Genomic DNA, 115343 nt, shown 5'->3' with positions numbered 1-115343 from the left:
GTCGCCGAGGTGCAGGTCCTCAACTGACCGCAGCATGAAGACGATTCGACTGACCGACGAACCGACGACGTACCAGGGAAGGGCGGAACCCGGTGGAGAACCGTACATTCGCGACGCCGGGATCCGGCACACCCGCGGGCGCCGGGGCCTCCGTGGCGCTCCCCGAGCAGCAGGAGCAGTCCGGCGGCGCGGGCAAGGGCCGCGGCCGGGGGCGGGCCGTGCCGCACGCCCCCGCGCGGACCATGCGGGCCCGGCGGCGGCGCCCGGCGGTGCTGGCGATGGCGGTCGCGCTGATCGCGGCCGGCGGGCTGGGCGGGGCGGTCCTCTACAACAGCACCGGGCAGCGGGTCGCGGTGCTGGCGCTCGCCCGGGACGTGCCGTGGGGTCAGGTGATCACCGAGGACGACCTGGTGGTGGCCCGGATCGCGAGCGACCCGGCGCTGCACCCGGTCTCGGCCCAGTCACGGGACAAGGCGATCGGCATGCGCGCCGCCACCGACCTCAAGCGGGGCGCGATGCTCACCGGCGGCGACCTCGCCCAGGGGCTCACCGTGCAGCCCGGGCAGATCGTGGTCGGCGTGTCGGCCAAGCGCAGCCAGCTGCCCGCCAGCCGGCTGCAGCCCGGGGTGCAGCTGGTCGTGGTCTACACGCCCGACAACGGCCGGGCCGACTCGCTGCCCGCGACGGTGATCACCGTCGGCCGGGTCGACACCGACGGCAGCCAGGTGATCGACGTCGCGGTCGGCACGGCGGACGGCCCCCGGCTGGCGCAGTGGGTGGCGAGCGGACGGATCCAGGTGCTGCTGGCCCCGCGCGGTGCCGCGCCCGGCGGTGCCGCGCCGAGCGGCGCGCCCGCGTCCGGGGCGCCCGCCACGGGCACGCCGACCGCCGGGGCGCCGTCCGGCGGCGGCTCCGGGGCCCCGACGACGGGGGGCGCCTGATGGCGGTGATCGCGGTGGTCGGCGGCCCGGGCGCGCCCGGCGCGACCACGACCGCGCTGGCCCTGCTGCTGGCCTGGCCGCTCCGGCCCGGCCGGCGGATCCTGCTGGTCGAGGCCGACCCGGACGGCGGCGCGGTCCTCGCGGGCGCCCTGGAGGGCCGGGTCGAGGCGGTGTACGGGCTGCGCAACCTGGCCGTCGCCGACCGGCGCGGGCTGCTCGCGCAGACCATCTGGGAGCAGCTGATCGACCTCTCGCCGGACGGCGAGGCCGACCGGCTGCTGCTGCCCGGGCTGACCGACCCCACCCAGGCCCCCGGCCTCGCCTACACCTGGGAGCCGCTGGCCGAACTGCTGCACGGCATCGAGCAGCAGGGCTACGACGTCATCGTGGACCTCGGCCGCTCCGGTGCCACCGGCGCCGGCGCGGTGCTGGCCCGCCGCGCCGACGTGGTCGCGGTGACCGTCCGCACCACCCTGCGCGGACTGAGCTCGATCCGGCCCCGGCTGTCCGCGCTCGCCGAGGACCTGGCCTCCGGCGGCACCGGGCCGGACGCGCTCGGGCTGCTGCTGGTCGCCGAAGGGCCGTACGCGCGGGCGGAGGTGGCCCGCGAGCTCGGACTGCCGGTGCTCGGGATGCTGCCGTACGCCACCCGCACGGCCAAGGTGCTCTCCGACGGCGGCGACACCACCGACCGGCGGTTCATCCGCTCCGAGCTGATGCGCACGGCGCGGTCGGCGGCGGACGAGGTGCAGCTGCTGGTCCGCCGGCGGCGGCAGCGGCTCGCGCCGGGCGCGGGCGCCGGGGCGGCGGCGGGTCAGCTGGCGGCGGGCCCGGCGGCGGGCGCTCCGGTCGGCGGTCCGGTCGGCACTCCGGTGGCGACGGCGGTGCCCAGCCCGATGCCGAGCCCGGTGGTGCCCACGCCGCCGGTGCCGGCCCAGCCGACACCGGCGGCGACGCCGGTGCCGACGCCCGCCCCGGCGGGATACGGGCCGGGCCCGTACGGGCAGACCTCGTACGGCCAGGCCCCGTACGGGCAGGTCCCGTACGCGCAGACGGCGAACTGGCAGGCCCCACAGGCCCGGCAGGCCCCGTACGGCCAGTCCGGCTACGCGCAGCCGCCGTACGGCCCGGTGGAGGCCGAGCCGCCGTCGTACACCCCGCCGCAGCCGGTCCCGCCGGTGATCACCACCGGTCCGGTGGCGCCGCTGGCCGGGCTGGCACCGCAGCCGGCCGCGCCGGCGCCGTTCCCGGCGCACGTGCAGCCGTCGCAGTCGTCGCAGCCGCCCGGCCGGTCCGGTCAGGACGGCCAAGGCGACCGGGACGACCGGGACGACCTCGGGGACCAGTACCCGCTCCAGCAACCGATCGTGACGGATGGCCAGGTGCAGGTGAACGGGCAATACCCGCACAACCCCGGGGAGGTGCTCCGTGCGCGGTAGCCCCCTGCACCAGCGCCCCGCGGCCGACCCGGCCGCGCTGCCCTGGACCACCCCGGCGGCCACGCCGGCACCCGCGCCCGCGACCGGCCCGGTCGCGCCGCAGCCGATCGGGTCGCAGCCCGTCGCGCCGCAGCCCGTCGTGCCCGGCCCCGTGCCGCCCGGCGCGGGCGGGCCGACCGCCGTCCCCTCCCAGCTGCCCTCGCTGGACCTGCGCGGCGCCGCCACCAGGCCGGCTGTCGACCCGCAGGTCGCCCGTGAGCTCAAGCGCCAGGTGGCGGCCGAACTCCACCAGCAGATCAGCCGGTTGACCATGGCCTCCGGCGCCGAGCCGGACCGGGCCACCCGCCGTCAGCGCGGCCGGGCGCTGATCGAGGAGTCCGTCGCCCGCTGGTCCGACGCCTACGCGCAGACCCACGGCATCCCGCCGACCCGGGAGCAGGACCGCGCCCTCGCCGAGGCCGTCTTCGACCTGCTCTTCCGGGCCGGGCGGCTCCAGCCCTACCTGGACGACCCGGAGATCGAGAACATCCTGATCAACGGCAGCGACGACGTCTGGGTCTCCAAGGTGCACCAACCCCTGCGCCAGGTCCCGCCGGTGGCCGACAGCGACGCCGAACTCATCGAGCTGCTCCAGGACCTGGCCCGCCAGCACGGCGGCGGCGAGCGCAGCCTGTCCACCGCCAGCCCGACCCTGGCGCTGCGGCTGGAGGGCGGCATGCGCCTGCAGGCGCTCACCGAGGTGACGCCCCGCCCGTACGTCGCGATCCGGCGCCACCGGGTGGCCTCCGCGACCCTGCCCGAGATGGTCGAACTCGGCACCCTGGACGGAACCTTGGCCGCCTTCCTGGCCGCCGCGATCCGGGCCAGGAAGAACGTGATGATCACCGGCACCCAGGGCGTCGGCAAGACCAGCCTGCTGCGCGCGATGGCCGCCGAGATCCCGCCGGACGAGCGGATCGGCACCCTGGAGTCGGAGTTCGAGCTCTGGCTGCACACCCTCGGCCACCTGCGCCAGGTCGTCCCGATGGAGGCCCGCGAGGGCAACGGCGAGCGCGTCGAGGGGCGGCTGGCGGGCGAGTTGACGATCGGCGACCTCATCCCGGCCGCGCTGCGGATGACGCTCTCCCGGATCATCGTCGGCGAGGTCCGCTCCGGCGAGGTCGTCCCGATGCTCCGGGTGATGACCAACGGCGAGGGCGGCTCGATGTGCACCCTGCACGCCCGCGGTCCGCACATGGTGGTCGACCGCATCGCCGAACTCTGCCTGGAGTACGGCTCGCACATGACCGACTCGCTCGCCTACCGGCTCACCGCCAACGCCCTGGACCTCATCGTGCACGTCACCATGGTCGACGAGACCGCCGTCGGCGGCCGCCGGCACCGCTTCGTCTCCCACGTGCTGGAGGTCACCGGCCTCGGCGAGAGCGGCCGGCCCGCGCTGAACACCGTCTTCGGCCCCCGGCCGGACCTCGGTGAGCCGCGGGCCGTCCCGCACACCCCGCCGCAGTGCCTGGACGACCTGCGCCGGGCCGGCTTCGACGCGGGTCTGCTCGATTCCCGGTACGGGAGTTGGGCCACCCCGCTGCAGCTGCGGATCGGCGGTGGCGCGCGGTGATGCTGCTGTTCGCCCTGTGCGGGCTGGCGGTCGCGGGCGGCCTGGTCGCCCTGGTGGCCTGGGTCCGCGGCAGCGAGCCGGCCGACGAGGACGCGCCGGAGCGGTCCAACCCGCTGGCCGGGCGCGCCCACGTGTTCTGGTACGGCGCCCCCGGGGCGGCCGCGCCCCGGATCGTCCGGCTGCGCCGGGTCCAGCTGCCGCTGGCGCTCGCCGGCGCGCCGCTGGCCTGGCTGTTCACCGGCATCCCGCTGACCGCGCTGCTGGTGCCGCTGGCCGTCTTCGGCCTGCCCTGGCTGTTCGACACCACCCGCCCGGACACCCACCGGATCGAGCGGCTCGAAGCGCTCTCCGAGTGGACCCAGCGGATCGCCGACGTGCTGCTGCTCGGCGTCGGCCTCAACCAGGCCATCGTCACCAGCCGCCGCACCGCCCCCACCGCCCTGGAGGACGAGATCGGCGAGCTGGCCGCCCGGCTGCAGGCCCGCTGGCGGCCCGAGGAGGCGCTGCACGCCTTCGCCGACAGCCTCGCCGACGCCACCGCCGACAAGGTGCTGGCCGCGCTCGTGCTGCGCGCCGGGGACAGCGGACCGGGTCTGGCCCGCACGCTCTCCGACATGGCCGACTCGGTGCGCGAGGAGGTCCGCCAGCGTCGCGCCATCGAGGCCGACCGGGCCAAGCACCGGACCACCATCCGCTGGCTGGTCGGCATCATCGTGCTGGTCGTCACCGTCGGCTCCTTCAACACCGAGTACACCCGCCCGTACGGGACCTTCCTCGGCCAGCTGGTCCTCGCCGTGGTCGCCGCCCTGTTCGTGGCGATCATCGCCTGGATGCGGGCGCTGGCCTCCCACCCGCCGGTGCCCCGGCTGCTCGCGCCGGACCGGCGCAGCAGGGGCGGGCGCCGGACGGGCGTGCGGGCGCCCGGGGCGGAGCCCGTCGCCGAGCGGCTCGGGGAGGTCCGGTGATCTCCCCCTGGTCCGTGCTGGCCGGCGCCGTCGCGGCCGGCGGCATCGCCGTGCTGGTCGCCGAACTGCGGCCCGCGCCGCCGGACCTGCACCAGGCGCTGGACCGGCTGCACGCCGTCCCCGCCGACCGCGAGCAGGACCCGGACGAGCGGCCGCGCTGGTACGACCGGATCGGCGAGCGCTCCGTCCACCTGCGCGGGGTCTCCGTCCCGCGCCGCGAACTCGCCCTGATCGGCCGCGCCCCGGCCCGGTTCATGGTGCACAAGCTGCTGTTCGCCGCGCTCGGCCTGATGCTGCCCGCCTACCTGGGCGCGATGGCCGTGCTGATGGACGTCGGACTGCCCTTCGCCCTGCCGCTGGTCGCCGGTCCGCTGCTGGCCGGCCTGCTCTGGTTCGTCCCGGACGCCATCGTGCGGGGCGAGGCCAAGGAGGCCCGGACCGAGTACCTGCACGGCATCGCCGCCTACCTGGAACTCGTCGCGCTGGAGCGGGCCGCCGACTGCGGCCCCGCCGAGGCGCTGCGCCGGGCCGCCTCGGTCGGACAGGGCGTGGTGTTCCGGCGGATCCGGGACGCGCTGGAGCGCGCGGCCACCGACCGGCTCCCGCCGTGGGCCGGACTCGACGCGCTGGCCGAGGAGTTGGGGCTCAGCCCGCTGCAGGACGTGGCCGACATCATGCGGCTGTCCGGCAACGACGGCGCCGCCGTGTACGACACCCTGCGGGCCCGCGCCAAGGGCCTGCGCGGCGAACTGCTGGCCGAGGACCTCGCCCGCGCCAACGCGGACAGCGAGCGGATGGTCGCGCCGGGGGCCGCCCTGACGCTGCTGATGACCGTCCTGATCGTCTTCCCCGCGCTCCACCAGATGCTCAACTGAGGCCTGACCGATGCCTGTTCCAGAGCAGCACGCACCACACCACACCACACCTCAACGTCCCCCCGGGAGAACCCGATGACCGAACGACTCGCCCACCTGGCCGGCCGGGTGCTGAGGCCGGCCCTGCTGCCGGTGCAGTTCGCCCTGCTGCTGTTCACGCTGCGGCTCGGCCGGCTGCGGGCCGCCCGCGCCCGCGGCGACCGCGGCGCGATCAGCATCGAACTCGCCCTCGCCATCATCGCGTTGGTGTTCGTCGCGGGCGCGGTGGCGACCGCGCTGTACCTGCTGAAGGACAAGGTCGTCCAGAAGGTGCAGCAGGACCCGAACATGCCGGGCGGCGCGGGCGCGGGCGGCGCCACCAAGTGATGCGCCGTCCTCTCCGCCGCCGGAACGACCGGGGGTCGATGAGCATCAGTCTCGCCATCGTCTTCCCGGTCGTCCTGCTGCTCCTGCTGCTGGTCGTCCAGGCCGCGCTGTGGTGGTACGACCGGCAGGTCGCGCTCAGCGCCGCCCGCGAGGGCGTGGACGCCGGACGGGTGCAGGGCAACGCGACGGACGAGGTGAAGAACCAGGCGGCGCAGCGCCAGGCCCGGGACTTCCTGGACCGGCAGGGCGCGCACGACTACACGGTGCGCACCGACGGCAGCACGGCCGACACCATCCGGGTCACCGTGCAGCTGCGGCCGCCGCTGCTGATCCCCGGGCTCTCGGCGCCCGTCATCACGCAGTTCGCCGAGGCGCCGCGGGAGCGCTTCGTCCCGCCGGCGGTGAAACCGTGAGGCGGGGGATCCCGGCACCGCGCCGGTGGCGCCCCCGGCGGCGGCGGCGGGACCGGGGCGGGATCGCGATCGAGGCGGCGATCGTGGTGCCGTCCGTGGTCGGGCTGGTCCTGGTGGCCATCGCCGCCGGGCGGGTGCAGACCTCGGCGGGCGGTGTCGAGGCCGCCGCCCGCGCCGCGGCCCGCACCGCCTCGCTGCAGCGCAGCGTGGACGGGATGGACCGGCCGGCCAAGGACTCCGCCTACGCGACGCTGCGCCAGCAGGGCGTGTCGTGCCGGAACGACGACGTCCGGGTGGTGAAGGGCGAACTGGACCTGCCGGGCGGACCGGTCGCCACCGTCACGGTCACGGTGGTCTGCGACGTCGAACTGGCCGACCTGCTCGGCGGGCCGTCCGGCGTGCCCCTGACGAAGCATCTCGTCGGCGAGTTCACCTCGGTGGTGGACCGTTACCGGGGCACCTGACCGCGCGTGCCGCCGCCACCGGGAAAACGGGGGGTTGGAGGCGGCCCGCGCGGGGGAGACGCAAGCGGAGAGCGCTCGGGGGATGACGCAACGGTACCGAGTGGCGCCCGGTGGGGGCCGGTGGGGAGAGCAGGGTGAGGATCGGGGGGAGGGGATGCGGGTGCTGAGCCGTCTGCTGCCGGATCGTCCGCCGCCGAACCGTCCGCGGCGACGGGCGCGGGCGCGCCGGTCGGACCGGGGCGCGGTGGCCCTCTTCGTCGCGATCTGCGCGGCCTACGTGGTGCTCGTCATCGCCCTGGTGATCGACGCCGGCGGCCGACTGCGGGTCGCCGAGCGCACCGACGCCTACGCCCAGGAGGCCGCGCGGGTCGGCGGCCAGCAGCTCGACCAGGCCGCCGTCCTGCAGGGGGCGGGCTTCAAGGTCGACGAGAAGTACGTCCGGGACGCCGCCGACGCCTACCTGGGCCTCTACGGCCTGAAGGCGGGCGACATCACGTTCTCCGGTGACCGCAAGGTCGTCACGGTCACCGTGCAGGCCGACTACCGGCCGGTCCTGCTGGGCGCCCTCGGGGAGCGGAAGGTAACGGGCAAGGGCAGTGCGACCCTCGTCCACGGAGTCGAGAAAGCGGAGACCGACTGATGGCCGCGCCACGTGCCAAGGACCAGGCCCGAACCGCCCAGGCCCGCAACGGCCGGGCCGGAGCCGCGCATCGAGCCGCCGGGGGCGGGCGACGGCCCGCCGCCCCGGCGCCCCGACCGCCACGCGGCGGGGGCCGCGGCGGTGCCCTGCTCACCGCGCTCGCCGCGCTGGCCACCCTGCTCGTCCTGCTGCTCGGCGTGCCCGCGCTGCTGCTGTACGGCACCCAGGCGGTCGCCGGGATGGGCGAGGTCGCGCCCGGCGGCGTGGGCGAGGCGCTCAGCAGCCCGGACGACGGACGGCTGTTCCTGTGGGCGCTGGTGATCGTCGGCTGGCTCGCCTGGGGGTGCTTCGCGCTCTCGGTGCTGTTGGAGATCCCCGCCCAGCTGCGCGGCCGGATCGCCCGCCGGATCCCGGCCTTCGGCTGGAGCCAGCGGATGGCGGCCGGGCTGGTCGGCTCGGTGCTCGCCCTGCTGCCGGTGGCCGGCTCGGCCTTCGCGGCCGTGCCCGAACTCGCCCACTCTCCGGCCGCCCAGGCGCAGTTGACCCCGGGCGTGCAGCGTGCCGCGCTGCCCGCGGCGCAGTCCGCGCCCGCCCTGGCGCCCGCCGCCGAGCAGCAGCCCACGTACACGGTGCGGGACAGCCGGCCCGCCGACAGCCTGTGGTCCATCGCCGAGCGCCAACTGGGCTCGGGCGAACGGTGGGTGGAGATCGCCAAGCTCAACGACGGCCGGGTGATGGACGATTCGGGCAACCGCTTCGACGCCGAGCGGCCGATCCAGCCCGGGTGGGACCTGCTGATGCCCGCCGACGCCAAGCCGGACGAGGCGAAGAGCCCCGCGCCCGCGCCGGCCCCCGCGCCGGCGGGTGATGCGGCCCAGAGCGCGCCGCAGGGGACTCCGCAGGGGACCTCGCCGCAGGCCGGGACGGAACCGGGCGCGGGTACGGGCGGGCAGCGGACCGTCACCGTCCAGGCCGGGGACAGCCTGTCGGCCATCGCCCAGCGGGAGTTGGGGGACGGGGAGGAGTGGCCGAAGCTGTTCGAGGCGAACAAGGGGGTGCAGGCGCCGGACGGGGAACGGCTGACGAACCCGGACGTGGTGGTGCCGGGGATGGTGCTCGCCGTGCCGGGGGCGGCCGCAACGCCGGCTCCCGCGCCGGCTCCCGCGCCTGCTCCTGCTCCTGCCCCGGACCCTGCTCCGGCGCCCGCTCCTGCTCCCGCGCCGGCTCCTGGAGCGACTCCCGCGCCGGCGACCCAGGCGCCCGCCCCCGCGCCGTCGCAGGGCGCACCGCAGTCGGCCCCGGCGCAGGCGCCCACCCACGCGCCCGCCCCCGCCGCGCACGTCAGCCGGGCCCCCAGCGACGACTACTCCATCGCCCTCACCGCCTCCACCGTCGGCGTCCTGCTCGCCGCCGTCATGGTCGGCACCGTCGCCCACAAGCGCGGCACCCAGCAGCGCGCCCGCCGCCCCCGGCACCGCATCGCGATGCCCGGCGCCGAGGCCGCCGCCTTCGAGAACGAGCTGATGGCCCGGCAGGACCAGGCCGGACTGGACCTGCTGGACCGCGCCCTGCGCACCCTCGCCCGCAACACCGTGCGCGGCGGCAAGCGGCTGCCCGCCATCGTCGCCGCCCGGATCACCCCCGGGCACACCGTCGAACTGCACCTGTCCGGCCCGGCCACCCCGATCGCGCCGTTCCGGGCCGCGCACGCCGCCAACGTCTGGTGGTGCGGCCCCGACTCCAGCGAGATGCTCAGCCCCGCGCAGGCCCGCAAGACCGCCGCGCCATACCCCGCGCTGGTCACCCTCGGCACCTCGCCCGACGGCTCGGTGGTCCTCGCCGACCTGGAGGCCGTCCGGCTGCTCCACCTCTCCGGCCACCCGGACGACGCCCGCGACGTGCTGCGCACCCTCGCCGTCGAGCTCGCCCACAGCCCGCTCGCCGACCGGCTCCACCTGCACCTGGTCGACCTCGCCGAGGAGGTGCCGATCAGCGGCCCGGCCGCCGAGCGCGTCCACCGCCACGCCACCCTGGAGGACGCGCTCGCCGCCGTCGGGCCGCGCACCGCCAAGGCCCGCGCCACCCTGGTCGCCGCCGAGGCCACCAGCCCGCGCGACGCCCGCAGCCGGGGCCAGGCCGATGAGTCGTGGATCCCCGAGATCGTGCTCTGCGCCCAGCAGCCCGGCGGCGGGGTCCCCGCCGAACTCGGCCGGCTGCTCGACGGCCGACCGCGCACCTGCGTCGCCGTCATCACCCTCGCCCCCGAGCGCGGCACCGGGCCGGTCGCCCGCTGGACCCTGCCGACCTCCGGCCAGGCCGCCATCCCGGGCCTGCACCTCACCGTCGAGCTGCAGCGGCTCAGCGGGCACCAGTACGAGCAGGTCGCCGAGCTGCTCCGGGTCGCCGACGACACCACCCAGCACCCCGCCCCGGCGTGGACCCTGGACGGGCCGGACGACGAGGACACCGACACCACCGAACTGCCCGTGGCCGTACCGGTGCTGGCCGCCGTCGGGGCTTCCGGCGGGGCCTCTGGTGAGGCCTCCGGCGGTACGGCGGAGCGCGGTACCGACACCGCGGCGGGTCCGCGCCTGTTGGCCCGGGTCATCGGCACCGGCGCCAGCCCGTTCGCGGGCACCGACCCGGTGACGCCCACCCCCGCCCCGGTTCCGACTTCGACCCCGGCTCCGGTTCCGCCCGGTCCGGCGGCCATTCCGCCGGGCCCGGCGCGGTTCGCGGTCAACGGGCAGGGGCGGCAGGCGGCGGGCGACGAGACCACCCGCGACCTGCGCCGGCCGGGCGGGCCCGAGGCCGAGCCGCCCTTCGGCGGGACCGGTGACGAGGGCGCTGCCGAGGCCGTCGTCGCCGCCGCCGATCCGACGGATGAGGCCGTCGGCACGGCCGAGGCGACGGTCGTCCTCGCGGTCCAGCCGGTCGTTCCGGTCGTGCCCGCCCTACCCGCCGCGCCCGTCGAGGAGCCGGAGCCGGCCCCCGAGCCCGTGCCCGGCTCGAGGGCCGGGGCCGGGACCGGAACCACGGCCGAGGCGGTGGAGACTGGGGACCCCGGCGCCCTCGAGACCGCCCCCGAGACCGCTCCCGGGGCGGCCGTCGAGCCGGGCCCCGCCGCCGTCGCCCAGGTGGCCCCCGTCGCCCTGACCACGTCCGGCCGCAGCGACAGCGACGACCTGCTCGCCATCCTCCGCTCCCCGGAGGCGCACGCCCCGCGCAACGCCCCCCGGATCCGGCTGCTCGGCCCGGTGGACGTCGCGGGCGTCCTCGGCACCGCCGAACCCGGCGCGCTGCCCCGGCTCACCGAACTCGCCGTCTACCTGTCGCTGCGCCCGGGCTCCGACCACCACGCCCTCGACCAGGACCTGCACCCCGGCGCCGCGCACCTCGACCCGCACCCCGCCGCCGAGGCCAAGAGCCCGCTGCCGGACAAACTCGCCGACCTGGCCGCCTGGTTCGGCACCTCAGCCGAGGGCCGCGCCTTCCTGCCGACCGACACCACCGACGGCTACTCGTTCTCCCCGGCGGTCACCTGCGACTGGGACGAGTTCCGCGGCCTCTACCGGCGCGGCATGCGCAGCACCAGCGCGACCGCCGACGCCGCCCTGGCCCACGCGCTCGCCCTGGTCCGCGGCGCCCCGTTCGCCGAGGCCCCGCCCGCCTCGTACGGCTGGGCCGAGGCCGAGCGCCAGGACATGATCGCGGCGATCGTCGACACCGCACACGAACTGGCCGCCCGCCGCCTGCAGTACGGCGACCACCGCAGCGCCGAGGCGGCCGTCTTCCGCGGCCTCGCCGTCGCCCCGGACGTCGAACTCCTGCACCGGGACCTGTTCTACGCCTACGCCTCGGCCGGCGCCCGCGACCAGCTCCTGCGCGCCGTCAACCGGCTGGACGCCCTCAGCCGCCGCACCGGCCGCGACCTCGACGCCGACACCGTCGCCCTGCTGAGGGACCTGCTGGCCGGCTCCTGAGCGGGCTCCGGCAAGGCGGGGAGGGTGACGGGGAGTTCGAGGGTACGGAGGGAGGGCGGAGACCGATGAGCGCGGTGCTCGGGACGCTGCTCGCCGTCGCCGGTGCGCTGCTGGGCTCCCTCGGCACCCACCTCCTCCAGCAGCGCGCCGCCGTACGGGCCGAGGCGAGGGCGCGCCAGGAACTGCTGCGCCAGGAACGGCTGGCCGCGTACAGCGGGTTCGCCGCGGCCGTGACCGAGCTCAAGCGGGCGGTCGTCGCCGGATGGCTGCGCCGGTCGGATCCGGTGGCCCACGAACCGGCGCTGGCCGAGGCCGACCGGCTGGGCGCGCTGGCCGAGACGGCGAGGTTCCGGCTGCTGTTGGTGTCCGGCCGGCCCGAGCCGCTGGCCGACGCCGCGTTCGCCAGTGCGGGGGCGCTGCGCGGCGCCGCCGACCGGGACGAACTCGCGGCGCGGGAGGGGGAGTTCGAGGCCTCGGTCACGGCGTTCATCGCGGACGCCGCGGCCCGCCTCGCGACCGCCTCTCCCTGACCCGGTGGCCGGTCGGGCGGTTCGTGCCCGGCCCGGTGGTCAGCCGGTGCGCGGCAGCCAGGCCTCCAGGGCGGTGAAGTCCGCCTCGGTGAGGCCGTATCGGGGATCGACCCGGTGCAGCAGGGCGCGGGCGGGGGAGTGCGCCGCCACCCACCGGCGGTCCGCCTCACCGATCTCGTCGTCCACCCAGACGAACGGGCGGCCGGCCGCCCAGGTGACCAGCGTCCGGGTCTTCCAGTGCACGCCGCCCGCCGCATCGTCCCGCGCTTCGTCGTCCTCCGCCAGAGGCCATGGCACGACGGGCAGTTGCGGCAGCCCGAGCCACGGCGCGAGGCACTCGTTGGCGTCCTCCAGCCAGGTGGTCGCCCACACCGGCTCGCACGCCAGGCCCAGCAGCCGCGGCCCCAGCGCCGGGTCGACCCGGGCCACCAACGGGTTCCCGCCCGGCACCGCGCCGGAGCCGTACGGGCTGCGAAAGGTGGGGTAGCCGCCCGGGGGAGGGGCACCGAAGGGGATGAGCGGCCCGTCGACGTCGAGGAAGAGCAAGGGGCGGTCGGTACCCGTCATGACGGCACGATAGCGGGCACCGCGAGCGGCGTGGCGCGCCGATCGGAGACCCGGCCTGGATCGGGTGCGCCGGGATCTCGTAGGGTGGCGCGCACGGAGTGTGGTGGCAGACGCCACGCAGTCAAGGGCATCAGACGCCGCGGGAGCGGCGGGGCGGGGCGGTGACCAGGAGATGGCGGAGACGACAGCGGTTTCCGGAGGCCCAGACCCGGCATCGGATTCGGGCCCCTGGGACGCCGTACCGCCGCCCCCGCGCCTCCCGGCCGAGGAGCACCCGCCCGGGCCCGCCGCGCTCTACGAGCCGCCGCCCGCGCCCCCGGCCGTGACGGCGCCCGCCGCCCTGCCGGAGCGTCCGCTCGCGCCGCCTGCCGTGGCCTTCCCCGCCCCGCAGACCGGATGGACCCTCACCGGCCTGCCCGCCGCGGGCCCGGCCTCCTCGGCCACGCCGCCGCCGTTCCCTGCCGCGGGCGGGGTGCCGGGTGGCGCACCCGGCGGCGCACCGGGGGCGGCCGCCTCCGGGACGGGCGGGCTCGGCGCCGCACCGCGCGGACGGATCCTGGTGATCGAGGGCGGCTACGGCAACTCCGGCCGCCGCACCTGGGGCCGGGGCGGCCCGACCCAGGCTCCGGTGCTCTCGGCGATGCTCGCCGCCGTCTCGCCGCAGGTGCTGCTCGCCGCCGACGCGGTGGACGCCGTCCACCTCCCCGGCGCCAGCGACACGCACACCGTCCTCGCCCACCTGCGCGCCGCCTCCCGGCACCCCGGACCGCTGCTGGTGCACGTGGGCGGCCACGTGGTCGCCGACAAGCGCGGCGGCCAGCTCCAGTTGACCCTGCGCGACGCCAAGCAGGACGGCCTGCCCTGGCAGGCCGTCGCCGCCGAGCTCGCCCACCGCCCGGCCGAGTGGCAGACCCTCGTCATCGCCGACCTGAGCGCCGACCAGAACGCCTGGCCGTACCTCCAGGGCACCGTCTCGCCGCTCAGCGAGGGCATCCCGCTGTGGGCGGTCGTCAGCCCGGACCCGGAGCAGATCGGCACCTTCACCCGCGCCCTGATCGAGGCGCTGCACGGCGGCCGGCCCGGCGCCGGCGAGGTGCTCGCGCCCGAGCAACTGCGGCAGCAGGTGTACTCGGTGCTGCGGCCGGACGTCGTCATCCTGGCCACGCACGCCCCGGACCGCCCGTTCTTCCGCAACACCGCGCGGCGCGGCGACGGCCCGACGGCCGACCTGCCGCCGGTGACGGAGGCGGCGCCGTTCGCGGACCCGGTGCCGTTCACGGACGCCGCGCCGTTCGCGGAGGCGGCGCCGTTCACGGACGCGGTGGCCGTGGAGGCCCCGCCGTACCCGGTGCCGCTGGTGCCGCGTCCGGGGCAGCCGCAGGACGACCTCGTCGCGCGGCCGGTGCAGGCCCCGCCCGTCACCCCGGTGACCCCCGCCGGCGGACCGGTGAGCCTGGTCAAGCCGGGCGTACCGCCCACCCCGCCCCGACCGGCCCGCCCGGTCAGCCTGCTGAAGGCGGGCGGGTCCGCGGAGCCCGTCGAGTCGGTCGAGGCCGTCGAGCAGGTCGAGCCCGGCGCGGTCGTCGAGGTCGTGGAGGCCACCGCACCCGAGGCGGCACCGGGCGTGACCCTGCGCAAGCCGGCCCCGGCCGACACCGCGCCCGCCGACACCGCGCCCGCCGACACGGTGCCCGAGGACGGCGCGTTCCCGGCGGGTGTCACCCTCCTCAAGGAGCGGCCGGAGGTCGTGGACGCCGAGCCCGAGTCCGGGACGGGGGCCGCGGCCGAACTCCCGCAGGTGGAGGACGCGGTGCCGGCCGAGGCCGTGGAGGAGCCCCGGGACGCGGTCCCGGCCGGGGCCGGGCCGACGGACGAGGCTCCCGCCGACGAGGCGCCGACGGCCGAACTGTTCACCGACGAGGCGCCCACCGCCGAGCTGCCCACGGACGAGGCGCCGACCGCCGAGCTGACCGCCGAGGACGCGCCGACCGCCGAGCTGCCCACCGGCACCGTGCCGCAGGACAAGGCCCCCGTCGAGGAGGCCCCCGCTGTCGAGGCCCCCGCCGACGACGCGTCCGCGGCGGCCCCGCCCCGCGCCGACTACCGCGAGGTCATCGGACGGATCGTCCGCAGCGCCGATGCCGGGGACCACGCCGCCGCGACCGACCTGGCCTTCGCCCTGGAGCTGGAGGCGATCGCCGAGCACGGCGCGGTCTCCGAGCCGGTCCTCCAGGTGCGCCAGGTCCGGGCGCACGTGTGCCGGCTGGCGGGCCGATCGGCCGAGGCCGCGGACATCTACCGCGAGGTGGCCCTGACGCTGCTCCGCTCCCAGGGCCCGGACCACCCGGAGACCCAGCAGGCGGCCACCAACGCGGAGGCCTGCTGGCGCTCGATCACCGACCGGGCGGAGGCGATCCGCATCGCCCCGGAGATCATCGAGCTGCGCGCCTACCTCCCGGGCCCCGAGGGCCGCAAGCTCCGCGCCGCCGAGCGCTACCTCGCCCAACTGGCCGCCACCGGCTGACAATCGACGGTTATCAGCCGTCAGCCGTCAGCCGTCAGCCGTCAGCCGACGAACGACAGCTGACAACTGACGACTGACGGAAAACAGCAAACAGAAAACAGCGGACAGATAACAGATTTCGAAATCTGTTATCTGTCCGCTGTCATTTGTCAGCGATCAGCTGCTGCTACCCCGATCAGCGACCGGCGATCGCGTGCACGAACTTGGTCGCGTCGATGGTGCCCAGGCCGCTGGCGAGGTCGTAGCCCGGAGCGGCGTTGTAGCCGGTGACGCCGTTCCAGCCGTTGTCGCCCTCCTTGACGTCCTTGATGCCGCTCCACTGGCTCGGGAGCAGGCTGAGGCCGTACATGCGCCAGTTGATCTGGCCGAGGCGGTAGCCGGCGAGCTGGTCGGCGAGCGCGACGACACCCGAGAAGATCGGGGTGGCCTCGCTGGTGCCGCCGGTGAGGTGCCAGCCGACCGCGGTCGGGTCGTAGGACTCGTAGGTCCAGGCCCCGCCGTCGACGGCCGCGCTCATGCTGATGTCGGGCGTGCCGCGGTGGTTGCCGGTGACGTTGGCGACGCCGGTCTGGTACAGCGGGCGCTCGAAGACGCCGGAGACGCCACCGCCGCCGGCGCCGTACTGGTCGTGCCAGACCTTGTCGTCCGCGGTGCGCTTGCCGGAGTCGTCCAGGGTGAGCTGGGTGCCGCCGACGGAGGTGACCAGCGGGTCCGAGGACGGCCAGGAGTTGACCTTGAACGGGTACAGGTCGGTGCCGTTCTCCTTGGCGTCGGTGGCGCCGTTGTCGCCGGAGGCGGCCAGCACGGTGACGTTGCGGTCGGCGGCGGCCTTGAAGGCGTAGCGCAGGTCGGTGATCGACTTGAAGTCGCCCTTGTCGAAGCCCGGGAAGGTGTTCTCGGTGGCGCCGAAGCTCTGCGAGATGACGTCGCCGCGGCCCTGCTTGATGAGGCTCTTCTCGGCGTCCATCATCTCGGGCAGGCCGGTGGTGCCCTCGGTCTCGGCGACGCCGGTCTCGACCAGGATGATGTGGGCGTCGGGGGCGACCGCGTGGGCGTACTCGACGTCCAGGGTGGTCTCACCGGCCCAGCCGGTGTGGTCGGGGTTCTTCGGGTCGAAGACGGGGACGTTGCCCCACTTGACCACCTCGACGTTGGTGTCCGGGATGCCCCACTGCTTGTCGAAGACCTCCAGGTCGTGCTGGATGGTCGGCGAGCCGAAGGAGTCGACGATGACGATCGTGCGGCCCTTGCCCGTGACGCCCTGCGCGTACAGCGGGTTGAGGTTGTAGGCCTCGCGGTACTGGAGCGGCGAGTAGCAGTGGATGCCGATCTGGCTGACGCACTGGGTGGTGGTCAGCGGGGCCGGCCGCGCCTGGACGTTGTGGTGCCCGAAGGAGGCGGGGCGGACGTGGACGCCCGCGAGGTCGTGCGAGGGGGCGGCGGTCGCGGTGCCGACGGCCGGTACGGCGACGGTGCCGGCCGTGAGGGCGGTGGCCCCGACGGCGAGCAGAGCCAGGGCGCGACGGAGGGAAGCGGGGCTGCCCATGGAACTCCTTGGGACGCAGGGCCCGACCAGGTCCGGTCGGGTCGGTTGGGCCATCCCATCGAGAGCCGCAGGATCGTGCCATAGTCCATTGGTGGGGTCATATGATCATGGCCATGGTCATGTTCGGCCACGAAAAAAGGTAAAGGCCGTCCCTGGTGAAAGTAACTGCGCACCTGGGACGGCCTCGTGGCGGCACGTCAGTGATATTCAATGAATATCAAGAGTATCCACTGTTCATCGCTCTTGCCTACTATCGGGCGCCGCCGTTGACGTACAGCGTCTGGCCGCTGACGTACGAGGCGTCCTCGCTCGCCAGGAAGGCGACCACCGACGCGACCTCCTCCGGCTGCCCGACCCGGCGCAGCGGCGTCCGGGCGGCGACCTCGGTCTGGTGCTCCTCGGCCGAGCTGCCGACCCGCTCGGCGGTGGCCGCGGTCATCGCGGTGGCGATGTACCCGGGAGCGACGGCGTTGACGTTGACGTTGAACGGGCCGAGCTCGATCGCCAGGGTCGCGGTGAGGCCCTGGATGCCGGCCTTGGCGGCCGCGTAGTTGGCCTGGCCCCGGTTGCCGAGGGCCGAGCGCGAGCTGAGCGAGACGATCTTCCCGTACTTCTGCGCCACCATGTACTTCTGCGCGACGTGGCTGCAGTTGTACGCGCTGGTCAGGTTGACCGTCAGCACCGCGTCCCAGTCGGCCTTGGGCATCTTGAAGAACAGGTTGTCCCGGGTGATCCCGGCGTTGTTGACCAGGATGTGCACCCCGCCGAAGTCCCCCGCGACCTGTGCGAAGACCGCCTCGACGGCGTCGTAGTCGGCCACGTCGCAGCCGTACGCCCGGGCGGTGCCGCCCTTGGCGGTGATCTCGGCGACCGTCCCGGCCGCCCGTTCGGCGCTGAGGTCGACCACGGCGACCGCCGCGCCCTCCTCCGCCAGCAGACGGGCGGTGGCCGCCCCGATGCCCTGCGCCGCGCCGGTCACCACGGCGACCTTCCCGGTGAAACGGGCCATCTCATCTCCTTCGAACACGTGAACATTCGAACACTGGAGGGCTCCCCACCGGGGACTCCCTCAGAGGTGTCGGATCCTGCGGGTGTCTCAGACGTTCTCGACCAGTACGGCCGTACCCTGCCCCACGCCCACGCACATGGTGGCCAGGCCACGCCGGGCGCCGGTGCGGCGCATCCGGTGCAGCAGGGTGGTGAGGATGCGGGCGCCGGAGCCGCCCAGCGGGTGGCCGAGGGCGATCGCCCCGCCGCTGGGGTTGACCAGCTCGTCGGCCCGCTCGGGCTCGAACCCGATCCCGTCGGCGGAGGCCAGCGCCTGGGCGGCGAAGGCCTCGTTGAGCTCGGCGGTGTCCAGGTCGGCGAGCGACCAGCCGGCCCGGCCGAGCACCTTCGCCGTGGCCGGCACCGGGCCGATGCCCATGACGTCCGGGTGCACCCCGGCCGAGGCGCCCGCCACGTACCGGCCGAGCGGCTGGAGCCCGAGGTCGCGCAGTGCCTCCTCGCTGACCAGGACCAGGCCGGCCGCGCCGTCGTTCATCGGCGAGGCGTTGCCGGCGGTGACGGTGCCCCCGGGGCGGAAGACCGGCTTGAGCCCGGAGAGCTTCGCCAGGCTGGTGTCCTCGCGGATGCTCTCGTCCTGGCCGACGGTCACGCCGTCCGGCCGCTCGACCGGGACCAGCTCGGCGTCGAAGTGCCCGTCCTTGCGGGCGGCGGCGGCCCGCTGGTGGCTGCGCAGCGCGAAGGCGTCCTGGCGCTCCCGGGTGATGCCGTACCGGCCGGCCACCTCCTCGGCGGTCTCGCCCATGCTGAGCACGCCGTGCAGTTCGGCCATCCGGGGGTTGGTGAGCCGCCAGCCGAGCCGGGTGTCGTAGGTCTCCATCCGGTGCGGCAGCGCCTCGTCGGGGCGGGGGAGGACGAAGGGGGCGCGGGTCATCGACTCGCAGCCGCCGGCCAGCACCACGTCGGCCTCGCCGGAGCCGATGGCCCGGGCGGCGAGGGTGACGGCCTCCAGGCCGGAGGCGCAGAGCCGGTTGACGGTGGCTCCGGGGACGGTCTCCGGCAGGCCGGCCAGCAGGACGGCCATCCGGGCGGCGTTGCGGTTGTCCTCGCCGGCCTGGTTGGCGGCGCCCCAGTAGACGTCGTCGATCCGGGCCGGGTCGAGGGCGGGTACGTCGGCGAGCAGGGCGCGCAGCACGGTGGCCGAGAGGTCGTCCGGGCGGACCGTGGCGAGCGCTCCGCGCAGTCGGCCGATCGGGGTGCGGCGGGCTGCGGCGAAGTAGACGGGACGCACGTCGTCGGGCTCCTTGTCGATGGGCGGGTCAGTACCGATGGGGTGGGTCAGAAGGCGTTGACGCCGGTGAGGGCGCGTCCGATGAGCAGCTGGTGGATCTGGCTGGTGCCCTCGTAGAGGGTCATCACCCGCGCGTCGCGCAGGTACTTGCCGACCGGGTACTCGTCGATGAACCCGTACCCGCCGAACACCTGGAGCGCGTTGTTGGCGGCCCGGACGGCGGCCTCGCTCGCGTAGAGCTTGGCGACGGAGGACTCGGTGGCGAACGGCAGGCCGCGCTCGATGTGGTCGGCGACCTTCCAGGTGAGCAGCCGGGCCGCCTCGACGTCCACGGCGATGCCGGCCAGCAGTTCCTGGACGAGCTGGTGCGAGGCGATCGGGCGGCCGAACTGCTCGCGCTCGCCCGCGTAGCGGACGGCGGCCTCCAGGCAGGCCCGGGCGATGCCCACGCAGCCGGCCGCGACCGACATCCGGCCCTTGGCCAGCGCGGCCATCGCCACCGTGAAGCCCTTGCCGACCTCGCCGAGCCGGGCGCTGTCCGGCACCCGGACGTCCTCGAAGGAGAGTTCGGCGGTGGCCTGGCCGCGCAGGCCGAGCTTGCCGTGGACCTCGGTGCGGGTGAAGCCGGGCAGGTCGGTGGGGACCAGGAAGGCGGTGATGCCCCGGTGGCCGCGCTGCTCGGGCTCGCTGCCGCCGGTGCGGGCGAAGACCAGGGCGACGTCGGCCCAGGTGCCGTTGGTGATGAACATCTTGGCGCCGCTGATCAGCCAGTCCGAGCCGTCCCGCACCGCGCGGGTGGTGAGGTTGGCGGCGTCCGAGCCGGTGCCGGGCTCGGTCAGCGCGAAGCAGGCGAGCGCCTCGCCGGAGGTGAGCCGGGGCAGCCAGTGCCGCTTCTGCTCCTCGGTGCCGAAGCCGTTGACCGACTTGGCGACCAGGCCGAGCGAGACCGAGACGATCCCGCGCACGGCGGAGTCGCCGCGCCCCAGCTCCTCCAGCACCAGGCAGTACGCGAGGTGGTCGCCGCCGCTGCCGCCGTACTCCTCGGGGATGGTCAGGCCGAGGAAGCCGACCTTCGCCAGTTTGCCGATGATCGCGCGGTCCACGGACTCGGCGCGGTCCCACTCGGCGGCGTACGGCACGATCTCGCGGTCGGTGAAGGAGGCCGCGAGGTCCCGGACGGCGCTCTGCTCCTCGGACAACTCCAGGTTCACGGCGGCTCCTCACCAAGAGATCAGCGCGGGCAATAAACTAGCGCTGCAAGTTTTATGGTGGGACTGTAGCCCCGACCGGCCCGTGCTGGGAAGAGGCGCCTGACAGAATCGGTCCTCACCCACCCGACCGGAGGAAGACGCCACGATGGCCCGCCCACGCACCCCGCTGCTCAGCCGCGAGCGCATCGTCGCGGCCGCTCTGCGGCTGATCGACGAGGAGGGGCTGGACGCCCTCTCCACCCGCCGCCTCGCCACCGAGCTGTCGGTCAGCGGGCCCTCGCTCTACAACCACTTCGCCACCAAGGACGAGCTGCTGGACGCGGTGGTGGACAGCGTCATCGGCGAAGTCGACCTGTCGATGTTCGCCACCGCCGAGCGGGAAGCCGGAGCCGAGCGGGAGGCCGGAGCCGACGGGGAAGCCGGAGCCGAGCGGGAGGCCGGAGCCGACGGGACCCGCTGGCCGGAGGCGCTGCGCGACTGGGCCCGCTCCTACCGCGCCGCGCTGGCCGCCCACCCCAACATCGTCCCGGTCCTCGCCCAGGGCCCGGGCCGGCGGCCCAACGCGCTGCGCCTGGCCGACGCCGTCTTCGGCCACCTGGTCGAGGCCGGCTGGCCGCGCGGCCAGGCGACCAGGATCGGCGCGCTGATGCGCTACTTCGTCACCGGCTCCGCGCTGGCCTCCTTCGCGGCCGGCTTCCCGGCGGACGCCGAGGTCTACGACGCGGCCGACTACCCGCACCTCGGCGAGGCGCACCGGCTGGCCGGGCACCGCGGGTCGGTCGACGAGGGCGCCTTCGAGACCGGCCTGGAGGCGCTGCTCGACGGCCTCGCCCTGCGCTTCGCCCGCCTCCCGGCCCGGCCCTGACGGCAGCACCTCCCGCGCCGTACGGCAGGGCCCGTACGGGCGGCCTCGGTGTGGCGGGGTGCCGCTACCAGGCCTCGCGCGGGACGAAGGCCGGGCGGAGGGCCGGGTCGACCGGGTCGTAGTACCGGTGGTAGACGGGCGTCAGCCCGCCCGAGACCGGGGGCACGATCCAGCTCCAGTCCGTCGGGGTCGGCCGGCCGAGCCGCTCCTCCTGGGCCACGTGCTTGAGGAAGCGCTCCGACTCGGTGTGGTGGTCGGCGATGGTCACCCCGGCCTCCTGGAAGGAGTGCAGGACCGCGATGTTGAGCTCGATCAGCGCGCGGTCGCGCCAGAGCGTGCGGTCGCTGGAGGTGTCCAGGCCCAGCCGCTCGGCGACGGTGCCGAGCATGTCGTAGCGGTCGGCGTCGGCGAGGTTGCGGGCGCCGATCTCGGTGCCCATGTACCAGCCGTTGAACGGGGCGGTCGGGTAGCGGACGCCGCCGATCTCCAGCGTCATGTCGCTGATCGCCGGCACCGCGTACCAGCGCAGCCCGAGGTCGGCGAACCAGTCGTGCTCGGGGTGGCTGAGCGGCACCTCCAGCGTGCTGTCGTCGGGCAGTTCGTACCAGGCGGGGCGCTCGCCCGGGCGCTCCTGGACGAGCAGCGGCAGGACCTCGAAGCGGTCCTCGGCGCACTTCCACCCCAGCTCGCGGGCCCGTTCGGCGAGCGCGGCGCCGGCCGGGTCGCCGACGGTGCCGTTCTCGGTGCGGTGGCCGGCGTAGCGGACCAGCTGCTGGTTGAGGATCCGGGGGGCCGGGCGGCCCGGGCGGTCGGGGGCGAACACCGAGACCACCGGGCGGATCCGCCCGTCGTTGCCCGCCTGCCGCAGGTGCTCGAAGCACTCGGCGGCGATGTCGTCGGCGGAGGTCAGGTGGCGCAGGTCGCGGACGACCAGGCTGCGCCAGTACAGCCGGCCGATGCAGCGGGCGGCGTTGCGCCAGGCGAGCTTGGCGCCGTAGGTGAGTTCGGCGGGGGTGTGCCGGTAGCTGCCGGTGCGGTCGATCTCGTCGAGGACGGCGCGCAGCCGCGGTGCCGGGCTCCCGGCGGCGGGCTGCTCGTGGTGGAACCGCCGGATGAAGTCGGCGGCCTGGTCCGGGTCGGTGAACGGCGGTGGCGCGGACGGCCGGTGCGGGTCGGGCAGCTGCGCGTCCGGTGGCTGCGGCGCGGTCGGTTGCTGCGACTGTGGCGCGTCCGGCTGCCGTGGCGCGTCCGGTTGCTGCGGTTGCGGCCGGGGCGGCGGAACGGTCTGCGGGAACGCGCCCGGTGCGTGCGCGTGGCCGTGGCCGTACGGGCAGCCGCCGGTCGGGGCGGCGGCCGTGGTTCTGCGGGTGCGGAGCCGGTTGAAGATCAAGGACACATCCCTCCTGCCGCACAGGAGTACCGGAGGTGCCCGGTCCACCGCAGAGAGTGAACGATTCGGCCCCCGCACCCGCGCTGATCGCGCTAGGGTGCGGGGGCCGAAGGTCAGACTGTCGGATCAGCCGATGTCCGGGCTGTCAGCCCATGTCCTCGAGCCGGATGCCCTTGGTCTCCTTCAGGTACTTCGCCACGAAGAGGGCGGAGAGCGCCGCGAAGGCGGCGTAGATCAGGTAGGTCGCCGACAGGTTCCACCGCGACATGGACGGGAACGAGACGGTGATCACCCAGTTGGCGATCCACTGCGCGGAGGCGGCGACGGAGAGCGCGGCGGCGCGGATCCGGTTCGGGAACATCTCGCCGAGCATCACCCAGACGACCACGCCCCAGGACATCGCGAAGAACAGCACGAAGGCGTTGGCGGCGATCAGGGCGACGGTGCCCTGCAGGTCGGGCAGGGTGAGGTTGTCGCCGCTGCCGGTGGCCGCGGAGAACGCCCAGCCGGCCGCGCCGAGCGAGACCGCCATGCCGACCGAGCCGATCAGGGCGAGCGGCTTGCGGCCGATCCGGTCGACCAGCACGATCGCGATCACGGTGCCGAGGATGTTGATGACCGAGCCGATGAAGCTGATCAGCAGCGAGTTGCTCTGGTCGATGCCGACCGACTGCCACAGGATCGACGAGTAGTAGAAGATCACGTTGATGCCGACCAGCTGCTGGAAGACCGACAGGCCGATGCCGACCCAGACGATCGGGAGCAGGCCGAACCGGCCGCCGAGCAGGTCGCGGAAGCGCGGGCGGTGGTCGGAGTCGATCAGCGAGCGGATCTCGGCGATCCGGGCGTCGGTGTCCACGCCCTCGCCCTCGACCTGGGTGAGCACCTTGCGGGCGTCGGTCAGGCGGTCGGCCTGGATCAGGAAGCGCGGGGACTCGGGGATGACCGAGGCGAGCACGAAGTACACGACGGCCGGCAGGACGCAGATGCCCAGCATCCACTGCCAGGCCTCCAGGCCGAGCAGCTGCCCGCGGGTGTCGTCGCCGGCGGCCTGCGCCAGCAGCCAGTTGACCAGCTGGGATATCGCGATGCCGAGCACGATCGCGGCCTGCTGGAAGGAGGCGAGGCGGCCGCGGTACTTGGTCGGCGCGACCTCGGCGATGTAGGTCGGGGCGATCACCGAGGCGATGCCGATGGCCGCGCCGCCGAGGACACGCCACAAGGCGAGGTCCCAGGCGGAGAACGGCAGCATCGAGCCGACCGCGCTGACCGCGAACAGCAGGGCGCCGGCCTTCATGACCTTGATGCGGCCGTACCGGTCGGCGAACCGTCCGGCCATCGCGGCGCCGATCGCCGAGCCCAGCAGGGCCGAGGAGACGATCAGACCGGTCACGCCGCTTCCGACGCCGAACTTCGCCTGGATTCCGGAGACGGCGCCGTTGATCACGGAGCTGTCGTAGCCGAACAGGAAGCCGCCGAGTGCGGCGGCGGCGGTGATGAAGACGACGAAGCCGAGGCGGCCGGGCGCGGGGGCCTCGACCGCCCCGGAGGGCTGCTGGGTGACGCTCACGATCTCTGACTCCTGGTACTCAACGCTGAGTTCGTAGCCGAAATCGTAACCCCAATCGTTTAACTCTTGTACACCTAGTGGCTCAATCTGGTTCCTAGGATTCGTAAGGTGAACAACCAAATTGAGCTCCCCGGCACGGGTCCGGCGTGTGCCTGGTGCGCTCCCGGGCGCTCGCCGGCGGCCTCCGCTACGCCGGGGCGGAGAGCGAGAGCCCGAACCGGCCCGCCGGGTCCGTCCACCAGTGGCTCAGCCGCAGCCCGGCCGCCGCCAGCTCGTCGGCCACCCGTTCGCGGCGGAACTTGGCCGAGACCTCGGTGCGCAGCTCCTCGCCGCGGGCGAAGTGCACCGGCAGGTCCAGCGCCGGGATCTTCACGGTCTGCGAGCGCAGCGAGCGCAGCCGCATCTCGATCCACTCCCGCTCGGCGTCCCAGAGCGCGACGTGCTCGAAGGCGTCCGGGTCGAAGTCGGCGCCCAGCTCGCGGTTGAGCACGTTGAGCACGTTCCGGTTGAACTCGGCGGTCACCCCGGCGGAGTCGTCGTAGGCGGCGACCAGGACCGCCGGGTCCTTGACCAGGTCGGTGCCGAGCAGCAGGAAGTCGCCCGGGTCGAGGGAGCCGCGCAGGCCGCGCAGGAAGGCCGCGCGCTCCTCGGGCAGCAGGTTGCCGAGGGTGCCGCCGAGGAAGGCGACCAGGCGCGGGCCGCCCTCCGGGGGCAGGCCGAGCCGGGCGGTGAAGTCGGCCAGCACGCCGTGCACCGCCAGTCCGGGGTACTCGGCGGCCAGCGCGCTGCCGGCCGCGGTCAGCGCGCTCTCGCTGACGTCCACCGGGACGTACGTCTCCAGGGTGTCGAGCCCGCGCAGCGCGTCGAGCAGCAGCCGGGTCTTCTCGGAGGAGCCGGAGCCCAGCTCGACCAGGGTGCGGGCCCCGGTGGCGGCGGCGATCTCGCCGGCCCGGGCGGTCAGGATGGCCCGTTCGGCGCGGGTCGGGTAGTACTCGGGCAGCCGGGTGATCTCCTCGAACAGCTCGCTGCCCCGCGCGTCGTAGAACCACTTCGGCGGCAACCACTTGGGTTCGGCGGTCAGGCCGTGCTGGACGTCCTGGCGCAGCGTGGTGCTGAAGTGGTCGGCGGGCAGCAGTCGGGTGAGTTCGAAGGTGTCCATGACAGGGTGGTTCCTCTGTTCAGAAGATGAAGGGACAGTGGGGTCAGTCGCGGCCGGGGAGCGGGTGCACGGCGACGCCGTTCCCGTCGGCCAGCAGCAGCGAGCCGTCCGGGACGGCCGTCCAGTCCGGTGCGTCGTCGTACGGCTCGGAGGCCACCACCGTGCCGAGGCCGGGCAGGGTGCGGTGGTGCAGGGTGTCGCCCCAGGTGGTCGCGGCGAGCGCGGTGCCGTCGGTGAGCAGCAGGTTGAGCCGACCGGTGGTGTGCGCGGTGACGTCCGCGACGGTGCCCGCCAGCGCTTCGCCGAGCCCGGCGCCGGCCCGCAGCCGGTGCAGGGTCAGGCCCCACAGCAGGGCCGAGTCGGTGCGCGCCTCCAGCTCCAGCAGCTCGGCCGGCGGCAGCAGCGCGGCCAGGGCGTCCAGCTTGCCGGGCCAGCCGGCCACCGCGCCGTTGTGGCTGAACAGCCAGCGCCCGGCGCCGAACGGCGCGGCCGCGTTCTCGCCCGCCGCGCAGCCCTCGGTGGCGGAGCGCACGGCGGCCAGCAGCGCCCGGGTGCGGACCACCCGGGCGAGGTCGGCGAAGGCCGCGTCCGCCCAGATCGGCCCGGTCCGGCGGTAGCGGGCCGGGACCTCGTCGCCGTCCGCGTACCAGCCGAGGCCGAAGCCGTCCACGTTGACCGTGCCGTACTGCTGCGTCCGGGGCGCCCAGGACTGCCGCTGCAGCCCGTACGGCGGCTGCACCAGCAGCTCCCGTGGCGCCAACGGTTCACCCAGGTAGGCAAGATGACGGCACATCAGGCATCGCCCAGGTCACGGGCGGTGCGGAACCCGGCGAAGATCTGCCGCCGGATCGGGTAGTCCCAGTTGCGGAAGGTGCCGCGGCAGGCGACCGGCGCCACCGCGAAGCAGCCGCCGCGCAGCACCTTGTACTCGGGGCCGAAGAAGACCTCCGAGTACTCCTGGTACGGCCAGGCCCGGAAGCCCGGGTACGGGCGGAAGTCACTGGCCGTCCACTCCCAGACGTCGCCGATCAGCTGCCGGACGCCGTACGGGGACCGGCCCTCCGGGTAGCTGCCGGCCCCGGCCGGGCGCAGATGGCGCTGGCCGAGGTTGGCGTGCTCGGGGCCGGGCGCCTGGTCCCCCCAGGGGTAGCGGCGGGAGCGGCCGGTGGCTGGGTCGTGCCGGGCCGCCTTCTCCCACTCCGCCTCGGTCGGCAGCCGCCGCCCGGCCCACCGCGCGTACGCGTCCGCCTCGTACCAGCTGACGTGCAGCACCGGCTCGTCCGGCACCACCGGTTCGACCGCGCCGAAGCGGCGGCGCAGCCACTCGCCGTCCCGGTGCTGCCAGAACAGCGGGGCGGTCAGCCCGGCGCGCTGCCGGTGCTCCCAGCCCTCCGGCGTCCACCAGCGCGGCTCGTCGTAGCCGCCGTCGGCGATGAAGCGCTGGTAGGCGGCGTTGGTGACGGGCGTGGTGTCCAGCAGGAAGGCCGGCAGGTCGACGGTGTGCGCCGGGCGCTCGTTGTCCAGCGCCCACGGCTCGGTGTCCGTGCCCATGGTGAACGGGCCCGCCGGGATCAGGACTTCGGCGGGCAGCGCGGCCGCGTCCGCCGGTACGGGCGGCGGCGGGGGAGCGGCCAGTGCCGGCTCGCCCCTGCGCAGCTGATGGGTGATCAGCATCGTCTCGTCGTGCTGCTGTTCGTGCTGCGCGATCATCCCGAACGCGAACCCGGCCTCCAGCAGCGGAGCGCCCTCCAGCGGACTGGCGGCGAGCAGGTCCAGCACCCGGCCGCGCACCTCGTGGGAGTAGGCGCGGGCCTCGGCGGGCGGCAGCAGCGGCAGGCTGGGGCGCTCCGCCCGGGGGTGCTGGAAGGCGTCGTAGAGCCCGTCGATCTCCGGGTGCATCGGGTCGCGGCCGCCGACGTTGCGCAGCAGCCAGAGCTCCTCCTGGTTGCCGATGTGCGCGAGGTCCCAGACCAGCGGGGACATCAGCGGGGAGTGCTGGGCGGTGAGGTCGCCGTCCCCGACGCAGTCGGTCAGCGCGGCGGTCCGGGCGCGGGCGGCCAGCAGCTCGTCGGCGATGGTCTCGCGCAGGTCCTCGATGCCGCGGGCGGCCTCGATCCCGCGGGCGGCCCCGGGGTCGGTGGCGGTGCGGGGACCGGTGCGGGGTGCGGGAGCCGCGGTCGGGCCGTTCGGTCGGACGTCGGTCATGGTGCGGCCTCCTCCATGGGAGTGCGTCGGGTGCCGGAGCGCAGGGCGTCCAGCTGGTCGTCGGCCGGGCAGCGGCCGCGCGCGGGGTAGCGCTCGGCGAACTCGGCGACGGCGGTGCGCAACCGCCCGGCGCCGGGCAGGCGGCCCAGCGCGGCGTCGGCGGCGGCGAAGCAGGTGAGGGCGGCGCGGCGCAGCTCGGGGTCGGCCACCGCCAGGGTGGCGGCGCGGCGCCAGGCGTCGCTGCGGGGCGGGCGCGGACCGTCCTTGCCCTCCGGCCGGCCGGAGGGGTCCAGCGGTTCCAGCGCGGCCAGCGCGGTGTCGGCGGCCACCGGGTCGTCCAGCAGTGCGGTGACCAGCGCGGTGACCACCACCCAGCCGTCCCCGGGCTGGGCGTCGATCATCCGCAGCTCCAGGTGGCCGCGCGGGCGTACCGGCGGGAAGAGGGTGGTGCGGTGGTAGTCCAAGTCGGCGAGCGTGGGCGGGCGTTCGCCGCGACCGCGGATCCACTCGCGGAAGGTCAGTCCCGGCGGCGCCGTCCACGGCAGCCCCTCCGGCCTTCGTACGCACAGCACTTCGGCGTCCAGCACGTACTGCGCCCAGGCCTCGCGCGGGTCGCCGTGGTCCGGGTCCGGGGCCAGCGTGCGGGTCGGGTCCATCCGGGACCAGACGGTCTGCCGGGTCGACCGGTGTCCGGTCGGGCGGCCGTCCAGCAGCGGGGAGTTGGCGAAGGCGGCGATCAGCACCGGGCCCAGCCGGTGGACCAGCTGCCAGCGGCGTTCCACCGCCTGCGGACCGTCCGCGTCGCCGGCGTCCAGGCACACCTGCACCGACGCGGTACCGGTCATCATGATCCGGCCCCAGGGCCCGGCGGAGTCGAAGAAGCGCTCCATCGCGAGGTAGCGGGGGTGGTCCAGCACCATCCGCCGGGGGCGGGCCAGCGGGTCGGTCCCGGTGCCGGTGAGGCGCAGGCCCTGCGCCGCGAAGGCGGCCCGCAGGGCGGTCAGATCGCGTCGGGTGTCCTCGACGCAGGCCACGAGGCCGGTGGCGGGCGGGGAGCTGAGCTCGACCTGTCCGCCGGGTTCGAGCGTGAGGCGCGAACCGGAGGGGAGCGAGGTGCCGTCGGTGCCGCCGAGGGGCAGCGACTCCAGTGCGGCGTGGAGCAGTTCCGGCCTGACGGGCCGGGTGGGACATCGATCGTCATGGACGAACCACTCGACCTCGACCCCCACCAGCCGGGGCGGTCCGATCTTGAAACAGACACCCGACACGTGGCTGCGCGCCCCCGATTCGGTCAGCGGGGTCACCCCCGTGGGGGGCGGCGGTGCGCTCTGCCGGTCGGGCGGAGTGGCGGGGGATGTCGGTATCACCGGACTCACCATCCTCGGGATCACGATTGCGGCCCGGTCTACCTTGCCCAGTCTGCTACGGAGCATGCGGCGGCGCTCCGCAAAAATCGCGTGAATGTTCGTTTCCGCAGGTCAGGGGCGCAGCGAACGGGTGAAACCGGGGCCGGGAGCGGTCCGTGCGCAAGCGTGCGCACGGCGTTCCCGGCCCGGCACGTGCCTCGCGCAGCAGCCGGAGTCACGGGCGGATGGCGGGCCCAGCGTCGAGCCGCCCCAGCCGCTCCAGCCGGGCCAGCACGGTGTCCAGCACCGAGCCCGGCAGGGCGTAGTTCAGCCGCAGCGAACCGTGGCCGGCCTGGCCGAAATCGCCGCCGTCGGAAGCCTCCAGGCCGCAGCGCTCCAGCAGCGCCCGCCGGGCCGCCGCCGGCGGCAGGCCGAGGGCGGCGGCGTCCAGCCAGAGCAGGTACGAGGCCTGCGGGGCGGAGCGGACGGCGGGCCCGAGCCGGTCGGTCAGCCGGGTACGGGCGGCGGCGAGGTGGGCCAGCAGCGCGTCCAGCCACGGGCCGCCCTCGCGCAGCGCCGCGTGCTGCACGGTCTGCTCCACCAGCCCGCCCTCCCAGAGGCCGTAGCCCGCCAGGGCCTCGCCGAACCGGGCGCGCAGCGCGGGGTCGGGAACGAGCGCGAAGGCACTGGGGATGCCCGAGCAGTTGAAGGTCTTGCCCACCGAGTTCAGGGTCACCACGCCGTTCCGGTGGGCCGGGTCGACGGTGGTGACGGCGACGGGGTGGACGTGCCCGGGGTGGGTCAGGTCTCCGTGCACCTCGTCCGAGACCAGCAGCGCGCCCGCCTCCGCCGCCCGTCCGGCCAGCGCGCGCAGCCCGTCCGCCGGCCAGACCCGGCCGGAGGGGTTGTGCGGGCTGCTGAGCAGCACGGCGGCGGCCGGGCCGGGGAACGGGCCGTCCGGGAGTTGGTAGCCGTCCGGGCCGACGGGCAGCGGCAGTTCCCGGTACGGGAGCCGCGCGGCGCGGCAGAGCTGGGCGAATCCGCCCCACTCGGGGGCGGGGAAGAGGACGGGCGGGTACGGCGCGGTCTGCGGCCGGACGGTCTCCAGCAGGACGCGCAGGGCGGTGCGGGGGCCGCAGGGCAGCAGCAGGACCCAGTCCGGATCCACCTCGACCCCGTGCCGGGCGCGGTACCAGTCGGCCACCAATGTGCGGCCGGACGGGTCGCACACCGTGTAGCCGTACGCGTGGTGGCGGGCGCGCCGGGCCAGGGCCCGGGCGACGGCGGGCGGGCCGGGGAGGTCCATGTCGGCGAGGCCCATCGGGATCACCCCGGGGTCCCCGGCCCGGGCCCACTTGCTGCTGCCCGTACCGGAGCGGTCGAAGGGGGCGACGAAGTCGAAGCCCTCGGCGGGGCCGGGCCGGTCGGCGGGGTCGGTGGGGCCGGTGGGCGTGGCGGGTGGGGCGGTCATGGGCGGGCCTCCGGTGCGTCGGGACGCTCCGGCCACGTTAGGGCTTGTGGCGCCGTGGCGTCCCACGGTTCGGGCGCGGGTGGGCGGATCACCGGGCGGCCCGTAGGCTGCCCGGCGGCTCGCGGCCGCTGGGCCGGCGGGGACGCGCGAACGACGCGCCAACGGGGACGGTCGGGGAGACCGGGGAGAGGGGCGGCGAGGATGGCTGCGACGGTACGGGGGGCGGTCGGTGGGCCGACCGAGCAGGGCGAGGAGGTCACGCTGTTCGTGGCGCGGCGGGTGGAGCCGGGGTACGAGGAGGCCTTCGAGCGGTGGGCGGAGGGCATCCTCGCCGCGGCCACCGAGCACGCGGGCAACCTCGGCACCGGGCTGCTGCGCCCGTCCGGCCCGGACGAACCCTGGCACCTGCTGCTGCACTTCCGGGACACCGAGGCGTTCCGTTCCTGGCAGGACTCCCCGGTGCGGGCGGCCTGCTTCGCCAAGGCGGACGGCCACCACCACGAGGTGCACCGGCACGAGATCCACGGGATGGAGGGCTGGTTCGCCACCACCCCGGGCGCCGCGCAGCGCCGGCCGCCGGTGCGCTGGCGGATGGCGGTGGCCTCGACGATCGCCATCGCGCCACTGGTCGTGGCCTCCGCGGTCCTGATCGGGCCGCACCTGACGGGCCTGCCGGTGGCCGTCCGACCGCTGGTCACCGCGCCGCTGATCAGCGTGCTGATGACGTACGCGGCGCTGCCGGTGGTGACCCGGGCGCTGCGGCGGTGGCTCTTCCCGGGGGCGTAGGGCTAACAGATGACAACTGACAGATGACAACTTTCAGCTGACAGATTTCAGATTTCGAAATCTGAAATCTGTCAGCTGTCATCTGAACGTCGTCCGCCCGCCCGCCGTCAGATGCGCCGCCAGCCCGCGCCGCCCCCGGCGCATCATCACCGCGTGGTTGGCCCGGAACACCGGGTGCAGCGGCAGGGCCAGACGGCGCAGCAGCGGTTTCCCGGGCCGGGTGTCCTCCTCGAACAGCACCCGGCTGCCGGCACCGTCCCCGTCGTCCGGGGTGACGGTGAACCGTGACCACCCGTTCAGGTCGCCGTGCATCGCGACCTCCAGGACTCCGGCCACCGGGTCCCGCCGGCGCGTCTCCAGGCCGATCACCAGCCGGTACGGCAGCAGCGCGCGCACCACGACTTCCCCGGTCTCGTCGCCGGTCGGCCGGACCTCGCGGATCTCCGGCCACCACAGCGGATAACTCCGGACGTCCTCCAGCGCCGCGTACACGGCGCGCGCCGGTGCCGCGAGCCGCCAAACGACCCGGAAGCGGTAGCGGTTGGGGTCCACGCACTCACCCTATCCCCGTACCGCGCCGCCCCGGCAGGCCTTTCCGTGGTCGTGCCGCGGCCCCGCCCGCGGCTGTCCCGTCCGTGGCTTCCCGCCCGTCGCCGCTACCCGGGCTCGGCCAGTGCGAAGGCGGTGTTGACCAGCGCCACATGGCTGAACGCCTGTGGTGTGTTGCCGAGTTGGCGTCTGGCATGCGGGTCCCACTGTTCGGAGAGCAGTCCGAGGTCGTTGGCGTGCCCGACCACCCGCGCGAACAGCGCCCGCGCCTCGTCCGTCCGTCCCATCGCGGCGAGCGCGTCGGCGAGCCAGAACGAGCAGGCCAGGAAGGCGCCTTCGCCGCCCGGGAGCCCGTCGCCGTGGGTGCCGGCCCGGTAGCGGCGGACCAGCCCGCCGTGGTCGAGCCCGTCCCGGACGGCGTCCACGGTGCGCACGACCCGGGGGTCGTCCGGCGGCAGGAAGCCGGTCTTGACCACGAACAGGGTGGCCGCGTCCAGCCCCCGCCCCCCGTAGTGCTGGACGAACACGCCGCGCTGCCGGTCGTAGCCGTGCGCGCAGACGTCGGCGTGGACGGCGTCGCGCAGCGCCCGCCAACGGTCGGCCGGCGCGGGCAGTCCGGTGGTCTCGGCGAGCCGGACGGCGCGGTCGGCGGCCACCCAGCACATCACCTTGGAGTGGACGAAGTGCCGCCGCCCGCCGCGTACTTCCCACAGTCCTTCGTCCGGCTCGCGCCAGTGCCGTTCGAGGTGGTCCATCAGCGAGCGCAGCAGCGTCCAGACGTGCCGTTCCATCGGCAGGCCCGCCAGCAGCGCGAGGTGGAGGGTGTCCACCACCTCGCCGTAGACGTCGAGTTGGAGCTGGTCGACGGCGGCGTTGCCGAACCGGACCGGCCGCGAGCCCTCGTACCCGGGCAGCCAGTCGGCGGTGGTCTCGCCGAGCACCCGCTCCCCGGCGACCCCGTACACGGTCTGGACGTGCCGGGGGCCTCCCGCGATGGCGCGCAGCAGCCAGCGTCGCCAGGCGGCGGCCTCCTCCCGGAATCCGCCGCGCAGCAGGGCGGAGAGCGTCATCGAGGAGTCGCGCAGCCAGCAGAAGCGGTAGTCCCAGTTGCGCGGGCCGCCGATCCGCTCCGGCAGGGAGGAGGTGGCGGCCGCGACGATCCCGCCGGTGGGGGCGTAGGAGAGCGCCTTGAGGGTGAGCAGTGAACGCAGCACGGCCGAGCGCCACTCGCCCCGGTAGCGGCAGCCGGACGCCCAGCGCTGCCACCGGTCGAGGGTGGCGAGCAGCGCCTGCTCGGGGTCGGTGCGCGGGGCGGAGGCCAGGTGGGAGGGCTGCCAGGTGAGGACGAAGGGCACGCGGAGCCCGGCGGTGACGGTGAACTCCGAGGTGGTGACGCCGTCCAGTCCGTACGTGTGGACCCCCGGTGGCACCCGCAGCCAGGCGGAGTCGGGCCCGGCGACGGCGACCCGGTGGTGCCCGGTGCGCCGGACCCACGGGTCGATCCGCCCGTAGTTGAAGCGCAGCCGCAGGGCGCCGCGCATCGGGACGGTGCCGTCGAGGCCCTCCACGATCCGGATCAGCTGCGGGTCGCGTTGCCCGTCCTGGCCGCGCTGCGGCATGAAGTCGGTGATCCGCACCCGCCCGTCGGGGGCCTGCCACTCGCTCACCAGGACCAGGCTGTCGCCCTGGTACCGGCGGGTGTGGCACTCGGCGGCGCCGGCCGGGGCGATCCGCCAGGCGCCGTGGCGCTGGTCGCCGAGCAGCCCGGCGAAGCAGCTGGGGGAGTCGAAGCGGGGCAGGCAGAGCCAGTCGACCGATCCGTCCCGGCCCACCAGGGCGGCGGTCTGCAGGTCGCCGATGAGGGCGTAGTCCTCGATGCCTCCGGTCATGACGGCCTCCGGTCATCACGCCCATTGTGGGTCGCGCCCCCGCCATCCCGCAGGTCGGACGACGCGCCCGTCGACCCGCCCGTCGGCCCCCGGGAAGCCTCCAGGAGTCCCCCAGGAGTCCCCCGGGAGCCCCTTGGGAGTCCGGCACTCCGCTTGCACCCGTTCGAGGTGCGGAGGAGGATCTTCTGTGCTTGTAGTCTCATCTGTCACAGGAGTGCCCTGGCGGCACTGCCTTCCCGTAACCGGAGTGAAGGAGTCACAGGCATGCGGCGACCGAGCTGGGTACCGGAGGGCACGGACCTGGACAAACCGAACGCCGCGCGGGTCTACGACTACTACCTGGGGGGCTCGCACAACTTCGAGGTCGACCGGGAGATGGCCCGCAAGGCGCTGGCCCTGTGGCCGGAGCTGCCGCAGATCATGCGCTCCAACCGGGCCTTCCTGCGCCGCGCCGTGACCTTCCTCGCCGAGCAGGGCGTCACCCGCTTCCTCGACATCGGCTCCGGCATCCCGACCTTCGGCGCGGTGCACGAGATCGCCCGGGCGATCCGCCCCGAGGCGAAGGTCGTCTACGTGGACCGCGACCCGGTCGCCGTCGCACACAGCCGGCTGCTGCTGGAGGGCGACCCGGCCAGCTCCGTCGTCCAGGCCGACCTGCGCGACGTCGACGACCTGATGGCCCGCCCCGAGGTCACCGAACTGCTCGCGGAGGGCGAGCCGGTGGCCGTGCTGCTGGTGGCCGTCGCGCACTTCGTCAGTGACGACGAGGACCCGTGCAAGCTGATCGGCGTGATCCGGGACGCCCTCCTCCCGGGCAGCGCGCTGGTGCTCTCGCACGCGTCCCTGGAGGGCCGCCCCGACCAGGCGGAGGACCACCAGAAGCTCTACCGGATGACGCCGACCCCGCTGACCATGCGCACCCACGAGCAGATCACCGCGATGTTCGCCGGTTTCGACCTGGTCGAGCCGGGCGTGGTCTACCTGCCGCAGTGGCGCCCGGACCAGCCGGAGTCGGTCGGCGAGCACCCCGAGCGGATGACCGGGGTGGCGGGCGTGGGGTTCCGCCCTTGAGCGGACGGGACGGACGAGACACCGACGGCCGCCCGCCCGGCGCGGCGGCCGCCGGGAGACCGGCGCTGCCCGCGCACGGCGGCACGGCCGGCGGCGAGCACGGCGGCACGGTCCGCGGCGAGCGCGGCGGCACACCGGTGCCCGCGCTCGGACACGCGGCGTCCGGCCGGCACGACGGGCCCGGGGTGCGCCGATGAGCGGCACCCCGGTACGCGGCGACGCCGAGCGGTTCCACGAGGAGTGGGCCCGGCTGCTCTCGGCCGACCACGGCATCGCCGTCCACCCCGACCTGCTGAACCGGCTGGTCGCGCGGACCGCCGCGCTGCTGCACCGCGCCCAGGGGGACACCCCGTTCGAGCCGAGGCTGGCCACGCAGGCCGGCGCCGAGCTGGTCGACGCGCACTTCACCGACCCGGTGCTGCTGGCCCGGGCGGTCGAGCTGCTCCAGGCGCAGCGGCTGGCGGACGACCGCGGCCCGGCCCTGACCGGCGCGTTCGCGGCCGGCTGGGCGGCCGCCCTGCGCGAGCGCACGCTGCGCGAGCAGGAGGCGATCCGCACGGCCGCCGACGCCGCCCGCAAGGAGGCGGAGCGGGCGCTGCGCGCCTCCGAGGCGCGGTTCCGGGCGCTGTTCGAGAGCGCGGCGATCGGCATCGGCATCGGTGACACCGACGGCAACATCATGGCCGTCAACAAGGCCCTGCAGGAGCTGTTCGGCGCGGGCCCGGCGGACATGATCGGCCGCCGGGTCGGCGACCTCGTCCACCCCGAGGACACCCCGGGCGTGTGGGAGGCGTACGAGGAGCTGATCAGCGGCAAGCGGGACTACTTCCAGTTCGACAAGCCGTACTACCGGCAGGACGGCGAGGTGGTCTGGACCCACCTGACCGTCTCGCTGATCCGCGACGACGACGGCGCCCCGCAGTACCAGGTCGCGATGCTGGAGGACGTCACCGACCGGTACCGGCTCCAGGAGCGGCTGCGCCACCAGGCCACCCACGACCCGCTGACCGGCCTGCCGAACCGCGCCGCCTTCTTCGAGCGGCTGGAGACGCTGTTCGAGGATCCGGAGCCGGGCGCCCGTTTCGGCCTCTGCTACGTCGACCTCGACGGCTTCAAGGTGGTCAACGACAGCCTCGGACACGACATGGGCGACCAGCTGCTGTCCGCGGTCGCCGCCCGGCTGAAGGCCGCCCTGACCCCGCTCGGCCACCTGGTGGCCCGGCTCGGCGGTGACGAGTTCGTCGTCCTGCTGGAGCAGTGCCGCGGTGAGCAGGAGGCGGTGGCGGCGGCCAAGACGGTGCTCAGGGCGCTGGACGGGCCGGTGCTGATCGGTGACCACAAGCTCGCGGTGGGTGCCAGCGTGGGCGTGCTGGAGCGGCGGGTGTCCACGACGACCCCGGGCGCCGCCGTCCGGGCCGCCGACCTCACGCTGTACCGCGCGAAGGAGGCCGGCCGCGGTCGCTGGACGCTGTTCGACCCCAAGGAGAACGCCCGCGCGGTCAGCCGCTATGCGGTGTCGGTGCGGATGCCGGCGGCCCTCGACCGCGGCGAGTTCTTCATCGACTACCAGCCGCTGTACCGGCTCGCGGACGGCCGGCTGGCCGCCGTGGAGGCGCTGGTGCGCTGGCGTCACCCGCAGCTCGGCGTGCTCGGCCCGGACGAGTTCGTCACCACGGCCGAGGAGACCGGGCTGATCATGCCGCTCGGCCGCTGGGTGCTGGAGCAGGCGTGCGGTCAGGCCGCGGACTGGATCAAGCGGTTCGGCGACGCGGCGCCGCAGCTCAACGTCAACCTGGCGGTCCGCCAGGCCCGCAACGCCGGGCTGGTCGGCGACCTCGGCCGGATCCTGGACGGCAGCGGGCTGGACCCGGCCCGGCTGCAGCTGGAGATCACCGAGTCGACCGTGGTCGGGCCCGAGGACGAGGCGCTGCGCACCCTGCACGGGCTGGTCGACCTCGGGGTGTCGCTGGCCGTGGACGACTTCGGGACCGGCTGGTCCAACCTCGCCTACCTGCGCGACCTTCCGGTCTCCGGGCTGAAGATCGCCGGGTCCTTCGTGGGCGATCTGCACGAGCCGGGCAAGGACGAGTCCACCGGGTGGCGGATCGTCAGCGGTCTGGTGTCGATGGCGCACACGCTCGGACTGAACGTCACGGCCGAGGGTGTGGAGACCGCCAGGGACGCCGAGCGGCTGCGGACCATCGGCTGCGACTGGGCGCAGGGCTGGCACTTCGGCCGCCCGGTGCGACCGGCCGAGATCGCCCGGCGGATCGTGGAGGAGCCGAAGGGGCGTCCGATCGAGGGCTGAGCCGCCCGGTTCGGACGAGGGTGGACGGGGGCCCGCAGCGGGCCCCAAGGCATATACATTACCCAGCGTCATCAAAAGTCGCCATAAAAGCGGACGGAAGACTCTTGACGTGACTGTCCGTACCGGCGGAGGATGGGGTTCTGGCCCCCTCCCACCGAGGTGGTGAGGACTCTCGGCCAGTTCGTACGATCGGCGCCTCCGGGCGCCGGGAGCGCGACGGCGGTGCGCACCCCACTCGGCCGCCACAGCCGCTCCAACGTATTGGCAGCCCCGGGACCCCGTCTCCGGGATCCCCTTCCGGGCTTCCCCACCGGGCTCGACCCGCGCGTATCCGCCCGCACCGGTCGCCCGTTCGCCGGACACCAGGGGCCGCGCCGTGCCGGCGCCCGCCCACAGCCTCCCCCCGAGAGGCCGCTCAGATGAGCACCACCATGTCTCCCGACGCAGACTCCCGCCCCGCCCGGAGCCCCGGCTCCGTGCCCGATCGGACCGCGCCCGACCGCGCCGGGCCCGACCGCCCGGCCCACCCGAACCGGCGCGCCGACGACCGGGCCGACCGCCGGGCCGACGACCGGACCGACCGCCGCCGCGCCGAGCGGCCGTCGCGCCGGGCCGGCGACGGCATCGGCACCACCCACCGGGTCAGCCTCGTGATCCCGGCCCACAACGAGGCCCGCAACATCCCCTGGGTCTTCGAGCAGATCCCGCGCTGCGTCGACGAGGTCATCCTGGTCGACGGCGCGTCCAGCGACGCGACCGTCCCGATGGCCCGGTACTGCCTGCCGACGGTCCGCAGCGTCCAGCAGCGCGGCCCCGGCAAGGGCAACGCCCTGCGCACCGGGTTCGCCGCCGCCACCGGCGAGTACGTCGTCATGATGGACGCCGACGGTTCCATGTGGCCCGGCGAGATCCCGCACTTCCTGCACTTCCTGGACAACGGGTTCGACTTCGTCAAGGGCTCGCGCTGCATCGCCGGCGGCGGTTCGCTCGACTTCACCCGGGTCCGCTCGCTCGGCAACCGGGCCCTGCTCGCCGTCGTCAACAAGCTGTACGACACGCGGCTCACCGACCTGTGCTACGGCTACTGCGCCTTCCGCCGTTCCTTCCTGGACGCGCTCGACCTGCGGTCCACCGGCTTCGAGATCGAGGCCGAGATGGTCGCGCACGCGCTGCGCTCCGGGCTGCGGATCGCCGAAGTGCCGAGCCTGGAACTCCCCCGCCGCAGCGGTCGCTCGCACCTGCACGCCGTCTCCGACGGCCGCCGGGTGCTGAGGACCCTGATCGCCGAGCGCCCCGGTGCCCGGTCCCCGGCGGCCGCCCCCGCGGGGGAGCGCTGATGAATGGCACCGACCGGCGCACCGCAGCCGCCTGCCCGCGCCCCGCCGTCCGCGACTCGCTCCACACCCCCGTCCGCGTCGTCGACCTGGACCTGGACGAGCCGAGCGGGCTGCGCTCGCCCGGCGGTCTCGGTGCCGGCGCCCCGGACGGACGCGTGTTGGCGTTGGTGCGGCTGCACGGACACCCGCTCGGCTTGGTCACGGCCACCGGGGCAGCCGGCCACAGCGCCGAGCTGCGTCGGGCGCTGGTCGACGCCGCTCACCGGGAACTGCGCGTTCCCGCCCTGTCCACCGCGACACCCGCGGCGCGCCCTGGTCGGGCCGGCCGCGCCCGGGTGCCCGCGGGCCCGGTCACCGTCAGCGTGGTCGTCGCCACCCACAACCGCGCGGGCATGCTGCGATCCTGCCTCGACTCCCTGCTGCGGAACGGCTATCCGCGGTTCGAGGTCGTCGTCGTGGACAACGCCCCCGCCGACGACAGCGCCGAACGGCTGATCCGGGACCGGTACCGGAGCCGGGTCCGCTACCTGCGCGAGCCGGTGGCGGGCCTGGCCCGGGCCCACAACACCGGGCTGGCCGCCGTCACCGGCGAGATCGTCGCCTTCACCGACGACGACACCCTCGCCGACCCCGACTGGATCGGCGCCCTGGCGCGGACCTTCGCCGAGGACGAGCGGATCGGCTGCGTCACCGGCCTGATCCTGCCCGCCGAACTCGACACCCCCGCCCAGGCCGCGCTGGAGCACCACGGCGGCTTCGCCAAGGGCTTCGCCGCCCGGACCTGGACCCTCGCCGACCGCCTCGCCGACCCGCTCTTCCCGTTCGCCGCCGGCCGCTTCGGCTCCGGCGCCAACATGGCCTTCCGTACCGCGCCGCTGCGCGCCCTCGGCGGCTTCGACCCCGCCACCGGTACCGGCACCCCGGCCCGCGGCGGCGACGACCTGCTCGCCTTCTTCCGCATCCTGGTCGCCGGCCACGCCCTTGCCTACGTGCCCGACGCCATCATCTGGCACCGCCACCGGCGCACCATGGACGCCCTGCCGGCCCAGGCCTTCGGCTACGGCGCGGGCTTCGGCGCCTACCTCGTCGCCGCCCTGCACCACGAACCCGCCATGCTGCCCGCCCTGTTGCGCCGCCTGCCCAGCGGCCTCCGCTACGCGGCCCACCGCGCCCGCACCCGGCCGGACCCGGGCGGGGCGGGCCGTCGCCCCACCCGGCGCCTCGCCCGGCTGGAGCTGCAGGGCCTGCTCTACGGCCCGCTCGGGTACGCGCGCAGCGTCCACCTGGTCCGGGCACTCGCCCGGACCCCCGCGGGCCGGACCGGGTGAACCCGCCGTGTCCGCGCGCACCGCGTCCGCCACCGGGCCCGCCGCCGGTCCCGCCACCCGGCCGGCCCGGGGCCGCCGCGCCTGCTCCTGCCCGCTGCCGCTGCCCTGCGAGTGCTCGTACACCACCCTGCTGCGGGCCCGCCTGCGGGTCGCCACCGCCGGGGAACCGCTGCTGCGCAACGGGCACGTGCTGACCGCCAGTTCGGTCCTCACCGCCGCCTTCGGCGCCCTGTTCTGGATGCTCGCCACCCGCTGGTACGGCCCCGACACCGTCGGCCGCAGCTACGCCGCGCTCTCCGCCGCCGGCCTGCTCTCCGGCATCGGACAGCTCACCCTCGGCGACGTCCTGGTCCGCTTCGTCCCCGCCGCCGGACCGCACACCCGGCGCCTGGTGGCGGCCTGTTACGGCGCCGCCGTCGCCTGCAGCGCCGCCGTCGCCGTCGTCTTCCTCGTCGTGGTCCCCCAACTCGCCCCCGAACTGAGCTTCCTGCAGTCCCCGGCGTACGCACTCGCCTTCGTCGCCGCGACCGCCGGGTACAGCCTGTTCGTCCTCCAGGACGGCGCCCTCACCGGGCTGCGCCGCCCGAACTGGGTGCTCGGCGAGAACGCCCTGTTCGCCGCGGCCAAGGCCGCCCTGCTCGCCCTGTTCGCCGTCTGGGCGCTCGGCACCGGCATCCTGCTGTCCTGGGCCGGCGCGCTCGCCGTCTCGCTCACCGTCACCAGCCTGTTCCTGTTCCGCCGCGGCATCCCCGCGCACGGGCGCCGGCACGCCGACGGCCGGCCGCCCGCCAGACTGCTGCGCTACTGCGCCGCCGACTACCTCGGCTCGCTGTTCCGGCTCACCGCCTACAACATCCTGCCGCTGCTCGTCCTCAACCAGTTCGGGGCCGCCGCCAACGCCTACTTCTCGCTCGCCTGGGTCATCGCCTACACGCTGTACCTCGCCGCGCTCAACATGGGCAGCTCACTCATCGTCGAGGCCGCGCACGCCCCCGAACGGCTCGCCGAACACGGCCGCCGGGTGCTGCGGCACGCCGGACTCCTGCTCGCCGTCGGCGTCGGCTTCGTGGTGATCGCCGCGCCCTGGCTGCTGCGGCTGTTCGGCGCCCCCTACGCCGAGCACGGCACGCTGGTGCTGCGGCTGCTCGCCCTCTCCGCGCTGCCCAACCTGCTGTTCAGCGTCGCCATCGACGTGGCCCGGGCGCGCCGGGCCCTCGGCTGGATCATCGGGCTGCAGTGCGCGTTCTGCCTGCTCGCGGTCGGCCTCGTCGTCGTGCTGCTGCCCGGGTACGGGCTCACCGGCGTCGGCGTCGGGTGGCTGATCGCCGAATGCCTGGTCGCCCTGCCGCTGCTGGTCACCCTGCCGCGCTGGCTGCCCAGGCCGCCCGCGGCCTCGGGTGCGGCCGGTACGGCCGGGCCGTCCGCGGTGTCCGGGCTGTCCGGGGCATCCGCGGTTTCTGGGTCGTCCCGGGCGGCGAGGCAGGCCGGGACGGTGGCCGGACCCTCCGGAGGCGCGCCGTGAGCGGCCCCGCGCCCACCCTCTCGGTGGTCATCTGCGCCTACACCACGGACCGCTGGGACGACCTCGCCGACGCCGTCCGCTCCGTCGCCGCCCAGCGCCGCCCGCCCGACGAGACCCTGCTGGTCGTCGACCACTGCCCCGAGCTCGCCCGCCTCGCCCGTACCGAACTGACCGGCGTCCGCGTCCTGGAGAACCAGCAGGCCCGCGGTCTGTCCGGCGCCCGCAACACCGGCACCGGTGCCGCCCACGGAGACGTCGTCGCCTACCTGGACGACGACGCGGCCGCCGAACCCGACTGGGCCGACCACCTGCTGGCCGGCTACCGCGACCCGCGCGTGCTCGGCGTCGGCGGCCTGATCCGCCCGCGCTGGGACACCGCCCGCCCGGCCTGGTTCCCGCCCGAGTTCGACTGGGTGGTCGGCTGCTCCTACCGCGGTCTGCCCCCGCACGAGGCCCCGGTCCGCAATCTGATCGGTGCCAACATGTCCTTCCGGCGCGCCGAGGTGCTCGCGGCCGGCGGCTTCCGGACCGACCTCGGCCGGATCGGCACCCGCCCGCTCGGCTGCGAGGAGACCGACCTGTGCCTGCGGCTGGCCGAACGCCGGCCCGGCGCCGTCCTGCTCTACCGGCCCGCCGCCGCCGTCCGCCACCACGTCCCCGCCGCGCGCACCCGCTGGGCGTACTTCCGCGCCCGCTGCTACGCCGAGGGCCTCTCCAAGGCCGCCGTCGCCCGCCGCCGCGGGACCGCCGCCGCGCTCGCCAGCGAACGCCGCTACCTGCGCTCGACCGTCCCGCGCGCCCTCGCCCGCTGCCTGCGCCCGGGCGGGGGCGGGCCGCGCCGGGCGGGGGCGCTGCTCACCGGGGTCGCCTGGACGGCCGGCGGGTACGCGGTCGGGCGGCTGCGCGGGGCCCGGGCCGCGGCCGGGGAACGCTCCGGGAGCACCGCGGCCCGCCCGGGGGGCACGCAGTGAGCACCGTCGTCCCGGTCTTCCTCTACCACGCGGTCAGCGACGACCCGCCGGGCTGGATCGCCCCGTACACCGTCAGGCCGCGGGTCCTGGCCGAACAGCTCGACCGGATCGCCGACGCCGGCCTCGCCGTCGTCCCGCTGCACCGCCTGGTCGGCGCGCTGCGCGGCGGACCGCCCGTGCCCGACCACTGCGCCGTGCTCACCTTCGACGACGGCTTCGCGGACTTCTACTGGACCGTCGCCCCGCTGCTGGGCGAACGCGACCTGCCCGCCACCCTGTTCGTCACCACCGGCGCGCTGCACACCCCCGGCCACCCCGCCGACGGCAGCCTGCTGCCGCCCGCCGCGATGCTCAGCTGGCGCCAGCTCGCCAACCTCGACGCGCTCGGCGTAGAGATCGGCGGCCACACCCGCACCCACCCCCAGCTCGACACCCTGCCCGGCCGGCGGCTGCGCGAGGAGGTGTACGGCTGCAAGAGCCAGCTGGAGGACCTGCTGGGCCACCCCGTCAGCTCCTTCGCCTACCCGCACGGGTACTCCAGCGCGGCCGTGCGCCGCTGCGTCCAGAAGGCCGGCTGGACCAGCGCCTGCGCCGTCGCCAACGCCTTCAGCTCCTCCTGCGACGAACCGCTGCGGATCGCCCGGCTGATGGTCCGCGCCGACACCCCGCCCGAGCTGTTCCGGCGCTGGACGCAGGGCACCGGCGCCCCCGTCGCGCCCTTCCCCGAGCGGCTGCGCACCAAGGGGTGGCGGGCCTACCGGCGGCTCCGGGCCGGGCTCGGCCGACCGGTCGGCGGGCCGGTGGAGACGTGACGGCCCGGCCCTGGGCCCCGTACGAGGGCGGCAGGGCCTCGGGGGCACCGGATGCGGGGGCGGGCCCGCGGTGGAACCCTGATCAGGCGAGGTGAGGAGGTGCCCGTCGCCATGGAACGCCGCCGCACGCCGCCGCGCCGCCCCGCCCGGCAGGACCCCGCCCGGCAGGACCCCGCCCGGCAGGACCCGGCCCGCCCGCCGCGCCGCCGTACCCGGCCCGTCCGGTTCGGCCGCCGGGGCGCGCCGGCGGCCGCCCTGCTGCTGCTCGTCGCCCTCGCCGGGTGCTCCGGCGGGGGCGGCGGGGGAGCCGCGCCCGGGGTGGCGAGCCCGTCCGCCGTCCCCACGCAGCTGGCGGCGGCCGCGATGCCGACCGGCATCCCCGGCGACTGGCACCTGGTGTTCGAGGACGAGTTCGACGGCGGCTCGCTCGACCGGGCCAAGTGGTCCACCGGCAGCCCCGACGCCGCGCACCCCGACGGCGTGACCGCGCCCGTCAACACCAAGGAACTCGACTGCTACGACGCCTCCCAGGTCTCCGTCCGCGACGGCCTGCTGCGGATCACCGCCGTGGCGAAGCAGCAGAGCTGCGGCGGCCGGACCCTCCCGTACGTCTCCGGCATGGTCAACAGCAAGGGCAAGTTCTCCTTCGCCCACGGCGCGATGGAGGCCCGGATCGACGTGCCCGCCGCCGCGCCCGGCGTGGTCGCCAACTGGCCCGCCTTCTGGAGCGTCGGCGCCGACTGGCCGGCGGGCGGCGAGAACGACGTGATGGAGGGCCTGCACGGCCGGGTCTGCTCGTACTTCAACTCGGACATCGCCTCCACCGGCTCCTGCGCGGACAGCGACCTCACCGGCTGGCACGTCTTCGGCAGCGACTGGCAGCCGGGGCGGGTCGACTACTACCGGGACGGCGTCCTGGTCGCCACCATCACCGCGGGCGTCACCTCGGCGCCGATGTGGCTGATGGTCGACAACGCCGTCCAGCCCAGCATCGGGGGGCCCACCGCCGTGCCCGCCACGCTCCAGGTCGACTACGTCCGGGTCTGGCAGCGGTAGCGGGGTGCTCCGGGTCCGTCAGGGGCCCGTCCGGGGGTCGTCTGGGGCAGGTCCCGGGGCGCGTCCGGGCGGGGCCGGAGCGGGCTGGTCGGACGCGTCCGGCGGCGGTCGTGCAACCGCTTGGCAGCGTTCCGGAAAAGCGTCCGACACCACCGCTCGCCATGCGGGATGATGGCGCGTCAAAATCGGACCACCCGGACCGGCGCGTGCGTGGGGAGGCCCCCGCGCCGGGCCCGGGAAGCGGGGAGGGGAGCGCCAGCATGGCCACACCGGAGGACGCGGGGGCGGACGACGGCGGTCGACCGGGCCGCCGGTCGGAGGCCGGGGGCGAGCCCCGGCCCGGGTCCCGGCCCCCCGAGCCCCGGACCACGGTGGACCGGCGGCCGTGGCGGCGGCGCCTCGGCGCCGTCCCGGACCGGCCGTCCCGGCTCGGGCCCGTCCCGGGCACCCGGGTCGATCCGGAGGCCGCGACCCGGCGGACACCGGACGGCGGCGGCTCCGATCCGGAGGCGCTCACTCGGGTCGAGCGGGGCGCACCGGAGGGCGGCGCCCACTTCGACCCGGAGGCCCCGACCAGGATCCAGCGGGGCGCACCGGACGGCGGGAACCGGTTCGACCCGGACGCCCCGACCAAGGTCCACCGCCGGGCGGGCGCCGGGCGCTCCGACGGTCCGTCCTGGGCCGCCAAGGTCGGGCCCGGGCCCAGCCGGGGCGGCGGCGGGACGGCCAGCGGCGCGGGGAGGGCCGGCGGCGAAGGAGCCACGCGCGGCGAAGGCGTCACCGGTGCCGGGGGTGCCCGGGGCGGCGCGTCCGGTGGACGGTTCACCAGCGTCTTCCCGGACGCCCTGCGGGCGCGCTTCACGCCGCAGGCCGTGGCCGGTTCCGGCACCGAGGGCACCGTCTGGCACGTCCGGCGCACCGACGGGGGCGGCGAGGCCGCGGTCAAGGTCGCGGTCGCCGGCCAGTCCATGGACGCCGACCTGCTCGCCCACCTGCGCAACGACGACTACCGCCGGCACGTCCCGCACATCGTCGACTTCGGCCGGGTCGGCCACCACGGCGGCGAACTCGACTGGGTGGCCATGGAGTACCTGCCGGTCACCCTCGCCGACCACTTCGCCGGCCTGCGCCGCGGCGGCCGGTCCGGCGACCGCCGGGAGGCCGAGCGGATCGTCTATGAGCTCGTCGCCCTGCTCGACTTCTGGCAGCGGCGGATCGAGCGCAACCCGCTGGACTTCAAGCCGGCCAACATCCTGGTGCGCCCCGGCCGTCCGCCCGGCGAGTTCGTGATCGCCGACTTCGGCGGCGTCGCCCGGCTCACCGCCAGCCGCCGTTTCACGCCCGAGACCATCGTCACCATCCCCTACATGGCCCCCGAGCAGCTGGCCGGCCGCAACCACGAGGCCGGCCCCTGGTGGGCGCTCGGCAACGTCCTGTACGAGCTGTTCGTCGGCCGCCCCCGCTTCCTCGGCGCGGACGGCCTGCTGATCAGCGACGAGGCGCTGCAGCTGGAACTCGTCCTGGGCGAGGAGGTCGACCTGACCGCCGTCACGGACCAGCGCCAACTGCTGCTCCTCCAAGGGCTGTTCACCAAGAACCCGGACGACCGCTGGACCGCCTCGCAGGTCCGCAGCTGGCTGGCCGGCGGCAGCCCCGCGGTGGTCCGGCGGCAGGCCCAGCCGGACGGCGGGCGACCCACGCACCGGCCGGTCACCTTCTTCGGAGCCCCCTTCACCGACCCGGCCAAGCTCGCCGAGGTCCTGCTCCGGCGCTCCGGCGACGCCGCCCGCTGGCTCTCCGCCGGAGGCGCGGAACGGCTGCGCGACTGGCTCCGCGACGACGTCCAGGACAACCTCTTCGACCTGCACTACCTCACCGACGTGGCCCGCGCCCCCGGCTCCCGGCGGGACGCCGTCGCCGCCCTCGCGCTGCTCGCCTTCGGCGCCGCGTTCGCCCCCTCCGCCACCCCGTGCTACCTCGACCGCCCGATCGACACCCCCGGACTGGAACGCATCGCCACCGAGGCGGACGGCGCCGCCTTCATCGACGACCTGGTCAGGACCGGCGCCCCGGCCGTCGCCGCCCGCTACGACTGCTTCCACCCCGAATGCTCCGGCGAGCACTGCTCGCGGCTGCTCGCCCTGGCCGGACTGCCCGACGTCCTGGCCGAGGTGGACCGCGCGGCACGCGTCGTCGGCGGCGGCCGGCGGGGCGGCGACGGGCTGAGCTCGCAGGAACGCGAGGAGGCGCACCGGGTCGCGGTGTGGCTGAGCATCCGCCCCGAGGAGGGCGACCGGCTGCTCGGCCGGATCTCGCCGCTGCCCGCCGCCCTGCACCGGCTGCCGCTGCCCGAGCGGGTCTCGGAACTCGCCGCCCTGGTCGCGGCGGTGGTGGTGGACGGCGCCCTGGCCGCCGGCGCCGGCCTGCGCACCGTCGTACGCTCGGCGGTCCGGAGGCCCGCGCCCGATCCCGTCGCCGCCCCGGACGCGGTCCGGCGCCGCTGGTCGGCGCTGCGGCGGCGGGCGGTGCGGGCCGACCCGGGGGAGGAAGCCGGGCGGGCGGCGCTGGTCGCCGCCGTCGCGCTGCGCCCGCGCGGCCGGGGCCGGGCCGAACAGTCCGCCGCCGAGAGCCGACAGGGCGGGACCGGCCGGGACGGGCGGCTCGGGCGGCTCTGGCAGGCCCGGCCGTGGCAGGGGCGGGAGCGTACGCCGGTGGACTGGCCGGCCCGGGTCCGGGCGTGGTGGCCGCACGCCCGCACCGCCCTGCCGCGCCGGACGGGCGCCGTGCTGCTCCTGCTCCTCGCCTTCGGGCTGCTCCTCTGGGCGGGGGCGGTGTTCCGCTACCCGATCGAGGCCGGGGTCCAGCTCAAGATCTCGCCGGACGAGGCGTTCGGAGGGCCGCTGAAGAAGGCCGGCGAACACGCGGCGCAGCAGGTCGTCGGGCAACTCGGGGCGGCGCTGGTGGCAGCGGCCGTCCTCGCCTTCTTCCCGGCCCGGGTCGGCTTCGGCACCGCGGCGCTGACCGGCATCGGGGCCTTCGCCATCGGCTACCTACGGCTGGGGCCGCCGATGACGGCCGTGGAGGCGCCGAAGCCGGTGGCCGAGCGGGTGGTCATGTTCGAGGGTGGGATGGGCAGTTGGGCCGGCATCGCGGCGGTGGTGGCGATCGTGGTGTCGTTCACCCTGATCGAGCGGGCGGCCGGTCGACTGCTCAAGCCCGCGCACGAGGCGCGGCGGCAGGTCCGGGAGGCCTGGCGGCGGCTCGACGGGCACGGCACGGCCGGGCGGGTGCGGCCGGACGGCAAGCGGTGGCGGACGGGTGGCGAGGGCGTCCGCGACCGGGTGCTGTTCGCGCTCGGCAGCACCGGGGTGCTGGTGCTGCTGCTGTGGGGCGCGGTCGAGGTACGGCTGGCGGCCACCGGGCACCACCCGACGCCGGACTCCTGGGGGACCGGACAGGCCGGCGCGGCCTACCAGGCCGGGTTCGTCGTGCTGCTGGCGGTCGCCTCGCTCGCGAGCACCCTGGGGACGCCGGTCACCGCCCGGGTCCTGCTGGTCGGCTGGATCCTGGCCGCGCTGGTGCTGGGCTCCTGGCCCGGGCCGCTCGGGCCGATCGAGGCGCTGCGGATCCCGGTGTTCCAGGGGCAGTTCGGGTGGTTCGCCGAGCTGTGGGGGCACGGGGCCTTCTGGGCGGCGCTGCTGGTCGCACTCCCGCTCGCGGCGTACGGGACGCTGCGGACCGTCCGGTGGCGGTCGGCGGGCTGAGCGCCGCGGGCCGACGGGGCGGCCGGGCGGCGGGGCAGCCGGGCGGCGGCGAACAGATGACAGCGAACAGATAACAGATGTTGAAATCTGAAATCTGTTCGCTGTCACCTGTCACCTGTCATCTGTTCGCCGTCACTCCTCAGCCCCGCCCCGCCCCGCCGGGCGCGAGCGCTGCCACCGTCCCGAGGCCGGCCAGCACGACGAGGGCGAGCCCCGGCGTGAGGTGGTGGGTGAGGAACAGCGACTCGGCGACGACCGTCGCGCACCCCAGGCTGACGGCGACGCTCAGGACGCCCAGCCGAAGCCGACGCGCCGCCGGGGCGCGATCGGCGGCGCGGTGCTCGGGCGGCAGCCGGCGGACTATCGGGAATCCGGGGAGCACCAGCCCGACGCCGATGATCACCGCGATCCGCAGCGGGGCGCCGGCCGGGAGCAGCAGGGCCAGCACGGGCAGCCAGGCCGCCGCCGCCAGCGCGAGCCGCCCCGTCACGTCCGCCCGCCGGACGGCGACGCCCGCCCACGGTCCCGGCCCGCGCGCGCCCCGGTGTCCGGCCCCGTGTCCAGCCCCGCGCCCGGTCATGGCGACCGCCCGGCGGCGACGGACGGCGTGAACTCGTACACCGTGGCGTCCTGGTTCCGGTAGAGCACGGTGAACTGCGAGTTGTCCGCGAGCTCGGCCTGGATCTGCGGCAGCCCGACCGACAGCAGCCCGGTGGCGTGCACCCGGCCCGCCTGCGCCTTGTTGAGCATCAGGTAGACGTGCCGGGGCTGGTCGCCGACCAGGGTGTCGAGCGTCCCCGCCGGGTCGACGGCGAAGCCGCGCCGGGCCCACTCGCCCTGCATGTTGATCCACACCCGCCCGTACTTGTCGTAGGAGGTGTAGCCGCCGGGGAAGTCCTCGGTGACGCCGACGATCGTCGAGCCGGGCGGGGCGTGCTGGAACATCCAGACGGACGCCTGGGTCTCGGCCTGGGTGAAGTAGAGCGCGTACTCCTTGCCGTAGTAGCTCAGCGAGAACCCGGCGAACAGGGTGGCCAGCAGCACCGGCACGGCGACGGTCCGGCCGGCCCGGGCGAGGGCGAACCGGGCCCGCCGGCCCGCTCCGAGGAGCATCGCGGCGGTGCCGAAGGCCGTCGCCGGGAGTCCGAACATGTAGGCACGGAACAGCATTTCGCCGTCGTAGCTGTTGGCGACCAGCAGTACCACCGGCGCCACCGCGAGCAGCGGCAGCGCGGTGCGCCGCAGCGAGGGGCGGCGGATCAGCGCGGCCAGCGCGAGCAGCCAGACCGCGGCGGAGAGGGTGCGGTCGGTCCAGGCCACCAGCTGCTGTCCGCGGGAGGCGAGCGACAGGTTGATGAGCCCGGCTCCGGCGTTGCCGCCGGGCTGGGTGAGCCCGTGCACCATGGTGGCGATGTTCGCGGACAGGAACGGCCGGGCGACGGTGAGGTCCCAGGCGGCGGTGAGCAGCACGGTGGCGAGCAGCAGGGGCAGGACGACCGGCCGGTTGCGCCGGGGGAGGGCGAGCGCGGTCAGGCTGACCACCAGCATCAGCGGCGTCAACGGGTGCGAGCAGACGATCGCGGCGACCGGCAGCAGCAGGACCAGCAGGGTCCAGCGCACTCCGACGGGCGGGAAGGTGGGCCATCGGGGCCGGTGCAGGGCGTGGGCGCCCCGGCCGAGGGGTCCGTCCCGGGTGGGGGAGCGCCCGCGCGGCCCGGCCCTGGGCAGGCAGCGCACCACGGTGGCGATCACCGCGACGTACAGCACGAAGGTGAAGGTCTGCGGGGCGAAGTAGTCCTGCGTCACCCAGAAGCAGCAGTAGAACACCCAGGCCCCCGCCCAGACCAGCCGCCGGCTGCGGGAGAAGGTCCGGTAGAGCATCACCAGCGGTCCGAGCAGCAGCGCGTCGGCCAGCGGCGGCGCGTACGGGGCGTAGGAGAGCGCGGAGTGGATCCCGGTGGCCTTGACCAGGAGGCCGTTGACCGCGAAGAAGCCGGGCCACTGGCTGTAGACGTCCAGCCCGTGGTCGTTGGCGGTGGGCAGGCCTCCGGCGCGCAGCAGCACGTCGACCATCGACACGTGCTTCCACGCCCAGGCGTTGCTGAGCTGGGAGTAGACGAGCGGGGTGCTGGCGTGCAGGACGGCGATCAGGGAGAGCAGGTAGCCGGTGTAGAGCCAGCCGGGGGTGCGGCGGTCGCGCAGGGCGGCGGCGAAGCCGAGGGTGAGGGTCGCGGCGGCGGCCCAGAAGGTCCAGGGCAGGGCCTCGATGAGTCCGAGGTCGCCCATCCGGTCCAGGCGGACGTGGTGCAGCGAGACCAGCCAGAGGGCCAGCGCGGCCGGGAGCAGGACGCGGGCCAGGAGGCGCGCGGTGAGGTGGTCCGGGGCCGGTGCGGGAGGCGGGGGGAGGACGTCCCGGGATGTGGGGGAGGGGGACGCGGTCAGGGCCGGTCCACGGTGGTCCGGGTGCGGTTCGGGCGGGCGGGCCATCGCGGTCGTCTCCCCTCAGTCGCGCGCCGGTGTCGTGTCCGGGCCCGCGGTGTCAGGGCCCGCGGCCGTGTTCGGGCCTGCGGTGGTCGGGGCGGCCGTCGCGGCTGCCCCCGTGCGGACCGGGATCGCCCGGCCGCGCGCCGAACCCGCCAGGGCCGCGCCGAGCCGGCCGGCCGCGAAGCCCGTACCGGCGACGAAGCGCAGCACCGGTCCGAAGGTCGCGGCGGCGGACAGCCCGGTGAAGTACAGCCCGGGTACGGAGGACTCGAACCCGCCGGTCAGCCGGGGCGATCCGGCCACCCGCCGGACGGCCCGCCGCAGTTCGGGCCCGAGCAGGGCGAGCCGGTCGACGTCCACCCGGTAGCCGGTGGCGGCCAGCACGTGGTCGACGTCCAGGACACGGGTGCCGCCGGGAGCCCCGTGCAGCTCCAGCCGGACGCCGCCGTCGGTCGGCCGGATCCGTTCGATCCGGTGCCCGGCGAGCAGGGCGAGGCGGCCCTCCACGCGGTCCCGGAGCCACCAGGCGCCGGACGGTCCCAGTACCTCCCGGACGAGCCGCAACCGGGTTCGGTCCGGCAGGTGGCGGAAGGCCCACGGCACGGTGGCGTAGGCGGACAGCGACCAGCCGGGGCCGAGGGTCGAACCGGGCTTGACGATCCGCTCGGGCAGCGGCCGCTCGGCGGGCAGGTCGGTGTCCGGTGGCTCGCCGAACAGCAGGTGGCGGGTGCGCGCCACCACGGTCGGCTCGGCGCCCGCCTCGGCGAGCAGCGCCGCGCTCTCCAACGCGGACTGCCCGGCCCCGACCACCGCGACCCGCCGCCCGGCGAACCGGGTGAGGTCGTGGTGGTCGGCCGTGTGCGAGAGCAGCCCGTCCGCCGCCAGGCCGGCGAACTCGACCGGCACGTATGTGTAGGGCCCGAGCCCGGTCGCCAGCACCACGGCGGCGGTGCCGAACTCGGTGCCGTCCGCCAGGCCGATCCGGAACCGCCGGCCGTCCGCCGCCACCGCCCGCACCGCCGTCCGCTCCAGCTGCGGCACGCAGCGCCGCTGGAACCACTCCCCGTAGCGGATGAACTCCTCGACCGGCACCGGCTCCCGGTCGCCGCCGGGCGGCCGCCCCTCCTGTGCGCGGAAGTCCTCCAGCCGGTGCCGGCGGCCCGGGTCGGAGATGGAGGAGGCGCGCGGAGTGGACTTGAGGTACATCCCGGCGGGCATCCGGTCGCGCCAGCTGTCCATCGGCTCGCCGAGGACCCGGAAGGCGGTGCCGCGGCGGCTCAGGTGGGCGGCGACGGCCAGGCCGTACGGTCCGGCGCCGATCACGGTGACCGGAACATCCCCGGTGGCCCGAACCTCCCCGGCGATCGGTGTGGATCCGGTGGCCGGTGCGGATCCGGTGCCCTCTGCCGCCCGGTCGGCCGGGCCGTTCGCGTCGGTCGGCCCGGTGGCGTCGGCCGGCCCGTTCACGTCGGCCCCCCTCGCCACGGGCGGGCGTGCGGAGGGCCGGGCGGGGCTGCTCGGGTCGACGGCATGACACGTCCTCCTAGGGCCGAGCCCCCCGTCCCAGATTGCACCCGGACGGCCCTCGGCGACAGTCCGAAGCGGATGGTCGGCCGGTCGCTCTGCGTGCTCGCCGACGTGCCGCCCCTTCGACCGCCCCGGCCCGGGCGTCCATCGTCGGCCGCCTCACCGCGCGCGTCCCAGGCCCGTACGCTGCCCGCACCCCGGCCCGTACGCCGTTCGGGCTCCGTCCGTCTCCGGCCCGTACGCCGCCCGGGGCCCGTCCGTCTGCGGCCCGTGTCGCCGGGACCGGACCGAGCGCTCGGGGCCAGAATGGAAGGTGACCCGGCGCCCGGTACCCGGGCCCGCCGTACGGCCCCCACCTCGCTCGCCCCGCCCCCTCCGCAGCCCCGCCCGCCAGCCGCTACGAGGCCCCCACCATGCCGGACCACCGTCACCCGCCGCCGCACCCGCTCGACCCGGACCGGACCGTCCCGGCCCTGCTGGTCAAGGTCGGCCACTACCCCGAGCACCCGGGCGGCCTCGGCGTGATCCGCACCCTCGGCCGCCTCGGCGTGCCGGTGTACGCGATGGTCGAACACCCGCGCACGCCGGCCGCCGTCTCCCGGTACCTGACCCGCGGCTTCGTCCTCCCCAGCACCGGTCTGGAGGATCCGGCCGAACTGGTCGAGCGGATCCGGGCGGCCGGGCGGGTCATCGGCCGGCCCGCCGTCGCCGTCGCCACCGACGACGAGGGGGCCGTCCTGCTCGCCGAGCACGCGGAGGCGCTCGCCGACCGGTTCCTGCTGCCGCCGGTGCCGCCCGCGCTGCCGCGCGAACTCGCCAGCAAGGCGGGCCTGTACCGGCTCTGTATCCGGCACGGCGTCCCCACCCCGCGCGCCCTGGCGCCCGGCTCCCGGGACGAACTGCTCGCCACCGCCCGGCACTGGGGCTACCCGGTCGTGCTGAAGAACCTGGAGGCCTGGACCCGGCTGCGCCACCCGGTCGTCCGTCACACCACGGTGGTCCCGGACGAGGCCGCCCTGCGCGCCCTCCTGCCGGCGGACGGACGGCCCTCGGTGCTGCTCCAGGAGTACCTGCCGAAGGAGCGCTGCGAGGACTGGATAAGCCATCTCTGGATCGGTTCGGACGGCGGCGCCGGGTCGGCGCCGGACACCGTGTTCACCGGTCGGAAGGTGCGCTCCTGGCCCCCGTACTCCGGGGTGACCACCCGGGCGCGCGCCGTGCCCAACCCCGAACTCGCCGCCCTGGCACTGGGGTTCTGCCGCGCGATCGGCTACCGTGGCGTCGCCGACCTCGACTGGCGCCGCGACCTGCGCGACGGCCGGTACCTGCTGGTCGACTTCAACCCGCGCACCGGCGCCCAGTTCCGCGCCTTCGAGTCGGTGGACGGCGTCGACGTGGTCCGGGCCCTCCACCTTGGCCTCACCGGGCGCCCCGTCCCGCCCGGTCCGCAACTGGAGCGCGGCTTCGCCGTCGGGCAGCTCGACCTGCCGTCCGCCCTGGTCAGCGCCTGGCACGATCGGCGGATCCCGCCCGACCTGCGCCCCCGGCGCGGCACCGAGCGCTCCTGGCTCGCCCGGGACGACCCGGCCCCGGCCGCCGCGGAAGTGCTCTGGTTCGGCGCGGCCGTCGGCCGCAGGCTCCGCCGCGCCCTCGGCTGACGCCGCCGGGCCCGGACCGCGCCGCCCGCACCTTCGATCAGCCGGGCCGGCGGGGCCGACCGCGTCAGCCCGGTCAGCCGACCAGCCGGGTCAGCTCGATCGAGTGCCCCGTCCGCTCCACCTTCGCCGTCAGGTAGCGGACGTTGCTCGCCGACAGGTGCACGCCCGTCGGCACCCGGTGCCGCACGGTGATCCCGAGGTCGGCCAGCTGGGCGGCCTTGTCCGGGTTGTTGCTCAGCAGGTCGATGCCGGTGGCGCCGAGTGTGGTGAGCATCTGGGCGGCGGCCGTGTAGTCCCGGCCGTCCTCGGGCAGGCCGAGCGCGGTGTTGGCGTCGTACGTGTCCAAACCGGAGTCCTGCAGGGCGTACGCATCGAGCTTGTTGTACAGCCCGATGCCCCGGCCCTCCTGGCGGAGGTAGAGCAGGTAGCCACCGGCCTCGCCGATCCGCTCGACCGACTCGCGCAGCTGCGGCCCGCAGTCGCAGCGGTCCGAGCCGAAGACGTCGCCGGTGAGGCACTCGGAGTGCAGCCGCACCAGCGGCGTCCCGCCCTCGGGGACCGTGCCGAGGGCGAGCGCCAGGTGCTCGGCGCCGTCGGCGAGGCCGTGGAAGGTGAAGACCTCCGCCTCGGCGTGGAAGCCGTCGGGGAAGGTCAGCGGGATGCGCACACGCGAGCGCACCGTGGCGGAGGCGGGTTGAGGCATGGGCGAGCCTTCGTCGATCGAGGGTGGACCGGGGCGGAGTGGAATCCGGGGGATCCGGGTGGATCGGATGTCGACCGTACTCGGTTGTTCCAATTTGAACAACTGGGTCGACGGCCGGACCACCGGGGTTCGACGCGACCGCGGAGGCGCACAACGCCCCACCAGCCCCACCTGTTCCCGTCCGCGTCCCGACATGTGGAAGGCAGGCGGCGCGCGGTGTCGACACTGGGAGACTTCCTCCCGTTTCCTGGGCACGGGAACGCCCCGCGCACGACCACCGACGACGACGGAAGGTCTTGATCAGATGCCCATGAGCCGCCCCGGATCCACCCCCGGAGCCATTCCCGGATCCGCCGCCGGAGCCGTCCCCGCCGCCGCGAGCCGGCCCCGCTTCGACGCCGAACAGCGAGCGATCGAGGCCCTGTTCGCGGAGGTCGTGCGCCGCAACAAGGGTGAGACGGAGTTCCATCAGGCCGTCCACGAAGTGCTGGAGACCCTGGCCCCCGTCCTCGCCCACCGGCCCGAACTCCTCGACGCCCGGATCATCGAGCGGATCTGCGAGCCCGAGCGGCAGTTGATGTTCCGGGTGCCGTGGACGGACGACTCCGGCGGCATCCACGTCAACCGCGGCTTCCGGGTGGAGTTCAGCAGCGCCCTCGGCCCGTACAAGGGCGGGCTGCGCTTCCACCCCTCGGTGAACCTCGGCATCGTCAAGTTCCTCGGCTTCGAGCAGATCTTCAAGAACGCGCTCACCGGACTGTCGATCGGCGGCGGCAAGGGCGGATCCGACTTCGACCCCAAGGGCCGTTCGGACGCCGAGATCATGAGGTTCTGTCAGTCCTTCATGACCGAGCTCCACCGCCACCTCGGCGAGCACACCGACGTGCCGGCCGGGGACATCGGCGTCGGCGGCCGGGAGATCGGCTACCTCTTCGGCCAGTACAAGCGGATCACCAACCGCTACGAGTCCGGCGTGCTCACCGGAAAGGGCCTGGGCTGGGGCGGCGCGCAGGTCAGGACGGAGGCCACCGGCTACGGCTGCGTGCTGTTCACCGCCGAGATGCTGGGGAGCCGGGGCGGGGGTCTGGACGGGCACCGGGTGGTCGTCTCCGGCTCCGGCAACGTCGCGCTCTACGCGATCGAGAAGGCGCAGCAGCTCGGCGCGACGGTGCTCACCGCCTCCGACTCCTCCGGCTACGTGGTGGACGAGAAGGGCATCGACCTCGGCCTGCTCAAGGAGGTCAAGGAGGTCCGCCGCGGCCGGATCTCCGAGTACGCCGAACTGCGCGGCAGCCACGTCAAGTTCGTCGAGGGGTCCGGGGTGTGGGGCGTGCCCTGCGAGGTCGCGCTGCCCTGCGCCACCCAGAACGAGCTGACCGAGGCCGACGCGCTCGCCCTGGTGCGGAGCGGCGTGCTCGCGGTCGCCGAGGGCGCCAACATGCCGACCACCCCGGAGGCGGTGCGGGTGTTCCAGGAGGCCGGGGTCGCCTTCGGCCCGGGCAAGGCGGCCAACGCGGGCGGCGTCGCGACCAGCGCGCTGGAGATGCAGCAGAACGCCTCGCGCGACTCCTGGACCTTCGAGCGCACCGAGGAGCGGCTGGCCGGGATCATGAAGCACATCCACGACTCCTGCTTCACCACCGCCGAGCGCTACGGCCACCCCGGCGACTACGTGGTGGGCGCGAACATCGCGGGCTTCGAGCTGGTCGCGGACGCGATGCTGGCCCAGGGCCTGGTCTGACGGACTGGTCTGAGGCCTTGGCCCGAGGGGCTGGCCCGAGGGCCTGGTCTGCCCGGCTGACCCGGCGATCGGCACCCGACCGGAGCGGGCACCGATCGTCGGGTACGGCAAGGTGGGTCCTTCCTACGGTGGTGATCAGCAAGGAAGGACGGGGTCGGAGTGCTGGAACACCTGAACCGGGCGATGGACCACATCGAACGGCACCTGGACGGCGAGGTCGACGTGACCGAGCTGGCGCGGATCGCAGTGACGTCGGAGTACCACTTCCGGCGGCTGTTCTCGATGCTCGCCGGGATGCCGCTGTCGGAGTACGTCCGGCGTCGGCGGCTGACCGTCGCGGGGGCCGAAGTCCTCGACGGCGAGCGGACGTTGCTCGACGTCGCGATCCGGTACGGGTACACCTCGGGCGAGGCCTTCGCCCGGGCGTTCCGGGCGATGCACGGGGTCGGGCCGGGGGAGGCCCGGCGCGACGGTGCGGTGCTCACCTCCCAACCCAGGATGTCCTTCAGACTCGTCGTGGAAGGAAGCAGCAGTATGGAGTACCGCATCGTCGAGAAGCCGGACTTCCGGATCGTCGGGAAGAAGGCCCGGGTCACCCTGATCTACCAGGGGATCAACCCGGGGATCGCCGAGTTCATCAAGGGCCTCGGCAAGGAGACCGTCGAGCGGATCACGGCCCTCACCGGTCAGGACCCGGTCGGCCTCGTGTCGGTGAGCGACGACTTCTCGCCGAACCGCGAGGAGGGGTCCGAACTCGACTACTGGCACGCGGTGGTGGCGCGTGAGGGGGCCGACGTCCCGGAGGACCTGGACGTCCTGGAGGTGCCGGCCGGCACCTGGGCGGTGTTCACCAACACCGGGCCGTTCCCGCAGGCGCTGCAGGAGATGTGGGGGGACGTGGCCAGTCAGTGGTTCCCGTCCAACCCGTACGAGGCCCGGCCGGGCCCGGAGATCCTGCAGACCCGCTTCGTCCCGGGGACGGCCGACGCCGAGGCGGAGCTCTGGATCCCGGTGGCGCGCGCCCTGCGCTGACGGGTAGCGGGTGACGGGGTAACAGCTGACGGGTAACAGATAACAGATGACAGCTGACAGATTTCATCAGCTGTCAGCTGTCAGCTGTCAGTTGTCATCCGTTCTCCCGCCCCCGTTCCGCCGCCCCGTTCGGCCCACCAGCGTCCGCCCCCGGCCCTCCCCGCCCCGCATCCTGGGCGGGGAGGGCCCGGGGGCCGAGACCGAGCTGGAGAACCGAATCCATGAAGCAGACCTCCGTGACCACCGACGGCCCCTGCTGGGTCGAACTGGGCACCTCCGACCCGGCCGCCGCCCGGGCCTTCTACCGCGAGCTGTTCGGCTGGCGCGAGGACGACGGTGCGCGACCCGGGGACGGCGACTACGTCCGGATGCTCGTGGCGGACGCGCCGGTCGCCGCGATCACCCCGCGCTACGCGTCACGGCAGCCGACGGCCTGGACGGTCAGCTTCGCGGTCGCCGACGCCGACGCCACCGCGGCGCGGATCGAGGAAGCCGGCGGCAGCATCCTCAAGGAGCCCACCGACCTGCTGGACCAGGGCCGCTTCGCGGTGGCCGCCGACCGCTCCCACGCGGTCTTCATCCTCTGGCAGCCCCGCGCCTTCGAGGGCTCCGGGATGTTCAACGAGCCCGGCTCGCTCGGCTGGGTGGAGCTGCTCACCCGCGACCCGGCGGGCTCGACCGCGTTCTACCCGGCGGTCTTCGGCTGGTCCGTCGCCCCCTCCGAGCACTACACCCAGTGGGGCCTGGGCGGCCGGGACTTCGGCGGCATGCTGGTGATGGGCGAGGGCTTCCCGGCGGAGGTGCCGCCGCACTGGCTGCCGTACTTCTCGGTCGCCGACGTCGACAACACCGTCGAGCGGGCGGTGGCCCTCGGCGGGCGCGTGCAGATGCCCGCCTACTCCATGCAGGGCGGCCGGCGGATCGCCGTGCTGCGCGATCCCCAGGGTGCTGCCTTCGGCGTCTACAGCGTCCCCGCGGAGGGCTGATCGGAGAGCCGGGCGCCCGACGGGACGGCTCAGCCGAGCGCCGTGCGCCGCGCGGCGCCCACCGCCGCCCCCGCCGCCACCGCCGCCCCCGCCGTGATCAGCAGGGCCCCGGCCGGGACCACGTCGCCGACGCGGTCGTACCAGGTCAGCGTCCCGGGCGCGGTGAGCGGCAGTCGGACGGTCAGCGCGCCGGTGCTGTCGGTGCCGAGCCGGGCGAGCTCCCGGCCCTGGGCGTCGAAGGCCGCCGACACCCCGGTCAGCGAGGCCTGGACGGCGGGCCGCCCGGTCTCGGCGGCCCGGATCGCGGCCAGCGAGACGTGCTGCTCGGGGGCCCAGGTGCGCTGGAAGGTCGAGGTCGAGGACTGGTAGACCAGCACCCGGGCGCCGTCCCGCGCGGCGGTGCGGGCCATGTCGGGGAAGGCCGACTCGAAGCAGATCAGCGCCCCGACCGGCAGCGGCGCTCCCGTCCGGTCGACGGTCGGCAGCAGGTGGAACGCGGTGCCGGGCGCCCGGTTCTCGCCCGCTGCCCGGCTGACCCCGGCGATCCAGCCGAGCGCCGGCCGCAGCGGGATGTACTCGCCGAAGGGCACCAGCCGGATCTTGCGGTAGCGGTCCACCACGCCCGCCGGGGAGACCAGTACGGCGTCCTTGGAGATCCGTCCGTCGGCCTTGCGGGCGTCCTCCCCGGCGATGACCTGGGCGCCGGTGGTGGCGGCGAGGTCGCGCAGCACGTCGAGCGCGGCCGGGTCGTGGTCCAGGTCGGCGGTGGTGCTGCTCTCGCCCCACACCACGAGGTCGACCCGCTGGCCGACCAGGGCGGCGGTGGTTCGCGCGCTCGCGTCGAACCGGGCCTGCGGGTCCTCCACGATGCCGGGCTGGACGAGCGCCACCGTGACGGCCCCCGCCCCGGTCGGCGCCTCGCGCAGGGCGAACAGCGCCGGGCCGGCGGCCAGCGCGAGCACCGCGGCCGAGGCCGCGATCGCCCGTGGCCGCCAGTGCACCGCGGTCAGCGCGATCAGGACCCCGGTGTTCACCGTCGCGACCGCCGCGCTGACCAGCCAGATCCCGCCCGCCGAGGCCAGTCCGAGGACGGCGGGGTGCTGCCACTGGGTGGCGCCGAGCAGCGCCCACGGCCCGCCGAGGGCCGGCCAGGAGCGCGCGTACTCGGCCGACACCCAGACCGCGGGGACGACCAGCAGCGCGAGCAGCGCCCGACGGGTGGTCAGCGGCGGGCGCAGCAGCCGGTGCACGGTGTACCCGACGGCGCCCTGGAGCGCCCCGAACAGCACCGCGAGCACCGGGAGCCCGGGGCCGATGGACGGCACCAGCCAGTACATCGCGGTCAGGATGAACCCGGCCCCGAACCACCAGCCGCGGACGGCGGCCTCCCGCCCCCCGGGCGCCCGCTGCATCAGCAGCAGCCCGGGGACGAGCGCGATCCACGCCAGCCAGGCCTGCCCGGGTGCCGGGAAGGCGAGCACCGGTACCGCCCCGGCCGCGAGCGCCCCGAGCCGGGCCCGGTGCCGGTGCGGCGCGCGCGGCTCCCGTGGCCCGGTTCGCTCCGCTCCCTCCGCGTGGTCCGCGGGAGGCGTGCTCAGGGCTGGACTGGTGGGACCGGTGCGCCGCGACATGCCCCGTATTGTCCGCCCGGACGGCGTGGGCCACCAGTGCTCCCGTCACCCGAATGGACTACGGGAACACCAACAGTGAGATGGAGGCCCACCTTTCGAACGGGCGCCCGGGCGACCGGCTCGAACGGGTGCCCGGACGGTCGATGCGAGCGACCGTCCGAGCCCCCCGTCCGAGCCCCTCGTCAGAGCAGCAGCCCGAGCGCCCGTCCGGGCAGCCGGCTCAGCCCTCGCCGCCCTCCAGATCCCCCTCGGTCTCCAGGAACGCGGCCTGCAGCTGCGCGATCAGCTCCGGGTCCGGCTGCTCCCACAGCCCGCGGCTCGCCGCCTCCAGCAGTCGCTCGCTGATGCCGTGCAGCGCCCACGGGTTGGCGCCCGCGAGGAACTCCCGGTTGACCGGGTCGAGCACGTACTCCTGGGTCAGCTTCTCGTACATCCAGTCCGCGACCACGCCCGTGGTGGCGTCGTAGCCGAACAGGTAGTCGACCGTCGCGGCCATCTCGAAGGCGCCCTTGTAGCCGTGCCGGCGCATCGCCTCGATCCAGCGCGGGTTGACCACACGGGCGCGGAAGACCCGGGCGGCCTCCTCGGTCAGCGTCCGGGTGCGGACGGTCTCCGGGCGGGTGGAGTCGCCGATGTAGGCGGTCGGCGCCTTGCCGGTGAGGGCGCGGACGGTGGCCACCATGCCGCCGTGGTACTGGAAGTAGTCGTCCGAGTCGGCGATGTCGTGCTCGCGGGTGTCGGTGTTCTTCGCGGCGACGGTGATCCGCTTGTAGGCGGTCTCCATCTCCTCGCGGGCCGGCCGGCCGTCCAGCCCGCGGCCGTACGCGTAGCCGCCCCAGACCGTGTACACCTCGGCCAGGTCGGCGTCGGTGCGCCAGTCGCGGCTGTCGATCAGCTGGAGCAGGCCGGCCCCGTACGTGCCCGGGCGGGAGCCGAAGACGCGGACGGTGGCCTTGCGCTCGTCGCCGTGGACGGCGAGGTCGGCCTGGACGTGGGCGCGGACGAAGTTCTGCTCGTCGGCCTCCTCCTGGGCGGCGGCCAGGCGCACCGCGTCGTCCAGCAGGGCGACCACGTGCGGGAAGGCGTCGCGGAAGAAGCCGGAGATGCGCAGCGTGACGTCGATGCGCGGGCGGCCCAGCTCCTCCAGCGGGACGGCCTCCAGGCCGGTGACCCGGCGCGAGGCGTCGTCCCAGACCGGGCGGACGCCGAGCAGGGCGAAGGCCTCGGCGATGTCGTCACCGGCGGTGCGCATCGCGCTGGTGCCCCAGAGCGAGAGCCCGACCGAGGGCGGGTAGGCGCCGTCGTTGTCGGCGGTGTACCGCTCGATCAGCGAGGCGGCGAGCGCCTGGCCGGTCTCCCAGGCGAGCTTGCTGGGGACGGCCTTCGGGTCGACGGAGTAGAAGTTGCGGCCGGTCGGCAGCACGTTGACCAGGCCGCGCAGCGGCGAGCCGGACGGGCCGGCCGGGACGAAGCCGCCCCGCAGCGCGTGCAGCACCGCGTCCAGCTCGTCGGTGGTGGCGGCCAGCCGCGGCACCACCTGGGTGGCGGCGAAGTCCAGCACCTGGCGGACGGCCTCCTGGACGGTCTCCGGCAGCTCGGCGGTGACCTTCTCGACCGCCCCGGGCGCCCAGTCCTCCGCCTCCATGGCCTCGACCAGGGCGCGCGCCTTGGCCTCGGCCGCGTCGGTGGCGCCCAGGGTCAGCGCCGCCTCGTCCAGGCCGAGCGCCTCGCGCAGGCCGGGCAGGGCGCTGACGCCGCCCCAGATCTGCCGGGCGCGCAGGATGGCGAGGACGATGTTGACCCGGTCGGTGCCGACCGGTGCCTGGCCGAGGACGTGCAGGCCGTCGCGGATCTGGGCGTCCTTGACCTCGCAGAGCCAGCCGTCGACGTGCAGCAGGAAGTCGTCGAAGCCGTCGTCCTCGGGGCGCTCGTCCAGGCCGAGGTCGTGGTCCAGCTTGGCGGCCTGGATCAGGGTCCAGATCTGGGCGCGGATGGCGGGCAGCTTGGCCGGGTCCATCGCGGCGATGTTGGAGTGCTCGTCCAGCAGCTGCTCCAGGCGCGCGATGTCGCCGTAGGAGTCGGCGCGGGCCATCGGCGGGACGAGGTGGTCGACCAGGGTGGCGTGGGCGCGGCGCTTGGCCTGGGTGCCCTCGCCCGGGTCGTTGACCAGGAAGGGGTAGACCAGCGGGAGGTTGCCGAGGACGGCGTCCGGGCCGCACTCGGCGGACAGCGCGGCGGTCTTGCCGGGCAACCACTCCAGGTTGCCGTGCTTGCCGAGGTGGATCACGGCGTGGGCGCCGAAGCCGCCGTCCTCCTGCGCGGCCTCGATCCAGCGGTACGCGGCCAGGTAGTGGTGGCTCGGCGGCAGGTCCGGGTCGTGGTAGATCGCGACCGGGTTCTCGCCGAAGCCGCGCGGCGGCTGGATCAGGACCAGCAGGTTCCCGGAGCGGATCGCGGCCAGCACGATGTCGCCGTCCGGGTTCTGCGAGCGGTCGACGTACAGCTCGCCGGGGGCCGGGCCCCAGTGCTCCTCGACCTGCTCGCGCAGCCCCTGCGGCAGCGTGGCGTACCAGCGGCGGTAGTCGGCGGCGGGGATGCGCACCGGGTTGCGGGCCAGCTGGTCCTCGGTCAGCCAGTCCTGGTCGTAGCCGCCGGCCGCGATCAGGGCGTGGATGATCGCGTCACCCTCGTGGGCAGTCACTCGCCCGCTCGCCGGGGCGGCGCTGTCGTCCAGACCGGGCAGGTCGCTGCCGAGGTCCATGCCCTCCTCGCGCAGCCGGTGCAGCAGGCGGACGGCGCTGGCCGGGGTGTCCAGGCCGACGGCGTTGCCGACCCGGGCGTGCTTGGTCGGGTACGCGGACAGCACCAGCGCCAGGCGGCGCTCGGCGGCCGGGACGTAGCGCAGCCGGGCGTGGCTGACGGCGGTGCCGGCCACCCGGGCGGCGCGCTCCGGGTCGGCGGCGTAGACGGTCAGACCGTCCTCGTCCAGCTCCTTGAAGGAGAACGGGACGGTGATCAGACGGCCGTCGAACTCCGGCACGGCGACCTGGGTGGCGGTGTCCAGCGGGGACAGGCCGTCGTCGCTGGCCTCCCACTGGGCGCGAGACCAGGTCAGGCAGAGCGCCTGCAGGATCGGGCGGTCCAGCGCGGCCAGCGCGCCAGCGTCCCAGGCCTCCTCGTCGCCGCCGGCCTGCGCGTCGGCCGGGCGGGTGCCGCCGGCGGCGAGCACGGTGGTGACGAGCGCGTCGGCCTCGCCGAGCGCGGCCAGCAGCTCGGGCTCGGCGCCGCGCAGCGAGGCGCAGTAGTAGGCCCTGGCCTGGGCGCCCTGGTCCTCGATCGCCCGGCAGAGCGTCTCCACGAAGGCGGTGTTGCCGCTCATGTGGTGGGCGCGGTAGTAGAGCACCGCCACCGTCGGACCCTCGGACGTACGGGCCTCGCGCTCCAGCGGGCCCCAGGCCGGCGCCGAGGCGGGCGGCGCGAAGCCGTGGCCGGTCAGCAGCACGGTGTCGGAGAGGAAGGCGCCCAGCTCGGCCAGGTTGGCCGCGCCGCCGTGGGCGAGGTAGGCGTGCGCCTCGGCGGCGATGCCGGCCGGGACGGTGGACAGCTCCATCAGCTGGGCGTCGGGGGCCTGCTCACCGGTCAGCACCACCACCGGGCGGGGGCCGGCCAGCAGTGCGTCCAGGCCCTCCTGCCAGGCGCGGCGCCCGCCGAGCAGGCGGACCACGACCAGGTCGGTGCCCTCCACCAGCGCGGGCAGGTCCTCGGGCGAGAGCCGGGCCGGGTTGCCGAGCCGGTAGCGCACCGGGCCCTCGGCGGCACGGGCGCTCAGCAGGTCGGTGTCGGACGTCGACAGCAGCAGGATCATGCGTAGGCCCTCCCGGCCTCGTGGATGGCCAGGACGGCCGTGGAATCGGCCGGGGTGGCCGTCGTGCGGGCCGGGACGGCCTTGGTGCGAGCCCGGACGGTGGCCCTGGTGCGGGCCGGGACGGCCGTGACGTCGGCCTCGGCGGTCCGGGTACGGGACCGGGCGGCCGGAGTGACGGCCGGAGTGACGGCCGGTGCGGTCCGGACGACGGCCGGGGCGGCCGGAGCGTCCGTGCGGACAGCCGTGGAAGCGTGCGCGGGCATGCGACAGCGCTGGTGCATTTCTGCCTTCCTCGGGGTCCGCGCCCCGGGCCGGTGGAGGACGGCAGGAGTTCCTGGCTCCCGCGGCCGGCCGGTCTCCCGGTGAACCGCGGTCACAGTGGCGGGACCGCACCGGGCTTGCACCGGTTTCCTCCCCTGCGCCGTCGCTGGCGTGCGGACGGTCCGCCGGGACCGTCCGCCCTGCATCGTACGGGGTACGGCTGACCTGGGGGAGAGTGAGCTTTCGGCCGCGGGCTCCGGGCGGCCCGGCGCACCGCCCCGGACGGCCGGGACCGCCGACGGGGACGGCCGGGACAGCCGCCCCCGGACGGCGAGACCGCCGACCGGGGACGCCGGGACAGCTGCCCGGGACGGCCGCCCGGCGCGTGCGGCGGGTGCGCCGGAGTGTGATGCAGCGGACGGAGGCAACCGATCGGATCATCTGTATGCTCGCGGCCATGCCACCGACACCCGACGCCACCGCGCCGGGCGCTGCCGTACCCGACCGGGAGGTGCCCGACCGGGGGCGCGCGGACGCCTGCCCGGGCGCGCTGCGTCTGCACCCGGCCGACGACGGCTCCCTGGCCCGGATCCGCCTGCCCGGAGGTCTGTTGACGGACCGTCAGGCACTCGCGCTGGCGGAGGCCGCGGAGGTCCTGGGCGACGGTTGGCTGGAGACGACCTCGCGCGGCAACGTCCAACTGCGCGGCCTGGCCCCGCACTGCGCGGCGGACCTCGCCGAGCGGCTGCGCGCCGTCGGCCTGCTGCCCTCGGACACCCACGAGCGGGTCCGCAACATCGTCGCCTCGCCGCTGGCGGGCCTGGATTCCGCCGCGAGCGCCGATGTCCAGGCCTGGGTACGGGACCTGGACGCGCGGCTGTGCGCGAGCGACTGGGCGGCCGGGCTCTCCGGCAAGTTCCTCTTCGCGCTGGACGACGGGCGGGGCGACGTCGCCGCGCTCGACGCCGATGTGACATTGATCGCAGGCTCGCGGGCCGGCGGCGCGGACCGGGGCAGCGACCGGGGTGAGGCCTCGGACCGGGACCGGCCGACTGTGCTGCGGCTCGGCCGTGCCGACCACGGACACCAGGTCGAGGCCGGGCGGGAGGTGACGGCCGTACTGGACGCGGCCCGCTCCTTCCTGGACGCGCTGCGCGCGAACGGGCGCAAGGCCTGGCACCTGCGCGACGCCCCCGACCTGCTGCCGGTCGGCCCGGTGCCGCTGCCCGCCTTCACCGGTGCGGCGCCCGCCGTGGGCGCGCTGCCGGGCGGGCTCTCGGTGGGCCTGCGCTTCGGCCGGGCGAGCGCCGCGCAGTGGCGGGCGCTGGTCGCCGCCTCCGCCGGTGACGTGCGACTGACGCCCTGGCGCGGGGCGGTCCTGCCCGGCGCCCCGGCCGACCTGCTGCCCGGGCTCGCCGAGGCCGGGTTCCGTACCGAGCCGGGCTCGCCCTGGGAGCGGGCCACCGCCTGCACCGGGCTGCCGGGGTGCGCCAAGTCGCTCGCCGACGTCCGCTCCGACGCGGCCCGGGCGCTGGACGCCGGCGGCCGGCCGGTGGGCGACGGGCCCGGGGGTGCTCTGCCGGTTGGTGACGGGCCCGCCCCTGGCGGGGTTTTCGACGTGCTTCCCGTCCACTGGTCGGGTTGTGAACGGCGCTGCGGCCACCCGGCCGGGCGGTGGGTGGACGTGCTCGCCACTGGGCGCGGCTACCGGGTGACGGTGAACGGACCGGCGGCCGCCCCCGAGGCCGCCGAGGTGACGAACGAGGAGATGGCCGAGGCGGTCGCCGAGGCCAGGAGGACCACGAAGTGATCGAGTACGAGAAGGACGGCGCGTCCATCTACCGCCAGTCCTTTGCCACCATCCGCGCGGAGGCCGATCTGGCCGCCCTCCCGGCGGACGTCTCCCAGGTCGCGGTGCGGATGATCCACGCCTGCGGGATGGTCGACCTGGTCGAGGACCTGGTGTACTCGCCCGGCGTGGTCGCCTCCGCGCGCGCCGCACTGCACGCGGGCGCGCCGATCCTCTGCGACGTCAACATGGTCGCGAGCGGCGTGACCCGCAAGCGGCTGCCCGCCGACAACGAGGTGATCTGCACCCTCACCGACCCGTCGGTGCCCGAACTCGCCCGGGCGATGGGCAACACCCGCAGCGCCGCGGCCATGGAGCTGTGGCTGCCCCGGCTGGAGGGCGCGGTGGTCGCCGTCGGCAACGCGCCGACCTCGCTGTTCCGGCTGCTGGAGATGATCGAGGCGGGCGCGCCGCGCCCGGCCGCGGTGATCGGCGTCCCGGTCGGCTTCATCGGCGCCGCCGAGTCCAAGCAGGCCCTGGCCGAGCACCCGTCCGGCCTGGAGCACCTGGTGGTGCGCGGCCGGCGCGGCGGCAGTGCGATGGCCGCCGCCGCCGTCAACGCGATTGCGAGCGAAGAAGAATGACGGATCATCAGAAGCCTTCCAGTGGGCGGCTCTACGGCGTCGGGCTCGGCCCGGGCGATCCGTCGCTGGTGACCGTCCGCGCCGCCGAACTCATCGGCAAGGCCGACGTGGTGGCGTACCACAGCGCCCGCCACGGCCGCTCCATCGCGCGCTCGATCGCCGCACGCTACCTGACGGGTGGCCAGATCGAGGAGAAGCTGGTCTACCCGCTCACCGTCGAGACCACCGACCACCCGGGCGGCTACCGCGGCGCGCTGGACGACTTCTACGAGGAGGCCGCCGAGCGGCTGGCGGCCCACCTGGACGCCGGGCGCGACGTGGTCGTCCTCGCCGAGGGCGACCCGCTGTTCTACGGCTCGTACCAGCACATGCACAAGCGGCTCGCGCACCGGTACGCGACCGAGGTGGTGCCCGGCGTGACCTCGGTCAGCGCGGCGGCGGCCCGGCTCGGGCAGCCGCTGACCGAGGCCGAGGAGACGCTCACCGTCATCCCGGGCACGCTGCCCGAGGAGGAGCTGACCGCGCGGATCGCGTCGGCCGACTCCGCCGTGATCATGAAGCTGGGCCGCACCTTCCCGACCGTCCGCCGGGCCCTGGAACGGGCCGGGCGGCTGGCCGACGCCCAGTACGTCGAGCGGGCCTTCATGGAGGGCGAGCGCATCGCGCCGCTCGCGGAGGTCGACGAGGAGACGGTGCCGTACTTCTCGGTCGCGGTGCTGCCGAGCAAGGTCGCGCCGCTGGTGTCCGAGGTCCGGCTGTCGGACGGCCTGGGCAGCGTGACCGTGGTCGGCACCGGACCGGCCGGACCGCTCTGGCTCACCCCCGAGGCGCGCGGCGCGCTGGCCGAGGCCACCGACCTGGTCGGCTACACCACGTACCTGGCCCGGGTGCCCGAGCGGCCGGGGCAGCGGCGGCACGGATCGGACAACAAGGTGGAGTCCGAGCGCGCCGAGTACGCGCTGGAGCTGGCCCGGCGCGGACACCGGGTCGCGGTGGTCTCCTCGGGCGACCCGGGCGTGTTCGCGATGGCCACCGCCGTGCTGGAGGTCGCCTGCGAGGAGGCCTACCGGGACGTCCCGGTGCGGGTCCTGCCGGGGATGACCGCCGCCCACGCGGCCGCCTCCCGGGCCGGCGCCCCGCTCGGGCACGACTACGCGACGGTGTCGCTCTCGGACCGGCTCAAGCCCTGGGACGCGGTGGCCAAGCGGCTGCGCGCCGCCGCCGAGGCGGACCTGGTGCTGGCGCTGTACAACCCGGGCTCGCAGTCCCGCACCACCCAGGTCGGCCTCGCCCGGGACCTGCTGCTGGAGTACCGGGCGCCGGAGACCCCGGTGGTCATGGCGCGCGACGTCGGCGGGCCGACCGAGCGGGTGCGGATCGTCCGGCTCGGCGAGCTGGACCCGGCGCTGGTCGACATGCGGACGATCCTGCTGATCGGCTCCTCGCAGACCCGGGCGGTCGAGCGCGGCGGCGGCGTGGAGGTCGTCTGGACGCCCCGGCGCTACCCGGAGGGGTGACGGCGGGCGAGTGACGAGTAACAGATAACGAGTAACGGATGACAGCTGACAGATGATGAAATCTGTCAGCTGTCATCCGTTTTCTGTCATCTGTTCGCCGTCATCCGGCGGCCGTCATCCGACCCCCGTCACCGGGTCGGCTTGGTGACCAGCAGCTCCGTGTTGTGGTCCTCGCCCGCACCCAGCAGCGCCGCCGGCCGCCCGTTCGGGTCGTTGTACGACAGCTCGCGGTAGAGCGCCGCGAGGTTGGCGTCCGAGGTGCTGCCGAAGTCCGTCCCGTACGGCGCGGAGGACTCGATCAGGGTGGTGAACAGCGAGAGCGTGCCGTCCCCGTTGTCCACGACCTCGATGATCCGGCCGTGCTGCGGGTAGTCGATGTGCGAGGCGGTGTTGATCTCCCAGAACGCCCGCTCCGGCACCGCGTGGCCGTGCGGCGTGATCTTGTTCATGTGGGTGTGCCCGTTCACCCAGGCGACCACGTTCGGGTAGCGCTGCAGCAGCGCCACCAGTTCGTTGCCGTCGTGCCGCTTCTCGAAGATGTTCCGCGGGTCCGGCAGCAGGTTGCCCATCGAGGTGCTGGTGTGGTGGCTGAACAGCAGGATCACGTCGTCCGTGCTGCCGCCCGTCACCCGGCGCCCGTCGGCGTCGTACCAGTGGCCGCTGTGCGCCTGCAACTGCTTCTCCAGCCAGCGCAGTTGAGCGGTGCCCAGCGAACCGTCCGCGAACCCGGCCTGGTTGGTGGTGTCCAGGCTGATGCCGAGCACCTTCTCCGAGATGCGGAAGCTGTAGTAGAGCTTGCCGCTGCTCACCATGTCCGAGGTGAAGCCGTGCCCGTACGGGCCGGAGCCGGTCACCGCCGGGTTCAGGTGGGCCTTGGCGAACTCCTTGAGCGTGAACGGCCGGCGGCGCTCGTCCGGGGTGATCCGGCGCACCGCCTCGCCACTGGCGATCAGCTTGGCGAGCAGCAGTACGGCGCCCGCCGGGTCGCGGCGCAGCGAGTCCGTCAGCTGGGCGGCGGTGGCGTCGTCGCAGCCCTCCAGCTTGTACTGGCCCGTGTAGAGGTCGTTGAGCAGGCCGAGGTCCGGCAGCGTGCCCTCGATGCTGTCGTCGTGGTTGCCGACCGTCGTGTACCAGGGCGTGCGCAGGCCCGGCGCGTCGAAGGGGCGGCCGGCGGCGGAGAGGAAGCCGGGCACCAGGGGGAAGCCCTTGGCCTTGTAGCCGTCGCTGTAGGAGAGTTCGGGGTTCCAGTAGGCCGCGTTGCCGGAGTTCTGCACGCCCTCGTAGCGGTTCGGGTCACCGGTGTTCTGGGCCAGGCGGCCACCGCCCATGACCTTGAGGTACCAGTCGAGTTCGGCGAGCTCGTGGTTGTCGGTGTTGTCGCCGGTGGCCATCACCATGCTGAACGGCATTCCGGTGTAGGGGCCGCCGGCGAGCGAGTTGACCCGCTCGACGAGGGCCGAGACACCCCGGGCGTTCAGGGCCTCCTGCGGCCGGTACGCGCTGCCGGTGAATCTGGCCAGGTACTCGAAGCGCACCGGGGACTCGGTGTCCACCAGGTGCAGGTCGCTGAACTGGACGAAGCTGGCCAGCCCGGTGCGGCGGTCGTCCCGCCCGGCACCCGGCGCCGCCAGGTCGCCGCGCACCACCAGCGGCCAGCCGGGGCCGGCCGTCAGCCGCTTGTAGCCGCCGGTGCCGACCGGCGTGGCCACCTGCTCCAGCGTCGTCCCGGTGACTCCGACCGCCCGCGCGGCCGTGGTCGCCAGCGCCTGGTCGCGCGTCGCGGCCGAGGCGAACTGGGCGCCGCCGAGCGACAAGGCCGACCACGCGGCGGCCACCGACGTACCCGTGAGGAACGTACGCCGACTCATCCCTGCCACAAAAACCCCCACATGGTGATGGCCCGGCCGGGAGGACTGCCCTCGTGCGACCGGACCCGCGTGTCATGAACCCGCTTCTGGCGGGCCGCCAGATTACTCACTGGTAGGCGCAGAGGGCGAGGCCCGTGCGGCGAACTCTTCGGGAACGCGGGACACCATCTCCGCCGCGGCTCCCGCACCGCCCCCTTCACCGCTCACGCACCACCCCTTCCACCGCTCACGCACCACCCCGCCGCCACCCGCCGTGGGCGACCCCGGTCGGGCCCCGACCTGGTGAATGGGGGAAAATCGGCGGCGGCGGCCGGTGCGGCCGCCCGGGAAAGCAGGACGGCGAGGGCGCCGTCGGAAGCGAGGCACAGGTGGCCGCAGCGGGAGCCGAGGCGGGAGCCGGAGCGGAGACCCAGCCGGGAGCCGCGGCGGGCGGCCGGGCCGGCCAGCTGAAGAGCAGCGGCCTGCGGCACGGCTGGACGACGGGCGCCTGCGCCACCGCCGCCACCAAGGCCGCGTACACCGCGCTGCTCACCGGTGAGTTCCCCGACCCCGTGGTCATCACCCTGCCCAAGGGCCAGCGGCCCGCCTTCGCCCTGGCCGCCGAACGGCTGGGCGCCGCCGAACGGCTGGGCGCCGCCGAAAAGCTGGGCACGGACGGTCCGCAGACCCCGGACGCCGCCGAGGAGCCGTTCGCCATGGCCGGAGTGGTCAAGGACGCCGGCGACGACCCCGACGTCACCCACGGCGCCCTGATCCGCTCGACCGTACGGGCGGGCGAGCCCGGCACCGGGGTGGTGTTCCGGGCCGGCCCCGGGGTGGGGACGGTGACCAAGGCCGGTCTGCCGCTGCCCGTCGGCGAGCCCGCGATCAACCCGGTGCCCCGGCAGATGATCCGGGACGCGGTCGCCGAGGCGGCCGCCGCGCACGGCGGCAGCGGGGACGTGGTGGTCGAGATCTCCGTCGACCACGGCGAGGAGATCGCCCGCTCGACCTGGAACCCGCGGCTCGGCATCCTCGGCGGCCTGTCCATCCTGGGCACCACCGGCATCGTCGTCCCCTACTCCTGCTCGGCCTGGATCGACTCCATCCGCCGGGGCGTGGACGTGGCCCGGGCGGCGGGGCGCACGCACGTCGCCGGCTGCACCGGTTCGACCTCGGAGAAGGTCGCGGTGGCGGTGCACGGCCTGCCCGAGGACGCGCTGCTGGACATGGGCGACTTCGCGGGCGCCGTGCTCAAGTACCTGAAGCGTCATCCGGTGCCCCGGCTGACCATCGCGGGCGGTTTCGCCAAGCTGTCCAAGCTCGCGGCCGGCCACCTCGACCTGCACTCGGCCCGCTCCCAGGTGGACAAGGGCTACCTGGCCGAACTGGCCCGGCGGGGCGGGGCGGACGAGCGGCTGAGCGCGGCGGTGGCGGCGGCCAACACCGGGCTGGAGGCGGTCCAGTTGTGCCGCGCGGCCGGCGTGCCGCTCGGGGACCTGGTCGCCGAGGCGGCCCGGGCGACGGCGCTCGGCGTGCTGCTGGGCTCGCCGGTCGCGGTGGACGTCATCTGCATCGACCGGGCGGGCACCATCGTGGGCCGGGCGGAGCCGCTGGGGCCGTGACGACGTCACGACTGTCGCAGTCGTGTGACAGCATCGCCCGGTGATGTGAAGATCTGACAGCCATACGGGGCGAGAAGCGGACAAAAGGAGCGCCACGCCGCCGGGCGGTTCTGTCGCCATCTCAGCCATGAGATATCGTCTGGCGAGTGACAGGCGACTACCTCACCCGTATCGGCACCCTCATCCGCACCGCGCGTCAGCACCGCGGCTGGTCCCAGGCTCAGCTCGGCGAGGCGCTCGGCACCAGCCAGAGCGCGGTCAACCGCATCGAACAGGGCAAGCAGAACGTCAGCCTTGAGATGATCGCCCGCATCGGCGAAGCCCTCGACAGCGAGATCGTCTCCCTCGGTTACTCCGGCCCGATGCACCTGCGCGTCGCCGGCGGCACCCGCCTCTCCGGCGCGATCGACGTCCGCAGCAGCAAGAACGCCTGCGTCGCGATCCTCTGCGCCTCGCTGCTGACCACCGGCCGCACCACGATCCGCAGCGTCGCCCGGATCGAGGAGGTCTACCGCATCCTCGAGGTGCTCACCAGCATCGGCGTCAAGAGCCGCTGGATCAACGAGGGCCGGGACCTCGAACTCACCCCGCCGGCCGAGCTCGACCTCGCCGCGATGGACGTCGAGGCCGCCCGCCGCACCCGCAGCGTCCTGATGTTCCTCGGCCCGCTGATGCACCGCGCCCAGCACTTCGCCATCCCGTACGCGGGTGGCTGCGACCTCGGCACCCGCACCGTCCAGCCGCACCTGACCGCGCTGCGCCGCTTCGGCCTGGAGGTCGCCACCACCGGCGGCGCCTACCACGCCTCCGTCGAGCCGGGCGCCCCGATGGACCGCCCGATCGTGCTGACCGAGCGCGGGGACACCGTCACCGAGAACGCCCTGCTGGCCGCCGCGCGGCACGACGGCGTGAGCGTCATCCGCAACGCCTCGCCCAACTACATGGTCCAGGACCTCTGCTTCTTCCTGGAGGAGCTGGGCGTCAAGATCGAGGGCATCGGCACCACCACCCTCACCGTGCACGGCGTCCCGGAGATCACCCGCGACGTCGACTACACCCCGGCCGAGGACCCGGTGGAGGCGATGAGCCTGCTGGCCGCCGCCGTCGTCACCTCCTCCGAGCTGACGATCCGCCGAGTGCCGATCGAGTTCCTGGAGATCGAGCTCGCCGTCCTCGAGGGCATGGGCCTCGACTACGACCGGACCCCCGAGTACCGGGCCCACAACGGCCACACCCGGCTGGTCGACCTCACCGTGCGCCCGTCCAAGCTGACCGCGCCGATCGACACCATCCACCCGATGCCGTTCCCCGGCATCAACATCGACAACGTGCCGTTCTTCGCCGCCATCGCCGCGGCCGCGCACGGCACCACGATGATCCACGACTGGGTCTACGACAACCGCGCGATCTACCTCACCGAGCTGACCCGGCTCGGCGCGGACGTCAAGCTCCTCGACCCGCACCGCGTCCTGGTCCAGGGCCCCACCCGCTGGCGCGCCGCCGAGATGATGTGCCCGCCGGCCCTGCGCCCGGCCGTCGTCATCCTCCTCGCGATGCTCGCCGCCCAGGGCACCTCGGTCCTGCGCAACGTCTACGTCATCAACCGCGGCTACGAGGACCTCGCCGAGCGCCTCAACTCCATCGGCGCCCGGATCGAGACCTTCCGCGACATCTGACCCGGCCCCCGCCGCCCGGCCTCACCCGTCGAGCCCGGTCAGCAGCACGGCCACCTCCAACCCGGTGTTCAGGTACTCCACGAACACCGGGTTGTTCAACGCCCAGCCCGACCGCCCTCCCCGCACCAGCCGGACCGCGGTGCCGGCGCTACTCGCCGGTGGTGCCGTCGAGGTGTTCGCGCAGGAGGTCGGCGTGGCCGTTGTGGCGGGCGTACTCCTCGATCATGTGGGTGAGGATCCAGCGCAGCGAGAAGACCTCCTCGCCGTGGTGGCCCAGGACGTCCAACGACTCCGCCGCGGCGACGAGTTCCCGGGCGTGGGCGCACTCGCGGTGCCAGGTGGCGAAGGCCTCGTCCGGGTCGGCGGTGTCGACGTCGAACTCGGCGAAGGAGCCGTCGGGGTGCTTCCAGAAGCCGGGTACGGCCTCGTTGTTGAGGACGTTGCGGAACCAGCTGCGCTCCACCTCGGCGAGGTGCCGGACCAGGCCGAGCAGGGAGAGGCCGGAGGGTGCCAGCACCCGGGTGCGGAGCTGCTCGGTCGTCAGGCCCGCGCACTTCATCGCGAGGGTGTCGCGCTGGAAGTCCAGGAAGCTTGCCAGGGTGGCGCGTTCGTCGCCGGTGCGCTGCGTCTCGGTCCGCTGGGTCTCGGTGCGCTGGTCGTCACTCATGGGGACATCCTTCCGGGCGGCCGTCCTGGCCGCCCGGCGAGTCCACCGACCGGACTCAGCCCAGCCGCTGCTCCAGCCATCGCACCGCGCCCTCGACGTCCGGCACGACCGGGACGCCGTCGGGGACGGGCGGGCGCTGCACGACGATGACGGGCAGGCCCAGGCAGCGGGCGGCGGTCAGTTTGGCGGCGGTCGCGGCGCCGCCGCTGTCCTTGGTGACCAGGACGTCGATGTCGCGCTCGCGCAGCAGTGCCTCCTCGCCCTGGACCGTGAACGGGCCGCGGTCGAGCAGGACTTCGAAGGACGGCGGCAGCGGTGGCTCGGGCGGGTCGACCGAGCGGGAGACGAAGTGGACGCCGTCGAGGTGGGCGAAGGCGGCGACACCCTGCCGGCCGATGGTGAGGAGGACCCGCTCCCCGCGTCGGGGCAGCAGTTCGGCGGCCGCCGCGAGGGAGGGGACGGGGAGCCAGTGGTCGCCGTCGACCCGGGTGAAGCCGGGGCGGCGCAGCACCAGCAGCGGGGTACCGGTGGCCGCGGCCGCGAGGGCGGCGTTCCGCGAGATGCCGGCCGCGAACGGGTGGGTGGCGTCCACCACCGCGTCCACGCGTTCCGCGCGCAGCCAGTCGGCGAGGCCCTCCGGTCCGCCGAAGCCGCCGATCCGTACCTCCCCGGCGGGCAGCCGGGGCTGGGCGGTCCGCCCAGCCAGCGAGCTGGTGATCCGGTGGGCGGCGGGGGCGGGCTCAGCGGTGAGTTCGGGGGTGAGTCGGGCGGCCAAGGCCCGCCCTTCGGTGGTCCCGCCGAGGATCAGGACGTGCCGCATCAGGCCCCGCAGGGCTCGTGCGGGCGCTCGCGGTCCGCCGAGTAGAGGTGGCTGTCGCGGAACTGCTCGGCGGCCAGGGTGCGGCCGACGATGATGACGGCGGTGCGGACCACGCCCGCGGCCTTGACCTGTTCGGCGATGTCGCCGACGGTGCCGCGCAGCACCAGTTCGTCGGGGCGGCTGGCCATCGCGACGACGGCGGCCGGGCAGTCGGCGCCGTAGTGCGGGAGCAGCTGCTCGACCACGTCGTCCACGTACCCGGCGGCCAGGTGCAGCACCAGCAGGGCGCCGCTGAGGCCGAGGGTGGCGAGGTCCTCGCCCTCGGGCATCGGGGTGGCGCGCTTGGCGATCCGGGTGAGGATGACGGTCTGGCCGACGGTCGGGACGGTCAGCTCCCGCTTCAGCGCGGCCGCGGCGGCGGCGAAGGCGGGCACGCCGGGGACCACCTCGTACGGGATGCCGGCGGCGTCCAGGCGGCGCATCTGTTCGGCGACGGCGGAGAAGACGGACGGGTCGCCGGAGTGCAGCCGGGCGACGTCCTGTCCGGCCTCGTGCGCGCGGACCAGCTCGGCGACGATCTGGTCCAGGTTGAGCTGCGCGGTGTCGATCAGGCGGGCGCCGGGCGGGCACTCGTCCAGCAGCTCGCGCGGGACGAGGCTGCCGGCGTAGAGGCAGACCTCGGCGCGGGCCAGGAGGCGCTGGCCGCGCAGGGTGATCAGGTCGGCGGCGCCCGGGCCGGCTCCGATGAAGTAGACGGTCACGAGGCGTCCTCCTGGGGGGTGTTGGGCTTGACGGCGGACCACTGGGTGACCGGCATGGCCTGGCGCCAGCCGGTGAAGCCGCCCACCGGCACGGCGTGGGCGACGGCGAGCTTGACGAGTTCGCCGCCGTGGCGCCGGTACCAGTCGGTGAGCAGCGCCTCGGACTCCAGGGTCACGGTGTTGGCGACCAGTCGGCCGCCCGGACGCAGAGCGGCCCAGCAACTGTCCAGCAGTCCGGGCGCGGTGAGGCCGCCGCCGATGAACACGGCGTCGGGGACGGGGAGTTCGGCGAGCGTGGCGGGGGCGGGGCCGGTCACCACGCGCAGCCGGGGCACGCCGAGGGCGGCGGCGTTGCGGGCGATCCGTTCGGCGCGCACCGGGTCGCGTTCGACGCTGACGGCCCGGCAGTCGCGGTGGGCGCGCAGCCACTCGATGGCGATCGAGCCCGAGCCGCCGCCGACGTCCCAGAGCAGTTCGCCGGGGGAGGGGGCGAGGGTGGCGAGGGTGGCGGCGCGGACGTGGCGCTTGGTGAGCTGGCCGTCGCTCTCGTACGCGGTGTCGGGCAGACCGGGGACGAGGGAGGTGCGGGGGCCGTCGCCGAGTTCGACGGCGATGACGTTCAGCGGGTCGCCGGCCGGGTGCGGCCAGCCCTCGGCGGGGCCGTCGAGGTGCCGTTCGGCGGGGGAGCCGAGCTGTTCGAGGACGCGCAGCCGGGCGGTGCCGTAGCCGCGCTCGGTGAGCAGGGCGGCGACGGCTGCCGGAGTGGCGGCGTCGGCGCTGAGCACCAGCAGGCGGCGGCCGGGGTGGAGGGCGAGGGAGAGGGTGTCCAGCGGGCGGCCGACCAGGCTGACCACCTCGGTGGCCTCCAGCGGCCAGCCGAGGCGCGCGCAGGCGTAGGAGACCGAGGAGGGGTGCGGCAGGACGCGCAGCCGCTCGGCGCCGACCGTCTCGGCGAGGGTGCGGCCGATGCCGTAGAACAGCGGGTCGCCGCTGGCCAGGACGGCGACGCGGCGGTCGGAGTGGGCGGCGAGCAGTCCGGGTACGGCCGGGCGCAGCGGGGACGGCCAGGGGAGGCACTCGGCGGTGACCTCGTCGTGGGGGAGCAGGTCGAGCTGGCGGGGGCCGCCGACGACCACCTCGGCGTTCCGCAGTGCGGCCCGGGAGGTGGCGGCGAGGCCGGGCCAGCCGTCGGCCCCGATCCCGACGACGGTGATCGGGGGTGGCAGCTCGGGCACCGGGTGGCTCCTCGTCGTTCGGCCGGCGAATGAGTATAAAAAACAACCGGCCGGGCAGCCTACCTGGCGGTTTGGGGGTGGGTGCGAGGGAGGGCGGGGCTGACGGGGTTCGGTCGCCGGCCGCCAGCTGCCAGCCGTCCGGTGACAGCTGACAGATGACAGCTGACAGCTGACAGATAACAGCCGACAGACGACAACTTTCAGATGTTGAAATCTGTCATCTGTCATCTGTCCGTCCAGTCCCCCGACCCGATCAGCGCCGGCCGCTCGCGCAGTCGCGCCTCGGCGGCCGGTCCGGCGAGGTAGACCCAGGCGTCCTGCGGCTCGTCGTCCGCCGCGGCCCGTACGGCCAGCCGCCGCCGCACGTACAGTCCGGTCCCGTCGGCCCGGCACTCCTCCAGGTGGTCCAGCGCCGCGAGCGCGCCGTCGTACGCGCTCGGGCGTATGGTGATGAGTTCGCCCACGATCCGGCGTCCGGGCGTCGCGTCGAGCACCGCGTACGGGAAGCCGGGGCCCTCGTGCAGCGCGGCGCCGTCCAGTACGGCCGGGCGGATGTCGGCACAGCGTCCGGCCAGGTGGACGGTGTGGTTTCGGCCGCCGCTGCGCAGGGTGCCGTAGACGAAGAACGGCAGTCCCTCCTCGGATCCGGACACGGGTTCGACCTCCTCGCTGGGGAGCGCCCACGGTACGTCTTCCGGTCCGATTCGTGATACCGACTGGCGCGCGGGGTGCTCGATGCGCTGTCATGTCGTGGTTCGGCCAGCACCGTCCAAGGGGGACACACATGACATCGCCCGCTTCGCCCCAACCGGCCACCACGCCCGGTTCCACCCCCGTGCCCCCCGGACCCGCCGCACCCCTCGTCACTCCTGCGGACGCCGTCCCCGCCGACGCGGAGGCGGACGCGGACGAGGGCCCGATAGCCCTCACGAAGGCCACACCAGCCACCCCGGCCGCCTCCGCCGCCCGCCTCGGCGGCGCCGTCTGGCTGGCCCTCGCCGTGGTCTACGTCGTCTGGGGCTCGACCTACCTGGCGATCCGGATCGCGGTGGAGACGATGCCCTCGTTCCTCTCCGCCGCCGCCCGCTTCCTCACCGCGGGGCTCCTGCTGGCCGGCTTCCTGCTGGTGCGCCAGGGCCCGGCCGGGCTGAAGGTGAGCGGACGGCAGCTCGCCTCCTCCGCCCTGGTCGGCGTCCTGCTGCTGACCGGCGGCAACGGACTGGTGGTCCTGGGCGAGACCTCCGTCCCCTCCGGCCTGACCGCCCTGCTGGTGGCCGCCGTCCCGCTGTGGATGGTGGTGCTGACGGCCTTCGGCGGCGAGCGGCCGAGGCTCGCCGAGCTCGCCGGGGTGCTGCTCGGTCTGGTCGGCCTCGGCGTGCTGTCGGCGCCGGCGGTCGGCGGGTCCGTGGAGCCGCTCGGCGTGGTCCTGATCATCTGCGCCACGCTGCTCTGGGCGGCCGGTTCGTTCGTGACCAAGAAGGTCCCGATGCCGGGCAACGTGCTCGCCGCGAGCGCGTACCAGATGCTGGCCGGAGGCCTCTGCGACCTGCTGATCGCCCTCTTCCGCGGCGAGCAGCGCGGCCTGGACCTGGGGGCCGTCTCCGGCCGGTCCTGGCCGGCCCTCGCCTACCTGGTGCTGTTCGGTTCGCTGCTCGCCTTTACCGCGTACGCCTGGCTGCTGCGCGCCGCCCCGCTGACGCTGGTGGGCACGTACGCGTACGTGAACCCGGTGGTCGCGGTGCTGCTGGGCTGGCTGATCCTGGCGGAGCCGCTGACCGGCCCCACCGTGGCGGGTGGGGCGATCGTGGTCGCGGGTGTCTGCCTGGTGGTGAGCGTCAGCCGGCGGCCGAGGCGTCCCGGGCGTCCCGGGCGTCCGGTGAAGGGCTCGTCCGCGCGTAGCTGAGCAGCAGGTTCCCGCGTTCGAAGACCCGGCTGCCGGTGAGCGTGAACTCGCGGGGCGCGAACTCCGTGGTGAACAGCGGGATGCCGGAGCCGGCCACCACCGGGTACTGCTTGATGATCAGCTCGTCGATCTCGGGCAGCAGCCGCCCGGCCAGCTTGGCGCCGCCGCAGAGCCAGATGCCGAGCCCGTCCTCCTGCTTGAGCCGGCGGACGGTGCTCAGCGGGTCCTCGGCGGTGATCTCGACGGCCGGGTCGGGGCTGGTGGTGAGGGTGCGGGAGAAGACGATCTGCCGCAGGTGGGCGTAGGGGTTGGCGAATCCGGCGGGCACGTTCGGCTCGTAGGTGCCGCGGCCCATGAGCACGGTGTCGAAGAGCTTGTTGGGGGCCTCGGCGATGCCGACCGCCGCGCGGGCGGGGGTGGGAATGGTCTCCGGGTACTCGGTGAAGAGCGTCGGGGCGAAGTCCTCGGTGACGTACGGCATGAGGAAGTCGAACGCGCCGTTCGGGGCGGCGATGAAGCCGTCGATGGTGGTGCCGACGAAGTAGGTGAGCTTGCGCATTCAGGTCCTTGGGTCGAGGAACGCGATCGGGATGCGGCGCGGGCCGTTTCGGCCTGCCCCGTTAACCACGACAGTCATAGTACTCCAGTCGTAGTGGTTGGCAACCCCTGTCGCACCCGGCCTCAGGCCGCCCCGGGTCCCCGTCGTGAGAGGAGAGAGAATCGGCCCATGGTCCAGAACCCCGCCCGCCGTACCGCCCTCGCCGACGCCGCCATCGAGGTCCTCGCCCGCGAGGGCGCCCGCGGCCTCACCTTCCGCGCGGTCGACGTCCAGGCCGGCGTCCCCAACGGCACGGCCTCCAACTACTTCGCCAACCGGGACCACCTGCTCCACCAGACCGCCCGGCACATCCACCGGCGGCTCATCCCGGACGCGGCGGTCCTCGAGGAACTGATGCGGGCTCCCCGAGACCGCGCGCTGGTCACGGCCCTGATGCACGACCTGATCCGCCGCATCACCGCGGACCGGGCCGGCTACCTCGCGATGCTCGAACTGCGCCTGGAGGCCACCCGCCGCCCGGACCTGCGGGCCCAGCTCACCGGCACCATCCGGGACGACCTGGAGGCCAACGTCGCCTTCCACCTGGACGAGGGCCTCCCCGGCGACCGGGAGACCGTCCTGGTGCTCTACCTCGCCATGACCGGCCTGATCCTCGAACACCTCACCCTGCCCGAGGTGTTGGGCGTCGACGGCCTCGCGGCGCTGATCGACACCGTCGTCGAGCGGATCGTCCCGGCGGCCTGACCCCGCCGAGGCCGGCACCCCACCGGGTCGGTCACGGTGGGGTGCCGGGGTCGCCATGCCGCGACCGTCCCCGCGCTTCCGGCGCGCGGGGACGGTCGTCCGGGTCGGGCTGTCCGGGTCCTGTCCGTCCAGGTCCGACCGTCGTCAGAACCGGGCTGTCCGGGTCCGGTTGCCCGGGTCGGGCTCAGAGGCCGTGCGGGGGCTTCCCCGTCCACCAGTTGCCGGGCGCGTCCGGGTCGCGGCTGGTCCAGTACTCGATGATCGCCTCGGTGAACTCGGCCGCGGAGAGCACGCCGTCGCCGTCGGTGTCGAGGCGGCGGAAGGCCTCGTCGGCGTCGTCGCGGCTGAGGCCGGCGAAGTGGCCGCGCTGGAAGACGAAGAACTCGCCGGCGTCCACGGTCCCGCTGCGGTCGGTGTCGGCGACGGCGAGGAACGCGGCGGCGAGCGCGCCGAGGCTGTCGCGCGCGGCCTCGGGGTCGTCGGCGAGCAGGCCGGTGGAGGCGACGAACTGTTCGCGGGAGATCGTCTGGGTGCCGGCGGGCAGCCGGGCGAGGTGGAGGTCGTGCCAGATCGTCAGGTAGGCGCGGACGATCACGGCCTCCGCCTCCGATCCCTCCTGGTGGCCGAGCGAGCGGGCCACCGAGTGGCCCATCAGGACGTGGTCCCGTTCGGTGATCAGTCCGTCGCCGTCGGCGTCGAGGTGATCGAAACCGTGATTGATCTTTGCGATGAGCAGGTCGTCCGACAACGTTTCCCCTCAGCTGGCGTTTCCTGGCTTCCTACGGCACATCGCCTGCACGCTAACGCCTTGAGCCGAGCCCGCGCAGCCGAACGAGGGGCGAACGGCCTGCCCGGCCACCCCGGCGCCGCCCCCCGGTCGGACAACGTGATCAGTCCACCTGGTGGTCGGCCCAGACGTACGTCTCCGGCAGCAGCTCCCGCACCGGGACGGTGCGCAGCCGGGAGCCCTGCCCGACGATGATCCGCAGCTCCGGGAAGTAGTCGAGCAGCACCTGGCGGCAGCGCCCGCACGGCGGGATCACCCCGCGCTCCCGGTCGCCGACCGCCACGACGGTGGTGAGCTCGTACGCGCCCTGCCCGGCCGCCGCCCCGATCAGCACCAGCTCCGCGCACGGTCCGCCGGTGAAGTGGTAGGCGTTCAGCGCGGTGACGATCCGTCCGTCGGCGGCGCGTCCGGCGGCCGCCACCGTGTGGTTGTCGCCCCGGGCGTACCGCCGCGCCACCTCCACGGCCGCCTCGACGAGCTCCGCGTCGACGAGGCCCGCTCCGACGAGCGCCCCACCCGCGGGCACCTGATCGCTGGTCGACATACCGTTGCACCTCTCCGATCGGATCCGCCAGGGTCCGATCATTGGTCACCCGCCCCTGACCAGGCCAACCCTTTTCGCAGGCCCCTTCACTCCGGCCCCTTCCCTCCGGCCCCTTCGCGACGGGCTCCTCCACTCCGTCCCCCGCCGCGGCAGCCCTCAGTGCACCGCCGCCAGCAGCCCCCGGGTGTACTCGGTGTGCGGGGCCCCGAACAGCCGGTCCCGGTCGGTGGACTCGACCAGGCGGCCCCGGTGCATCACCGCCACCCGGTCGCAGAAGTGCCGGACCACCGCGAGGTCGTGGGAGACGAACAGGAACGCCACCGCGAGGCGTTCGCGCAGCTCCATCAGCAGGTTGAGCACCTGCGCCTGCACCGACACGTCGAGCGCCGAGACCGGCTCGTCCGCGATGATCAGCCGGGGCTGCGGGGCCAGGGCCCGGGCGATGCCGATCCGCTGGCGCTGCCCGCCGGAGAACTCGTGCGGGTAGCGGTGCAGGTGCCCGGCGTCCAGTCCGACCTGCTCCAGCAGCTCGACCGCGCGCTCCCGCCGCTCGGGCGCGGTCAGCGGGGTGTGCAGGCGCAGCGGGGTGTCGAGGGTCTGGGCGACGGTGCGGCGCGGGTTGAGCGAGGCGTACGGGTCCTGGAAGACGAGCTGGATCTCTCGGCTGAGCCGGCGCCGCAGCTCCCGGTCCGGGTTCGTGACGTCCTGGCCGTCGTACGACACCCGCCCGGAGGTGGGGCGTTGCAGACCGGCCAGCACCCGCGAGGTGGTGGACTTGCCGGAGCCGGACTCGCCGACCAGGCCGACCGTCTCGCCCGGCGCGATCCGCAGCCCCACGCCCTCGACCGCGCGGACCGGCTCGGCCCGGAGGCCGGGGAAGCGGCGTCGGCCGGGGAAGTGCACGGTGAGGTCGTCGACCTCGACCAGCCACCGCTCGGGCCGCTCGACGACCCGCGGCCGGAAGGTCCGCGCGGGGGACGGATCGTCGACCGTCGGCAGGGCGGTGCCCGGGGCGGAGTCCAGGCGGAGCGCGGCCCCGACCAGCGCCCGGGTGTACGGCTCGCGCGGCGCGGCCAGCAGCTCGGCGGTCGGCGCGGACTCGACCCGGACGCCGCCGCGCAGCACCAGCGTGCGGTCGGTCGTCCCCGCGACCACGCCCAGGTCGTGGCTGACCAGCAGGACGGCGGTGCCGTGTTCGCGCTGCAGCTCGCCGAGCAGGTCCAGGACCTGCCGCTGGACGCGGGCGTCCAGGGCGGTGGTCGGCTCGTCGGCGATCAGCAGCCGCGGGTCGTTCATCAGCGCCATCGCGATCATCACGCGCTGCCGCATGCCGCCCGAGAACCGGTGCGGGTGATCGCGCACCCGGTCGGCCGGGATGCCGACCCGGTCGAGCATCTCGGCCGCCCGCCGCCGGGCCTCGGCGCGGGTCGCCCCCGGGTGGTGCAGCCGGTACATCTCGGCGAGTTGGGCGCCGACGCCGTGGAAGGGGCTGAGCGAGGTGAGCGCGTCCTGGAAGACCAGTGCGGCGCGGCCGCCCCGGATCTCGCGCAGGGCGGACTCGCCGGCGCCCACCAATTCCTGCCCGCCCAGCCGGATCGATCCGGTGACGGTGGTGGTACGCGGATCGTGCAGGCCGAGGACGGCGAGGCCGACGGTGGACTTGCCGGAGCCCGACTCGCCGACCAGGCCCAGGACTTCACCCGCGGCGAGGTCGAAGGAGAGATCCCGGACGGCGGTCACGGGCGCGCCGCCGCGCGGGTCCGCGAAGGTGACGGTCAGATCGCGCACGCTCAGCACGGGCTCGGCACCGTCCGTACGGGGAAGGCTAACGCCGTCACCAGGAACATCGGTCTTCATCACAGGACTCCCCTCAGCTCAGCCGGACACGCGGGTCGAGCCAGGCCACCGCGAGGTCGGCCAGCGCGACGAACAGCACCACGAAGCAGGCGGCCAGCAGCACCGCGCCGACCACGGCGGGCAGGTCCTGCCCGGCGACGGCCTGCGCGGCGAACCGTCCGACCCCGTTCAGCCCGAACACCGTCTCGGTGATCACCGCCCCGCCGAGCAGCGCCCCGGCCTCCAGCCCGAGCAGTTGCACCAGCGGCCCGGCGGCGCCGCGCGAGGTGTACTTGAGGTGGGCGCGCAGCCGTCCGAGGCCCTTGGCGCGGGCCGTGCGGACGTACTCCTCGTTCATCGTCTCCAGCAGCTGCGAGCGTGAAAGCCGGGCGAAGACCGCCGAGTTGACGAATCCGAGGACGAGCCAGGGCAGCAGCATCCCGCCCGCCCAGGCCGCCGGGTCCTCGGCGGGCGGGGTGTAGGAGGGCAGCGGCAGCAGGCCGGTGGAGTAGACCAGTACCCACTGTGCGATGTAGCCGAGGAAGTAGATCTGCACGCTGGCGCCGACCAGGGTGAAGCCGGACAGCAGCCGGTCGGTCCGCCGTCCGTGCCGCAGCGCGGAGACGAAGCCGGTGCCGAGGCCGAGCACCAGCAGGACGGCCAGTGCCCCGGCGGTCAGCGAGAAGGTGACCGGCAGGTGGTCGGCCAGCGCCTCGCTGACGGGCTGGTGCAGCCGGTAGGAGTAGCCGAGGCAGGGTGCGTCGCAGTGGATGGTCGAGCCGTCCACGTCGTCGATGTCCCGCCCGGCGAGGACGCCGGTCAGGTAGTCGGTGTACTGGGCGGCGAGCGGCTGGTCCAGGCCCATGCTCTGGCGCACCGCGGCGACCTGCCCGCTGTCGCAGCGCGGGCCGCAGGCGGCGCGGGCCGGATCGGCGGGCGCGGCGTAGAAGAGGGCGAAGGCGGCGGCGGAGACCGCGACCAGGACGGCGAGGGCCTGGGCGGTCCGGCGCAGGACGAAGGAGAGCATGGCCGATCCGGGGTCGACGTGACGGGGGGCGAGGGGTGGGGTCGGGGCAACGGGGAGAGGCGGGGGCGCCGCCCCCGCCCCCGGGTCGGTACCAGGAGGCGGAGGCGGGCCGGGAGGGTCAGGACTTCAGGTACAGCCAGGCCAGCGAGACCGTCCCGTAGATCGGGTGGATGAACGCCCCGCCGACGTTGCCGCCGCGCAGCTGGCTGGTGGTCGGGTAGGCGAACGGCAGCACCGGCAGGTCCTTCATCACGGTCTGCTCCAGCGCGTACAGCTCCTTGGCCTTGGCGCGCGGCTCGCCGATCTGGTTGATCCGGTCGATCTCCTTGTCCACCGCCGGGTTGCGGTAGCGCGCGGAGTTGATGTCGCTGCCGGCGCGGCCGTCGAAGGAGAACGGGACGAGCGTGGACGGGGTCGGCCAGTCGACGGAGGAGGTCTCCTCGAACAGGTCGTACGGGGCGTCGGCGCGGTGCACCTCGTCCAGGAACGCCTTGGGGTCGATCGGCTTGGGCACGACGGTGATCCCGGCCTTGGCGAAGCCGTCCACCAGCACCTGGGCGACGCGCTGCCCGTTCGGGGTGTTCTTGTACCCGTAGGTGAGGCTGCCCGGTGCCTGCGCGGCCTTGGCGAGTTCGGCCTTGGCGGCCTCCGGGTCGCCCTCGGGCTTGGCCGGGGCGAGGTCGTACTTCTGCCAGTCGATCAGCGCGGGCGAGCTGAGCGTGGTGGCCAGTTCGCCGGTCCGGGCGCCGCCCTGGACCTGGCGGGCCTGCTGGCGGGGGTAGGCCAGGTTGAGCGCCTTGCGGACCGCCAGGTCCGGCACCCGCTCGTTGTTGATCATCAGCTGGGTGACGAAGGCGCCCTGCCGCCCGCTGACGACCAGTTCCCTGGCCTTCGGGTCGGTGTCGGCCGTCTGGTACAGCTCGGGGGAGAGGACGTCGGCGGCGGTGGTGGCGTTGGCGCCGCCGTCCCGGCCGGAGAGGATCTCCTGGTTGAGGTTGAGCGTCTCCTTGCCGTACGTGAAGACGAACTTCTCCGGGTACTGGCTGCGGATCGGGTCGGTCTCGGGCTTCCAGGCCGGGTTGCGCTCCAGCACCATCCGGGTGTTCTGGACGTGCTCGACGATCCGGTACGGGCCGGTGGCGAACGGCTGGCGGTCGTACTCCGTCCCGGTGTCCTTGTCCCGGCGCACCGGCGAGGAGGAGGACTGCGCGGCCATGTACGGGACGTCGGCCTGCGGCTGCGGGAAGCGGAAGACGATCGTGCGCTCGTCCGGCGTCTCGATCGCGGCGAGGTCGCCGTCCTGCGGGCCGGCGTACTTGGCGCGCGCCGCCTCGTAGTTGGCCTCGCCGGTGAGCCACTGGGGCCAGTACGGCGGGCCGACCTCGTAGCCCTTGCCGAAGGTGCGCTCGATGCCGTACTTGACGTCCTGGGAGGTGATCGGCTTGCCGTCCTCCCAGGCCACGCCCTGCTTGAGCCGGTACGTCCAGGTGCGTCCGCCGTCGGCCGGGGTGCCGGTGTCGGTGGCCAGGTCGCCGACCAGCTTGGCCTTGCCGTCCACCACCTGGTACTGGGTCAGCTGGCGGCCCCAGAGCAGCGAGGCGTTGTAGGTGGCGCCCGCGTAGACCTTCTGCGGGTCGAGGTGGCGGAACTCCACGCTGTTGTACACGTTCACGGTGCCGCCGGCGCGGGCGCCCGGGACGGCCGGGGCGGGGCCGGCGCTCTCCTGCTCGGTGCCGAGCGCGGCGGTCAGCGGGGAGGTCTCCTTGGCGGAGGCCCCGGCGCCGGCGGAGCCGGTGCTGCCCGCGCCGGCCGAGCAGGAGGTCGCCAGCAGGGCGGTGGCGATGACGGCGAGGGACGGTCTGGTCCAGCGCATGGCGGATCTCTCCTCGCCCCGGCGGGTCGCGCCGGGGAGGGTTCGGGTGAATGGACGGGGAAGGTACGGGCGGGGAAGGTTGGGCGTCGGAGCGTCGGAGCGTCGGGGCGTCGGGGCGCCGGGGTGGCTCAGCGGGTGCCGGAGCGCGGGTCCAGCGCGTCCCGGACGGCGTCGCCGAGCAGGTTGAAGGCGATCACGAACAGCAGCAGCGCCACCCCGGGGAAGACCAGGTACGTGGGGTCGGCCTGGAAGACCTCGGAGCCGCGGGAGATCATCCGCCCCCAGTCCGGGACCGGTTCGGTGATGCCGACGCCCAGGAAGGACAGTGCGGCCTCGGAGGCGACGTAGGTCGGCACCGCCATGGTGGCGTGCACCAGCAGCTGCGAGCGCACATTGGGGAGCAGTTCGTGGACGACGACATGGAACCGGCTCGCGCCCTGGGCCCGGGCGGACTGCACGAAATCCCTTTCCCGGAGCGAGCGGACGGTGGCCCGCAGGGAAAGCGCGAGCGGAATCCAGCCGAACGCGGAGAAAACCAGGATCAGCACCAGGAACTGCATCCACTCCGGTTCCGCGGCGCCCGGATCGACCAGCCGGGACTGGATGATCGGGCTGAGCGCGAGCAGCAGGAGCAGGGTCGGAAAGGCCAGCAGCACATTGGCGAGGAATCCGAACAGCCGGTCCGCGATTCCGCCGAGATAGCCGACCGCGACGCCGGCCAGTACGCCCAGGGCGGTGGTCACGGTGGCGGCGGCGAAGGCGATCAGCAGCGAGGTGCGGATGCCGTACAGCAGCTGGGTGAACACGTCTCGGCCGAGGCCGGGCTCCAGGCCGAACCAGAAGTCACCGGAGATCCCGCCGTTCGGCAGCATCGGCAGGCCGCCGTCGCTGAGCAGGCCGGGGGCGTTCTGGCCGTAGTGCTCGACCGGGTTCCTCCCGTACAGCGCGGCGATCAGCGGGGCCCCGGCGGCCAGCAGCAGGAACAGCACCACGACGGTCAGGGCGGCGGCGCCGACCCGGTCGCGCAGGATCCGGCGGAGCGGGCCCGGGGCCGCGGCGGCGGGCCCGGCCGCGGGGACTGGGACTGCGTCGACCACTGCCATGAGGCGTAACCCCCGAATTCTCCGCCGCCCTGTGGGTGAGGGTGCGCTCGTGTGTATTTCCGGTACGGCTTCCGGGGGTTTCCCGTGGCCGTTCGAGCGACATTTGATCGGATGCGTCCGAGGTTCCGCAAATCACCTCCGGCGGTTCTCCGGGGAATTCCTGCGGAACTGTTTCGGGGAATGTGGCGACTTCATTTCGCCGCAACACCGGCGTTGCAGAAGAACGGACATAAGCGGCGAATCGGACCGGCCTGGTCCGCATTCTGAGACCTCCGCCACAGTCCGTCCGGTGTTGGTACGATCCCGGTGGGCTGCGACTGGCGCGTAGGGATGGAATCAACCATCGGGAAGCGGCCTCGTGAAACCTTCACGTGCAGTTGCCGAGCGCCTGGGCCTTCCGCATCCCCACCAGGAGACCGCCTTGGCCCAGCAGCCCCACACCGCCGCGACCCCCACCGCCGACGCGGCCTTCCGCAGCGCCCTCGACGTGGTCGCCGGCGTCGAACCCCGGATCGCCGCCGCCATCGGCCAGGAGCTCGCCGACCAGCGCGCCTCGCTCAAGCTCATCGCCAGCGAGAACTACGCCTCCCCGGCCGTCCTGCTCGCCATGGGCAACTGGCTCAGCGACAAGTACGCCGAGGGCACCGCGGGCCGCCGCTTCTACGCGGGCTGCCGCAACGTCGACACCGTCGAGACCATCGCCGCCGAGCACGCCCGCGAGCTGTTCGGCGCCGACCACGCCTACGTCCAGCCGCACTCCGGCATCGACGCCAACCTCACCGCCTTCTGGGCCGTCCTCTCCCAGCGGGTCGAGAGCCCCGCCCTGGAGCGGGCCGAGGTCCGCAACGTCAACGACCTCACCGAGGAGGACTGGGCCCGGCTGCGCCACGAGCTCGGCAACCAGCGCATGCTCGGCATGTCCCTGGACACCGGCGGCCACCTCACCCACGGCTTCCGCCCCAACATCTCCGGCAAGATGTTCGAGCAGCGCAGCTACGGCACCGACCCGGTCACCGGCCTGATCGACTACGACGCGCTGCGGGAGACCGCCCGCGAGTTCCGCCCACTGATCATCGTGGCCGGCTACTCCGCCTACCCGCGCCTGGTGAACTTCCGTACGATGCGCGAGATCGCGGACGAGGTCGGCGCCACCCTCATGGTCGACATGGCGCACTTCGCCGGCCTGGTCGCGGGCAAGGTGCTCACCGGTGACCACGACCCGGTCCCGCACGCCCACATCGTCACCACGACCACCCACAAGTCCCTCCGCGGCCCGCGCGGCGGCATGGTGCTGTGCACCTCCGAACTGGCCGAACACGTCGACCGCGGCTGCCCGCTGGTGCTCGGCGGCCCGCTCTCGCACGTCATGGCCGCCAAGGCCGTCGCCTTCGCCGAGGCCCGCCGCCCCGAGTTCCGGACCTACGCCCAGGCCGTCGTCACCAACGCCCAGGCCCTCGCCGAGGGCCTGCTGCGCCGCGGCGGCAAGCTCGTCACCGGCGGCACGGACAACCACCTCGTCCTCGCCGACGTCTCCGGCTACGGCCTCACCGGCCGCCAGGCCGAGGCGGCGCTGCTCGACTCGGGCATCGTCACCAACCGCAACTCCGTCCCGCAGGACCCGAACGGCGCCTGGTACACCTCCGGCGTCCGGATCGGCACCCCGGCCCTCACCACCCGTGGCCTCGGCGTCGCCGAGATGGACGAGATCGCCGAACTGATCGACACCGTCCTGCGCGCCACCACCCCCACCACGGCCGCCAACGGCAGCCCGTCCAAGGCCAATTACGCCCTCGACCCGGCCCTGCGCGACGCCGTCGCCAAGCGCGCCGCCGAGCTGCTCGCCCCGTACCCGCTCTACCCGGGCGTCGCCCTCGCCTGAACCCCCGGCGGATCCCGCGACACCTCGGACACACCCTCGGACACACCCCGCCCGGGGCGCCGCCGCACACGCCGGCGCCCCGGGCGGGCCCGTTCCCGGCGCCTCAGTACTGCAGCGACTTGTACCGCAGGAACTCCTCCAGCCCGTGGCGGCCCAGTTCGCGGCCGAGGCCGGAGTTCTTGTAGCCGCCGAAGGGGGCGAGCGGGTTGAAGCGGCCGCCGTTGAGGTCGACCTGGCCGGTGTCGAGGCGGCGGGCGAAGGCGGCGGCGGTGTCGGTGTCGCGGCTCCAGACGCCGCCGGCCAGGCCGTACGGGGTGCCGTTGGCGAGCTCGACGGCGTGGTCCTCGTCCCGGTAGGGGAGGATCACCAGGACCGGGCCGAAGACCTCCTCCTGGGCCACCGTCATCTCCGGGGTCACGTCGGCGAGCACGGTCGGGCGGACGTAGTAGCCGGTGGGCAGCTCGGCGACGGGCTCCGAGCCGCCGACGACCAGCCGGGCGCCCTCGGCCAGCGCGCCGTCGATGTAGCCGCGCACCCGGGCCAGCTGCTTGGCGTTGACCACCGGGCCGATCCGGGTCTGCGGGTCGGTCGGGTCGCCCGGCACGTACTGGGCGGCGGCCTTGGCGGCCCGGGTGATCGCCTCCTCGTACTGGTCCTCGTGCACCAGCAGCCGGGTCCAGGCGCTGCAGGTCTGGCCGGAGTTGGCGAACACGTTCGCGACGTTCGTCTTGACCGCGCGGGTGATGTTGGAGCCCGGCAGCACCACGTTGGCGGACTTGCCGCCCAGCTCCAGCGCGACCCGCTTCAGGTTCCGGCCGGCCGTCTCGGCGACCTGCCGGCCGACGGCGGTGGAGCCGGTGAAGGAGACCACGTCCACCCCGGGGTGGCCGACCAGCGCCGCGCCCGCCAGCTCCCCGGTGCCGGTGACCAGGTTGAACGCCCCCGCGGGGAACCCGGCCTCGTGCACCAGCCGGGCGAACAGCCGGGCCACCAGCGGGGTGTCCTCGGCCGGCTTGAGGACCACCGGGCAGCCGGCCGCCAGCGCCGGGACCACCTTCGCCACGATCTGGTGCAGCGGGTAGTTCCACGGCGTGATCGCCGCGACCACGCCGGCCGGCTCGGCGTGCACCACCGAGTTGCCGATCCGCTCCTCGAAGGAGTGCTCGGCGAGCAGGTCCAGGTAGGAGGTGGTGACGGTCAGCGGCAGCCCGGCGTGCACGGCCGCGGTGAAGCCGACCGGGGCGCCCAGTTCGGCGACGACCGTCTCGGTGATCTCGTTCTGCGCGGCGGCGAGCCCGTCCCGCAGCCGGGTCAGCAGGGCCAGCCGCTCCTCGCGGGTGGTCGCGCCCCAACTCCGGGCCGCCCGGCGGGCCGCCGTCACCGCCGCGTCGACATCGGTCGCGCCGCCCGCGGGTACGGTGGCGAGCACCTGCTCGGTCGCCGGGTTCAGGACGGTGATCGAGCCGGGGTCCCCGGAGGGCCGCCAGGAGCCGTCGATGTACTGGTCGCTGTACTCCGCGTACTGCTGCACCGATTGTCCTCTCATCCGCTCAATCGCTTCACTAACAGCGCTAGTCGGAGGCCAGTCAAAACGGCCCGGGCGGCCGGGCGCAAGAGCCGATCCCGACCCGGCGGACATTGCCGGTCACCCCGGGGGAACCGCGCGGTGCACGCGGCGAACGGCCCGACGCCCACCGCGGCGCGCCGCAGAACGGGAGGTGCACGAAGCCCGGTTCCACCCGGAACTGCCCCCCAACCCCCGGCGTCCTTGTCGTCGTTCACCGACGGACGACCAGACCGATGACCAGACGACCAGACGGACAACCAGGGGGAAGACGCAGTGGATCCGGAGAAGGCGCTCCAACTCGTCGTCAGGCCGAGCGATCTGAGGGCCAGTGGGCAGAGCGCCGCGCAACTGGCCCAGGCCGTACCGGCCGAGGACCACGCACTGGCCGAGGCGAGCGGCACGGCGGAGGGCGGCCTCAAGGGCTGGACGACGGCGACCGCCCTGCACGGCTGCACCGCCAACTGGGTCACGCTGCTGAACAACCTGGCGGGGGAGCTCGGCACGTCCGGGACCAAGCTGCAGCAGATCGCGCTGACGTACGGGTCGGGCGACCGCGACATCGCCGACGACCTGACCGGGGCCGGCACCACCGCCGGCACCACCGCCCAGGCGAGCGCCGCCCCGTCCAGGCCCGACCCGTTCAACACGGTGATCGTCGGCGGCCGTTCGGCCGAGGAGCGGTGACCGTGGACATCGCGACCCTCTACGGTGCGAACCTGAACGACCTGGCCTGCGCCAAGAACGCCTACGACACCCTGGCCGGCAAGTTCGCCGAGCACATCGAGATCTGGCAGAGCACCGTGGTCAACCGGCTGTCGGGCTGGAAGGGCGGCACTGCCACCCAGGTCCTCGGCGACCTCGGGGCGCTCACCGTCAAGCTGCGGAACGCGCACGAGGAACTCGTCTTCGTCAGCCGCTCGTTGAGCGCCGCCGGCGAGGCCTTCGCGCTGGCCCAGTCGCACCTGGTGGCCGCCCTGGACGACGCCAGGACGGCGGGCCTCACGGTGGCCCCGGACGGGCAGCTCAGCTGGGGCCCGGCCCCCGGACAGCCCGGAGGCACCCAGGGCGCCCCGGCCGACGACGCCATGCGCAGACGGGCGGAGGAGATCGGCGCCCGGATCACCGCGGCCCTGAACGAGGGGGCCCAGGCGGACCGGACGATCACCGCCCAGCTGAACCGTTTCGCCCAGCACGCGGCCGACGGCAGCGGTCTGACCGCCGCGGCGGTCGCCGCCGACAAGGCCGCGGACGACGCGACCGACCGCGTCCCGCCCGCCGGCACGAGGCCCGCGGACGTCAAGACCTGGTGGGACGGGCTGACGTCGGTCCAGCAGCAGCGGCTGGTCCTCAACCACCCCGACCAGGTCGGCAACCTCGACGGCGTCCCCGCCGCCGCCCGGGACCAGGCGAACCGGATCACCCTGCCCCGGGCCCAGGCCGACCTCCGCACCCAGCTGGCCGCCCTCGACCAGGCCGAGCCGACCTCCTGGGTGGGCACGCCGGGCGGCGCCGGCAAGAACCCCCAGCACGTGGTCTGGGAGGCCCAGCGCAAGGCCCTGGAGGACAAGCTGCACGGCCTCCAGACGCTCCAGGACCGGCTCGCCCTGCCCGTCACGGACGGCAACCCGCGGCCGTACCTGCTCCGGCTCGACGCCGCGGCGCAGGGCGGCCGGGCGATCCTCGCCCTGAACGACCCGGACACGGCGGACGACGTGGCGACCTTCGTCCCGGGCACCGAGTCCCGGATCGGCGGCGTCGGCGGCACGATGGACAAGGCGAAGGAGATGTACCGCAGCGCCGTCCAGGCGAGCCCGGGCGCCAAGGTCTCCACGATCGCGTACGTGAACTACGCGGCGCCCCAGACCGCGTCGCCCACCCTCGGGGCCCCGGTCCCGGACGCCGCCTACGAGGGCTACGCCAAGGACGCCGAGCAGGACCTGTTCAGCTTCCAGTCCGGGCTGCGGGCCACCCACCAGGGCGCGCCGTCCCACAACACCGTCGTCGGGCACAGCTACGGCAGCACGGTGGTCGGCTACACCATGCGCGACAAGGGCCTGCCGGTGGACACCGTGGTCTTCGCGGGCAGCCCCGGCGTCGGCGTCGAGCGGGCGGCGGACCTCAACACCGACCTCGCCACGGGGACCAAGATCGACCCCGGCCGGGTCTTCACCGTGCTCGGCGGCAAGGACTCGATCACCGACTGGACCCCGGCCCTGGACGTCGACAACCTCGACCCGACCAGTGACGACTACCACCTGCGCTTCGGCCGCGACCCGATGAACCCGGCCTTCGGCGCCCAGCACCTGCCGTCCCAGGACACCGACCACGACCACTACTGGAACGCGAACACACCGTCCTGGAAGGCGTTCGGCCAGGTCATCGCGGGAGTGCCGGTCACCTGACCCGGCCCGCACGGGAGCCGCCGGAGCCCGGGAACGCCGAAGGGCCGGTCGGAACGTCCGACCGGCCCTTCGGCGTCACGCGTGGATCAGACCCGCGAGGGCTCGCCCGCCTCGGCGGGGGCCTCGGCACCCGCCGCGCGCAGCTCGTCCGCCAGCTCCTGCCGGACGGCGGCCAGCGAGGGGTTGGCCCAGGCGCTGGCGACGCCCCAGTAGTAGAACGCCAGCCCGATCGCGGCGACGATCAGCAGGTCCCAGCCCTCCGGCAGGTAGCCGTGCCCGCCGAAGTCGTCGCTGCCGGCCCAGGAGACACCGGCCATCACGAACAGGTACGCGACCATCCAGGCGCCCGCCGCGAGGTGCGGCTTCAGCTCGGCGAACGGCTTGCGCAGCTCGTACCAGGCCCAGATCGGCAGACCGGCGGCCATCAGCAGGATGACCTTGCCGGTGAGCGGCCAGCGGGCCCAGTAGAGCACCAGCGAGCCGAAGACCATCGCGACCGGGGCGATGACCGGCATCGCGCGCAGCCGGACCGGGCGCGGCAGGTCGGGGGCGAGGCGGCGCAGCGCCATCACGGCGACCGGGCCGGTGATGTACGAGATCACGGTGGCCACCGAGACGATCTCGGCCAGCGAGCCCCAGCCGCGGAAGACCGCGAGGAACAGGAAGGCGACCACCAGGTTCAGCACCAGCGCCGGGCGCGGGATGCCGGTCTTGGCGTCGACCTTGCCGAAGAGCTTCGGCAGGTGGCCGTTCTCCTGCACGCCGTGGATCATGCGCGAGGTGGTGGCGGCGTAGATCATGCCGGTGCCGGACGGCGAGATGAAGGCGTCCGCGTAGAGCAGGATCGCCAGCCAGTTGAGGCCCCAGGCGATCGCCAGGTCGGCCAGCGGCGAGGTGTAGCCGAGGCCGCTCCAGCCCTGCGAGAGGTCGCCGCTCGGGATGGCGCCCAGGAAGGCGATCTGCAGCGCGACGTAGATCACCAGGGCGATCAGGATCGAGCCGATGACGGCCTTCGGCAGCGACTTGCCGGGGTTCTTGGCCTCACCGGCCAGGTTGAGCGGGGACTGGAAGCCGTTGAAGGCCCAGACGATGCCGGAGACGGCGACGGCGGTGAACACCGCGCTCCAGCCGTTCGGCGCGAAGCCGCCGTGGTCGGTGAAGTGCGCGGTGTCGAAGTGCGCGAAGAGCAGCGCGCCGGCGGTCAGCGTCGGCACGACGACCTTGAAGACGGTGATCGCCGTGTTGGTCTTGGCGAACAGCGTGATCGCGAACCAGTTCAGCACGAAGTAGAGGACCAGCAGCACGCTGGCGAGCGCCACTCCGCTGAGGGTCAGTTCCTGACCGTTGTAGAGCCCCTTCGCCCAGCCGAAGTGCCAGGAGCTCATGTACTGCACGGAGGCGGTGGCCTCGCCCGGGATGACCGAGACGATGGCGATCCAGTTGGCCCAGGCGGCCAGGTAGCCGGCCAGCGAGCCGTGCGAGTACTGGCCGTACCGGACCATGCCGCCGGCCTTGGGGAACATCGAGCCCAGCTCGCTGTAGGTGAGGGCGATGGTCAGCGCCACCGCGGCGCCGATCACCCAGGCGAGGATCGACGCCGGCCCGGCGAGCTTGGCGGCCCGCTCGGCACCGAACAGCCAACCGGAACCGATGATCGACCCCAGCCCGACGGCCGTCAGGCTGATGGTGCCGAGCGATCGGCGGTAGTTCTGGTGGGATGCCGTCGAGGATTCGGGCTCACTCAACGTATCGGTCCTTTCGCTCGGGGTTCATCGGCTGGTGTCGGTGTTTTTGCGGTTTTGAGTCTGTATTCCGGACAAACGCACAGCAGCTTATGGTCCAAAAACGGGCGAATACCTCAGGGGAAGCTCAAAACGTCCGATCGTTGCCATCTCGTGTCCGGTTTCCGGACCGGTGGGCCGACGGCGAGGCCCCGGCGAGGCCGGTACGAGCCCCTGCGGGGAGACGGGCGCCACAATGCCGCCGGCTCGAAGGAGGGCCGGCGTGCGGCCGGGGGATACGGCCGAGGAAAGCAGCGGGTGGAAGCGGCGGGTGGAAGCGGCCGGCGAAAGCAGCCCGGGGAAAACGAAATTCCCCGTGGGTTCCTTTCGGATCCCACGGGGAATTCAGCTGTGTCCGAGGGGGGACTTGAACCCCCACGCCCGATAAAGGGCACTAGCACCTCAAGCTAGCGCGTCTGCCATTCCGCCACCCGGACAGGGTGTGTGCTTCGGGGGTTTTTCTCTCGCCCCCTCGGCGACAGAGAGAACATTACCAGGGTTCTGGAGTGCTTCTCACCTGCGGTTCCTCGGGCCCCGGCGGCGCCGGCCGTCCCGGGACCCGCCGCGCCCGCCGCGGGCCGGTCCGGAGGCCCCGCACAGGTTGGTACGGCTGGCGAACGCGATCGAACCCCGCCCGAAGCGGTGGCGACCGCGAAGGAACCGGTCGGGTTCAGTGCCCTCGGCGATCGATTCCGGCCGGAACCGGTCCGACACGGGCAAGTTGTCGACGGTGCCACAGCCGCCGGGACCGCTCTCCTAGCCTCTGTGGACCGAGGGCGCCATGAGCGGATCGCCTGATTCCCGGGTCGCGGACGAAGGGCGGCTGGACGTGGAGCAGATCAGCGGGACGGCGGAGGCCGAACCGAGACGCGGCAGGCCGGGGGACGGGCGGGACGGCACCGACGCGGTGCCCGACGGCCCGGCGGACCGGTCGGAGGACCCCCCGGCGAAGAGATCCGCGACGAACCCGGCGAAGACCCCGGCCACCAACCCACTGAAGACCCCGGCGCACGGCCCGGTCGGGGGCCTGTGGCGCTTCCCGGTGCCCGCCGCCGAGGCCTCGGTTCCGCTGACCAGGCACGCCGTACGCGATTGCCTGCTGGCCCAGGGCATGGCCGGGGTGCGCTACCAGGAGCTGGTGGACGACCTGCTGCTGATCGTCTCGGAGCTGGTGAGCAACGCGGTGACGCACGCGGCCGAGCTGTCGCCCGAGGTGGTCACCGAGCTGTCGGTGAGCGGGGGCTGGGTGCGGGTCTCGGTCGAGGACGGCGACCCGTACCGGCCCAAGGCGCTGGAGAACGACACCGGACGCACCGGCGGGCGCGGCCTGCTGCTGGTGAAGAGCGTCACGCTGCAGGCCGGCGGGGTGTGCGACGTCGAGCGGACGGGCGAGGGCGGCAAGGTCATCTGGGCCTCGCTCCCGGTGCCTCCGGAGCCCGAGCGCTGACCCGGAGCCCGAGCGCCGACCGTCTCGCCGGGACCGGGACCGGGGCCAGGGCCTGGACCGGGTCGGGAGACGGTGCGGGACCGGCCGCCGGCCCCGCACCGCGACCGGGGCACGGTCCCGCCCGGCCCGGGGCGCGTCCGCCGGACGAGCCTCCTACCAGTCCCGTCCGGCGATCTCCCGGATGCCCGGCAGCGCCGCCTCGAAGACCGTCTCGAACCAGACCGAGAACGGCCGCTCGGCCCGCAGCTCCCGCAGCTCCTGGGCGGTCACGAAGGCGAAGTCGTCCACCTCGTCCGGGTTCGGCTCGACCGTGGCGGTGACCAGTCCCACGAACAGGTGGTTCCACTCCCGCTCGATCAGCCCGGAGGCCTCGTCCGGCAGGTCGTAGCGGACGGTGCCGGCCTCGCAGAGCAGCGCCGGTGCGACGCCCAGCTCCTCGGCGGTGCGCCGGGCGGCGGCGACGAAGGGCGGCTCGTCCGGGTACGGGTGGCCGCAGCAGGTGTTCGACCAGACCCCGGGGGAGTGGTACTTCCCGAGGGCCCGGCGCTGGAGCAGCAGCCGGCCCTGGCGGTCGAAGAGGAACACGGAGAAGGCGCGGTGCAGCCGGCCCGGCTGCTGGTGGGCCCAGAGCTTCTCGGCGGTGCCGATGGTGACGCCCTCGTCGTCGACCAGTTCCAGCAGGATCTCGGTACCGGCGGCCTCGGAGGCCCGTGGGGCGACCGTCACATCGGTCTCCACGTCGAGACCGGTGTCGATCTCGGCGGCGAAGTGCGTCGGATCGGTCGGCAGACTCTGGGGCATGGGGCCTCTTTCCGGGGGCGGGAGCAACGGGAGCATCGGGTGCGTCCGGCGCACCGGGTGGCGCGCGGCGGACGCAGCGGGGCACCGGCGCCGGCGTCGGGCTCCAGTCTGCCGTATGGGTGGCGCCGGGTAGGGGTCCCACGCACAACCGGGCGGATCATGACCCGGAGGTGTCGGATTGCGTGCAGAGAACGTTCCCGGAGGACCACGTAAGGGTCACGATCCTCGCAGAATCGTTCGACGCTCGTTCGGGGTCCGTTCGACCGCCGCGGCGGCCCCCGGCCGGTCCCTGGCCGGTTCCCGGCGTGACCCCGAGGCGTCGGCCGCCGCCCCGGGCCCTCGTGCGGACCGCCGGGCGAACCCTCCCGTCCACCCCGCGTCCATCCCCGGTCACCCCTCCGTCACCGTCCGGTCTCCGGGCGCGTTCGGGCCGGTCGTCCAAGTCGCCTACCATCACATACGACACGGTGCCCGGATCCGTGCCGGAACCGGCGCGCCGCTGCCCGCTCCGGTCGCACACCGGTCCGGCGGAGCGGCGCCGCCACTGATCGGCACGGTCCGCGCGCACAGCACGACGGATCAGGAGACCCCGCATGATCGGCCTCGTTCTGGCAGCCGGCGCCGGCCGCCGGCTGCGCCCGTACACCGACACCCTGCCCAAGGCACTGGTGCCGGTCGACGGGGAGCGGACCGTCCTGGACCTCACCCTGGGCAACTTCGCCGAGGTCGGACTGCGGGAGGCCGCGATAGTCGTCGGCTACCGCAAGGAGGCGGTGTACGACCGCAAGGCCGCCCTGGAGTCCGCCTACGGCGTCAAGCTCCACCTGGTCGAGAACGACAAGGCCGAGGAGTGGAACAACGCCTACTCGCTCTGGTGCGCCCGTGAGCTGTTCGGCGAGGGCCTGCTGCTCGCCAACGGCGACACCGTCCACCCGGCCTCCGTCCAGCGCACCATGCTGGAGGGCAACCAGCGCCTGGTCGACGCCGGCGCCGCCCCCGGCATCCTGCTCGCCCTCGACACGGTGAAGAAGCTCGCCGACGAGGAGATGAAGGTCGTCGTCGATCCGGCCACCGGCATGCGCCGCATCACCAAGCTGATGGACCCGGCCGAGGCGACCGGCGAGTACATCGGCGTCACCGTGATCAACCCGTCCGCCGCGGCCGACCTGACCGACGCGCTGCGCGCCACCTACGAGCGCGACCCGCAGCTGTACTACGAGGACGGCTACCAGGAGATGGTGGACCGCGGCCTGCGGATCGACGTGCAGCCGATCGGCGAGGTCTCCTGGGTCGAGGTCGACAACCACGACGACCTGGCGAAGGCGCGGGAGATCGCGTGCCGGTACTGACCCGACTCGTCCCGTCGCCGCTCTTCGTGGAGATCCGCCCGGGCGCGCTGGACGCGCTCGGCGGGATCCTCGCGGACCAGCGGCTGTCGGCCTCGGGCCGGATCGCGGTGGCGATCAGCAACGGCTCCGGCGCCGCGATGCGCGAGCGCCTGGAGCCGGCCCTGCCCGGCGCCGACTGGTACAACGTGGACGACGGCAGCCTGGACAGCGCGGTGCGGCTGGCCGAGGCGATGCGCGGTGGGCACTACGACGCGATGGTGGGCCTCGGCGGGGGCAAGATCATCGACGCCGCCAAGTACGCCGCGGCGCGGGTCGGCCTGCCGCTGGTCGCGGTCGCCACCAACCTGGCCCACGACGGCATCTGCTCGCCGGTCTCGACCCTCGACAACGACGCCGGGCGGGGCTCCTACGGGGTGCCCAGCCCGATCGGCATCGTCGTCGACCTGGACGTGATCCGGCAGGCCCCGCCGCGCTTCGTGGCGGCCGGCATCGGCGACGTCGTCTCCAACATCTCGGCCTGCGCCGACTGGGAGTTGTCGCACGCGGTCACCGGTGAGCCGGTGGACGGGCTGGCCGTCGCGATGGCCCGCTCGGCGGGCGAGAACCTGCTGCGGCACCCAGGAAACATTCAGGATCAAGACCTCCTGACGGCCCTCGCCGAAGCCCTGGTACTGTCCGGCATCGCGATGAACATCGCTGGCAGCACCCGGCCTTCCTCGGGCGCCTGCCACGAGATCTCGCATGCCCTGGACGTGCTGTATCCCAAGCGGTCCGCCCAGCACGGTGAACAGGTCGGCCTCGGCGCCGCGTTCGCCAGCTTCCTGCGGGGCGAGCGCGAGCTGACCGGTCTGATCGTGGAGCGCCTGGCGCGCCACGGGCTGCCGGTGACCGCGGCTCAGATCGGCTTCACCGAGGCGGAGTTCACCGAAGCGGTGCACTACGCCCCGAACACCCGCCCGGGGCGCTTCACCATCCTTGAACACCTCGACCTCTCCCCCTCCGCAATCAGGGACGCGTACGCCGACTATGTCCAAGCCGTCAACAGCTGACCCCTCCACCACGGGCGCCGAACGGCCCCCGGTGGACCTGACCCGCCGGCCCTCGATCGAGGAGCTGCGCGCGGTGATCCACCCGGAGGGCATGCTCCAGCGCCGCAGCGCCGAGCACTGGGCCGGGCGCCTGTACATGCGGAAGATCTCGCTGCGGATCACCCGCGTGCTCTCCACCATGACGGCGATCACGCCCAACGGCCTGACGTACCTGATGATGTTCACCGGCATCCTGGCCGGTGCCGCGCTGATCGTGCCGGGCATCACGGGCGCGGTCCTGGGCGCCCTGCTGATCCAGGTCTACCTCCTGCTGGACTGCGTGGACGGCGAGGTGGCCCGCTGGCGCCGGCAGACCTCGCTGACCGGCGTCTACCTGGACCGGGTCGGCCACTACATGTCCGAGGCGGCCCTGCTGACCGGGCTCGGCCTGCGCGCGACCGACCTGCTGCACCGCGAGGGCGGCGGCTCCCACTGGGAGTGGGCCTTCCTGGGCACGCTGGCCGCGCTCGGCGCGATCCTGATCAAGTCCGAGACGGACCTGGTGGACGTGGCCCGGGCCCGCAGCGGTCTGACGGCCGTCGAGGACAGCGCCTCGGTGCCGCGTTCGGCGACCGTGGCCAAGGCCCGTAAGGCCGCCTCGCTGCTGAAGTTCCACCGCCTGGTCGGCGCGGTCGAGGCCTCGCTGTTCATCCTGGCGGCCGGGATCGCCGACGCCGTGCACGGCGGGCTCCTCTTCACCCGGCTCGCGGTGGTCGTCCTGGCGGCGATCGCGATGCTGCAGACCGTGCTGCACCTGCTGAGCATCGTCCTGTCGAGCAGGCTGCGATGAGCGATGTGACGAACGCGGCGAGCTTCCGCCTCGGCGCGGTGATCATCACCATGGGCAACCGGCCCGCCGAGCTCAACGCCCTGATCGAGTCGGTCCGCGCCCAGGAGGGCCCGGCGGTCGAGCTGGCCGTGGTCGCCAACGGCGCCCCGCTGCCCCCGCTGCCGGAGGGCGTGCGCAGCGTGGAGCTGCCGGAGAACCTCGGCATCCCGGGTGGCCGCAACGTCGGCATCGAGCTGTTCGGCCGGGACGGCGCGGAGGTGGACGCCGTGCTCTTCCTGGACGACGACGGCCACCTGCCGCGCACCGACTCGGCCCGGCTGCTGCGCGAGGCCTTCACCGCCGACCCGGAGCTGGGCATCGTCTCCTTCCGGATCGCGGACCCGGACACCGGGGTCACCCAGCGCCGGCACGTCCCCCGGCTGCGCGCCAGCGACCCGCTGCGCTCGTCCCGGGTGACCACCTTCCTCGGCGGTGCGAGCGCCGTGCGCTGCAAGGTGTTCGAGGAGGCCGGCCAGCTGCCCGGCGAATTCTTCTACGCGCACGAGGAGACCGACCTCGCGTGGCGGGCGGCGGACGCCGGCTGGGCCATCGACTACCGGTCGGACGTGGTGCTGCACCACCCGACGACCTCGCCCGCCCGGCACGCCACCTACTTCCACAACGTGGCCCGCAACAGGGTCTGGCTCGCGAGGCGGAACCTTCCGGCCCTGTTGGTGCCTCTCTATCTGGGAACCTGGTTTCTGCTCACCCTGGCCCGCCGCCCCTCCCCCGAGGCGCTGAAGGCCTGGTGGGGCGGATTCCGGGCGGGCTGGCGCGAACCCTGTGGTCCGCGGCGGCCCATGCGATGGCGTACCGTTTGGCAACTGACCAGGCTGGGCCGACCTCCGATCATTTGATCTGATTTGATCGAATGATCGATTGCTGCGGCCGGTGACCACACACCGGCCGGCTCCCCCCGAGATCCCAGTGGATCCCCATCGGCGCACGGCCGGCGGACCCCCCGCCGACCGGCCGCCCCGACCGATCCCGCGTGAAGGACGAATGTGTCGACAGTGAGTGAACCCGTCAGCCTCTCGACCCCCAGGGGGGTGGACGCGGGCCTGACCGCCAAGCAGCTTGCGGACAAGTACGGTCTGTCGGTGAGCGGTGCCCGGCCGGGTCTGTTCGCCTACACCAAGCAGCTCTGGGCCCGGCGCCACTTCATCTGGGCCTTCGCCACCGCCCGCCTGGTGGCCCAGTACACCGACGCCAAGCTCGGCCAGGTGTGGCAGGTCGTGACCCCGCTGCTCAACTGCGCGGTGTTCTACCTGGTCTTCGGCGTCATCCTGGAGAACAAGGACGGCTTCCCGCCGAACACCTACATCGCCTGGCTCTGCATCGGCGTCTTCGTCTTCCAGTTCACGCAGAACGCGGTGCAGTCCGGCACCCGGGCGATCTCCGACAACCTCGGCCTGATCCGGGCGCTGCACTTCCCCCGTGCCAGCCTCCCGATCGCCTTCACCGTGATCCAGCTCCAGCAGCTGCTGATCTCGATGGTCGTGCTGGTCATCACGGTCCTCGCCAGCGGCATCACCCCCGGCAGGACCTGGCTGCTGATCATCCCGGCGCTGATCCTGCAGACGATGTTCAACACCGGCATCTCCCTGATCATGGCCCGGATCGGCGCCAAGACCAGTGACATCTCCCAGCTGATCCCCTTCGTGATGCGCGCGTGGATGTTCCTGTCCGGCGTGATGTTCAGCATCCAGGACCGGGTCCACAAGTGGCCGCACTACATCCAGGTGATCTGCGCCGTCAACCCGGCCTCGGTCTACATGGACCTGCTGCGGCACGCCTTCGCGCCGATCATCTACAACAAGCACCAGCCCGCGCACCAGTCGCTGCCGCCGCACCAGTGGACGTACGGCATCGCCTGGGCCGTCGGGATCTTCGTCATCGGATACGTCTTCTTCTGGAAGGCCGAGGAGGAGTACGGCCGTGGCTGACACCGACCTGAGCAAGCGCGACGACGTCCGTGACACGGACGTGGCCCGCGAGCCCACCGTCGTCGTCGACGACGTGCACATCGTCTACCGGGTGCACGGCGCCGGCTCCGGCAAGGGCAGCGCCACCTCGGCGCTGAGCCGCATCCTCAGCCGCAAGCGCGGGTCCGGCGTGCGCGAGGTGCACGCGGTCAAGGGCATCAGCTTCACCGCGTACAAGGGTGAGGCGATCGGCCTGATCGGCTCCAACGGCTCCGGCAAGTCGACGATGCTGGCCGCCATCGCGGGCCTGCTGCCGACCGAGAAGGGCGGCATCTACACCAACGGCCAGCCCTCGCTGCTGGGCGTCAACGCGGCCCTGATGAACGAGCTCAGCGGCGAGCGCAACGTCGTCCTGGGCTGCCTGGCGATGGGCATGACCCCGGCCCAGGTGAGGGAGCGCTACCAGGAGATCGTCGACTTCTCCGGCATCAACGACAAGGGCGACTTCATCTCCCTGCCGATGCGCACCTACTCCTCCGGCATGGGCGCCCGCCTGCGCTTCTCGATCGCCGCCGCCAAGACCCACGACGTGCTGCTGATCGACGAGGCCCTGGCCACCGGTGACCAGGCCTTCCAGCAGCGCAGCAAGAAGCGCATCGAGGAGCTGCGCGGCTCCGCCGGTACGGTCTTCCTGGTCAGCCACGACAACAACTCGATCCGCGAGGTCTGCGAGCGGACCATCTGGATCGAGGCCGGCGAGCTGATCATGGACGGTCCGACCGACGAGGTCGTCGGCCGCTACGAGCGCGGCGAGCGCCCGTAGCGCCGTCCCGCCCCGCCGCCTGGGCCGGTTCCGGAGACCTCCGGGGCCGGCCCTTCGGCGTGCGCCGGTCCGTTACCCCGGGTGGCCGCCGCCGCGGGGGTGAGCGCCGCCTCCGGCAGGCGGGGCGCTCTTCTCCGGCGCGGCCCGCGGTGTCAGGCTGGTGGGCGCGGGGGCGGAGTGCCGGAGGTGACGCCCGCGCTCGGACGCGTGTCCGAGTCGGACCGGTGGTACCCAGCGGTGTAGAACGGGGGAGTGACAGCAGTGTCGGCTTCGGCCCAGCCCAGTGACCAGCCCAGTGACGCGCCGCTGAACCGTTCAGCGGGCCAGACCCTGGAGAAGGCGGGCGCCGAGAACTTCCCGGTCGCCCCGTTCTTCCTGCCCGCGGCCTGGCGCGACGACCTGATGGCGGTGTACGGCTTCGCCCGCCTGGTCGACGACGCCGGGGACGGCGACCTGGCCGACCCGGCCGTCACCGCCCGGCTGCTCGGGGTCGAGCAGCCGCCCCCGATCACCCCTTCGGCCCAGCCCGGCCCGCCGGCTCCGCAGGAGGTCGCCTTCCGGCTCGCCCTGCTCGACGGGCTGGAGCACGACCTCGACCGGGTCTTCGAGTCCGCGCTGCACCCGGCCGGCGCCGACCGCCCCCGCCACCCGCTGATGCGGGCCCTGGTCCCGCTGGTCGACCGGCACGGCCTGACCCCGGAACCGTTCCGCCGTCTGATCGAGGCCAACCGGGTGGACCAGACCACCGCCCGCTACGCCAGCTACGACGACCTGATCGGCTACTGCACGCTCTCCGCCGACCCGGTCGGCCGCCTCGTCCTGGCCATCGCGGGCGTCTCCACCCCCGAGCGGATCGAGCTCTCCGACGCCGTCTGCAGCGGCCTCCAGGTGGTCGAACACCTGCAGGACGTCGCCGAGGACCTCGCCCGCGGCCGGATCTACCTCCCCACCGAGGACCTGGCGCGCTTCGGCGTCACCGAGGCCGACCTCGCCGCCCCCTCCGCCGACGGGGCCGTGCGGGAGCTGATCGCCTTCGAGGCGGAACGGGCCCGCACCCTGCTCGATCACGGCGCACCATTGGTAGGTACGGTTCGGGGGAGGCTTCGACTGCTCCTGGCGGGATTCACCGCCGGCGGTTACGCGGCCCTGGCGGCCATCGAGGACGTCGGGTACGACGTGCTCGCGCGACAGGCGAAGCCGGACAAGCGCCGCCTCGCAGCGAAGGCGGCGGCAATCTTCGCGAAGGGAAGGTGAACGCCCGCGTGGCGGCATCACCACTGGCGTCGGCCCAGGTCATGGCGGCGTACCGGTACTGCGAGGCAGTCACCGGTCTGCAGGCGCGCAACTTCAGCTACGGCATCCGCCTGCTGCCCGAGCCCAAGCGGCTGGCCATGTCGGCCCTGTACGCCCTCGCCCGCCGGGTGGACGACATCGGCGACGGCGACCTCCCGGACGACCGCAAGGCCGAGGCGCTGCTGCGCACCCGGGAGCTGGTGGACGAGGTCCGCTCCGGGGTGGTCGCCGAGGACGACACCGACCCGATCAAGGTCGCCCTGGCCGACACCGCCCGGCGCTTCCCGATCCCGCTCGGCGGCTTCGACGAGCTGATCGACGGCGTCGAGATGGACCTCAAGGGCGCCGAGTACCAGACGTACGAGGAGCTGAAGGTCTACTGCCGCTGCGTGGCCGGCGCGATCGGCCGGCTCTCGCTGGGCGTCTACGGCTGCGACGACCCCGAGCTCGGGGCCCGGTACGCCGACACCCTGGGCCTGGCCCTGCAGCTCACCAACATCCTGCGCGACCTGCGCGAGGACGCCCTGAACGGCCGGACCTACCTGCCCACCGAGGACCTGGCCCGGTTCGGCTGCGAGCAGGGGTTCGCCCTGCCCAAGCCGCCGGTCGGCGCGGACTTCACCGGCCTGGTGGCCTTCGAGGCCGCCCGCGCCCAGGCCGCCTTCGAGGAGGGCCTGCGGCTGCTCCCGATGCTGGACCGCCGCAGCCGCGCCTGCACCGCCGCGATGGCCGGGATCTACCACCGGCTGCTCGGCCGGATCGCGGCCGACCCCGAGTCGGTGCTGCGCGGCCGGGTCTCGCTGCCGGGCTGGGAGAAGGCGTACGTGGCGCTTTCCGGGCTCGCCGGGGGGCGTTCTTGATTCTCGCCGCAGTTCTGTCACGCTGTGTCAGCGGGGAATCACGTGCGGGTAGTTCCGTGTTGACCGTGCGAGTAACGGCTTCAGCGACCGCCTCCCGGCGGTCCGGCGACTGCGAGGGGGAGGGCCGATGACCGGGCGAGCCGATGCCGCGCGCCCGGCGTCCGTCGTGGTCGGCGGGGGTCTGGCCGGGATCACCGCCGCGCTGCGCCTGGCCGAGGCGGGCCACCGGGTCACCCTCGTCGAGGGGCGGCCCCGGCTCGGCGGCCTGGCGTTCTCCTTCCGGCGCGGTGACCTCACCGTCGACAACGGCCAGCACGTCTACCTGCGCTGCTGCACCGCCTACCGCGGCCTGCTGGAGCGGCTCGGCGCCGGCCGGCTGGTCCACCTGCAGGACCGGCTGGACGTCCCGGTGCTCTCCGTCACCGGGCCCGCGGGCGCGCCGGTGCGCACCCTCGGGCGGCTGCGGCGGGCCGGCCTGCCCGTCCCGCTGCACCTGGCCGGCAGCCTCGCCCGCTACCCGCACCTGTCCCCGGTGGACCGCGCCCGGGTGGTCCGCGGCGCGCTCGCCCTGAAGGGGCTGGACCTCGACGACCCGGCGCTGGACCGGATCTCCTTCGGTGACTGGCTGCGCCGGAACGGGCAGAATGCCGCCACCCAGGCGGCCCTGTGGGACCTGGTCGGCGTCGCCACCCTGAACGCCCGGGCCGACCAGGTGTCGATGGCGCTCGCCGCCAAGGTGTTCCAGACCGGCCTGCTCTCCGACCCGGGGGCCTCCGACATCGGCATCGCCGCCGCCCCGCTGGGCGCGATCCACCACGACCGGGCGCTCGCCGAGCTGGAGCGCGCCGGCGTGAAGGTGCTGCTGCGCACCCGGGTGGCGGAGCTCAAGCCGGCCGCGCCGCAGCACGCCGTCCTCCTGGAGGAGGGGGAGCCGCTCACCGCGGACACCGTGGTCCTGGCCGGCGCCCAGGACAGCGCGGCCGCCCTGCTGCCGCCGAACGCGATCCAGGGGCAGGAGCGGCTCGCCGGGTTCGGCACCGCGCCGATCCTCAACGTGCACGTGATCTACGACCGCACGCTGGTGCGGCAGCCGTTCTTCGCCGCCCTCGGCTCCCCGGTCCAGTGGGTCTTCGACCGCACCGCGCACTCCGGCCTGGCCGCCACCGAGCTCGGCCGCGCCCACCCGGGCGCCCAGTACCTGGCGCTCTCGCAGTCCGCCGTGCAGGACGAGATCGACCTCCCGGTCGCCGAGCTGCGCCGCCGCTACCTGCCCGAGCTGGAGCGGCTGCTGCCGGCCGCGGCCGGGGCCGAGGTGCTGGACTTCTTCGTCACCCGGGAGCGCACCGCGACCTTCGACCCGGCCCCGGGCAGCGGCGCGCTGCGCCCGTCGGCCCGCACCTCCGTCCCCGGCCTGCTGCTGGCCGGCTCGTGGACGGCCACCGGCTGGCCCGCGACCATGGAGGGCGCCGTGCGCAGCGGCCACGCCGCCGCCGACGCCGCGCTCGCCGCGGCCGGCACCCGGGTGCCGGTGGACCGCGGCGACGGGAGGTGGCCCAGGTGACGGCGGGCCGCGCCGCCGGAGAGCCCGCCAGAGCCATCGGGCGTACCGTCGAGCGCATCAGCGCCTTCCACGGAACCGACGGGACCGACGGACTCGACGGGACCGGCCCCACCGGCCGTACCGACACCCTCGGCACCGGCACCACTCGAATCGACACCAGCCGCACCGACGGCACCCGGCCGCCCCGTGCGGTCCGGCCCCACGAGGGAGAGGGAACACACGTGGAGTCACGCACCGGCTTCGCCGTCGGAGGCACGGCGCACGCCGAACCGGTCTCGGTGCCGGAGCTGCTCACCCGCAGCCGTACGCTCTGCACCCCGCCGCTTCGGGCCGCCGTCGCCCGTTTGGCCGCACCGATGGACACGGTCGCGGCCTACCACTTCGGCTGGATCGACCGGGACGGCACGCCGGTCGCCGGGGACGGCGGCAAGGCCGTGCGCCCCGCGCTGGCGCTGCTGTCCGCCCAGGCCACCGGCGCGGCGGCCGAGGTGGGCGTGCCCGGTGGGGTCGCTGTTGAACTGGTGCACAACTTCTCCCTGCTCCATGATGATCTGATGGACGGTGACGAGACCCGGCGGCACCGGGCCACCGCCTGGACGGTCTTCGGACCGGCCCAGGCGATCCTGGTCGGCGACGCCCTGGCGACGCTCGGCACGGAGGTGCTGCTCGACGCCGCGGTGACCGGCGGCGCGAGCCCCACCGACGCCGCGCGCGCCGTCCGGCTGCTCACCACGGCGACCCGCCGGCTGATCGACGGCCAGGCCATGGACGTCGCCTTCGAACAGCGCGACAGCGTGACCGTCGCGGAGTGCCTGGAGATGGAGGGCGGGAAGACGGCGGCCCTGCTGGCCGCCGCCTCGGCGATCGGCGCGGTCCTGGCCGGGGCCGACGACAAGGTCTCCGACTCCCTCCAGCGCTACGGCCACCACCTGGGGCTGGCCTTCCAGGCGGTGGACGACCTGCTCGGCATCTGGGGTGCCACCGAGGTCACCGGCAAGCCGCACTGGGGCGACCTGCGCCAGCGCAAGAAGTCCCTGCCGGTCGCCGCCGCGCTGGCCGAGGGCGGCCCGTCCTCGCGCCGGCTCGCCGAGCAGCTGGCCGACCCGAAGGGGCGCGGGGAGGAGAGCGAGCCCGAGCTCGCCGCCCGGGCCGCGCTGATCGAGGAGGCCGGCGGCCGCGCCTGGACCCAGGAGGAGGCCCGCCGCCAGCACACGACTGCCCTCGCCGCCCTGGACGAGGTGCCCATGTCCGACGAGGTGCGCCAGCACTTCGTCGCACTCGCCGAATTCGTGGTGGTACGAGAGAGGTGACGTTACGTTGACAGCAACCGCGGACGGCCGGCTCGACCCTGAGTACGATCCCGAGCCGGTCGCGGTGGGCGACCGCCCCCCGGCCCTGCTGGGCGCGGGGCGGTGGCAGCCCGAGGACACCGACCGGCTGTCGGCCGGTGAGGCGGACCACGGACCGGCCGACGCGCGGGAGGCCCTGGCCCGCGCCACCACCCACCTGCTCTCGCTGCAGTCCTCCGAGGGCTGGTGGAAGGGCGACCTGGAGACCAACGTCACCATGGACGCCGAGGATTTACTGCTCCGACAGTTCCTCGGGATCCGCACCGAGGAACAGACGAACGCCACCGCCGACTGGATCCGCTCCCAGCAGCGTGAGGACGGTACCTGGGCCACCTTCCACGGCGGTCCCGCCGAACTCTCCACCACCGTCGAGGCGTACGTCGCGCTCAAGCTGGCCGGCGACGACCCCGACGCCCCGCACATGCTGGCCGCCGCCCGCTACGTCCGCTCCGCCGGCGGCATCGCGGCCGCCCGGGTGTTCACCCGGATCTGGCTCGCGCTGTTCGGCTGGTGGCCGTGGGACCGGCTGCCCGAGATGCCGCCCGAGATCATCTTCCTGCCCAAGTGGCTGCCGCTGAACATCTACGCCTTCGGCTGCTGGGCCCGGCAGACCATCGTTCCGCTGACCGTCGTCTCCTCCCACCGCCCCGTCCGCCCGGCGCCCTTCCCGCTCACCGAGCTGCACACCGACCCGGACGACCCCTGCCCCGAACGGCCGCTCGCCCCCGCCACCACCTGGGACGGCCTCTTCGAGCGCCTCGACCGGGTGCTGCACGCCTACCACCGCCGGGCCTTCCGCCCGCTGCGCCGACTGGCCGTCTCCCAGGCCTGCCGCTGGATCGTCGAACGGCAGGAGGCCGACGGCTGCTGGGGCGGCATCCAGCCGCCCGCCGTCTACTCGCTGATCGCCCTGCACCTGGAGGGCTACGAACTGGAGCACCCGGTGATGCAGGCCGGGCTCTCCTCCTTCGACCGCTTCACCGTGCACACCGAGGACGGCATGCGGTGGATGGAGGCCTGCCAGTCCCCGGTCTGGGACACCTGCCTGGCCACCATCGCGCTGGCCGACGCCGGGATGCCGGCCGACCACCCCGCGCTGGTCTCCGCCGTCGACTGGATGCTCGGCGAGGAGATCCGCAAGCGGGGCGACTGGTCCGTCCAGCGGCCCGGGCTGCCCGCCGGCGGCTGGGCCTTCGAGTTCGAGAACGACACCTACCCCGACATCGACGACACCGCCGAGGTGGTCCTGGCCCTGCGCCGGGTGGCCCACCCCGACCAGGCCAAGGTCGACGCGGCGGTGGACCGCGGCGTGCTGTGGAACCTCGGCATGCAGTCCAAGAACGGCGCCTGGGGCGCCTTCGACGTCGACAACACCAGCACGCTCCCCAACAAGCTGCCGTTCTGCGACTTCGGCGAGGTGGTCGACCCGCCCTCCGCCGACGTCACCGCCCACGTGGTGGAGATGCTCGCGGAGACCGGCCGCGCCCGCGACCCGCGGACCCGGCGCGGCATCGAGTGGCTGCTGCGCAACCAGGAGGCGGACGGCTCCTGGTTCGGCCGCTGGGGCACCAACTACATCTACGGCACCGGCTCGGTGCTGCCCGCCCTGGTGGCGGCCGGCGTCCCGGACGAGCACCCGGCGATCCGCCGGGCGGTGCGCTGGCTGGAGGACCGGCAGAACGCCGACGGCGGCTGGGGCGAGGACATGCGCTCCTACGACGACCCGGCGCGCTGGGCCGGTCGCGGCGACTCCACCGCCTCGCAGACCGCGTGGGCGCTGATGGCGCTGCTCGCGGCCGGCGAGGGCCCGGACGGCCGGGCCAACCCGGCGGTCGAGCGCGGCGTGGACTGGCTGGTCCGCACCCAGCTGCCCGAGGGCACCTGGGACGAACCGCAGTTCACCGGCACCGGCTTCCCCTGGGACTTCTCCATCAACTACCACCTCTACCGGCTGGTCTTCCCGGTCACCGCGCTCGGCCGCTACCTCCACGGCGGCCCGGCGACGGCCGAACCGAGCGGGACCCCGGCGATCGGGGCGGCGCGGTGACCACCGCCCCCCTGCTGGTGCTCTGCGCACTGGGCCCCGAGGTCTGGGCCCTGCGCGGCGGTGACTGGCGCGGCGCGCCCGGCGGATCCCCGGTGCTGGTGCGCACCGGGGTCGGCCGGCGGCGCGCCGGGCTGACCGTCAGGCGGCTGCTCGGCTCCGCCCCCGGCGGCTACGGCGCGGTCGTGGTGGCCGGGTTCGGCGCCGCGCTCGGACCGGGCGTGCTGCCCGGCGACGTCGTCGCGGCCGACGGGGTCCGCGACGCCGAGGGCCACCTCTACCCGGTCGGCTCCGGGCCGGAGCTCACCCGGGCGCTGAAGGAACGCGGCCTCACCGTGCACACGGGGGTGCACCACACCGCCGACCACGTGGTGCGCGGCATCGAGCGGCGGGCTCTGCACCTGCAGGGCGCGCTCGCCGTCGACATGGAGGCCGCCGCCGTGCTGGCCGCCCTGCGGGAGGTGCGGCCGGCGCTGCCCGCCGCGGTCCTGCGGGTGGTCGTCGACACCCCCGAGCACGAACTGCTGCGGCCCGGCACCCTCCCGGCCGGGGTGCGCGCCTGGCGGACCCTGCGGGCCGCGGTGCCCGCCCTGGTCGACTGGTACCGGCACGAGCGCGCACCCGGCTCCGACGTCCCGGACCACCCCGGCTCCGACGCCCTGAACCACCCCGGCCCCGAGGCCATGAACCACCCCGGCTCCGACGCCCTGAACCACCCCACATCCGCGACGCTCCCACAGGAGGCGAGCTAGCCATGGCCATGCCGTTGCGCCAGACCGTGCGGGTCGGCACCTACCTCATGCAGCAGAAGCTGCTCAAACGACGGGACAAGTTCCCGCTGATCGTGGAGCTGGAACCGCTGTTCGCCTGCAACCTCGCCTGTGAGGGCTGCGGCAAGATCCAGCACCCGGCGGGCGTCCTCAAGCAGCGGATGCCCGTCGCCCAGGCGGTCGGCGCGGTCCTCGAGTCGGGTGCGCCGATGGTCTCGATCGCCGGCGGCGAGCCGCTGATGCACCCGCAGATCGACGAGATCGTCCGCCAGCTGGTCGAGCGCCGCAAGTACGTGTTCCTGTGCACCAACGCGCTGCTGCTGCGCAAGAAGATGGACAAGTTCACGCCCTCGCCGTACTTCACCTTCGCCGTGCACATCGACGGCATGCGCGAGCGGCACGACGAGTCGGTGGCCAAGGAGGGCACCTTCGACGAGGCGGTGGCCGCCATCAAGGAGGCCAAGCGGCGCGGCTTCCGGGTCACCACCAACAGCACCTTCTTCAACACCGACACCCCGCAGACCGTCATCGAGGTGCTGGACTACCTCAACGACGAGCTGAAGGTCGACGAGATGATGATCTCGCCCGCCTACGCCTACGAGAAGGCCCCCGACCAGGAGCACTTCCTCGGCGTCGAGCAGACCCGGGAGCTCTTCCGCAAGGCCTTCGCCGGCGGCAACCGCCGGCGCTGGCGCCTCAACCACAGCCCGCTCTTCCTGGACTTCCTGGAGGGCAAGGCCGACTTCGAGTGCACCCCCTGGGGCATCCCCAACTACTCGCTGTTCGGCTGGCAGCGGCCCTGCTACCTGATGGCCGACGGCTACGTGCAGACCTACCGCGAGCTGGTCGAGACGACCGACTGGAGCAAGTACGGCCGTGGCAAGGACCCGCGCTGCGCCAACTGCATGGCCCACTGCGGCTACGAGCCGACGGCCGTGCTCGCGACCATGGGCTCGCTGCAGCAGTCGCTGCGCGCCATCACCGAGACGGTCAGCGGCAACAAGATCCGCTGAGCCGGGAGTTGACCGCCAGGTCGGCACCCCGGTCCGGGCCCCCGCGCCCGGGCCGGCTCCGCCCCCGTCGGGCGGAGGCATCACCGCACCACTCCGAGTCGTGAGGTGTACCCATGTCACTGCTCTCCCGCGTCACGTCGCCGGCCGAGCTGCGCAAGCTCCCGGCGGCCGAACTCCCGCTGCTCGCCGACGAGATCCGCGACTTCCTGATCGACGCCGTCACGCGCACCGGCGGACACCTCGGGCCCAACCTCGGCGTGGTGGAGCTCACCATCGCGCTGCACCGGGTCTTCGACTCGCCGTACGACCGGATCGTCTTCGACACCGGCCACCAGAGCTATGTGCACAAACTGCTCACCGGGCGCCAGGACTTCACCAAGCTGCGGATGCGCGGCGGGCTCTCCGGCTACCCCTCGCGCGGCGAGTCCGAGCACGACCTGGTCGAGAACTCGCACGCCTCCACCGCGCTGTCCTACGCCGACGGCCTGGCCAAGGCCGCCCAGCTGCTCGGCCAGCACGACCGGCACACCGTCGCGGTGATCGGCGACGGCGCGCTCACCGGCGGACTCGCCTGGGAGGCCCTCAACAACATCGCCGAGGCCCGCGACCGGCCACTGGTCATCGTCGTCAACGACAACGAGCGCTCCTACGCCAGGACCGTCGGCGGCCTCGCCAACCACCTCGCCACCCTGCGCACCACCCAGGGGTACGAGCGCTTCCTCGCCCTCGGCAAGGAGGCGCTGCAACGCACCCCGCTGGTCGGCCAGCCGATCTTCGACGCGCTGCACGGCGCCAAGAAGGGCTTCAAGGACGCCTTCGCCCCGCAGGGCATGTTCGAGGACCTCGGCCTCAAGTACCTCGGGCCGATCGACGGCCACGACCTGGGCGCGGTCGAGCAGGCACTGCGCCAGGCCCGCAACTTCGGCGGGCCCGTCATCGTGCACTGCCTGACCGTCAAGGGCCGCGGCTACCGGCCGGCCGAGCAGGACGAGGCCGACCGCTTCCACGCCGTCAACCCGATCGACCCGTACACCTGTCTGCCGATCTCGCCCAGCGGCGGCGTCTCCTGGACCTCGGTCTTCGGTGAGGAGCTGCTCGCGCTCGGCGCCGAGCGGCCCGAGCTGGTCGCGATCACCGCGGCCATGCTGCAGCCGGTGGGCCTGGCGCCGTTCGCCAAGGCCTACCCGGCGCGGACCTTCGACGTCGGCATCGCCGAGCAGCACGCCGTCACCAGCGCCGCCGGGCTGGCCACCGGCGGGCTCCACCCGGTGGTCGCGGTGTACGCCACCTTCCTCAACCGGGCCTTCGACCAGGTCCTGATGGACGTCGCCCTGCACCGGCTGGGCGTCACCTTCGTGCTCGACCGCTCCGGGGTGACCGGGCCGGACGGCGCCTCGCACAACGGCATGTGGGACATGTCGATCCTCCAGGTCGTCCCGGGCCTGCGGTTGGCCGCCCCGCGCGACGCCGAGCAGCTGCGCGCCCAGCTGCGCGAAGCCGTCGCGGTCGAGGACGGGCCCACGGTCGTCCGCTTCCCCAAGGGGAACATCGGGCCCGCCGTACCGGCCGTCGAGCGGATCGGCGGCGTGGACGTACTGCTGCGCACCGGGCGGCCGGCCGAGATCCTGCTGGTCGCCGTCGGCACCACCGCCCCGGCCTGCCTGGACGCCGCCCGGCTGCTGCTCGCCGAGGGCTTCACCGCCACCGTGGTCGACCCGCGCTGGGTCAAGCCGGTCGACCCGGCACTGTCCGAACTGGCCGCCGCCCACCGGCTGGTGGTCACCGTCGAGGACAACGGCCGGACCGGCGGGGTCGGTTCGGCGATCGCCCAGGCGCTGCGCGACGCGGACGTGGACGTCCCGGTCCGGGTGCTCGGCCTGCCGCAGGAGTTCCTCGGGCACGCCTCGCGCGGGGAGATCCTGGAGGAGGCCGGGCTGACCGGGACCGGGGTCGCCGCCCAGGCCGCCGTCTTCGCCAAGAACCTGCTACCGACCCGAGGAGCGAACCCGCGCCATGCCGGCTGACCCAGACCGCCCCGCCTTCGACCTCGCCGCCCTCCTCGCCGAACGCGGCGGTGAGCGCTACGAGTTGAACAGCCGCTACCTCAACCCGCAGCTGTCCCGGATGCTCCACACCATCGGCTTCGACAAGTACTACGAGCGCGCCCAGGGCCCGTACTTCTACGACGCCGAGGGCAACGAGTACCTCGACATGCTGGCCGGCTTCGGCATCTTCGCGCTGGGGCGCCACCACCCGGTGGTGCGCTCCGCGATCCAGCAGGTGATGGACCTGGACCTGCCGGACCTGGTGCGCTTCGACTGCTCGCCGCTGCCCGGACTGCTGGCCGAGCGGCTGCTCTCGTACGCGCCCGGCCTGGACCGGGTGTTCTTCGGCAACAGCGGGACGGAAGCGGTCGAGACCGCGCTGAAGTTCGCCCGGTACGCCACCGGGCGCCGCCGGATCCTCTACGCCGACCACGCCTTCCACGGGCTCACCACCGGCTCGCTCTCGGTCAACGGGGAGAACGGCTTCCGCAAGGGCTTCGACCCGCTGCTCCCGGACACCGCCATCCCGCTCGGCGACCTCGGCGCGCTCGCCAAGGAGCTGAAGCGCGGCGACGTCGCGGCACTGATCGTCGAACCGATCCAGGGCAAGGGCGTCCAGGCGCCCCCGCCCGGCTGGCTGCGGGCCGCCCAGGCGCTGCTGCACGAGCACAAGGCCCTGCTGATCTGCGACGAGGTGCAGACCGGGATCGGCCGCACCGGCGAGTTCTTCGCCTACCAGCACGAGGACGGGGTGCTGCCCGACCTGGTCTGCGCGGCCAAGGCGCTCTCCGGCGGGTACGTGCCGGTCGGGGCGACCCTCGGCAAGGGCTGGATCTTCGAGAAGGTGTACTCCTCGATGGACCGGGTGCTGGTGCACTCGGCCAGCTTCGGGTCCAACGCCCAGGCCATGGCCGCCGGGCTGGCGACCCTGGAGGTGATGCGGGACGAGAAGGTGGTCGAGAACGCCCGCAAGGTCGGCGACCAGTTCCGCGAGCGGCTGACCGCGCTGGTCGACACGTACGAGCTGCTCGCCGAGGTGCGCGGGCGCGGGCTGATGATCGGCATCGAATTCGGACGGCCCAAGTCGCTCAAGCTGCGCACCGGGTGGACGGCGCTGCAGGCGGCCCGCAAGGGGCTGTTCGCGCAGATGGTCGTGGTCCCGCTGCTGCAGCGGCACCGGATCCTGACGCAGGTGTCCGGGGACCACCTGGAGGTGATCAAGCTGATTCCGCCGCTGATCATCACCGAGCGGGACGTGGACCGGTTCATGGACGCCTTCACCGACATCATGGACGAGGCCCACCGGGGGAACGGCCTGATGTGGGACTTCGGGCGGACGCTGGTGAAACAGGCGGTCGGCAGCCGCTGAGGCCGCGTGCACGGGGCACGGTACGGCGCGAGGAGTGGGAAGTCGGCGGGGCCGACTTTCCACTCCATGGGAGACGCCGCGTCAGAGCTCGGTCCGGCGGCGCCGGATCACCACCACGAGATCGACGAGGGCGAACAGGGAGAGCAGGCCGCAGGCGACGGCGAAGCCGGTGAGTGTTCCCCGGCTGGGCGCGCCGTTCACGGGGGAGACGGCCGCCCAGACCGCGAAACCCACCGTGGCCAGCACGAACAGCGGCGTGAAGGTCAGCGACAGCAGGTAGCGGAGCTTGAGGTCGCTGCGGGCGGTGGCCGGCTCGCTGCCGCTGCGCCACCGCCGCGGCGTGGTGGTGCGCATGGTCGTTCACCTCCGGACCGCACGGCGCGGGCTACGATTCCAGCGTACGTCCGAGGGTGCTGGCCGGGGAGGCGCGATGTCGGGGTCGGACGCGGTGGATCCGTCGGGGGCGGCGGGGGCGGACGCCGAGGGGTACGCGGGGCTGCGGGTCGAACGGGCCCGGGAACTGGCCCGG

Annotated in this window: 94 protein-coding genes, 1 tRNA gene and 2 riboswitches (2 of these 97 running past the window's edge); of the genes, 56 read left to right on the top strand and 39 right to left on the bottom strand. The window is 74.2% G+C overall.

Annotation, left to right across the window (positions count from 1 at the left end; all coding sequences use genetic code 11):
- From ACYP53_RS36855 to ACYP53_RS36800, 12 genes are all read left to right on the top strand, one after another.
- Nucleotides 1-27, top strand: partial view of a hypothetical protein gene (locus ACYP53_RS36855; protein ID WP_459650611.1) — the 3' portion only. It extends 921 nt beyond the left edge of the window; the window shows 27 of its 948 coding nt (coding positions 922-948); its start codon lies off the left edge, out of view; the stop codon is at nucleotides 25-27.
- Between the two features lie 65 nt (nucleotides 28-92).
- Nucleotides 93-941 (top strand): SAF domain-containing protein, encoded by an 849-nt coding sequence (locus ACYP53_RS36850; RefSeq protein WP_189913694.1) that lies wholly within the window; start codon nucleotides 93-95, stop codon nucleotides 939-941.
- Entirely contained in the window at nucleotides 941-2380 is a 1440-nt protein-coding gene (locus tag ACYP53_RS36845) for a CpaE-like family protein (RefSeq protein ID WP_459650610.1), read from the top strand. Before ACYP53_RS36850 ends, ACYP53_RS36845 begins: the two co-directional genes overlap by 1 nt.
- Complete coding sequence (locus ACYP53_RS36840; RefSeq protein ID WP_459650609.1) at nucleotides 2370-3995, top strand: CpaF family protein; 1626 nt, start codon at nucleotides 2370-2372, stop codon at nucleotides 3993-3995. The genes ACYP53_RS36845 and ACYP53_RS36840 overlap by 11 nt, the downstream gene beginning before the upstream one ends.
- The gene (locus ACYP53_RS36835) at nucleotides 3995-4960 is read left to right on the top strand and encodes a type II secretion system F family protein (protein WP_459650608.1); all 966 of its coding nucleotides are present in this window, start codon (nucleotides 3995-3997) and stop codon (nucleotides 4958-4960) included. Before ACYP53_RS36840 ends, ACYP53_RS36835 begins: the two co-directional genes overlap by 1 nt.
- Nucleotides 4957-5835, top strand: a complete 879-nt coding sequence (locus ACYP53_RS36830) for a type II secretion system F family protein (RefSeq protein ID WP_189913692.1) — start codon at nucleotides 4957-4959, stop codon at nucleotides 5833-5835. Before ACYP53_RS36835 ends, ACYP53_RS36830 begins: the two co-directional genes overlap by 4 nt.
- A gap of 75 nt (nucleotides 5836-5910) precedes the next feature.
- A complete protein-coding gene (locus ACYP53_RS36825) occupies nucleotides 5911-6201 on the top strand; it encodes a hypothetical protein (protein WP_189913691.1) in 291 nt (96 codons plus the stop codon).
- 38 nt (nucleotides 6202-6239) lie between these two features.
- A complete protein-coding gene (locus tag ACYP53_RS36820; RefSeq protein ID WP_229928287.1) occupies nucleotides 6240-6614 on the top strand; it encodes a TadE/TadG family type IV pilus assembly protein in 375 nt (124 codons plus the stop codon).
- The gene (locus ACYP53_RS36815) at nucleotides 6611-7078 is read left to right on the top strand and encodes a pilus assembly protein (RefSeq protein ID WP_459650607.1); all 468 of its coding nucleotides are present in this window, start codon (nucleotides 6611-6613) and stop codon (nucleotides 7076-7078) included. Before ACYP53_RS36820 ends, ACYP53_RS36815 begins: the two co-directional genes overlap by 4 nt.
- Nucleotides 7079-7322: 244 nt before the next feature.
- A complete protein-coding gene (locus ACYP53_RS36810) occupies nucleotides 7323-7718 on the top strand; it encodes a hypothetical protein (RefSeq protein WP_189913688.1) in 396 nt (131 codons plus the stop codon).
- Nucleotides 7718-11701, top strand: coding sequence for a LysM peptidoglycan-binding domain-containing protein (locus ACYP53_RS36805; protein WP_459650606.1), 3984 nt, complete (start codon nucleotides 7718-7720; stop codon nucleotides 11699-11701). The genes ACYP53_RS36810 and ACYP53_RS36805 overlap by 1 nt, the downstream gene beginning before the upstream one ends.
- A 65-nt stretch (nucleotides 11702-11766) precedes the next feature.
- Nucleotides 11767-12231, top strand: a complete 465-nt coding sequence (locus ACYP53_RS36800) for a hypothetical protein (RefSeq protein WP_189913686.1) — start codon at nucleotides 11767-11769, stop codon at nucleotides 12229-12231.
- Between the two features lie 39 nt (nucleotides 12232-12270).
- Here ACYP53_RS36800 and ACYP53_RS36795 read toward each other — a convergent pair whose 3' ends face one another.
- A complete protein-coding gene (locus ACYP53_RS36795) occupies nucleotides 12271-12798 on the bottom strand; it encodes an HAD domain-containing protein (protein ID WP_459650605.1) in 528 nt (175 codons plus the stop codon).
- Between the two features lie 172 nt (nucleotides 12799-12970).
- On the opposite strand from ACYP53_RS36795, the gene ACYP53_RS36790 reads away from it, so the two are divergent.
- Complete coding sequence (locus tag ACYP53_RS36790) at nucleotides 12971-15322, top strand: hypothetical protein (RefSeq protein ID WP_459650604.1); 2352 nt, start codon at nucleotides 12971-12973, stop codon at nucleotides 15320-15322.
- 175 nt (nucleotides 15323-15497) lie between these two features.
- On the opposite strand, the gene ACYP53_RS36785 is transcribed toward ACYP53_RS36790, so the two are convergent.
- The 4 genes from ACYP53_RS36785 to ACYP53_RS36770 all read right to left on the bottom strand — a co-directional run bounded on the left by ACYP53_RS36785 (nucleotide 15498) and on the right by ACYP53_RS36770 (nucleotide 20375).
- On the bottom strand, nucleotides 15498-16868 hold the full coding sequence (locus ACYP53_RS36785) for a S53 family peptidase (RefSeq protein ID WP_189913683.1): 1371 nt from the start codon (nucleotides 16866-16868) through the stop codon (nucleotides 15498-15500).
- Between the two features lie 250 nt (nucleotides 16869-17118).
- Complete coding sequence (fabG, locus tag ACYP53_RS36780; RefSeq protein WP_189913682.1) at nucleotides 17119-17877, bottom strand: 3-oxoacyl-ACP reductase FabG; 759 nt, start codon at nucleotides 17875-17877, stop codon at nucleotides 17119-17121.
- A gap of 87 nt (nucleotides 17878-17964) precedes the next feature.
- Nucleotides 17965-19164, bottom strand: coding sequence for a thiolase family protein (locus tag ACYP53_RS36775; RefSeq protein WP_189913681.1), 1200 nt, complete (start codon nucleotides 19162-19164; stop codon nucleotides 17965-17967).
- A gap of 47 nt (nucleotides 19165-19211) precedes the next feature.
- Nucleotides 19212-20375 carry an acyl-CoA dehydrogenase family protein gene (locus ACYP53_RS36770; protein WP_189913680.1) on the bottom strand — a complete coding sequence of 388 codons (1164 nt, stop codon included), beginning with the start codon at nucleotides 20373-20375 and terminating at the stop codon, nucleotides 19212-19214.
- A 145-nt stretch (nucleotides 20376-20520) separates the two neighbouring features.
- Here ACYP53_RS36770 and ACYP53_RS36765 point away from each other — a divergent pair, with 145 nt between their 5' ends.
- Nucleotides 20521-21240: a TetR/AcrR family transcriptional regulator gene (locus tag ACYP53_RS36765; RefSeq protein ID WP_459650603.1), complete on the top strand. Its 720-nt coding sequence runs from the start codon at nucleotides 20521-20523 to the stop codon at nucleotides 21238-21240.
- A gap of 64 nt (nucleotides 21241-21304) precedes the next feature.
- On the opposite strand, the gene ACYP53_RS36760 is transcribed toward ACYP53_RS36765, so the two are convergent.
- The 7 genes from ACYP53_RS36760 to ACYP53_RS36730 form a co-directional block, all read right to left on the bottom strand.
- A complete protein-coding gene (locus ACYP53_RS36760) occupies nucleotides 21305-22420 on the bottom strand; it encodes a nitric oxide synthase oxygenase (protein ID WP_459650963.1) in 1116 nt (371 codons plus the stop codon).
- A gap of 355 nt (nucleotides 22421-22775) precedes the next feature.
- Entirely contained in the window at nucleotides 22776-24200 is a 1425-nt protein-coding gene (locus tag ACYP53_RS36755; protein WP_229928286.1) for a sugar porter family MFS transporter, read from the bottom strand.
- A gap of 187 nt (nucleotides 24201-24387) precedes the next feature.
- Nucleotides 24388-25359: an L-histidine N(alpha)-methyltransferase gene (egtD, locus tag ACYP53_RS36750; RefSeq protein WP_189913678.1), complete on the bottom strand. Its 972-nt coding sequence runs from the start codon at nucleotides 25357-25359 to the stop codon at nucleotides 24388-24390.
- A gap of 43 nt (nucleotides 25360-25402) precedes the next feature.
- Nucleotides 25403-26152, bottom strand: a complete 750-nt coding sequence (egtC, locus tag ACYP53_RS36745) for an ergothioneine biosynthesis protein EgtC (protein ID WP_459650602.1) — start codon at nucleotides 26150-26152, stop codon at nucleotides 25403-25405.
- Entirely contained in the window at nucleotides 26152-27564 is a 1413-nt protein-coding gene (egtB, locus tag ACYP53_RS36740) for an ergothioneine biosynthesis protein EgtB (RefSeq protein WP_459650601.1), read from the bottom strand. Before egtB ends, egtC begins: the two co-directional genes overlap by 1 nt.
- The gene (gene egtA / locus ACYP53_RS36735) at nucleotides 27561-28832 is read right to left on the bottom strand and encodes an ergothioneine biosynthesis glutamate--cysteine ligase EgtA (RefSeq protein ID WP_229928285.1); all 1272 of its coding nucleotides are present in this window, start codon (nucleotides 28830-28832) and stop codon (nucleotides 27561-27563) included. Before egtA ends, egtB begins: the two co-directional genes overlap by 4 nt.
- 313 nt (nucleotides 28833-29145) lie before the next feature.
- Entirely contained in the window at nucleotides 29146-30381 is a 1236-nt protein-coding gene (locus tag ACYP53_RS36730) for an aminotransferase class I/II-fold pyridoxal phosphate-dependent enzyme (RefSeq protein ID WP_459650600.1), read from the bottom strand.
- Nucleotides 30382-30582: 201 nt separating this feature from the next.
- Here ACYP53_RS36730 and ACYP53_RS36725 point away from each other — a divergent pair, with 201 nt between their 5' ends.
- Complete coding sequence (locus ACYP53_RS36725; protein WP_189913673.1) at nucleotides 30583-31167, top strand: antibiotic biosynthesis monooxygenase; 585 nt, start codon at nucleotides 30583-30585, stop codon at nucleotides 31165-31167.
- A gap of 78 nt (nucleotides 31168-31245) precedes the next feature.
- Here ACYP53_RS36725 and ACYP53_RS36720 read toward each other — a convergent pair whose 3' ends face one another.
- Nucleotides 31246-31719: an SRPBCC family protein gene (locus ACYP53_RS36720; RefSeq protein WP_459650599.1), complete on the bottom strand. Its 474-nt coding sequence runs from the start codon at nucleotides 31717-31719 to the stop codon at nucleotides 31246-31248.
- A 104-nt stretch (nucleotides 31720-31823) separates the two neighbouring features.
- Nucleotides 31824-33605 (bottom strand): glycoside hydrolase family 15 protein, encoded by a 1782-nt coding sequence (locus tag ACYP53_RS36715; protein WP_189913671.1) that lies wholly within the window; start codon nucleotides 33603-33605, stop codon nucleotides 31824-31826.
- 264 nt (nucleotides 33606-33869) lie between these two features.
- Between ACYP53_RS36715 and ACYP53_RS36710 the strand changes: the two genes are divergently transcribed.
- From ACYP53_RS36710 to ACYP53_RS36665, 10 genes are all read left to right on the top strand, one after another.
- Complete coding sequence (locus ACYP53_RS36710) at nucleotides 33870-34676, top strand: SAM-dependent methyltransferase (protein WP_459650598.1); 807 nt, start codon at nucleotides 33870-33872, stop codon at nucleotides 34674-34676.
- Nucleotides 34673-34873 carry a hypothetical protein gene (locus ACYP53_RS36705; protein WP_459650597.1) on the top strand — a complete coding sequence of 67 codons (201 nt, stop codon included), beginning with the start codon at nucleotides 34673-34675 and terminating at the stop codon, nucleotides 34871-34873. The genes ACYP53_RS36710 and ACYP53_RS36705 overlap by 4 nt, the downstream gene beginning before the upstream one ends.
- Nucleotides 34870-36984, top strand: a complete 2115-nt coding sequence (locus tag ACYP53_RS36700) for a putative bifunctional diguanylate cyclase/phosphodiesterase (protein WP_189913668.1) — start codon at nucleotides 34870-34872, stop codon at nucleotides 36982-36984. Before ACYP53_RS36705 ends, ACYP53_RS36700 begins: the two co-directional genes overlap by 4 nt.
- A 431-nt stretch (nucleotides 36985-37415) precedes the next feature.
- Entirely contained in the window at nucleotides 37416-38321 is a 906-nt protein-coding gene (locus ACYP53_RS36695; protein ID WP_268256525.1) for a glycosyltransferase family 2 protein, read from the top strand.
- Nucleotides 38321-39649, top strand: a complete 1329-nt coding sequence (locus ACYP53_RS36690) for a glycosyltransferase (RefSeq protein WP_459650596.1) — start codon at nucleotides 38321-38323, stop codon at nucleotides 39647-39649. The genes ACYP53_RS36695 and ACYP53_RS36690 overlap by 1 nt, the downstream gene beginning before the upstream one ends.
- A 7-nt stretch (nucleotides 39650-39656) precedes the next feature.
- Nucleotides 39657-41171, top strand: coding sequence for a lipopolysaccharide biosynthesis protein (locus ACYP53_RS36685; RefSeq protein ID WP_459650595.1), 1515 nt, complete (start codon nucleotides 39657-39659; stop codon nucleotides 41169-41171).
- Nucleotides 41168-42142 (top strand): glycosyltransferase family 2 protein, encoded by a 975-nt coding sequence (locus ACYP53_RS36680; RefSeq protein ID WP_459650594.1) that lies wholly within the window; start codon nucleotides 41168-41170, stop codon nucleotides 42140-42142. Before ACYP53_RS36685 ends, ACYP53_RS36680 begins: the two co-directional genes overlap by 4 nt.
- Nucleotides 42139-42954: a polysaccharide deacetylase family protein gene (locus ACYP53_RS36675; protein WP_459650593.1), complete on the top strand. Its 816-nt coding sequence runs from the start codon at nucleotides 42139-42141 to the stop codon at nucleotides 42952-42954. Before ACYP53_RS36680 ends, ACYP53_RS36675 begins: the two co-directional genes overlap by 4 nt.
- Nucleotides 42955-43053: 99 nt before the next feature.
- A complete protein-coding gene (locus ACYP53_RS36670; RefSeq protein WP_459650592.1) occupies nucleotides 43054-44010 on the top strand; it encodes a glycoside hydrolase family 16 protein in 957 nt (318 codons plus the stop codon).
- A 260-nt stretch (nucleotides 44011-44270) separates the two neighbouring features.
- Nucleotides 44271-47774 (top strand): protein kinase domain-containing protein, encoded by a 3504-nt coding sequence (locus tag ACYP53_RS36665; protein WP_459650591.1) that lies wholly within the window; start codon nucleotides 44271-44273, stop codon nucleotides 47772-47774.
- A 139-nt stretch (nucleotides 47775-47913) separates the two neighbouring features.
- On the opposite strand, the gene ACYP53_RS36660 is transcribed toward ACYP53_RS36665, so the two are convergent.
- The 3 genes from ACYP53_RS36660 to ACYP53_RS36650 all read right to left on the bottom strand — a co-directional run bounded on the left by ACYP53_RS36660 (nucleotide 47914) and on the right by ACYP53_RS36650 (nucleotide 51725).
- Nucleotides 47914-48264 (bottom strand): hypothetical protein, encoded by a 351-nt coding sequence (locus ACYP53_RS36660; RefSeq protein ID WP_189913661.1) that lies wholly within the window; start codon nucleotides 48262-48264, stop codon nucleotides 47914-47916.
- Nucleotides 48265-48350: 86 nt separating this feature from the next.
- The gene (locus tag ACYP53_RS36655; RefSeq protein ID WP_459650590.1) at nucleotides 48351-50261 is read right to left on the bottom strand and encodes a glycosyltransferase; all 1911 of its coding nucleotides are present in this window, start codon (nucleotides 50259-50261) and stop codon (nucleotides 48351-48353) included.
- Nucleotides 50262-50276: 15 nt separating this feature from the next.
- Nucleotides 50277-51725 (bottom strand): NAD(P)-binding domain-containing protein, encoded by a 1449-nt coding sequence (locus ACYP53_RS36650; RefSeq protein WP_459650589.1) that lies wholly within the window; start codon nucleotides 51723-51725, stop codon nucleotides 50277-50279.
- A 473-nt stretch (nucleotides 51726-52198) separates the two neighbouring features.
- Between ACYP53_RS36650 and ACYP53_RS36645 the strand changes: the two genes are divergently transcribed.
- Nucleotides 52199-53443, top strand: a complete 1245-nt coding sequence (locus tag ACYP53_RS36645; RefSeq protein WP_459650588.1) for a carboxylate--amine ligase — start codon at nucleotides 52199-52201, stop codon at nucleotides 53441-53443.
- A gap of 73 nt (nucleotides 53444-53516) precedes the next feature.
- Here the strand turns inward: ACYP53_RS36645 and ACYP53_RS36640 are convergent, their stop codons facing one another.
- Nucleotides 53517-54146, bottom strand: coding sequence for a GTP cyclohydrolase II (locus ACYP53_RS36640; RefSeq protein ID WP_459650587.1), 630 nt, complete (start codon nucleotides 54144-54146; stop codon nucleotides 53517-53519).
- 310 nt (nucleotides 54147-54456) lie between these two features.
- Between ACYP53_RS36640 and gdhA the strand changes: the two genes are divergently transcribed.
- The 3 genes from gdhA (at nucleotide 54457) to ACYP53_RS36625 (ending at nucleotide 57905) form a co-directional block, all read left to right on the top strand.
- Nucleotides 54457-55887 carry an NADP-specific glutamate dehydrogenase gene (gene gdhA / locus ACYP53_RS36635; RefSeq protein ID WP_459650586.1) on the top strand — a complete coding sequence of 477 codons (1431 nt, stop codon included), beginning with the start codon at nucleotides 54457-54459 and terminating at the stop codon, nucleotides 55885-55887.
- Nucleotides 55888-56046: 159 nt separating this feature from the next.
- Nucleotides 56047-56919, top strand: coding sequence for an AraC family transcriptional regulator (locus tag ACYP53_RS36630; RefSeq protein ID WP_459650585.1), 873 nt, complete (start codon nucleotides 56047-56049; stop codon nucleotides 56917-56919).
- 221 nt (nucleotides 56920-57140) lie between these two features.
- Nucleotides 57141-57905, top strand: coding sequence for a VOC family protein (locus ACYP53_RS36625; RefSeq protein WP_459650584.1), 765 nt, complete (start codon nucleotides 57141-57143; stop codon nucleotides 57903-57905).
- Nucleotides 57906-57934: 29 nt separating this feature from the next.
- Here ACYP53_RS36625 and lnt read toward each other — a convergent pair whose 3' ends face one another.
- The 3 genes from lnt to ACYP53_RS36610 form a co-directional block, all read right to left on the bottom strand.
- Nucleotides 57935-59536 carry an apolipoprotein N-acyltransferase gene (gene lnt, locus ACYP53_RS36620; RefSeq protein WP_459650583.1) on the bottom strand — a complete coding sequence of 534 codons (1602 nt, stop codon included), beginning with the start codon at nucleotides 59534-59536 and terminating at the stop codon, nucleotides 57935-57937.
- A 220-nt stretch (nucleotides 59537-59756) separates the two neighbouring features.
- A complete protein-coding gene (gene cobN / locus ACYP53_RS36615) occupies nucleotides 59757-63401 on the bottom strand; it encodes a cobaltochelatase subunit CobN (protein ID WP_459650582.1) in 3645 nt (1214 codons plus the stop codon).
- The gene (locus tag ACYP53_RS36610) at nucleotides 63398-63664 is read right to left on the bottom strand and encodes a hypothetical protein (RefSeq protein ID WP_459650581.1); all 267 of its coding nucleotides are present in this window, start codon (nucleotides 63662-63664) and stop codon (nucleotides 63398-63400) included. The genes cobN and ACYP53_RS36610 overlap by 4 nt, the downstream gene beginning before the upstream one ends.
- A gap of 65 nt (nucleotides 63665-63729) precedes the next feature.
- A riboswitch (cobalamin riboswitch) is annotated at nucleotides 63730-63815 on the bottom strand.
- A gap of 304 nt (nucleotides 63816-64119) precedes the next feature.
- Between ACYP53_RS36610 and ACYP53_RS36605 the strand changes: the two genes are divergently transcribed.
- The 3 genes from ACYP53_RS36605 to ACYP53_RS36595 are packed head-to-tail and all read left to right on the top strand — an operon-like array spanning nucleotide 64120 to nucleotide 67612.
- Nucleotides 64120-65472: a hypothetical protein gene (locus tag ACYP53_RS36605; protein ID WP_459650580.1), complete on the top strand. Its 1353-nt coding sequence runs from the start codon at nucleotides 64120-64122 to the stop codon at nucleotides 65470-65472.
- The gene (locus ACYP53_RS36600) at nucleotides 65469-66095 is read left to right on the top strand and encodes a precorrin-8X methylmutase (protein ID WP_459650579.1); all 627 of its coding nucleotides are present in this window, start codon (nucleotides 65469-65471) and stop codon (nucleotides 66093-66095) included. The genes ACYP53_RS36605 and ACYP53_RS36600 overlap by 4 nt, the downstream gene beginning before the upstream one ends.
- Entirely contained in the window at nucleotides 66092-67612 is a 1521-nt protein-coding gene (locus ACYP53_RS36595; protein WP_459650578.1) for a precorrin-2 C(20)-methyltransferase, read from the top strand. The genes ACYP53_RS36600 and ACYP53_RS36595 overlap by 4 nt, the downstream gene beginning before the upstream one ends.
- A gap of 128 nt (nucleotides 67613-67740) precedes the next feature.
- Here ACYP53_RS36595 and ACYP53_RS36590 read toward each other — a convergent pair whose 3' ends face one another.
- On the bottom strand, nucleotides 67741-69480 hold the full coding sequence (locus ACYP53_RS36590; protein ID WP_459650577.1) for a TIGR03767 family metallophosphoesterase: 1740 nt from the start codon (nucleotides 69478-69480) through the stop codon (nucleotides 67741-67743).
- Nucleotides 69481-69848: 368 nt separating this feature from the next.
- Between ACYP53_RS36590 and ACYP53_RS36585 the strand changes: the two genes are divergently transcribed.
- Complete coding sequence (locus tag ACYP53_RS36585) at nucleotides 69849-71084, top strand: cobalt-precorrin-5B (C(1))-methyltransferase (protein ID WP_459650576.1); 1236 nt, start codon at nucleotides 69849-69851, stop codon at nucleotides 71082-71084.
- A gap of 146 nt (nucleotides 71085-71230) precedes the next feature.
- Entirely contained in the window at nucleotides 71231-72760 is a 1530-nt protein-coding gene (locus ACYP53_RS36580; RefSeq protein ID WP_189913646.1) for a UDP-N-acetylglucosamine 1-carboxyvinyltransferase, read from the top strand.
- Nucleotides 72761-72908: 148 nt separating this feature from the next.
- Here the strand turns inward: ACYP53_RS36580 and ACYP53_RS36575 are convergent, their stop codons facing one another.
- The 5 genes from ACYP53_RS36575 to ACYP53_RS36555 all read right to left on the bottom strand — a co-directional run bounded on the left by ACYP53_RS36575 (nucleotide 72909) and on the right by ACYP53_RS36555 (nucleotide 76896).
- Complete coding sequence (locus ACYP53_RS36575; protein ID WP_459650575.1) at nucleotides 72909-73427, bottom strand: DinB family protein; 519 nt, start codon at nucleotides 73425-73427, stop codon at nucleotides 72909-72911.
- A 55-nt stretch (nucleotides 73428-73482) separates the two neighbouring features.
- The gene (locus ACYP53_RS36570; RefSeq protein ID WP_459650574.1) at nucleotides 73483-74247 is read right to left on the bottom strand and encodes a cobalt-precorrin-6A reductase; all 765 of its coding nucleotides are present in this window, start codon (nucleotides 74245-74247) and stop codon (nucleotides 73483-73485) included.
- Complete coding sequence (gene cobM / locus ACYP53_RS36565) at nucleotides 74247-75008, bottom strand: precorrin-4 C(11)-methyltransferase (protein WP_459650573.1); 762 nt, start codon at nucleotides 75006-75008, stop codon at nucleotides 74247-74249. The genes ACYP53_RS36570 and cobM overlap by 1 nt, the downstream gene beginning before the upstream one ends.
- Nucleotides 75005-76243, bottom strand: coding sequence for a precorrin-6y C5,15-methyltransferase (decarboxylating) subunit CbiE (gene cbiE / locus ACYP53_RS36560; RefSeq protein WP_459650572.1), 1239 nt, complete (start codon nucleotides 76241-76243; stop codon nucleotides 75005-75007). The genes cobM and cbiE overlap by 4 nt, the downstream gene beginning before the upstream one ends.
- A 224-nt stretch (nucleotides 76244-76467) precedes the next feature.
- Entirely contained in the window at nucleotides 76468-76896 is a 429-nt protein-coding gene (locus tag ACYP53_RS36555) for a gamma-glutamylcyclotransferase family protein (protein WP_459650571.1), read from the bottom strand.
- A gap of 131 nt (nucleotides 76897-77027) precedes the next feature.
- On the opposite strand from ACYP53_RS36555, the gene ACYP53_RS36550 reads away from it, so the two are divergent.
- Nucleotides 77028-78146, top strand: coding sequence for an EamA family transporter (locus ACYP53_RS36550; RefSeq protein ID WP_459650570.1), 1119 nt, complete (start codon nucleotides 77028-77030; stop codon nucleotides 78144-78146).
- Here ACYP53_RS36550 and ACYP53_RS36545 read toward each other — a convergent pair.
- Nucleotides 78079-78705 carry a dihydrofolate reductase family protein gene (locus ACYP53_RS36545; protein WP_459650569.1) on the bottom strand — a complete coding sequence of 209 codons (627 nt, stop codon included), beginning with the start codon at nucleotides 78703-78705 and terminating at the stop codon, nucleotides 78079-78081. The genes ACYP53_RS36550 and ACYP53_RS36545 overlap by 68 nt on opposite strands.
- A gap of 168 nt (nucleotides 78706-78873) precedes the next feature.
- On the opposite strand from ACYP53_RS36545, the gene ACYP53_RS36540 reads away from it, so the two are divergent.
- Nucleotides 78874-79449, top strand: a complete 576-nt coding sequence (locus ACYP53_RS36540) for a TetR/AcrR family transcriptional regulator (protein WP_459650568.1) — start codon at nucleotides 78874-78876, stop codon at nucleotides 79447-79449.
- 184 nt (nucleotides 79450-79633) lie between these two features.
- Here the strand turns inward: ACYP53_RS36540 and ACYP53_RS36535 are convergent, their stop codons facing one another.
- From ACYP53_RS36535 to ACYP53_RS36510, 6 genes are all read right to left on the bottom strand, one after another.
- Nucleotides 79634-80197 carry an EF-hand domain-containing protein gene (locus tag ACYP53_RS36535; RefSeq protein WP_189913638.1) on the bottom strand — a complete coding sequence of 188 codons (564 nt, stop codon included), beginning with the start codon at nucleotides 80195-80197 and terminating at the stop codon, nucleotides 79634-79636.
- Between the two features lie 142 nt (nucleotides 80198-80339).
- Complete coding sequence (locus tag ACYP53_RS36530; RefSeq protein ID WP_459650567.1) at nucleotides 80340-80780, bottom strand: cytidine deaminase family protein; 441 nt, start codon at nucleotides 80778-80780, stop codon at nucleotides 80340-80342.
- A 156-nt stretch (nucleotides 80781-80936) separates the two neighbouring features.
- Nucleotides 80937-82568, bottom strand: a complete 1632-nt coding sequence (locus ACYP53_RS36525; RefSeq protein WP_189914074.1) for an ABC transporter ATP-binding protein — start codon at nucleotides 82566-82568, stop codon at nucleotides 80937-80939.
- Nucleotides 82569-82650: 82 nt separating this feature from the next.
- Complete coding sequence (locus tag ACYP53_RS36520; RefSeq protein ID WP_189913636.1) at nucleotides 82651-83643, bottom strand: ABC transporter permease; 993 nt, start codon at nucleotides 83641-83643, stop codon at nucleotides 82651-82653.
- Between the two features lie 118 nt (nucleotides 83644-83761).
- Entirely contained in the window at nucleotides 83762-85516 is a 1755-nt protein-coding gene (locus tag ACYP53_RS36515; RefSeq protein ID WP_459650566.1) for an ABC transporter substrate-binding protein, read from the bottom strand.
- Nucleotides 85517-85644: 128 nt separating this feature from the next.
- Entirely contained in the window at nucleotides 85645-86619 is a 975-nt protein-coding gene (locus ACYP53_RS36510) for an ABC transporter permease (protein WP_189913634.1), read from the bottom strand.
- Between the two features lie 303 nt (nucleotides 86620-86922).
- A riboswitch (ZMP/ZTP riboswitch) is annotated at nucleotides 86923-87020 on the top strand.
- Nucleotides 87021-87040: 20 nt separating this feature from the next.
- On the opposite strand from ACYP53_RS36510, the gene ACYP53_RS36505 reads away from it, so the two are divergent.
- Nucleotides 87041-88498 (top strand): glycine hydroxymethyltransferase, encoded by a 1458-nt coding sequence (locus ACYP53_RS36505; RefSeq protein ID WP_459650565.1) that lies wholly within the window; start codon nucleotides 87041-87043, stop codon nucleotides 88496-88498.
- 103 nt (nucleotides 88499-88601) lie between these two features.
- Here ACYP53_RS36505 and ACYP53_RS36500 read toward each other — a convergent pair whose 3' ends face one another.
- Nucleotides 88602-90029, bottom strand: a complete 1428-nt coding sequence (locus tag ACYP53_RS36500) for an aldehyde dehydrogenase family protein (protein WP_459650564.1) — start codon at nucleotides 90027-90029, stop codon at nucleotides 88602-88604.
- 309 nt (nucleotides 90030-90338) lie between these two features.
- Between ACYP53_RS36500 and ACYP53_RS36495 the strand changes: the two genes are divergently transcribed.
- Nucleotides 90339-90749 (top strand): hypothetical protein, encoded by a 411-nt coding sequence (locus ACYP53_RS36495; RefSeq protein ID WP_459650563.1) that lies wholly within the window; start codon nucleotides 90339-90341, stop codon nucleotides 90747-90749.
- Between the two features lie 2 nt (nucleotides 90750-90751).
- A complete protein-coding gene (locus ACYP53_RS36490; protein ID WP_459650562.1) occupies nucleotides 90752-92467 on the top strand; it encodes an alpha/beta hydrolase in 1716 nt (571 codons plus the stop codon).
- A gap of 86 nt (nucleotides 92468-92553) precedes the next feature.
- Here the strand turns inward: ACYP53_RS36490 and ACYP53_RS36485 are convergent, their stop codons facing one another.
- Nucleotides 92554-94212 carry an APC family permease gene (locus ACYP53_RS36485; RefSeq protein ID WP_189913629.1) on the bottom strand — a complete coding sequence of 553 codons (1659 nt, stop codon included), beginning with the start codon at nucleotides 94210-94212 and terminating at the stop codon, nucleotides 92554-92556.
- Nucleotides 94213-94600: 388 nt separating this feature from the next.
- Nucleotides 94601-94685: transfer RNA gene (locus ACYP53_RS36480), tRNA-Leu, on the bottom strand.
- Between the two features lie 557 nt (nucleotides 94686-95242).
- On the opposite strand from ACYP53_RS36480, the gene ACYP53_RS36475 reads away from it, so the two are divergent.
- A complete protein-coding gene (locus ACYP53_RS36475; protein ID WP_459650962.1) occupies nucleotides 95243-95695 on the top strand; it encodes an ATP-binding protein in 453 nt (150 codons plus the stop codon).
- A gap of 153 nt (nucleotides 95696-95848) precedes the next feature.
- Here the strand turns inward: ACYP53_RS36475 and idi are convergent, their stop codons facing one another.
- On the bottom strand, nucleotides 95849-96496 hold the full coding sequence (idi, locus tag ACYP53_RS36470; RefSeq protein WP_189913627.1) for an isopentenyl-diphosphate Delta-isomerase: 648 nt from the start codon (nucleotides 96494-96496) through the stop codon (nucleotides 95849-95851).
- 593 nt (nucleotides 96497-97089) lie between these two features.
- Between idi and ACYP53_RS36465 the strand changes: the two genes are divergently transcribed.
- From ACYP53_RS36465 to ACYP53_RS36395, 15 genes are all read left to right on the top strand, one after another.
- Nucleotides 97090-97845, top strand: a complete 756-nt coding sequence (locus tag ACYP53_RS36465) for a phosphocholine cytidylyltransferase family protein (RefSeq protein WP_189913626.1) — start codon at nucleotides 97090-97092, stop codon at nucleotides 97843-97845.
- Nucleotides 97833-98894 (top strand): iron-containing alcohol dehydrogenase family protein, encoded by a 1062-nt coding sequence (locus tag ACYP53_RS36460; RefSeq protein ID WP_189913625.1) that lies wholly within the window; start codon nucleotides 97833-97835, stop codon nucleotides 98892-98894. The genes ACYP53_RS36465 and ACYP53_RS36460 overlap by 13 nt, the downstream gene beginning before the upstream one ends.
- A gap of 91 nt (nucleotides 98895-98985) precedes the next feature.
- Nucleotides 98986-99723, top strand: a complete 738-nt coding sequence (locus ACYP53_RS36455) for a CDP-alcohol phosphatidyltransferase family protein (RefSeq protein ID WP_189914073.1) — start codon at nucleotides 98986-98988, stop codon at nucleotides 99721-99723.
- Nucleotides 99720-100619, top strand: a complete 900-nt coding sequence (locus ACYP53_RS36450; RefSeq protein WP_189913624.1) for a glycosyltransferase family 2 protein — start codon at nucleotides 99720-99722, stop codon at nucleotides 100617-100619. The genes ACYP53_RS36455 and ACYP53_RS36450 overlap by 4 nt, the downstream gene beginning before the upstream one ends.
- A gap of 147 nt (nucleotides 100620-100766) precedes the next feature.
- The gene (locus ACYP53_RS36445; RefSeq protein WP_189913623.1) at nucleotides 100767-101708 is read left to right on the top strand and encodes an ABC transporter permease; all 942 of its coding nucleotides are present in this window, start codon (nucleotides 100767-100769) and stop codon (nucleotides 101706-101708) included.
- The gene (locus ACYP53_RS36440; RefSeq protein WP_229928279.1) at nucleotides 101701-102510 is read left to right on the top strand and encodes an ABC transporter ATP-binding protein; all 810 of its coding nucleotides are present in this window, start codon (nucleotides 101701-101703) and stop codon (nucleotides 102508-102510) included. The genes ACYP53_RS36445 and ACYP53_RS36440 overlap by 8 nt, the downstream gene beginning before the upstream one ends.
- A 261-nt stretch (nucleotides 102511-102771) precedes the next feature.
- Nucleotides 102772-103764: a squalene synthase HpnC gene (hpnC, locus tag ACYP53_RS36435; protein WP_189914071.1), complete on the top strand. Its 993-nt coding sequence runs from the start codon at nucleotides 102772-102774 to the stop codon at nucleotides 103762-103764.
- A gap of 41 nt (nucleotides 103765-103805) precedes the next feature.
- Complete coding sequence (gene hpnD, locus ACYP53_RS36430) at nucleotides 103806-104663, top strand: presqualene diphosphate synthase HpnD (protein WP_189914070.1); 858 nt, start codon at nucleotides 103806-103808, stop codon at nucleotides 104661-104663.
- A gap of 127 nt (nucleotides 104664-104790) precedes the next feature.
- A complete protein-coding gene (hpnE, locus tag ACYP53_RS36425) occupies nucleotides 104791-106224 on the top strand; it encodes a hydroxysqualene dehydroxylase HpnE (RefSeq protein ID WP_459650561.1) in 1434 nt (477 codons plus the stop codon).
- Between the two features lie 221 nt (nucleotides 106225-106445).
- A complete protein-coding gene (locus tag ACYP53_RS36420) occupies nucleotides 106446-107534 on the top strand; it encodes a polyprenyl synthetase family protein (protein ID WP_189913621.1) in 1089 nt (362 codons plus the stop codon).
- Between the two features lie 127 nt (nucleotides 107535-107661).
- On the top strand, nucleotides 107662-109620 hold the full coding sequence (shc, locus tag ACYP53_RS36415) for a squalene--hopene cyclase (RefSeq protein WP_229928339.1): 1959 nt from the start codon (nucleotides 107662-107664) through the stop codon (nucleotides 109618-109620).
- The gene (locus ACYP53_RS36410) at nucleotides 109617-110369 is read left to right on the top strand and encodes a 5'-methylthioadenosine/S-adenosylhomocysteine nucleosidase family protein (protein ID WP_459650560.1); all 753 of its coding nucleotides are present in this window, start codon (nucleotides 109617-109619) and stop codon (nucleotides 110367-110369) included. The genes shc and ACYP53_RS36410 overlap by 4 nt, the downstream gene beginning before the upstream one ends.
- 2 nt (nucleotides 110370-110371) lie before the next feature.
- Nucleotides 110372-111400, top strand: coding sequence for an adenosyl-hopene transferase HpnH (gene hpnH, locus ACYP53_RS36405; protein ID WP_189913619.1), 1029 nt, complete (start codon nucleotides 110372-110374; stop codon nucleotides 111398-111400).
- 113 nt (nucleotides 111401-111513) lie between these two features.
- Nucleotides 111514-113424, top strand: a complete 1911-nt coding sequence (gene dxs / locus ACYP53_RS36400; protein ID WP_459650559.1) for a 1-deoxy-D-xylulose-5-phosphate synthase — start codon at nucleotides 111514-111516, stop codon at nucleotides 113422-113424.
- On the top strand, nucleotides 113414-114814 hold the full coding sequence (locus ACYP53_RS36395; RefSeq protein ID WP_189913617.1) for an aspartate aminotransferase family protein: 1401 nt from the start codon (nucleotides 113414-113416) through the stop codon (nucleotides 114812-114814). The genes dxs and ACYP53_RS36395 overlap by 11 nt, the downstream gene beginning before the upstream one ends.
- 81 nt (nucleotides 114815-114895) lie before the next feature.
- Here the strand turns inward: ACYP53_RS36395 and ACYP53_RS36390 are convergent, their stop codons facing one another.
- Entirely contained in the window at nucleotides 114896-115168 is a 273-nt protein-coding gene (locus ACYP53_RS36390; RefSeq protein WP_189913616.1) for a DUF6343 family protein, read from the bottom strand.
- Between the two features lie 76 nt (nucleotides 115169-115244).
- Here ACYP53_RS36390 and ACYP53_RS36385 point away from each other — a divergent pair, with 76 nt between their 5' ends.
- Nucleotides 115245-115343, top strand: the beginning of a protein-coding gene (locus ACYP53_RS36385) for an I78 family peptidase inhibitor (protein WP_189913615.1). 123 nt of this gene lie beyond the right edge of the window; 99 of the gene's 222 nt are visible here — the first part of the coding sequence; it begins with the start codon at nucleotides 115245-115247; its stop codon lies off the right edge, out of view.

It is taken from the genome of Kitasatospora sp. Ki12 (assembly GCF_054601375.1).
The sequence above is the reverse complement of the archived record's forward strand: the minus strand, read 5'-3'. Positions and strand labels throughout refer to the sequence as shown.

What these genes read in the sequence shown, in the direction of transcription:
- ACYP53_RS36845 (WP_459650610.1), top strand. Translation starts at nt 941, where the DNA reads ATGGCGGTGATCGCGGTGGTCGGCGGCCCGGGCGCGCCCGGCGCGACC.
- ACYP53_RS36835 (WP_459650608.1), top strand. Translation starts at nt 3,995, where the DNA reads ATGCTGCTGTTCGCCCTGTGCGGGCTGGCGGTCGCGGGCGGCCTGGTC.
- ACYP53_RS36825 (WP_189913691.1), top strand. Translation starts at nt 5,911, where the DNA reads ATGACCGAACGACTCGCCCACCTGGCCGGCCGGGTGCTGAGGCCGGCC.
- ACYP53_RS36820 (WP_229928287.1), top strand. Translation starts at nt 6,240, where the DNA reads ATGAGCATCAGTCTCGCCATCGTCTTCCCGGTCGTCCTGCTGCTCCTG.
- ACYP53_RS36805 (WP_459650606.1), top strand. Translation starts at nt 7,718, where the DNA reads ATGGCCGCGCCACGTGCCAAGGACCAGGCCCGAACCGCCCAGGCCCGC.
- ACYP53_RS36800 (WP_189913686.1), top strand. Translation starts at nt 11,767, where the DNA reads ATGAGCGCGGTGCTCGGGACGCTGCTCGCCGTCGCCGGTGCGCTGCTG.
- ACYP53_RS36795 (WP_459650605.1), bottom strand. Translation starts at nt 12,798, where the DNA reads ATGACGGGTACCGACCGCCCCTTGCTCTTCCTCGACGTCGACGGGCCG.
- ACYP53_RS36790 (WP_459650604.1), top strand. Translation starts at nt 12,971, where the DNA reads ATGGCGGAGACGACAGCGGTTTCCGGAGGCCCAGACCCGGCATCGGAT.
- ACYP53_RS36785 (WP_189913683.1), bottom strand. Translation starts at nt 16,868, where the DNA reads ATGGGCAGCCCCGCTTCCCTCCGTCGCGCCCTGGCTCTGCTCGCCGTC.
- fabG (WP_189913682.1), bottom strand. Translation starts at nt 17,877, where the DNA reads ATGGCCCGTTTCACCGGGAAGGTCGCCGTGGTGACCGGCGCGGCGCAG.
- ACYP53_RS36765 (WP_459650603.1), top strand. Translation starts at nt 20,521, where the DNA reads ATGGCCCGCCCACGCACCCCGCTGCTCAGCCGCGAGCGCATCGTCGCG.
- egtD (WP_189913678.1), bottom strand. Translation starts at nt 25,359, where the DNA reads ATGGACACCTTCGAACTCACCCGACTGCTGCCCGCCGACCACTTCAGC.
- egtC (WP_459650602.1), bottom strand. Translation starts at nt 26,152, where the DNA reads ATGTGCCGTCATCTTGCCTACCTGGGTGAACCGTTGGCGCCACGGGAG.
- egtB (WP_459650601.1), bottom strand. Translation starts at nt 27,564, where the DNA reads ATGACCGACGTCCGACCGAACGGCCCGACCGCGGCTCCCGCACCCCGC.
- ACYP53_RS36730 (WP_459650600.1), bottom strand. Translation starts at nt 30,381, where the DNA reads ATGACCGCCCCACCCGCCACGCCCACCGGCCCCACCGACCCCGCCGAC.
- ACYP53_RS36725 (WP_189913673.1), top strand. Translation starts at nt 30,583, where the DNA reads ATGGCTGCGACGGTACGGGGGGCGGTCGGTGGGCCGACCGAGCAGGGC.
- ACYP53_RS36715 (WP_189913671.1), bottom strand. Translation starts at nt 33,605, where the DNA reads ATGACCGGAGGCATCGAGGACTACGCCCTCATCGGCGACCTGCAGACC.
- ACYP53_RS36710 (WP_459650598.1), top strand. Translation starts at nt 33,870, where the DNA reads ATGCGGCGACCGAGCTGGGTACCGGAGGGCACGGACCTGGACAAACCG.
- ACYP53_RS36700 (WP_189913668.1), top strand. Translation starts at nt 34,870, where the DNA reads ATGAGCGGCACCCCGGTACGCGGCGACGCCGAGCGGTTCCACGAGGAG.
- ACYP53_RS36695 (WP_268256525.1), top strand. Translation starts at nt 37,416, where the DNA reads ATGTCTCCCGACGCAGACTCCCGCCCCGCCCGGAGCCCCGGCTCCGTG.
- ACYP53_RS36690 (WP_459650596.1), top strand. Translation starts at nt 38,321, where the DNA reads ATGAATGGCACCGACCGGCGCACCGCAGCCGCCTGCCCGCGCCCCGCC.
- ACYP53_RS36665 (WP_459650591.1), top strand. Translation starts at nt 44,271, where the DNA reads ATGGCCACACCGGAGGACGCGGGGGCGGACGACGGCGGTCGACCGGGC.
- ACYP53_RS36655 (WP_459650590.1), bottom strand. Translation starts at nt 50,261, where the DNA reads ATGGCCCGCCCGCCCGAACCGCACCCGGACCACCGTGGACCGGCCCTG.
- ACYP53_RS36645 (WP_459650588.1), top strand. Translation starts at nt 52,199, where the DNA reads ATGCCGGACCACCGTCACCCGCCGCCGCACCCGCTCGACCCGGACCGG.
- ACYP53_RS36640 (WP_459650587.1), bottom strand. Translation starts at nt 54,146, where the DNA reads ATGCCTCAACCCGCCTCCGCCACGGTGCGCTCGCGTGTGCGCATCCCG.
- gdhA (WP_459650586.1), top strand. Translation starts at nt 54,457, where the DNA reads ATGAGCCGCCCCGGATCCACCCCCGGAGCCATTCCCGGATCCGCCGCC.
- ACYP53_RS36625 (WP_459650584.1), top strand. Translation starts at nt 57,141, where the DNA reads ATGAAGCAGACCTCCGTGACCACCGACGGCCCCTGCTGGGTCGAACTG.
- lnt (WP_459650583.1), bottom strand. Translation starts at nt 59,536, where the DNA reads ATGTCGCGGCGCACCGGTCCCACCAGTCCAGCCCTGAGCACGCCTCCC.
- cobN (WP_459650582.1), bottom strand. Translation starts at nt 63,401, where the DNA reads ATGATCCTGCTGCTGTCGACGTCCGACACCGACCTGCTGAGCGCCCGT.
- ACYP53_RS36610 (WP_459650581.1), bottom strand. Translation starts at nt 63,664, where the DNA reads ATGCCCGCGCACGCTTCCACGGCTGTCCGCACGGACGCTCCGGCCGCC.
- ACYP53_RS36605 (WP_459650580.1), top strand. Translation starts at nt 64,120, where the DNA reads ATGCCACCGACACCCGACGCCACCGCGCCGGGCGCTGCCGTACCCGAC.
- ACYP53_RS36595 (WP_459650578.1), top strand. Translation starts at nt 66,092, where the DNA reads ATGACGGATCATCAGAAGCCTTCCAGTGGGCGGCTCTACGGCGTCGGG.
- ACYP53_RS36590 (WP_459650577.1), bottom strand. Translation starts at nt 69,480, where the DNA reads ATGAGTCGGCGTACGTTCCTCACGGGTACGTCGGTGGCCGCCGCGTGG.
- ACYP53_RS36575 (WP_459650575.1), bottom strand. Translation starts at nt 73,427, where the DNA reads ATGAGTGACGACCAGCGCACCGAGACCCAGCGGACCGAGACGCAGCGC.
- ACYP53_RS36570 (WP_459650574.1), bottom strand. Translation starts at nt 74,247, where the DNA reads ATGCGGCACGTCCTGATCCTCGGCGGGACCACCGAAGGGCGGGCCTTG.
- ACYP53_RS36550 (WP_459650570.1), top strand. Translation starts at nt 77,028, where the DNA reads ATGACATCGCCCGCTTCGCCCCAACCGGCCACCACGCCCGGTTCCACC.
- ACYP53_RS36545 (WP_459650569.1), bottom strand. Translation starts at nt 78,705, where the DNA reads ATGCGCAAGCTCACCTACTTCGTCGGCACCACCATCGACGGCTTCATC.
- ACYP53_RS36540 (WP_459650568.1), top strand. Translation starts at nt 78,874, where the DNA reads ATGGTCCAGAACCCCGCCCGCCGTACCGCCCTCGCCGACGCCGCCATC.
- ACYP53_RS36530 (WP_459650567.1), bottom strand. Translation starts at nt 80,780, where the DNA reads ATGTCGACCAGCGATCAGGTGCCCGCGGGTGGGGCGCTCGTCGGAGCG.
- ACYP53_RS36520 (WP_189913636.1), bottom strand. Translation starts at nt 83,643, where the DNA reads ATGCTCTCCTTCGTCCTGCGCCGGACCGCCCAGGCCCTCGCCGTCCTG.
- ACYP53_RS36515 (WP_459650566.1), bottom strand. Translation starts at nt 85,516, where the DNA reads ATGCGCTGGACCAGACCGTCCCTCGCCGTCATCGCCACCGCCCTGCTG.
- ACYP53_RS36510 (WP_189913634.1), bottom strand. Translation starts at nt 86,619, where the DNA reads ATGGCAGTGGTCGACGCAGTCCCAGTCCCCGCGGCCGGGCCCGCCGCC.
- idi (WP_189913627.1), bottom strand. Translation starts at nt 96,496, where the DNA reads ATGCCCCAGAGTCTGCCGACCGATCCGACGCACTTCGCCGCCGAGATC.
- ACYP53_RS36465 (WP_189913626.1), top strand. Translation starts at nt 97,090, where the DNA reads ATGATCGGCCTCGTTCTGGCAGCCGGCGCCGGCCGCCGGCTGCGCCCG.
- ACYP53_RS36455 (WP_189914073.1), top strand. Translation starts at nt 98,986, where the DNA reads ATGCTCCAGCGCCGCAGCGCCGAGCACTGGGCCGGGCGCCTGTACATG.
- ACYP53_RS36450 (WP_189913624.1), top strand. Translation starts at nt 99,720, where the DNA reads ATGAGCGATGTGACGAACGCGGCGAGCTTCCGCCTCGGCGCGGTGATC.
- hpnD (WP_189914070.1), top strand. Translation starts at nt 103,806, where the DNA reads ATGGCGGCGTACCGGTACTGCGAGGCAGTCACCGGTCTGCAGGCGCGC.
- hpnE (WP_459650561.1), top strand. Translation starts at nt 104,791, where the DNA reads ATGACCGGGCGAGCCGATGCCGCGCGCCCGGCGTCCGTCGTGGTCGGC.
- hpnH (WP_189913619.1), top strand. Translation starts at nt 110,372, where the DNA reads ATGGCCATGCCGTTGCGCCAGACCGTGCGGGTCGGCACCTACCTCATG.
- dxs (WP_459650559.1), top strand. Translation starts at nt 111,514, where the DNA reads ATGTCACTGCTCTCCCGCGTCACGTCGCCGGCCGAGCTGCGCAAGCTC.
- ACYP53_RS36395 (WP_189913617.1), top strand. Translation starts at nt 113,414, where the DNA reads ATGCCGGCTGACCCAGACCGCCCCGCCTTCGACCTCGCCGCCCTCCTC.
- ACYP53_RS36390 (WP_189913616.1), bottom strand. Translation starts at nt 115,168, where the DNA reads ATGCGCACCACCACGCCGCGGCGGTGGCGCAGCGGCAGCGAGCCGGCC.